At 65.8% G+C, this 115,343-nt stretch carries 92 protein-coding genes (2 of these 92 running past the window's edge); 33 read left to right on the top strand and 59 right to left on the bottom strand.

What is annotated here, in order from left to right:
• Positions 1 to 104: the 3' portion of a chemotaxis protein CheW gene (locus tag ACMGRF_RS06750; RefSeq protein ID WP_099495142.1), read on the top strand. Its footprint begins 364 nt before the window's first position; only the last 104 of its 468 coding nucleotides appear in the window; its start codon lies beyond the left edge, outside the window; the stop codon is at positions 102 to 104.
• Positions 105 to 115: 11 nt separating this feature from the next.
• Here ACMGRF_RS06750 and ACMGRF_RS06745 read toward each other — a convergent pair whose 3' ends face one another.
• Together ACMGRF_RS06745 and ACMGRF_RS06740 are read right to left on the bottom strand one after the other, a co-directional pair.
• Complete coding sequence (locus tag ACMGRF_RS06745) at positions 116 to 616, bottom strand: hypothetical protein (protein WP_414485742.1); 501 nt, start codon at positions 614 to 616, stop codon at positions 116 to 118.
• Positions 617 to 708: 92 nt separating this feature from the next.
• Entirely contained in the window at positions 709 to 1,296 is a 588-nt protein-coding gene (locus ACMGRF_RS06740; RefSeq protein WP_049471236.1) for a TetR/AcrR family transcriptional regulator, read from the bottom strand.
• Between the two features lie 234 nt (positions 1,297 to 1,530).
• Between ACMGRF_RS06740 and ACMGRF_RS06735 the strand changes: the two genes are divergently transcribed.
• The 3 genes from ACMGRF_RS06735 to ACMGRF_RS06725 are packed head-to-tail and all read left to right on the top strand — an operon-like array spanning position 1,531 to position 2,773.
• A complete protein-coding gene (locus ACMGRF_RS06735) occupies positions 1,531 to 1,986 on the top strand; it encodes an SRPBCC family protein (RefSeq protein ID WP_414485741.1) in 456 nt (151 codons plus the stop codon).
• An 11-nt stretch (positions 1,987 to 1,997) separates the two neighbouring features.
• Positions 1,998 to 2,312, top strand: a complete 315-nt coding sequence (locus ACMGRF_RS06730; RefSeq protein WP_010484635.1) for an ArsR/SmtB family transcription factor — start codon at positions 1,998 to 2,000, stop codon at positions 2,310 to 2,312.
• Between the two features lie 2 nt (positions 2,313 to 2,314).
• Positions 2,315 to 2,773, top strand: a complete 459-nt coding sequence (locus ACMGRF_RS06725; protein WP_414485740.1) for an SRPBCC family protein — start codon at positions 2,315 to 2,317, stop codon at positions 2,771 to 2,773.
• Positions 2,774 to 2,827: 54 nt separating this feature from the next.
• Here the strand turns inward: ACMGRF_RS06725 and ACMGRF_RS06720 are convergent, their stop codons facing one another.
• Positions 2,828 to 4,114: an alpha/beta hydrolase family protein gene (locus tag ACMGRF_RS06720; protein ID WP_414485738.1), complete on the bottom strand. Its 1,287-nt coding sequence runs from the start codon at positions 4,112 to 4,114 to the stop codon at positions 2,828 to 2,830.
• 143 nt (positions 4,115 to 4,257) lie between these two features.
• Here ACMGRF_RS06720 and ACMGRF_RS06715 point away from each other — a divergent pair, with 143 nt between their 5' ends.
• Positions 4,258 to 4,629 (top strand): DUF4180 domain-containing protein, encoded by a 372-nt coding sequence (locus ACMGRF_RS06715; RefSeq protein WP_414485737.1) that lies wholly within the window; start codon positions 4,258 to 4,260, stop codon positions 4,627 to 4,629.
• On the opposite strand, the gene ACMGRF_RS06710 is transcribed toward ACMGRF_RS06715, so the two are convergent.
• The 4 genes from ACMGRF_RS06710 to ACMGRF_RS06695 all read right to left on the bottom strand — a co-directional run bounded on the left by ACMGRF_RS06710 (position 4,626) and on the right by ACMGRF_RS06695 (position 7,720).
• Positions 4,626 to 5,408 carry a 3-hydroxybutyrate dehydrogenase gene (locus tag ACMGRF_RS06710; protein ID WP_414485736.1) on the bottom strand — a complete coding sequence of 261 codons (783 nt, stop codon included), beginning with the start codon at positions 5,406 to 5,408 and terminating at the stop codon, positions 4,626 to 4,628. The two genes, ACMGRF_RS06715 and ACMGRF_RS06710, sit on opposite strands and share 4 nt — an antisense overlap.
• Before the next feature lie 83 nt (positions 5,409 to 5,491).
• Positions 5,492 to 5,971, bottom strand: a complete 480-nt coding sequence (locus ACMGRF_RS06705) for a hypothetical protein (RefSeq protein ID WP_414485735.1) — start codon at positions 5,969 to 5,971, stop codon at positions 5,492 to 5,494.
• 79 nt (positions 5,972 to 6,050) lie between these two features.
• The gene (locus tag ACMGRF_RS06700; protein WP_414485734.1) at positions 6,051 to 6,782 is read right to left on the bottom strand and encodes a hypothetical protein; all 732 of its coding nucleotides are present in this window, start codon (positions 6,780 to 6,782) and stop codon (positions 6,051 to 6,053) included.
• A gap of 98 nt (positions 6,783 to 6,880) precedes the next feature.
• Entirely contained in the window at positions 6,881 to 7,720 is an 840-nt protein-coding gene (locus ACMGRF_RS06695) for a type 1 glutamine amidotransferase domain-containing protein (protein WP_414485733.1), read from the bottom strand.
• Positions 7,721 to 7,816: 96 nt separating this feature from the next.
• Between ACMGRF_RS06695 and ACMGRF_RS06690 the strand changes: the two genes are divergently transcribed.
• Complete coding sequence (locus tag ACMGRF_RS06690) at positions 7,817 to 8,734, top strand: LysR family transcriptional regulator (protein WP_414485731.1); 918 nt, start codon at positions 7,817 to 7,819, stop codon at positions 8,732 to 8,734.
• A 552-nt stretch (positions 8,735 to 9,286) separates the two neighbouring features.
• The gene (locus tag ACMGRF_RS06685; RefSeq protein WP_414485729.1) at positions 9,287 to 9,640 is read left to right on the top strand and encodes a hypothetical protein; all 354 of its coding nucleotides are present in this window, start codon (positions 9,287 to 9,289) and stop codon (positions 9,638 to 9,640) included.
• Positions 9,641 to 9,882: 242 nt separating this feature from the next.
• On the opposite strand, the gene ACMGRF_RS06680 is transcribed toward ACMGRF_RS06685, so the two are convergent.
• The 19 genes from ACMGRF_RS06680 to ndk form a co-directional block, all read right to left on the bottom strand.
• Positions 9,883 to 11,598: a DUF262 domain-containing protein gene (locus tag ACMGRF_RS06680; protein ID WP_414485727.1), complete on the bottom strand. Its 1,716-nt coding sequence runs from the start codon at positions 11,596 to 11,598 to the stop codon at positions 9,883 to 9,885.
• Positions 11,599 to 11,611: 13 nt separating this feature from the next.
• Positions 11,612 to 12,391: an HNH endonuclease gene (locus ACMGRF_RS06675; protein ID WP_414485726.1), complete on the bottom strand. Its 780-nt coding sequence runs from the start codon at positions 12,389 to 12,391 to the stop codon at positions 11,612 to 11,614.
• Complete coding sequence (locus tag ACMGRF_RS06670) at positions 12,388 to 14,331, bottom strand: hypothetical protein (protein ID WP_414485725.1); 1,944 nt, start codon at positions 14,329 to 14,331, stop codon at positions 12,388 to 12,390. Before ACMGRF_RS06670 ends, ACMGRF_RS06675 begins: the two co-directional genes overlap by 4 nt.
• A gap of 6 nt (positions 14,332 to 14,337) precedes the next feature.
• On the bottom strand, positions 14,338 to 18,795 hold the full coding sequence (locus ACMGRF_RS06665) for an Eco57I restriction-modification methylase domain-containing protein (RefSeq protein WP_414485724.1): 4,458 nt from the start codon (positions 18,793 to 18,795) through the stop codon (positions 14,338 to 14,340).
• A gap of 24 nt (positions 18,796 to 18,819) precedes the next feature.
• On the bottom strand, positions 18,820 to 21,609 hold the full coding sequence (locus ACMGRF_RS06660; protein ID WP_414485723.1) for a helicase-related protein: 2,790 nt from the start codon (positions 21,607 to 21,609) through the stop codon (positions 18,820 to 18,822).
• A gap of 6 nt (positions 21,610 to 21,615) precedes the next feature.
• A complete protein-coding gene (locus ACMGRF_RS06655; RefSeq protein ID WP_414485722.1) occupies positions 21,616 to 26,889 on the bottom strand; it encodes a DEAD/DEAH box helicase in 5,274 nt (1,757 codons plus the stop codon).
• 405 nt (positions 26,890 to 27,294) lie between these two features.
• Positions 27,295 to 28,860, bottom strand: a complete 1,566-nt coding sequence (gene guaA / locus ACMGRF_RS06650; protein ID WP_142234605.1) for a glutamine-hydrolyzing GMP synthase — start codon at positions 28,858 to 28,860, stop codon at positions 27,295 to 27,297.
• Complete coding sequence (locus ACMGRF_RS06645; RefSeq protein ID WP_134709317.1) at positions 28,857 to 29,336, bottom strand: hypothetical protein; 480 nt, start codon at positions 29,334 to 29,336, stop codon at positions 28,857 to 28,859. Before ACMGRF_RS06645 ends, guaA begins: the two co-directional genes overlap by 4 nt.
• Positions 29,337 to 29,443: 107 nt before the next feature.
• Positions 29,444 to 30,901 (bottom strand): IMP dehydrogenase, encoded by a 1,458-nt coding sequence (gene guaB / locus ACMGRF_RS06640; RefSeq protein ID WP_032958143.1) that lies wholly within the window; start codon positions 30,899 to 30,901, stop codon positions 29,444 to 29,446.
• A 233-nt stretch (positions 30,902 to 31,134) separates the two neighbouring features.
• Positions 31,135 to 32,013 carry a bifunctional methylenetetrahydrofolate dehydrogenase/methenyltetrahydrofolate cyclohydrolase FolD gene (folD, locus tag ACMGRF_RS06635; protein WP_180880012.1) on the bottom strand — a complete coding sequence of 293 codons (879 nt, stop codon included), beginning with the start codon at positions 32,011 to 32,013 and terminating at the stop codon, positions 31,135 to 31,137.
• Positions 32,014 to 32,471: 458 nt separating this feature from the next.
• The gene (locus tag ACMGRF_RS06630; RefSeq protein ID WP_262222918.1) at positions 32,472 to 34,304 is read right to left on the bottom strand and encodes a monovalent cation:proton antiporter-2 (CPA2) family protein; all 1,833 of its coding nucleotides are present in this window, start codon (positions 34,302 to 34,304) and stop codon (positions 32,472 to 32,474) included.
• A 215-nt stretch (positions 34,305 to 34,519) separates the two neighbouring features.
• The gene (gene moeB / locus ACMGRF_RS06625) at positions 34,520 to 35,662 is read right to left on the bottom strand and encodes a molybdopterin-synthase adenylyltransferase MoeB (protein ID WP_414485721.1); all 1,143 of its coding nucleotides are present in this window, start codon (positions 35,660 to 35,662) and stop codon (positions 34,520 to 34,522) included.
• A 175-nt stretch (positions 35,663 to 35,837) separates the two neighbouring features.
• Positions 35,838 to 37,235 (bottom strand): ribosome biogenesis GTPase Der, encoded by a 1,398-nt coding sequence (der, locus tag ACMGRF_RS06620; protein ID WP_414485720.1) that lies wholly within the window; start codon positions 37,233 to 37,235, stop codon positions 35,838 to 35,840.
• A 15-nt stretch (positions 37,236 to 37,250) separates the two neighbouring features.
• Positions 37,251 to 38,459 (bottom strand): outer membrane protein assembly factor BamB, encoded by a 1,209-nt coding sequence (gene bamB, locus ACMGRF_RS06615; RefSeq protein WP_180880016.1) that lies wholly within the window; start codon positions 38,457 to 38,459, stop codon positions 37,251 to 37,253.
• Positions 38,459 to 39,097 (bottom strand): YfgM family protein, encoded by a 639-nt coding sequence (locus ACMGRF_RS06610; protein WP_049413005.1) that lies wholly within the window; start codon positions 39,095 to 39,097, stop codon positions 38,459 to 38,461. Before ACMGRF_RS06610 ends, bamB begins: the two co-directional genes overlap by 1 nt.
• A 65-nt stretch (positions 39,098 to 39,162) precedes the next feature.
• The gene (locus ACMGRF_RS06605; RefSeq protein ID WP_049438678.1) at positions 39,163 to 40,032 is read right to left on the bottom strand and encodes a RodZ domain-containing protein; all 870 of its coding nucleotides are present in this window, start codon (positions 40,030 to 40,032) and stop codon (positions 39,163 to 39,165) included.
• A gap of 18 nt (positions 40,033 to 40,050) precedes the next feature.
• Positions 40,051 to 40,836: a type IV pilus biogenesis/stability protein PilW gene (pilW, locus tag ACMGRF_RS06600; protein WP_111190844.1), complete on the bottom strand. Its 786-nt coding sequence runs from the start codon at positions 40,834 to 40,836 to the stop codon at positions 40,051 to 40,053.
• Positions 40,823 to 42,028, bottom strand: a complete 1,206-nt coding sequence (rlmN, locus tag ACMGRF_RS06595) for a 23S rRNA (adenine(2503)-C(2))-methyltransferase RlmN (protein ID WP_005409296.1) — start codon at positions 42,026 to 42,028, stop codon at positions 40,823 to 40,825. Before rlmN ends, pilW begins: the two co-directional genes overlap by 14 nt.
• 10 nt (positions 42,029 to 42,038) lie before the next feature.
• Positions 42,039 to 42,464: a nucleoside-diphosphate kinase gene (gene ndk / locus ACMGRF_RS06590; protein ID WP_005409295.1), complete on the bottom strand. Its 426-nt coding sequence runs from the start codon at positions 42,462 to 42,464 to the stop codon at positions 42,039 to 42,041.
• A gap of 312 nt (positions 42,465 to 42,776) precedes the next feature.
• Between ndk and ACMGRF_RS06585 the strand changes: the two genes are divergently transcribed.
• The 3 genes from ACMGRF_RS06585 to ACMGRF_RS06575 all read left to right on the top strand — a co-directional run bounded on the left by ACMGRF_RS06585 (position 42,777) and on the right by ACMGRF_RS06575 (position 47,120).
• Positions 42,777 to 43,430 carry a TetR/AcrR family transcriptional regulator gene (locus tag ACMGRF_RS06585; protein ID WP_005416238.1) on the top strand — a complete coding sequence of 218 codons (654 nt, stop codon included), beginning with the start codon at positions 42,777 to 42,779 and terminating at the stop codon, positions 43,428 to 43,430.
• A 39-nt stretch (positions 43,431 to 43,469) separates the two neighbouring features.
• On the top strand, positions 43,470 to 45,842 hold the full coding sequence (locus ACMGRF_RS06580) for a 3-hydroxyacyl-CoA dehydrogenase/enoyl-CoA hydratase family protein (protein ID WP_049412997.1): 2,373 nt from the start codon (positions 43,470 to 43,472) through the stop codon (positions 45,840 to 45,842).
• A 69-nt stretch (positions 45,843 to 45,911) separates the two neighbouring features.
• Positions 45,912 to 47,120, top strand: a complete 1,209-nt coding sequence (locus tag ACMGRF_RS06575) for an acetyl-CoA C-acyltransferase (protein WP_019661304.1) — start codon at positions 45,912 to 45,914, stop codon at positions 47,118 to 47,120.
• A 478-nt stretch (positions 47,121 to 47,598) separates the two neighbouring features.
• On the opposite strand, the gene galU is transcribed toward ACMGRF_RS06575, so the two are convergent.
• The 8 genes from galU to cmk all read right to left on the bottom strand — a co-directional run bounded on the left by galU (position 47,599) and on the right by cmk (position 55,885).
• Entirely contained in the window at positions 47,599 to 48,477 is an 879-nt protein-coding gene (gene galU, locus ACMGRF_RS06570) for a UTP--glucose-1-phosphate uridylyltransferase GalU (RefSeq protein ID WP_414485719.1), read from the bottom strand.
• Entirely contained in the window at positions 48,474 to 50,387 is a 1,914-nt protein-coding gene (locus ACMGRF_RS06565; protein WP_032954120.1) for a polysaccharide biosynthesis protein, read from the bottom strand. The genes galU and ACMGRF_RS06565 overlap by 4 nt, the downstream gene beginning before the upstream one ends.
• A 3-nt stretch (positions 50,388 to 50,390) precedes the next feature.
• Complete coding sequence (locus ACMGRF_RS06560) at positions 50,391 to 51,380, bottom strand: MraY family glycosyltransferase (protein WP_414485718.1); 990 nt, start codon at positions 51,378 to 51,380, stop codon at positions 50,391 to 50,393.
• Between the two features lie 3 nt (positions 51,381 to 51,383).
• Positions 51,384 to 52,562 carry a lipopolysaccharide assembly protein LapB gene (gene lapB / locus ACMGRF_RS06555; RefSeq protein ID WP_019661300.1) on the bottom strand — a complete coding sequence of 393 codons (1,179 nt, stop codon included), beginning with the start codon at positions 52,560 to 52,562 and terminating at the stop codon, positions 51,384 to 51,386.
• Positions 52,563 to 52,568: 6 nt separating this feature from the next.
• Positions 52,569 to 52,853 carry a LapA family protein gene (locus ACMGRF_RS06550; RefSeq protein WP_049411484.1) on the bottom strand — a complete coding sequence of 95 codons (285 nt, stop codon included), beginning with the start codon at positions 52,851 to 52,853 and terminating at the stop codon, positions 52,569 to 52,571.
• A gap of 77 nt (positions 52,854 to 52,930) precedes the next feature.
• Positions 52,931 to 53,236 (bottom strand): integration host factor subunit beta, encoded by a 306-nt coding sequence (locus tag ACMGRF_RS06545; protein ID WP_005409286.1) that lies wholly within the window; start codon positions 53,234 to 53,236, stop codon positions 52,931 to 52,933.
• 87 nt (positions 53,237 to 53,323) lie between these two features.
• Complete coding sequence (gene rpsA, locus ACMGRF_RS06540; protein ID WP_005416230.1) at positions 53,324 to 55,009, bottom strand: 30S ribosomal protein S1; 1,686 nt, start codon at positions 55,007 to 55,009, stop codon at positions 53,324 to 53,326.
• Between the two features lie 198 nt (positions 55,010 to 55,207).
• Positions 55,208 to 55,885 (bottom strand): (d)CMP kinase, encoded by a 678-nt coding sequence (cmk, locus tag ACMGRF_RS06535; protein ID WP_100477954.1) that lies wholly within the window; start codon positions 55,883 to 55,885, stop codon positions 55,208 to 55,210.
• A gap of 197 nt (positions 55,886 to 56,082) precedes the next feature.
• On the opposite strand from cmk, the gene ykgO reads away from it, so the two are divergent.
• From ykgO to ACMGRF_RS06505, 6 genes are all read left to right on the top strand, one after another.
• Positions 56,083 to 56,208: a type B 50S ribosomal protein L36 gene (ykgO, locus tag ACMGRF_RS06530; RefSeq protein WP_005409283.1), complete on the top strand. Its 126-nt coding sequence runs from the start codon at positions 56,083 to 56,085 to the stop codon at positions 56,206 to 56,208.
• Between the two features lie 175 nt (positions 56,209 to 56,383).
• Positions 56,384 to 56,683 (top strand): hypothetical protein, encoded by a 300-nt coding sequence (locus ACMGRF_RS06525; protein WP_373695432.1) that lies wholly within the window; start codon positions 56,384 to 56,386, stop codon positions 56,681 to 56,683.
• A 39-nt stretch (positions 56,684 to 56,722) separates the two neighbouring features.
• Entirely contained in the window at positions 56,723 to 57,760 is a 1,038-nt protein-coding gene (locus ACMGRF_RS06520) for an agmatine/peptidylarginine deiminase (RefSeq protein WP_111097203.1), read from the top strand.
• Positions 57,761 to 57,921: 161 nt separating this feature from the next.
• Positions 57,922 to 58,809 (top strand): carbon-nitrogen hydrolase, encoded by an 888-nt coding sequence (locus ACMGRF_RS06515; RefSeq protein WP_049442792.1) that lies wholly within the window; start codon positions 57,922 to 57,924, stop codon positions 58,807 to 58,809.
• A 14-nt stretch (positions 58,810 to 58,823) separates the two neighbouring features.
• Positions 58,824 to 59,354, top strand: coding sequence for a GNAT family N-acetyltransferase (locus ACMGRF_RS06510; RefSeq protein WP_049411472.1), 531 nt, complete (start codon positions 58,824 to 58,826; stop codon positions 59,352 to 59,354).
• A 4-nt stretch (positions 59,355 to 59,358) separates the two neighbouring features.
• A complete protein-coding gene (locus ACMGRF_RS06505; protein ID WP_088496762.1) occupies positions 59,359 to 60,579 on the top strand; it encodes a TraB/GumN family protein in 1,221 nt (406 codons plus the stop codon).
• A 253-nt stretch (positions 60,580 to 60,832) separates the two neighbouring features.
• Here ACMGRF_RS06505 and ACMGRF_RS06500 read toward each other — a convergent pair whose 3' ends face one another.
• From ACMGRF_RS06500 to ACMGRF_RS06490, 3 genes are read right to left on the bottom strand one after another with little or no spacing between them, the layout of a single operon-like run.
• Positions 60,833 to 63,919 carry an efflux RND transporter permease subunit gene (locus ACMGRF_RS06500; protein ID WP_049411466.1) on the bottom strand — a complete coding sequence of 1,029 codons (3,087 nt, stop codon included), beginning with the start codon at positions 63,917 to 63,919 and terminating at the stop codon, positions 60,833 to 60,835.
• Positions 63,916 to 67,437, bottom strand: coding sequence for an efflux RND transporter permease subunit (locus ACMGRF_RS06495; protein ID WP_099487731.1), 3,522 nt, complete (start codon positions 67,435 to 67,437; stop codon positions 63,916 to 63,918). The genes ACMGRF_RS06500 and ACMGRF_RS06495 overlap by 4 nt, the downstream gene beginning before the upstream one ends.
• Complete coding sequence (locus ACMGRF_RS06490) at positions 67,434 to 68,579, bottom strand: efflux RND transporter periplasmic adaptor subunit (protein WP_049411461.1); 1,146 nt, start codon at positions 68,577 to 68,579, stop codon at positions 67,434 to 67,436. Before ACMGRF_RS06490 ends, ACMGRF_RS06495 begins: the two co-directional genes overlap by 4 nt.
• 205 nt (positions 68,580 to 68,784) lie before the next feature.
• Between ACMGRF_RS06490 and ACMGRF_RS06485 the strand changes: the two genes are divergently transcribed.
• Positions 68,785 to 69,168 (top strand): c-type cytochrome, encoded by a 384-nt coding sequence (locus ACMGRF_RS06485; protein ID WP_061477913.1) that lies wholly within the window; start codon positions 68,785 to 68,787, stop codon positions 69,166 to 69,168.
• Positions 69,169 to 69,177: 9 nt separating this feature from the next.
• Complete coding sequence (locus tag ACMGRF_RS06480; protein WP_049411454.1) at positions 69,178 to 69,639, top strand: c-type cytochrome; 462 nt, start codon at positions 69,178 to 69,180, stop codon at positions 69,637 to 69,639.
• Positions 69,640 to 69,992: 353 nt separating this feature from the next.
• Here the strand turns inward: ACMGRF_RS06480 and ACMGRF_RS06475 are convergent, their stop codons facing one another.
• On the bottom strand, positions 69,993 to 71,876 hold the full coding sequence (locus ACMGRF_RS06475; RefSeq protein ID WP_262256586.1) for an ATP-binding cassette domain-containing protein: 1,884 nt from the start codon (positions 71,874 to 71,876) through the stop codon (positions 69,993 to 69,995).
• Positions 71,877 to 72,233: 357 nt separating this feature from the next.
• Entirely contained in the window at positions 72,234 to 73,109 is an 876-nt protein-coding gene (locus tag ACMGRF_RS06470) for a LysR family transcriptional regulator (RefSeq protein WP_049413031.1), read from the bottom strand.
• Between the two features lie 101 nt (positions 73,110 to 73,210).
• Between ACMGRF_RS06470 and ACMGRF_RS06465 the strand changes: the two genes are divergently transcribed.
• Together ACMGRF_RS06465 and dbpA are read left to right on the top strand one after the other, a co-directional pair.
• Positions 73,211 to 74,290 carry a YeiH family protein gene (locus ACMGRF_RS06465; RefSeq protein WP_049438716.1) on the top strand — a complete coding sequence of 360 codons (1,080 nt, stop codon included), beginning with the start codon at positions 73,211 to 73,213 and terminating at the stop codon, positions 74,288 to 74,290.
• Positions 74,291 to 74,443: 153 nt separating this feature from the next.
• Positions 74,444 to 75,820, top strand: a complete 1,377-nt coding sequence (dbpA, locus tag ACMGRF_RS06460; RefSeq protein WP_100477951.1) for an ATP-dependent RNA helicase DbpA — start codon at positions 74,444 to 74,446, stop codon at positions 75,818 to 75,820.
• Between the two features lie 92 nt (positions 75,821 to 75,912).
• On the opposite strand, the gene ACMGRF_RS06455 is transcribed toward dbpA, so the two are convergent.
• The 4 genes from ACMGRF_RS06455 to ACMGRF_RS06440 form a co-directional block, all read right to left on the bottom strand.
• The gene (locus tag ACMGRF_RS06455) at positions 75,913 to 76,449 is read right to left on the bottom strand and encodes an adenine phosphoribosyltransferase (RefSeq protein ID WP_049413025.1); all 537 of its coding nucleotides are present in this window, start codon (positions 76,447 to 76,449) and stop codon (positions 75,913 to 75,915) included.
• Between the two features lie 656 nt (positions 76,450 to 77,105).
• Positions 77,106 to 78,671, bottom strand: coding sequence for a protein adenylyltransferase SelO (locus ACMGRF_RS06450; protein WP_414485716.1), 1,566 nt, complete (start codon positions 78,669 to 78,671; stop codon positions 77,106 to 77,108).
• 32 nt (positions 78,672 to 78,703) lie between these two features.
• Entirely contained in the window at positions 78,704 to 79,393 is a 690-nt protein-coding gene (locus ACMGRF_RS06445) for a glutathione S-transferase family protein (protein WP_414485715.1), read from the bottom strand.
• A 186-nt stretch (positions 79,394 to 79,579) separates the two neighbouring features.
• Positions 79,580 to 79,789, bottom strand: a complete 210-nt coding sequence (locus tag ACMGRF_RS06440; protein WP_005416210.1) for a cold-shock protein — start codon at positions 79,787 to 79,789, stop codon at positions 79,580 to 79,582.
• Positions 79,790 to 80,091: 302 nt separating this feature from the next.
• Between ACMGRF_RS06440 and ACMGRF_RS06435 the strand changes: the two genes are divergently transcribed.
• Positions 80,092 to 80,580 carry a YaiI/YqxD family protein gene (locus tag ACMGRF_RS06435; RefSeq protein ID WP_049436089.1) on the top strand — a complete coding sequence of 163 codons (489 nt, stop codon included), beginning with the start codon at positions 80,092 to 80,094 and terminating at the stop codon, positions 80,578 to 80,580.
• Positions 80,581 to 80,593: 13 nt separating this feature from the next.
• Here ACMGRF_RS06435 and ACMGRF_RS06430 read toward each other — a convergent pair whose 3' ends face one another.
• Positions 80,594 to 81,463, bottom strand: coding sequence for a pseudouridine synthase (locus ACMGRF_RS06430; RefSeq protein WP_414485714.1), 870 nt, complete (start codon positions 81,461 to 81,463; stop codon positions 80,594 to 80,596).
• Between the two features lie 124 nt (positions 81,464 to 81,587).
• Between ACMGRF_RS06430 and ACMGRF_RS06425 the strand changes: the two genes are divergently transcribed.
• The 3 genes from ACMGRF_RS06425 (at position 81,588) to ACMGRF_RS06415 (ending at position 85,478) form a co-directional block, all read left to right on the top strand.
• On the top strand, positions 81,588 to 82,136 hold the full coding sequence (locus tag ACMGRF_RS06425; RefSeq protein ID WP_014036873.1) for a YaeQ family protein: 549 nt from the start codon (positions 81,588 to 81,590) through the stop codon (positions 82,134 to 82,136).
• Positions 82,133 to 83,317 (top strand): NAD(P)/FAD-dependent oxidoreductase, encoded by a 1,185-nt coding sequence (locus ACMGRF_RS06420; protein WP_099495113.1) that lies wholly within the window; start codon positions 82,133 to 82,135, stop codon positions 83,315 to 83,317. The genes ACMGRF_RS06425 and ACMGRF_RS06420 overlap by 4 nt, the downstream gene beginning before the upstream one ends.
• A gap of 91 nt (positions 83,318 to 83,408) precedes the next feature.
• Positions 83,409 to 85,478: an EAL domain-containing protein gene (locus ACMGRF_RS06415; RefSeq protein WP_099487759.1), complete on the top strand. Its 2,070-nt coding sequence runs from the start codon at positions 83,409 to 83,411 to the stop codon at positions 85,476 to 85,478.
• Positions 85,479 to 85,585: 107 nt separating this feature from the next.
• Here ACMGRF_RS06415 and fabV read toward each other — a convergent pair whose 3' ends face one another.
• The 6 genes from fabV to queA form a co-directional block, all read right to left on the bottom strand.
• A complete protein-coding gene (fabV, locus tag ACMGRF_RS06410) occupies positions 85,586 to 86,845 on the bottom strand; it encodes an enoyl-ACP reductase FabV (RefSeq protein WP_111191554.1) in 1,260 nt (419 codons plus the stop codon).
• A 676-nt stretch (positions 86,846 to 87,521) separates the two neighbouring features.
• Complete coding sequence (gene secF / locus ACMGRF_RS06405; RefSeq protein WP_049413603.1) at positions 87,522 to 88,502, bottom strand: protein translocase subunit SecF; 981 nt, start codon at positions 88,500 to 88,502, stop codon at positions 87,522 to 87,524.
• Positions 88,503 to 88,518: 16 nt separating this feature from the next.
• Positions 88,519 to 90,375 (bottom strand): protein translocase subunit SecD, encoded by a 1,857-nt coding sequence (secD, locus tag ACMGRF_RS06400; RefSeq protein WP_414485713.1) that lies wholly within the window; start codon positions 90,373 to 90,375, stop codon positions 88,519 to 88,521.
• A 61-nt stretch (positions 90,376 to 90,436) separates the two neighbouring features.
• Positions 90,437 to 90,781, bottom strand: a complete 345-nt coding sequence (yajC, locus tag ACMGRF_RS06395; RefSeq protein ID WP_005416201.1) for a preprotein translocase subunit YajC — start codon at positions 90,779 to 90,781, stop codon at positions 90,437 to 90,439.
• Positions 90,782 to 90,914: 133 nt separating this feature from the next.
• Entirely contained in the window at positions 90,915 to 92,045 is a 1,131-nt protein-coding gene (gene tgt / locus ACMGRF_RS06390) for a tRNA guanosine(34) transglycosylase Tgt (RefSeq protein WP_029379947.1), read from the bottom strand.
• 120 nt (positions 92,046 to 92,165) lie between these two features.
• The gene (queA, locus tag ACMGRF_RS06385) at positions 92,166 to 93,233 is read right to left on the bottom strand and encodes a tRNA preQ1(34) S-adenosylmethionine ribosyltransferase-isomerase QueA (RefSeq protein WP_164284556.1); all 1,068 of its coding nucleotides are present in this window, start codon (positions 93,231 to 93,233) and stop codon (positions 92,166 to 92,168) included.
• Positions 93,234 to 93,443: 210 nt separating this feature from the next.
• Here queA and ACMGRF_RS06380 point away from each other — a divergent pair, with 210 nt between their 5' ends.
• Positions 93,444 to 94,940, top strand: coding sequence for an aminotransferase class III-fold pyridoxal phosphate-dependent enzyme (locus ACMGRF_RS06380; protein WP_049438856.1), 1,497 nt, complete (start codon positions 93,444 to 93,446; stop codon positions 94,938 to 94,940).
• A gap of 254 nt (positions 94,941 to 95,194) precedes the next feature.
• The gene (locus tag ACMGRF_RS06375; RefSeq protein ID WP_049415329.1) at positions 95,195 to 95,788 is read left to right on the top strand and encodes a TIGR00730 family Rossman fold protein; all 594 of its coding nucleotides are present in this window, start codon (positions 95,195 to 95,197) and stop codon (positions 95,786 to 95,788) included.
• A gap of 19 nt (positions 95,789 to 95,807) precedes the next feature.
• On the opposite strand, the gene ACMGRF_RS06370 is transcribed toward ACMGRF_RS06375, so the two are convergent.
• Positions 95,808 to 98,648, bottom strand: a complete 2,841-nt coding sequence (locus tag ACMGRF_RS06370) for an EAL domain-containing protein (RefSeq protein ID WP_180881124.1) — start codon at positions 98,646 to 98,648, stop codon at positions 95,808 to 95,810.
• A gap of 247 nt (positions 98,649 to 98,895) precedes the next feature.
• Between ACMGRF_RS06370 and ACMGRF_RS06365 the strand changes: the two genes are divergently transcribed.
• The 5 genes from ACMGRF_RS06365 (at position 98,896) to ACMGRF_RS06345 (ending at position 103,064) form a co-directional block, all read left to right on the top strand.
• Positions 98,896 to 99,414, top strand: coding sequence for an RNA polymerase sigma factor (locus ACMGRF_RS06365; RefSeq protein ID WP_229298213.1), 519 nt, complete (start codon positions 98,896 to 98,898; stop codon positions 99,412 to 99,414).
• Positions 99,411 to 100,397 (top strand): hypothetical protein, encoded by a 987-nt coding sequence (locus tag ACMGRF_RS06360; RefSeq protein WP_049438858.1) that lies wholly within the window; start codon positions 99,411 to 99,413, stop codon positions 100,395 to 100,397. The genes ACMGRF_RS06365 and ACMGRF_RS06360 overlap by 4 nt, the downstream gene beginning before the upstream one ends.
• A gap of 40 nt (positions 100,398 to 100,437) precedes the next feature.
• Entirely contained in the window at positions 100,438 to 101,034 is a 597-nt protein-coding gene (locus ACMGRF_RS06355; protein ID WP_049438859.1) for an IMPACT family protein, read from the top strand.
• On the top strand, positions 101,027 to 102,799 hold the full coding sequence (locus ACMGRF_RS06350) for an ABC transporter transmembrane domain-containing protein (RefSeq protein ID WP_049414855.1): 1,773 nt from the start codon (positions 101,027 to 101,029) through the stop codon (positions 102,797 to 102,799). Before ACMGRF_RS06355 ends, ACMGRF_RS06350 begins: the two co-directional genes overlap by 8 nt.
• Before the next feature lie 70 nt (positions 102,800 to 102,869).
• The gene (locus tag ACMGRF_RS06345) at positions 102,870 to 103,064 is read left to right on the top strand and encodes a hypothetical protein (protein ID WP_049438860.1); all 195 of its coding nucleotides are present in this window, start codon (positions 102,870 to 102,872) and stop codon (positions 103,062 to 103,064) included.
• A 259-nt stretch (positions 103,065 to 103,323) separates the two neighbouring features.
• On the opposite strand, the gene ACMGRF_RS06340 is transcribed toward ACMGRF_RS06345, so the two are convergent.
• The 4 genes from ACMGRF_RS06340 to ACMGRF_RS06325 form a co-directional block, all read right to left on the bottom strand.
• Positions 103,324 to 104,448: a prephenate dehydrogenase gene (locus tag ACMGRF_RS06340; protein ID WP_049414853.1), complete on the bottom strand. Its 1,125-nt coding sequence runs from the start codon at positions 104,446 to 104,448 to the stop codon at positions 103,324 to 103,326.
• Entirely contained in the window at positions 104,445 to 105,353 is a 909-nt protein-coding gene (pdxY, locus tag ACMGRF_RS06335) for a pyridoxal kinase (protein WP_099487756.1), read from the bottom strand. Before pdxY ends, ACMGRF_RS06340 begins: the two co-directional genes overlap by 4 nt.
• Positions 105,354 to 105,598: 245 nt before the next feature.
• On the bottom strand, positions 105,599 to 106,513 hold the full coding sequence (locus ACMGRF_RS06330; RefSeq protein ID WP_049417105.1) for an IS110 family transposase: 915 nt from the start codon (positions 106,511 to 106,513) through the stop codon (positions 105,599 to 105,601).
• Between the two features lie 623 nt (positions 106,514 to 107,136).
• On the bottom strand, positions 107,137 to 108,336 hold the full coding sequence (locus tag ACMGRF_RS06325) for an MFS transporter (RefSeq protein WP_049416912.1): 1,200 nt from the start codon (positions 108,334 to 108,336) through the stop codon (positions 107,137 to 107,139).
• 72 nt (positions 108,337 to 108,408) lie between these two features.
• On the opposite strand from ACMGRF_RS06325, the gene ACMGRF_RS06320 reads away from it, so the two are divergent.
• Positions 108,409 to 109,206 (top strand): AraC family transcriptional regulator, encoded by a 798-nt coding sequence (locus ACMGRF_RS06320; RefSeq protein ID WP_180880859.1) that lies wholly within the window; start codon positions 108,409 to 108,411, stop codon positions 109,204 to 109,206.
• 59 nt (positions 109,207 to 109,265) lie between these two features.
• On the opposite strand, the gene dnaJ is transcribed toward ACMGRF_RS06320, so the two are convergent.
• From dnaJ to hrcA, 4 genes are all read right to left on the bottom strand, one after another.
• Complete coding sequence (gene dnaJ, locus ACMGRF_RS06315) at positions 109,266 to 110,390, bottom strand: molecular chaperone DnaJ (RefSeq protein WP_100477941.1); 1,125 nt, start codon at positions 110,388 to 110,390, stop codon at positions 109,266 to 109,268.
• Between the two features lie 154 nt (positions 110,391 to 110,544).
• A complete protein-coding gene (gene dnaK / locus ACMGRF_RS06310; RefSeq protein ID WP_005416183.1) occupies positions 110,545 to 112,467 on the bottom strand; it encodes a molecular chaperone DnaK in 1,923 nt (640 codons plus the stop codon).
• A gap of 181 nt (positions 112,468 to 112,648) precedes the next feature.
• On the bottom strand, positions 112,649 to 113,164 hold the full coding sequence (grpE, locus tag ACMGRF_RS06305; protein ID WP_049416918.1) for a nucleotide exchange factor GrpE: 516 nt from the start codon (positions 113,162 to 113,164) through the stop codon (positions 112,649 to 112,651).
• A gap of 63 nt (positions 113,165 to 113,227) precedes the next feature.
• Entirely contained in the window at positions 113,228 to 114,292 is a 1,065-nt protein-coding gene (gene hrcA / locus ACMGRF_RS06300; protein ID WP_049416920.1) for a heat-inducible transcriptional repressor HrcA, read from the bottom strand.
• A 115-nt stretch (positions 114,293 to 114,407) separates the two neighbouring features.
• Here hrcA and recN point away from each other — a divergent pair, with 115 nt between their 5' ends.
• Positions 114,408 to 115,343 carry the 5' portion of a DNA repair protein RecN gene (recN, locus tag ACMGRF_RS06295; RefSeq protein WP_049416922.1) on the top strand. 726 nt of this gene lie beyond the right edge of the window, so the window shows 936 of its 1,662 coding nt (coding positions 1-936); it begins with the start codon at positions 114,408 to 114,410; the stop codon falls past the right edge of the window.

Raw genomic sequence — 115,343 nt, 5'->3', positions numbered from 1 at the left:
GATCGTTCGGCTTCTGCGGCGGGCACATTCGACTTGACCCGGCGCGCTCGGCTGCACTGATCGAACCGGTGGCACTGCTGGGCGCACTTGCGACGCAGGGGTGACCGGCGGCGTCTCAGGATCGTCCTGCCAAGCCACGGTTTCGCAGCCTCCAGCACTGCGCGGCGAAGCCGATCACAAACACCACCGCCAATCCCAGCAGCGTGTGCAGCACCACCGGGGCCATCGGCGCCGCCGCAATCGGGTGCGCGGCCGGCAGGCGGGTCAGCGTTTCATTGACGCCCGGCACCAGCGACAGCAGGAAGCTGAACGACAGTGCGAAGGTCGACAGGTAGCGCGCGGCGCGCCCCAGCCAGCGCAGCCGAGCGGCCAGCACGCCGCCAAATGCCACCAGCAGCACGACCACCCCGAACGCGTGGCCGGGGTTGATCCCACCCGTGCTGGACACGGTGAACGACGTGGCCACCGACAGCACCAGTCCGAGCAGGTAAAACTTGCCGGAACGTGTGGCAGGGTCGATCGCGCGATGGCGAATGAAGGCATACAGGCCGCTCAACACCGGGATCAGGCTGACAGCGGTATGGATCACGCCAAGCGTGGACAGAGGGTGCGACATGGGGATATCTCCGGAACAGTATGAACCTACTAGTAGGTAGGCATTGGACTCAAAAAGAAGGCCCGCGTCGCCGCAGGCTCACCACACATCGCTCAGGTCGCCGCGCTCACCCGCGCGATGGCCAGCCGTGCCAGCGCAGCGAAGGTCGCCGCGTCACCGAAACCGCGCGCGGCCAGCATCGCGCCGTGCACCGATGACATGAAGGCCTTGGCCTCGTCCGCCGCTGAACCCTGCAGGCGCAGTTGCCCAAGCGCCGCACCCTTTTCCAGGGTGAGGGCCAGCCAGCCGCTCAGGTCCTCGAAATGTCCACGCACTTCCTCGGCAATTTCCGGCGGAATCATCGGCGCCTCGGCTGCCAGCATCGCGCAGATGCAGAACGAAGACGTCCCCCCGGCAATACAGCTGGACCAGTACTCCACATACGCGTTGAGTTCCTGCAGCGGGTCGTCGAGCTGGCGATCCAGCAGCGCCAGGCCCTCGCGCGCCTCGGCCCGGTACAGCTCAACCACCGTGCGCACCAGGTCCGCCTTGCTGGGGAAGTGGTGATGGATGCTGGCCTTGCTGATGTTCACCCGCGCCGACACGTCGGCGTAGCTGAAGCCGTTGTAGCCACCCGCTTCCAGCAGCGCACGGGCGTGGGCCAGGATCTCCTGGGCCTTGGGCGAGAGCGACTCTTTCATGCCGCCAACCTACTAGTAGGTTGGCCCACTGTCAACTCCCCGCTGCGAGGTCGGCAGCATCTGGTAGTGCCGGCCGCTGGCCGGCAACTGCACGCCCCTGACTCCACCGGGATGCCGGCCAGCGGCCGGCACTACCAAACCCGGGCGTTCGTGGCGGGATTTGCCATGCAGGCATTTACCTGCATATAGTCCATCCAAGGGCGGCGCCTGCCGGCCCGTGGCGAGGAACCTGCAATGGTGGATATCGCACACAGGGTCGGCATCAAGGCCCCCGTAAGCCAGGTGTACCAGGCCCTGGCCACCCCCGAAGGCGTGGCGGCCTGGTGGGCTGAAGACACCCACGGCGACCGCAACGTCGGCGGCACCGTCAAGGTGCGTTTCACCAACAACGGCCAGGAAATCGGCGCCATGGAAATGAAGCTGGAACAGCTCATTCCCGGCGAGCGCGTGCTCTGGCAGTTCCTCGCCGGTCCTGCCGAATGGATCGATACCCACGTGCGCTTCGCGCTGAAGCAGGAAGGCGACTACTGCATCGTGCTGTTCACCCACGAAGGTTGGAAGGAACGCGTCGAGTTCACCTCCCACTGCAGCACCAAGTGGGCGGTGTTCCTGATGAGCCTGAAGGCACTGCTGGAGACGGGCAAGGGCCAACCCAACCCGCACGACGTCAGGATCGACAACTGGAACTGAAGACGTCCCGCATGAATGCAGACAAGGTGTTCAAGGCCCTGGCCGACCCCACGCGCAGAACCCTGCTGGATCTGCTCTGCGCAGACAACGGCCAGACCCTGGGCCAGCTGTGCGAACACCTGGACATGGCCCGGCAATCGGTCACCCAGCACCTGGGCCTGTTGGAAGACGCCAACCTGATCAGCACCGTGCGCCGTGGTCGCGAAAAGCTGCACTTCATCAACCCGGTGCCACTGCATGAAGTCTATGAGCGCTGGGTACGCAAGTTCGAGCAGCAGCGCCTGAGCCTGCTGCATGACCTGAAACGCGAACTGGAAGGAGAATGACGATGTCCGCAGAGACTACCCGCTTCATCCACGTGATCTATATCGCCTCCACGCCGCAGAAGGTGTTCGAGGCCATCACCCGCCCCGAGATCGCCCGCCGCTACTGGGGCCATGAGAACGTCTCAGACTGGAAACCCGGCTCGCGCTGGCAGCACGTGCGCGCAAACGAAACGCGCTCGGTCGAACTGGTCGGCGAAGTGGTGGAAAGCACCCCGCCCTCGCGGCTGGTCATCACCTGGGCCGCCGCCTCGCAGGCCGACCACCCGGATGCCTACAGCCGCGTCACCTTCGAGATCGTGCCCTACCAGGACATGGTGCGGCTGACGGTTACCCACGACGAGCTTGAACCCGGCAGTGGCATGGACACCGGCATCCGCCAGGGCTGGCCGATCGTGCTGTCCAGCCTGAAGTCGTTGTTGGAGACAGGCAAGGGGTTGGATGTGTTTGCGAAGCCGAGCTGAGTCGTGCCGCAATCGGCGGCGGAGCGCCATCCGCCGCCAGCGCTCCCTGGCCGCTCAATCGCTCACTCTGCGCGCGCGCCCGTATTGCCCGTGCACATCCTGCTTGACCCAATCAGCCAGCAGGCGCAGATAGCCGTCGGTGATCCGCGTCGACACGCGGTTGCCCTCGGCATCGGTGCGGAACTCGACCATGCCGTGATCGGTATCCGGGAACAGGTAGGTCTCGATCGGCTGCCCCGACGCGCGCAGGCGCGACAGGATGCTGCGGGTGGCCGCAATCGGTGCCGCCCGGTCCTGTTCGGCCAGCACCCACAGCAACGGCACCTTCAGTCGCCGCAGCGCGGCCTCGGCGTCGTAGTCCCAGATCAGCTCCAGGTTGTCGAAGCGCGCGCGACCGATCCGGCGCAGGTCGGCGTCGCTCATGCGCAGCATGTCACCGCTGTATTCGCCGTTGATCGTCTTCGCCCATGGCGCGGCACCGATCTGGCTACGCACCCTGGCCAGCGCTTCGAACCCTTCACTGAAATGCGTGCGCATCAGCTGCGCCGTGGCGTCCGACAGCTGGCCGACCTGCTTCATGGCCGTCGCATCCAGTTGCAGGCGCTGCGCCTCGTCGAACAACTGCTCGCGGTCCTCCTCGATGGGCGACACCACCAGCCCGAACCCGATCGCCACGAAATCCGCCTGCGAGCGCGTCGCCGCCAGCGGGGCGATCCAGCCGCCCTGGCTGCCACCAAAGTAGCCGGCGCGGCCGAACCGGCCTCTCGCCAGTTCGCGCGCCTTGGCAAGCGCCGCCGCCGCATCGTCGGCCAGCAGCTCGAAGTTCTGCGTGTACTCCCCTTCCGAATCGCCGGTGCCACGCTTCTGGTAGGCGAACACCGAAATCCCCTGCGCCACCAGCATCCGCTGGTAGATGGCCGCCACCGCCGTCGTGCGTTCCGAGCCATGCACCAGCACCACCAGCGGACGTTTGGGGTCGGCCGGGCCGGCCGGTTCAATCAACTGCCCGACCAGCTTGGTCCCCGCACTGATGAAAGTTGCATCGGTATCACGGGTCGGCAGGCGCTGCCAGCGCTGCGTGGCCCCCGCAGGCGAGCTGACGCTGACCACGTCGCCGCTGCAGCTCACCGGCGCGTTGGCATCGCCGGTGGCGCCACGTCGCCCGTCCAGCATCAGATAGCGCTGGCCCGTGGCCGGCGCCGTAGCGGGTGCGCCCAGCACCACGACGCTGCCCTGGCCGTCACCGTAGGCGCTGGCCGTGCATAACTCGCCGGCTGCAGCCGGAAGAACCGAACACACCAGCACCGCGCTCAACAACGAACGACTCTTCCACCCTTCCATGCCCGTCCCCATTGCAGTGAACCCGCGTCGCGCAGGCGCCGGGCGCAGCCTAGCGCGTTCGTTCGCCAGATTCATGCTGCAACCGCTCGCCGTCGCCCTCTTCCATGGACATACTGGGAGGACGACACGGACTTCAGAGCGCCATGCACCCACACTTGGAACACATCGGCACCACCCGCATCCTGCGCGTCGACCCGCAGGGCCCGATGCTCGATGCCAGCGCCCTGCGCGATCTGGTCGGCGATGCCCTCGGGCACCAGGCCGAGTGGATCGCCGTGCCGGTGCAACGCCTTTTGGCGGACTTCTTCGAGCTGCGCTCCGGCATGGCCGGGCAGTGGCTGCAGATGCTGGTGAACTACCGCCTGCGCTTCGCCGTACTGGGCGACGTCAGCGCCTACCGCGCACAAAGCGCGTCGCTGGATGCATGGATCACCGAGTGCAACCGCGGCCGCAACGGCTGCTTTGTCGCCGATTGGGACGCCCTGTTGGCAGGTCTTCCCGTGTCGGCCAGCTAGCGCGCCGTCCAGCCTCCATCCACCGGCAGCGCCGTGCCGGTGATCTGTGCCGCCGCGCCCGAAGCCAGGAACACCACCATCTCGCCCAGTTGCTCGGGCGTCACGAACTGCAGCGAAGGCTGCTTCTCGGCAAGCAGCGCGCGGGCGGCGGACTCCTGATCCGTGCCTTCCTTCTCCGCCAACGCGGTGATCTGCTGCTCGACCAGCGCCGTTCGCACCCAGCCCGGGCAGATCGCGTTTGCGGTGATGCCGGTGCCCGCATTCTCAAGCGCGGTCACCTTGGTGAAGCCGACCACGCCATGCTTGGCCGCCACATAGGCCGACTTGTTCACCGAGCCCACCAGGCCGTGTACCGACGCAATGTTGATGATGCGGCCGGCGCCCTGCTGCTTCATGTGCGGCAACGCCGCCGCCGTTGCATGGAACACCGCCGACAGGTTCAGCGCCAGGATTGCATCCCACTTCTCGACGGGGAATTCCTCGATCGACGCGGTGTGCTGGATGCCGGCATTGTTCACCAGGATATCGATGCGCCCCATCGTCGCAACCGCGCGGTCGATCATCTCGCGCACCGCGTCGCCCCGCGACAGATCGGCACCGTCATGCGCCACCCGCACGCCGAACTCGGTTTCCAGGCCGGTACGGATGCGTTCGATCTCCGCCGCATCGCCGAAGCCGTTCAGCACGATGTCGGCGCCCTGCCGCGCCAGCGCCGTGGCAATGCCTAGACCGATACCACTGGTGGAGCCGGTGACCACCGCAACCTTTCCAGAGAACATGGGCGCGCTTCCATTGGGTATTGGCCGCCAGTGTACCTACACGGGCCAACTCCCTTTAACTGGCGCCCCATGTCGGCCCACCGTTAGAAGCGGATGCCCGCCCGATCAACGGTCGCCAGCGGATTGGCCTTCCGCACGGCCTCAAGGAACAGCAGGAAATCCCGATTGAACAGCGTCAGGTTGTTGGTGAACGTCACGCACTTTCTGCCCGATGCTTTGCTGAAGCACACCTGCCAGACATAGCGCCCGTAGATCCTGTCAGACGTTCGTGTGACTGAGGTGATCTGCGAGAGCGGAACCGCCGTGGGCACCGGGCCCCGCCGCAGGTAAAAGGATTCTGTATCAAAGAAGTAGTGCTCGCGATCCTCTTTGCCATCCACCATCACCAAGGTCATGGACGTGCGGGAAATCCGGCGAGGGGCATGCAAACGCAACCCCGATTTCACAGACGAGCGAGCAGCTGCTGACATTCGCCGAAGGGTGAACCAGAGGATCACCAAAGGAAGTGCCGCGAGGACAATGAAACCTACAGTCTTCAAAACAGTTTCCAGCGTGCTGGGCACACAGATCTCCAGGATGAACTTTCAGGCGATACCCAAGTAGATCCACGCCACGCGTGGATGACTCTCCCTCAACGCCTTTTCACTTCCAATGATCCGGCCCCAGGAACGGCAGGCTCAACACAAACACCGGAACCGCCACAGGAACCAGCGCCGCGCCCAGCACCTTGCCCGCCGCCGAACCCACACCCGGCTTGTCCTCCCTCTCCGGCAGGATCCGCTGCGCCCGCGCATTGATCGGCTGTGCCAGCTTCCCCTTCTCCGCCAGTGCCGCAGCATCCGGCAACTGCACCTGCTCGCCGTCGCCCTCGAACAGCGCGCTGTAATAGCTGCCGCCCTTCCTTGAAAGATTGCAGGCCCGGTCAAACGCCAGCGCGTAGCGGGTCCGGTCCATCGGCAGGTAGTAGCGCGCCCGCTCCTCCACGGCCTTGGCCTCACGCGGGGCGACCTCAATCCGCTCCAGCTTGAACTGCGCGGCCTGTTCCGCCGTCACCTGCTCCGGCCGCAGCAGCAGCGCATAGCTGCCATGCACCTTGGCCTTGTTGGCCGGGTCGCGCCAGTCTTCATGGAAGTACATCTGCGCGCAGGCCACCGCCTCGCGCAGCGGGCTGTCCATCAGCGCCCGGTACTCGCGGAACGGCGCGGCATTGAAGCGCATCGGCTCGTCATAGCGCGGCAGCAGGTACAGCTGGCCGTCGTCGGCCACGAACGCACTGGTGATCTCGCGGCTTGAGGCGTGCTCCTCCGGGCCACTGGCACAGCCGGACAGCAGGCCAAGGCACAGGGCGGAGAGAATGAAGAAGGACGTTCGCATGTCGTGTTCGAGGGCTTCCCTTGGAAAACGGCCCCGCCCGGAAGGACGAGGCCAGCCCACCATGGTGCCACGGCACCGCATGCGATGCAGAAACCGCCTTACTTCAACCGCTCCACCAACCGCTGCCCCACCTCCAGCGCCGAAGCCGGGTTCTGCCCGGTAATCAGCTCGCGGTCCACCACCACATGCCCGGTCCACGGTGTGGTGTTACTGCTGAACGTCGCACCCGCCCGCTGCAGCGCGGTCTGCGGGTAGAACTTCATCTCACCGCCGCCCAGCATCGGCTTGGCCTGCGCTTCTTCCTGGTTGCTGATCACCGTCATCTGGTAGCCGCTGTAGATCCACTTCGGCGTGGCCGGCGTCGCACCCGCCTCCAGCTTCGCCACGAACCCCGCCGCATCCGGCAACGTGGACAGCAGCGCGATCGGACCGTGACAGACCAGCGCGGTGGTCTTGTTGCGCTGGTGGAAGTCGGCCAGCAGCCGGCCCAGCGCCGGGCTCTTCAGCAGGTCCTGCATCGGTGCGTGGCCACCGGGAATGTAGACCGCATCGAAGCGCGCGTAGCCCTGTTGCTCCACACGCGCCAGGCTGACCACCGGCGAGGCCGTTGGCGAGGTCAGCGCCAGCTTCTCCAGCAGCTCCTTGTGCAGCGTCAGCTGCGCCGCATCGTTGCCGAAGTACGCCGGCGTCACCGAGGACGCATCCACCGTCGGCGCCCGCCCCTGCGGCGTGGCGAAGGTCACCTCGTGGCCGGCGTCCAGCAGCAGCTTGACCGGCTGCATCAGCTCATTGAGATAGAAGCCGGTGGACAGCACCTTGCCGTCCTTCAGGTCCAGGTGGTTTTCGTCGGACAACACCACCAGCACGTTGGCGGCCTGCACGCCGCTGGCGGCCAAGGTCAGGGCCAGCGCTGCGGCCAGCCGGGTCATCAGGTTCATGGGGAGCTCCTATCGGGGAATGGCGGCCACTTTATTCATCGCCCCAGCGGCGATAAATTGACCCCATCGCAAAACATCTGTTCCCCGGAGAGCCAAATGAGCCGCAAGTTCGACTACCTGGGCGATGTGGAGGTGTTCCTGGCGGTGGTCGAGCACGGCTCGTTCACGGCCGGCGCGGTGGCGCTGTCCACCACGCCTTCGGTGCTGAGCCGCGCGGTCACTCGCCTGGAAGCGCGGCTGGGCCGGCAGCTGCTGCAGCGGACCACCCGCCGCGTGGGCCTGACCGACGCCGGGCGGCTCTATCGGGAACAGGTGCGCACCGCCTTCGGCCTGCTGGACGACGCCGAGCGCGACGTACTGGCCCAGGACGGTGCGCTGGCCGGCCGCGTGCGCCTGAGCGTGCCCACCACCTATGGCCACTATCGGCTGCCGCCCGTGCTGGCGCGCTTTGCGCAGCAGTACCCGCAGGTGCAGGTGGAACTGAACATCACCAACCGCAACGTGGACCTAGTGGCCGAAGGCTTCGACCTGGCCATCCGCCTGGGCCAGCTGCCGGACAGCGGGCTGGTGGCGCGCAAGCTGGAAGATGCCCCACTTCTACTGGTGGCCGCGCCGGACTACCTGCAGCGCCGCGGCACGCCGCAGACGCTGGACGACCTGCAGCAGCACCTGTGCCTGCCCTTCGTGATGCCGCGCACCGGGCGGCTCGCGCCGTGGATCTTCCGCGACGACGGGCGCGACGTGGACTGGCTGCCGCGTTCGTCCATCGAGACTTCCGACGATGTGCTGGGCGTGGTGTCGCTGGCCGAACAGGGCATCGGCATCTGCCAGAGCTATGAGTTCATCGTGCGCGAGCGGTTGCAGCGTGGGCAGTTGGTGGAAGTGCTGCCGGAGCTGCGCGGGCGGTCGCGGCCGTTCTCGGTGATCTATGCGCCGCATCGGCGGCAGTCGGCGGCGGCGCGGGCGATGATTGAGTTGCTGGTGGGGAATGCGGGTGAGGATGGCGTTGGTTGAAGCTGCGAGCTTGTTGACAGTGTCGGGTTTGAACCGATTTTCGGGGTGTGCGGCTGATCGGGCGCCGTTGCCACTCGGTGCGGATTAAGAACTGTTGTAAAGATGGCTGTCGCGCTATTCGCTTGTGGCGTGGGCGATTGCGCCACTTTGATTCGTCATCAACAGAATAACTGCACGAATGCGTCTGCTGGCGTCGCGTGTTGCACGATTGGTGCGTGCAACAATAGTTCTTCGCTCTCGGATTCAGCGATTCCTTCGCGAATTTCTATTGGCATTCGAAGCGACTGCGTAACCAACATGACGTGCCACCGACAACGGGTGGCTCCGGGTCTGCAAACCCGCGACGATTGTTGTGCCTGTTGTTTACGCTTGCCCGTCGGCACCGTCCTTAACCGGTGCCGGCGGGCAATCCGTCGGCCTGTATGGCGGGCGGTGCGTGGGGGTCTTCGGACCCACCGGTCATGGCACTACTTCGTCCCGGTTTGCAGCCACGCATCGTCCGCCACCCTCTTCTCGGTGGCGCTGTTAAGCACAGCCACGGAAGCCGACGCCATGAACGAATCCGACACCTTCTCCTACACCGTTGTTGAGCCCATCAACGACGACACTCCCCTGCCCGACCTGAACTCCCTGCTCGGCATCCTCAAGCGCATGCGCGGCTGCGAGGGGGCGGATGGGCATCCTTGGCCAGAAACCGATGTGTCACCCGGCCGCCGCGTGAGCCTCGCCAGGAGCGAGCGTGCGATGGTCGGGGCACTCACGGTCCTGGAACTGCTGCACGCTGCAGACCGCTGCCGCGTGGCAGCGGATCCGGAGCGGCATTTGGATGAAGGGGTAGTGGATGGGTTGTTTCTGGCTTGCCGGGGGTTGGTTGAGTGGGCGTGCCACGAGGTTAGGCCGGCATGACTGCGCTCACATTTGGCAAGGTCAACGCCATTCGTTGCATCAACTTCCGTTTCCGTCAGAAGCGGACTTCCAGGAAGGATCTCTTGCCGTCGCCGAATGCCAGTTGCATGCATCCTCAACGCGTGCCGTCACTTTCTCCCAGGCCTCCGGCCAGCGGCGGGCGCTACCTACGGAGTTGATCAGAGCATCCCTAGGTCAGGCGGTATGAGACACTTGCCATACACACACAGCCTCCCACCCGCTCACTCTGCAGGCCCAACAAACGTATTCAGCGCCATTGCAATCCTCTTGCGTCGCTCAAGCAAGAAAGCCTTGTAGCTTTCCACTTCCAGCAGCGATGCCTCAACCGGGATGCACTGTGCTGCGAACGCTAGCTCGCCAAGCTGGTCCACCAGCGGGGGCAGGTAAACCGCCGGGGCCTTGTCGCTGATCGCGCGATTCGTCTTACCGCCGATGAATGCCAGATTGGCGATGTCATCCGCCTCGCGGGCAGTGAAGCTGGTCTTCAATACGGCTTTGGGAAAAATGTGATGGAACTGCAAGCGATGCTGGGCGCCCGAATGATCCAGAGCAATGGTCAATTGGCTGCACCAATCTTTCGCACCGGCAGCGCGGAAAGCCAGGAACATGGTCTTGAACAGCGCGCTACGCTGGTTGCGCCCTTCCAGCTCCTCTGCAGTAATGTCCAGACGGCCGAACTGCAGGCGCAGCCGGTCGATCAGCTCGCCCACCGCTCCGCCCTGACGAATATTTGCCAAATCCTGATCCAGAATGGTTTCGCTGGAGCCTCGGGAGAAGCGGCCTTTGGCATTGGCCATCAGCGCCCAGTAGCGCAGTTGGCGGGCCTCATCGTTGCTCAGCGCATAGTTGCGGCTATGCCCGAAATACGCCAGCACCACCAGCAGGAAAGGCGACGACAACAGTGCCGGGCTATCAATGCCAAGATTACTGCGCAGGAAGTTGAGCGCGAATTCCATGCCATCGCAGGCTTCTTTCCATGCCTTCTGCAGCTTCTCCACATTCAGGCTACCCACGATCTGGAAACGTGATTGACCGGTGGCAAACGCCATCAGATTCTTCAAGTGCAAACCCAGATCAAGGTCAAAGCCCGTCTTGGCGCATGCCTTCTGGAAATCCTGGAACGTCTGCAGCGAGTGCCGCCACTTGGCGGTGATCTGAGCCAGAGCCAAGTCGGAACTGCGCAGCTTGGCGCCCAGTGAATTGACCCGGACGAAGATTTCCGTGACCTCATCGTAGGAAAGCGTGCGTTCCAACACGTCCATGCGATAAACGTACTTGCGGATGCCACGTAGCCGGGCCAGGCGCTGGCTGTACTTCTCGTACCGCGGATCGTCAAAACCACTGATACCGGCACGTTTGAGGAAAGGCGCATCGTTGTCCGTCTTGAACACTTCCGACACTTTCACCCAATGCGGCAACTGCTCCAGCTTCCTCGTGACCACCACGAAAGTCATCTTGTTGAAGCGCTTGAGCAGTTCGTCCTCGGTCGAGTCCGTCTCATCGCCAATCAGTTCGCTATCGTCGTCGGCATCGTCCTCGTCGTCGCCGTTCTCTTCCACTTCGGTCACGACCGCCAACTGGTCGGGATGCTCCAAGTTGAACAGCAAGTCGATAGGCCGACGACGGCCACGCACCGATACTGGCTCGCCGCGAATGACGGCAGAGAGCGATGTCAGACGCTGCTGACCATCCAGCAGAAGCCGCGTGCTCTGGTAAGGATTCGTGCTCTGGCTGACCGCGAAATCCTGCAGCGGCACAGCTTCATCCGTTTCCCAAAGCAGGATTGCGCCCGATGGGTAGCCGCGATACAGCGAATCCAGCAGATCGCGCACTCGCGTGGAGCGCCACACATACTGGCGCTGCATCTCTGGCAAGCGCAGTTCGCCCCGCTCGATCATTGATACCAGTTCTTCGACGCTTGCTTCGGCCTTGGCCATGTATTTCCTTCGATCAGGCACCGAGCAGGAAGCGCTCGCGGTGCCACTTTAAATAATGCCGGTGCTCGCTGGCCAGCCAGCGCAACGTCATTCCCGAGTGAATGCCAAGCCCAGGTAGATCGCTTTGGGACAGCCGGGTGCTGGTCAGCAGATGCCCGGCATCGTCGAAGCTGATCAAAAAGCGATCGAACAGCGCATCGAGATTGGCCACCAGCAGAAAGCCGTTGAAGGCATCCAACCGCTCGGCATCGTCGGCACATTCAGCCCAGGGTTTGGCATGGCTGGCACGCAGCGCTTCAGTCACAGCGACGCCGGTCACTGCGCAGGCACCACCCCAGTAGGTCAGCAAGGCATCGCGGTAACGCGCCTGCCCCACGCGCTGACGCACCAGGCGTTCGACTTCCGTGCCCCTGACTTCGGCAGATATCGTCTCGACAGCTTGCGCCACGGCCGCTTGATAGTCACGCACTGCCTGATTCGGCAACGCCTGCGACAGGCTGGCCGTGCGGCGCAGGAGAGCTGCCAAATCGGGCAGAGTCGGCACACAAAAAACGTCATCGGCCCCGGCCCAAGGTTGGAAGCTACGCTGCAACTCCGGCAGCAGTGCGGGCGTTGCCGGTCGAAAGCGCACTTCGAAGCCTCCGACCAACGCTGTTACCACCGCTTGACTTCGATGACGGGCCGAAGCCAGTATCACCGTATCGCTAGCAGATGACAGCACGTGCTCGAAGCCGCTATCGTGGCCGGCTTTTTCTGCCAACGCCCGCTGTAGTGGGTTCACCGCGGCATTCATGTCAAAGACGCCTGCTCTGTACCCACCCGCCGACGAAACAAAAGACCATCCTCGCTATCGGATGATAGCCTGAGCCTCTCAAAAGACTTGAAAGCATCCGGGGGCTCAGTCGATGTGGTGACGACGTATTGGAAAGAACCACCTCCACTCGCTGCGACATGCCCGAGCAGTGACCACAGTATGGTCTCACTCATTTCTGCCTCGCGAGGTGAGTCGTGCAGCAGGAATCCCGGATGGAAGCTATCCGCAGATATGCTGTCGAGCAAGCAGGCGATATCCCCGGCCAGAATTTCCAGAACCTTGAAGGTTGTTGAGTGCATTGGCCCCATCTGAAATGGATGATTGCGGTGCTTATCCTCATCGTTGAAAACGCCCCACCGGAAAGAGGGCAACGACTTGGCAATAGCCTGCATAGATTCGCTGATCGCCCGGCGACGCCCCTTCACTGCCTCACGCTCCTTCTCATGCCGCATTTGAAGTTGCTCGTGACGGTGCCGAGTCAACTCTAGCTTTCGCTCTACTGTCGCGATATCGGTTGACTGTGATTTTCCAGATGCAATGCTCTCGTAGTGTTCGTAGTCCTCAATGGCATCACTGAGAAGCTGGTCGGCTGACAAGCATTGTGCGTGCCTCGTCATAAGCTCGACTTCCCGACGATCGATGGCTGCAACTTGTGCATTCATGGGCGCTGTCTCGGCCTCCAGCTCGTCCCGTCGACGACGTTGGGGCTCCAGTTCGCTTTCAAGCTCTCCTTTGGAGCGCTGATGCAGAATGATCCGCTGCTTCCGATCGATCTGCGCCTGCTCGATCCGTTCCATCACATGACTGCAATCCCTGAGCAATCGGCTTCCTGCGTCGCAGCGGCTGGGTAGCTGTTGTTGCAAAGACGATGCTTCTTCCTGAAGCTCGGCTACCCGCTGCATGTCACCGGCCAGCATGGCTTCGTTCTGCTTGATCTCATTGTTCAGACGCTCAATGCCAGCTTTCAGCGGTGCACGCTTTTCTACCCACGCCTGACGCTGTTCCGCGAGTTCTCGCCGCTCAGCATCGATGGCCGACAGCTCCTGTTGATAAGCCTCATGACGCTGCTTGGCGATTCCAATCAAGTTTGAGTGCTCAAGCAAGCCGTCCTGCCGGAACGGAGTAGCGGCAGAGACATCGAGGCGGCGAGTCAGTTGACGGCGCACGTATTTCAACAAGCGCGCGGGCTCCTTGCGCAGTGCTTGCAGCTCCGATTTCTGATCTTCGATCTCCCTGGCGGCGCTGTCCAGGTCGCGCAGTGTTGTGGCGTCATTCAACAGACCCAGCACGATTTGCACGAGCGCTGCAGGCGACCTCGCTGGTGGACTGAATCCAACGCCATCGGCGCGCCACTGGTAATAGTTTTGGTAGCGCGCATTCTGGTCGCGGGAACACCAGGCCAAAATCTGGTGCCACTCGATGGATTGCTTCGAGGTTGGCAACTCGCGAACGGGCAAAATCTCGACCAGATGGTGGCGCAGCGCAGCCTGGTAGGCGCTGAACTCGTTATCGGCTTCATTGGCTGCAAGTTGACGCCAATCAGCAAATCGTGACGCTCGATAGTGTTTTTGATGCAGCCACGGCTTCAGGACCGTCCACACTTCGCCCCCCATATGCACACGGGCGGCGACTGCCCCCTCTTTCAGCTCGCGACTGCTCAGCAGTTCGTCGCGCAAGGTTGAACCGCTGGACCAAAGCGGATCATCCAGCACGAAGCGCAACAACTGGCAGAAGGCTGTTTTTCCGACGCCATGACCGGAGCTGCCCGCTCCAGGTGGCGACACGATCAGATTGAGCCCGCGCCGCAAGGGGATCTCGCGAATGAGGCACTGGGATGTCAGCGAGTCCAGCAACCACATTGTTTCGACCCAGAGGCGTGGCTTGGCATGGTCTGGCGTCGAAAGGGTGACACCATTCATAGGCACTTATCTCCTTTTGCGCAGTTCGTCTGTCTGCGCGTCCGATGCCGAATCTGCCATCACTTCTGCCAGAGCGGTCTCATGGCGGCGACGAGCCTCGATCAAGTAGCGAGCCAGCGATCCGGTGCGACTATCGCCAATAATGTCGGCCAGCGCTTCCGGGTTATGGATGGACAGCGGTGCCGTTGCAGCGACGCCCAACAGATCACGAAGCCAATCACAAATGGGCGTCCAACGCCCTGTATTCACCGGCCCCAGCCAATCATGCAGTCTCTCGGCATATGGCGTGTCTTCCGGCAATCGCGCCCCAAGAATGCGTCGCAGGCGATTATCGTCACACGGTCCGGCTTGCAGGAGTACGTCACAGACCAACCCTGCCAGCCAATCCTCGGCCTCGCTAGCGGGTGTGCCGCCTTCTGTATAAGTTGGAAGAGGTGCCGTACGACGCGCGGGCTTTGGTGAGGGAGTCGCTAGCGGTTGTTGGGTTTCCAATGCATCCCAAGCTGCCAAGATCAGCCGCTGAGTACGGTACTCGCCGAACTCCTTCTGTTCCTTGTTCTTGAGCACACGGAAGGTCTCGCTGGGGTAGTCCTCGCCCATGATGTCGGCGGGGTCGAGGATGTAGCGGAGTTCATCGCGGGTGAGGCCGTAGAGTTTGGCGTAGTAGGCGTCGAGTTCGGCGCGCAGGATAGAGCGGCGGTCGGGAACGTAGGGGAACGGTTTGCCGCCGTAGCCTAAGTCTTGTGCCCAGCCTGAGAGGTCGTGGGCCGTGTAGGTCAGTTCCAGCACGCGCGGGACGATGAAGGCGAGGTCGGCTTCGGCATAGTGATCGGGAGCAATAATGGGAAGTTGCTTGACATGAAAATAGTTGGTGTTAACACCTCCTATTTTTTGCCTCGCCACATAGTCCAGAACCAATGCTGCCAGGTTAGCCACAAAAGCAGCAATCTTCGTGTTATCGAAGCCAGCTCCTGGAAGGATCAAATTCATCGAGTCTCCAACTCCACAAAACGGAAGAAGAGACGTCAGGAATGTCCTCTCATTTGTTGGAGATGTGACTTTCTTAAACACTGGCAACCAGCGCCTATCCCAATCGGCAGGCAGGCGATCTCTAATTTCCAGCTCAGAAACCCAATAGAAGGGGGCTATTTGATAGTGCGGGTTCTGATGATCCACAAGGACTGTCGGCGGAAGAACTCGATATCCTCTTTCGCCACCACGGCTTTCGTATGAAGCGGCTCGATGGTCAAAATAGTCACACATTTTCCCTTCGTAGAGAGGGATTAGCTCAGCTCCTTCAGAAGTCGCAAATAAGTGACTGTCATTCGACATATGGAACATCATACCCAAGCGAGCTTCCCAAGGATTACCAGCTGTGCGACTGTCATCCATCAGCACCGGGGCGGTACGGTATAGCTTCTTGGTAAGTTCCGCATCGCGTTCGCTGCGGAAGACCGGGCAGGTGAGCGTGTTGGGGTTTATCAGGCGGAATTCGTCAGGCGTAAGGGTGAAGCGACGCCGCGGATCGGCCAGTTGGTTGACCTGGGTGGCGAAGCAGACAAATTCCGCCCGTTCCGACGCGCCCAGAGTCAGCAGGCAGAACTTGTAGCTGCGGTGTACCGAGGGGAATACCGCTTCACGGTTCTCGATGTCGTACAGGCTGACCAGCCGCCGGTTCTGGGTAATGTGGCCGAAGTACGCCTTGGTGCTGTCGTCGGTAGCGATGCCGGTCGGCACGATGAAGCCGGCGCGGCCGCTGTCGGCATGGATTTGCAGGATGGTTTCGGCAAACAGCGCGTAGGTGTTCACGTCGCCCACGCCGGTCAGCGGGTAGCGGCCGCCGTCCACGCCTTTCACATGGGCAAACACGCTGGCCGCCTCCGCCGTGCGGCGGGCGGTAACGAATTCACGGTAGAGGCGTTTTTCGGCTTCGTCCTCATGCACCTCATGGGCCAGGTCGGGGTACAAGTGGCGTGCCAGCATGCCTTCACTGAGCCACTGGATGCGCTGGGCGCGTTCGGCCTTGTTGCGAGCTTGCGCCACTTCGCGGTGGCGGGTGGCGAAGAATTCTTCTTCTTGCAGCTTGATGCGCTCCCACGGCGGATTGCCCAGCACGCAGTCAAAGCCGCCTTGCGCGAACACCTGCGGAAAGGCCAGCGGCCAGTGGAACACGCGGGCCTGCTCGCAGGCCGTGCGTGCAGTGGCGATGGCGTCGGCGTGCTCGGCCTGGGCGCGCTCGGGCGCAGTCAGCAGCGCGTGCAGGGTGATGCTGGTGGGTACGGCTTCAGCCGTGTCTTCCGTCTTGGGCAGCAGGTAGGCGCCGACCAGCGCATCGGCGGCGTAGGCCAGCGGGCGGTGGGCGGAGTCCTCCAGAAAGTGGCGCCAGGCTTGCTCCTTGGCGGCCACCTGTTCGGGCGTGTCGGCGGGCAGGGTTTCGATGGCACGCAGGGCTTCCAGGCCGCTGCGGTTGTCCACGCCCAGCAGCATCTGCTTGCCTTGCAGGTCTTTAGCGATCTGCTTGAGGCCGGCGGCATTGGCTTTGGCCAATTCCTTGCAGACGTCCTTGTCGTCGCCGCTCAAAGGCTTGAAGGCATCCTTGGCGATGCCTTGTTCCAGCACGGTCAGGTCGGTCAGGCCCAGCAGGGCGTCGCCCACTTGCAGGTGATGGTCGAGAAAGCCCAGCGGGCGGCCTTCCTCGTAGCCCTCCAGCCACAAGGCCATGCGCGCCAATTCGATGGCCATGGGGTTGCGGTCCACGCCGTAGATGCAGTGGCCCACCACTTCGCGCAGGGCGTGGCGGTAGTCCTGCGGCTGGATGGCGCCTTCCTGTCCGCCTTCGAGGCTGCGCAACTGGGCCAGTCTTTCCGCCAGGCGGCGGGCAGCGGCCAGCAGGAAGTGGCCGCTACCGCAGGCCGGGTCGATGACGCGGATGGCCAGCAGCGCCGCGGTTGGGCTGGCCGGGTGGGCGGCAAGGCGCTGTTCGATGACGGGATCGAGCGCGCTCTTGATCAGCTCCTGCACCAAGCTGTCGGGGGTGTAGTAGCTGCCGGTGAGCTTGCGAGCGTTGCCGGCGGTGCTGCCTTCCTCGGTGCGGCCGACAAAACCGAAGGTGCGTGCGGGCAGGTCGATGGCGGGCACCAGTTCCAGCAGGCTTTCGTAGACGCTGCCCAGTTCCTCCGGCCCCATGTTGCGGTAGTCCACCGGGGTGAGGCTGCTGCCCCTGCCCTGCGCAACCACCGCCCAGCGCAGGTGTTGCAAGCCAGTGAGCAGGTGGGCGTTGTCCAGATTGGCGTTATCCAGATCGGTGCATTGCTGGGGAGCGAACAGGCCGCCCAGCGCGGGCAGCGCCAGGCGCGGCTCGCCTTGCGCCAGGCCGCGAAACACGATGCGGATGGCTTGCCACTGGTCGTCATGACGGGTGCGGGCGCGACGCTTGAGGCAGAGTTCGCGCAGGCGGGCCAGGGCGTAGCCTTCGGCATAGGCACGGCGGGCAACCTGTGCTTCAGCGCTATCTTCCTGCGGGTGCAGCACGCCGCGCTCTTCCACGGTGAACACGAAGATGAGCCGGTAGATCAGGCGCAGCAGTTGTTGGAAATATTCATCCTTGCTGAGCGTGCCGTCGTTCAGAGCGGCACGCAGGGCATGGTTGGCGGGGTGTTGCAGGAAGCCTGCACCTAGGGTCAGCAGGGCCTGCTCGACGCCGTTGCGCAGACCATCGCGCACGCGAGTGCCTTCCTGTTGGCCTTCGCTACGCCATTGTTCCCAGATGCACGCCGTAGCGCCTTGGCCGGGGCGGAATGCGCGACTGGCATGCAGTAGACGCCAAACGTTGGCGAATTCGGCATAACGCTGGCCGCCCAGAAGGTCGGCCAGATCGACTTCGAGAAAGCTGGGACGGGTGAGCGAGGCAGCGTCGCGTAGCAAACGCAGTTGCTTGCCGTTGCTGACGATGCCCCATTGCAGCGCTTCGCTGGCGTTGAGCAATTCCTGCATCGCCTGGAACGGGGCTTTCTTGCGGTTGCCACCGCCCTGCACGGCAAATCGCGCGTCGGCCTCATCCAGGCCCACAGGGTGCGGGGCCACCAGCACGGGTAAAGTGCCTGCCATGAGGCTGACCGGGTAACGCAGTTCACCCACTTGCTGTGCTGACGTGGCTTGCAAGGCGGCGTAGCCAAAGGCGTCGCGCAGCAGTTCGTGGACGAAGGCGGTGGTGAGCTGCGCAGCATCGACGTCGGCGCGCTCCAACTGCGCGGCAAAGTGCTGCCATTGGGCGCAGGCGATCTGGAAAGCGCGGCTGTATTCGTCCTTGAGCTTGACGCCCTTGGGGGTGCCGTAGTCAGCCTCGCTCTGGGCACTGGCGCGACCCTGTGCGGCTTTTTCCAGTTGATCGGGCAGGAACAGGCCGCCTTCGAGCTTGAGGGTGGGCAGGTTGAGCGTGGCCTGGGCCTTGCGGATGCGCTTCATGGTTGTTCTTCTCCAGGCCGAGGCTTATAGCGAGTCAGGCAGCAGTACGTACACGCCCATCACATCGACCGGCAGGCAGGGGCTGACGCTGTACTGGCCGACGTCACGGGTGGCTTCGCGCACGCGCTGGTGGTCGGCCAGCAGAGCATCGGCCCGCTGTTGGGCTACCGCTTGCAGTTGCTGCGGGTGCGCGGCGAGGAAGTCGAGCGCGGTGCGGATTTCGCGCTGCGCCGCCTCTGGCGGCAGGTTACCGCTGGGCGTGCATTCGAGCAGGCGACTCACGCCGTCGTCAGCCAGCCATTGAGGAGCGTTGCGGCCCTGCACAGCCAGAGCAACGGTTTCCTCCGCCATCATCTGAAAGGGTTGGCGGCGGCGCACGTAGCTGAGCTGGTGGCGAAGACGCAGAAGGTAAAGGGTGGTGACAACCTCCACGTCATTGGTAAGAGTGGCAGCGCAACGGGCGGCCAGCGGACGTTCGCCACCGAGTGCGTCTTCCAGCAAATGCTGGGCCAGCAGGCCAACCAACGGATGGCTGCGATGCAGTTCGCTAAAGTCGATGAGTTGGGGTGTGTTGATACCCTCATCAGCCAAGCGCTGGCGCAGGGCTTCGGGCAGGTGCTGCGGCAGGAAACGTGCGATCTGTTTGCGGCCGATTTCCAGCGGCGCCCCCAGCCGCACACAAGCGCTTTGCAGGAAACGCTGCACGTCAGCCTGGGTGCCCAGAGCCTGTTGTTGTTTGTGCCATTCGGGCAGCACCTCGTCTGGCTTGATGCGACGCTGGGCGAACACAGTGCGATTGGCCTTAGCCTTTTCCAGCGCGTCACGCCATTGGGCTTGCAGTGGGGCGAGCAATTGCTCCGGCTCACCAAAGTCGAATACGGCCTGCGACGATGCGGTGCGACTGTCGCTGCGTTTCATCAATGCCGCCTTGACCAAGGCCTGATTGATGCGGGCTTCATCCTCGGGCATGGGAACGAGCACGCCGAGCTCCTTCTGAATGGCCTCGCCCTTCTTAAGGATGACGTTGAGCACGAAGCCATCCACCGGGTTATCTTGCCCGTAGAGCATGGTGCAGCGCACTTCATCGGCCTGCTGACCGAAACGATCAACGCGGCCTTCGCGCTGTTCGTGGCGGGTGGGGTTCCAAGCCAGGTCGTAGTGGACGACAGCGGTGAACAAATGTTGCAGGTTGATGCCTTCGGAGAGGCAGTCGGTGGCGACCAAGATGCGTTGCTCAGCATTCTCTAGGTCGTCCACGCGCTCGCGGCGTTCTTCGGGGGTGAGTTCGCCGGTGACGGCATCGACGGTGGCTTTGGGGAAAGCGTCCTTGAGGTGTTCGGCCACGTAATGGGCGGTGGCGATGTAGCGGCAGAACACCACCGGGTGGTAGCCATCCTTCACCAGGAGGTCAATATGCCGGATGAGCGCAGCCAGCTTTGGATCACCGGCCTTGCCGGAAAGACGTTGCGCGTCGGCGATCAAGGCTTGCAGGCGCGGCGCAGCGACCTGCACCTGGGCAGGCGGCTCCAGATCACTGCCGGAGAGGTCATCGGCCTCGCCATCGTGCAGGCGCTCATCGCCGAGAAGCGCCTCCTCCGGCACAGTGCCTTCCAGCCGTGTGGTCAACGCCTTGACGGCGGCTGCGGGCGACGATGCCACGCAGCGCAACAATGCCAGGGTGGCGTACCAAATGAGGCGCGCGCCGCCTTGCTGTTCTTGCTGCTCAACGGTTTCAGCCAGTTCGCGGCAGTAATCCTGCACGGCGTCAAAGAACGCGCCCCATTCGCCGCTGAGTTGATAGGTAAGCTCGGTTTTCATGCGGCGGGGAAAACCTCGTCCGTCATGAGTCTCGGCCTGCCATTCAACGATGTCCTTGCGGCGGCGCTGGACGAAGTGGCGGGCCAATTCCTGACGCAGCGGGTCGGAGGCCGTCATTCGGCCTTGCAAGGCCGCAAAGCGCGGATCGAGCAGCGACAGCAAGTTGTAGAAGGCGGTTTCGTCACCAGAGTGAGGGGTGGCGGTCAGCAGAATCAGGTGTCGCTGCCCGTCATGGGCAAGGCGTTGCAGCAACTCGAAGCGCAATTGCTTGCCTGCGCCGCCGCTGGCGCAGGTGTGGGCCTCGTCAACGATGATGCATTCGGGGGCGGTAGCGAGAAACTGTTCGCGGTGGCGTTCGCTCTTGATGTAGTCCAGGCTGACGACCACCACGGGATGATGGTCGAACAGGCGCACTCCATGCGGAAGATCACGTTCGATGCGGGAGGCCGAAGCCGAAGTCAACGCCACGGCCTGAAGGTTGAAGCGGGTTTCCAACTCACTTTGCCACTGCTCGACAAGGTGTGGCGGGCAGAGAATGGCCAGGTGGGCGATTTCGCCACGGTCCAAGAGCTCTCGTGCGATCAGGCCGGCTTCGATGGTCTTGCCGATGCCAACGTCATCAGCGATCAGCAGGCGCACAGTGGACAGGCGCAGTGCCATCAGCAACGGCACAAGTTGGTAGCCGCGAGGCTCCACCGCGATATTGCCAAAGGAGCGGAACGGGCCGGCGCCTGCGCGCAGGGTCAGGCGCAAGGCATCGCGTAGCAACAGCGCGGCGGCATGGTTGCCGGCGCGTGCAGGATCGGGCCAGTCGAAGGTGGCAGGTTCGACGGGGTGCAGTTCCAACTCGGGGATCAGGGCGATGCTGTCGTCATCGGCGCCGCTCAATGGGCGCAGGCGCAGCCAGTCGCGGCGGGAGTCGCTCTGCACCACCCATTCGCGGCCTCGGGCGCGCACCAGGTTGCCGGGTAGAAAGTCGTGTTCGAGGATCGTCATGCGCCTTTATTCCTTGAAACCGAACACATCGGCGTGCGCGGCGAATTGTTGTGGCCAGCGTGAAGCGTCCGAGAAGTCGAGCACCTGCCAGCCTTTGTCCTGCAGCACGCTGGTGGTCTGATAATCCACAGCGGACAGAAACACCAAAGCACGAGATGCCTTGTACTGGGCCGCCGCAGTGGCTACGCCATTGTTGACGGACACGTTGACCGCATCAGGTTGCACGGCCCCTGCCTGGCTGAGCGCGGACAGCCAGGCGTCGAGTGGCTCGTCTGCCAAGATCGTCGCTGCAACGGGGGCCGCGCTGCATTCCACAGGCTGTACCTGAGCATTGGCCAGCGCGACCAGCAGCTTGAGCGCATCCGCATTGCGGCGGTTGATGTGTTCGTGATCCGGCTGGTTGAAGTAGGACAGCAGGCACTGATAGCAGCCGGCTTCGCACTGATGATTGCCAAGTGCATCGGTCTGTTCCAGCGACGGCAAATCGTCTAGCGTCCAAATGCCGCTCTGCGGTTTGCAATAGTGAGTCAGTTGCAGGGCATTGCTGGCTACGAGTGCAAGGTCGTCGCGATTGTTTGCTAGGCGAGTGAGCACACCCGCACCGCCTTCCGCCGCTTCGTAGAACAGCAAGGCGCGGCGCTCGTCGGACTTCGGCAGTGGCTCGACCACCAGTTCGGATTCCTCGATCTGGAAAGTCATTTCGATGCCGCGCTTGAGCGCGGCCTGCAAAGTGGCCATGGCCTCCAGCGACAGGGCATGTACGGGAGCGAAGATCAGCAGATTGCGATGATCTTCCACAAAAGGAACGATGCGCTGGTTGGGCACCTTCTCCAGCAAAGCATCGTCGCCTCCCTGGTCGTCTTCCGCATCCGGTGCGTCCTGCTTGCTCCAGGTGCCCGTGATGGGGTTGATGTAGAAGCCCAGTTGCTCCTTGTCTTTACGCCTGCGCCAGCCGCGATTGATGCGCCAGATTTGCGCAGCGGGCGCGTAGGTGAGCTCGCCTAGCACGTCCTCACCTTGTTGGATCGTGGCCTTCTGCCGCTGGATACGGCCATCGGGGCCGGGTAGAAAGCGGTAGGTGGTTTGCAGCTCGAACCCCTGACGCTGGCGTTCCTCGTCGTTGATGGAGATGCGCGCGGTGGCCAGGGTCTCCACGGTTTCGATGCGGTAGAGCTCGCGCACCCAATCGTGCTCGGTGAGCAAGGCGTCGCAGTTCTCGCAGCGATTGACCAGCGGCTGTTCGCCGCCCGGCTCGCCGAGATGGCCGTAGCCGCATTGGCTGCACACCAACGAGGCAATGGTGGCCAACTGGCTGTTGCCGGAAATGTGGTCTGTATTGCCTACGTTGAGTTTGGCACGCACCACTCGGTACATGCGGCCCTGGTGATAAATGAGGCTGCGGGGGCCAAATTCGGACAGGGCCAGGAAGCGCGGCCGGCTGACCATGCTGCCTTCGTCATCCTTGCCATTGACGGGCTGGCCGCCACGGGCGGGAATCCAGGCCATCAGCGGTAGGCGCGGGAAGTTGTAGCCTGGCAGGAAGCCTTGGCTGGCCAAGTAGCGATAGGTATAGAAATCATTGTTCTGGCCGTTGCCGGACTTGAGCAATACGGCGTACTGGCGTGCGGCGTCGCCGTAGCGGCGCTGGGCATTTTGGCGTTCCGTGTGCGAGGCGGTATGGCTCTTGACGATGCGATCAGCCATATCCATCTGTTGGCGGGTGGCATCGAACAGCACGCGCCAGCGCTCCAGCGCCCCAGAGAACGCTTGCACCGCGTTGTCGATGACCTGGCGCACATAGTCAGGAGTGAACCAGGCGCTGCCTTCAAGCTCGCCCTCAAGCTGGTCTATGACCCGTCCGGCACTAGCCAAGGCACGCTGCTGGACAGCCTGCGCCCGCAGTGCTTCGTGCAAGGGCTGTTTCAGTGGTTTTCCGGGTTGGTCGAGATCCAGCATGGGCGCAATGCTGTCGTCCAGCGGCACCTGGGTGCTGGCGAGCCAGACCGCTTGCAGATGGCTGTCGATGAGATCGCGATTGCTCAGATCGAGGGTTGGTGCGCGCACGACGCCATGCACCATTTGCTCGGCATTGCGGAAGAACCACTGGTCATGCGGGCTGAGTGCCGCACAGTAGGTGATGACCAGAGCCTGCTGTCCCGAACGGCCCGCGCGACCGCTGCGCTGGGCATAGTTGGCGGGGGTCGGCGGCACATTGCGCAGGTACACGGTGTTGAGCGCAGAGATATCCACGCCAAGCTCCATCGTGGGGGAGCAGAACATCACCGGTAGACGTTCCAACGGCGCTTCGTGGGCCGGGTTCTGCGCCCAATCCTGCCTGTCTTTCTCCGTGTAGCGAAAACGCTGCTCCAGCAGTTGCCGGCGCGGCGCATCCACCTGGGCGGTGTGTTCCTGGGCCTCGAAGTCGAACAGCGGATGCGAGGGCTGACGCAGCAGGTCGGCAATGCCGAGATACAGGGTGCGGAAATACTGGTTGATTCGATTGCTATCAGTTTGCGGCTGTTCGGCAATCAAGCACCAGTCCAGGGCAGCCGCGTTCAGGCGCCAGCCTGCGAGCTGGGCGTCGATAGGTTGGCGCTGCACATAACCATAGTCCTTGGCGGATTCCAGCAGCGCTTCGATCAGCTTAGCCCACTCGACATCTTTCCACTGCGCGACCTCGCTGGCGCAGGCGCTGTCGCGCCAGAAGGCGGCCGTCTTTATTTGCCGTAGCAGACGGGAGCGTGGACCACCTGTCACCAAGTCGGTACGCGGCCTGCCCTTGTATTCCGGGCGCTTGCCGAGGATGAGATAGCGGCCGGTATCGAGTTTCTCGTCGGGAGCGAAGGCCCAACGCTCATTCAAGTAGGTGTGGGCACTGGTGCGTGCCTTATCCTGCTCGACCGGGTCGAGGTAACGACTTTCCAAGCACAGATGGCGGCGCAAGGCGTCGAACAGCAGTTCGAACAGAACTGTCCGCTGCACTGCCGTCAATTTGGTCAAGGTACTGTTTGCAGCAAAGATGCTGGCGTCAGCGCAAAAGGCATCTAGGTCTCGATACCGAATCTGCAATAGGCCGAGTTGATCCAGATTCGGATTATTGAAGCGCCAGCCACGCCGCAGATCACGCAGTAGCCGGTAAGCGATGATGAAGCGCAATGTGCGTTGCGCTTCTTGTCGGGCCAGTCCCATAAGCTTGGGGGTGCGCAGATACTCCACCAAGGTCGCTTCATCGACACCTTGAAAGCCGAGGGCCTTGAATACGCTTTCGGACAAGTGTTCTTCATCGAGTTGGCCGCCGCAGCCTTGAAGTGCGCCGATTAAGCCGGCACGCAGCGTCAGCAGAAAAATGAAGTCGTTGAAATGTCCCGCCTGCAGAGCAGCATCCTGGCGGTTGTCGGTAAACCCAAGCAACTTGCGTGGGTCAGCCTGCCCTGGCGCAGGTTCGGAAACTGCAAACAATTGCTGCAAGGCCGCCAGGGCAATCATGGTCGTGGCCGAAGAGCGGCCTTCGCCGGACAGGCTGGAGAGGCGGTTAACATCCTTGCCGTGGGCTTCGTGTGTCGTGCCGCAGTTCAGGCAGAAGCGGAACTTTCCCGGAATGAACCAGAACTCCGTCCCCGAGCCCGGTTGCCCTTTGGCATCGACCGTGACCATATAGGGAACGGCATTCTTGTAGGTTGGCTTGATTTTGGGTTCGTTACGGCTGAGGTCGATCCAGGTTTCCGGCAGGTCTTCGAGCAGGCCGCCGTATTGCTGCCCGGGCACTAGAGGACACAGGAAGCCATAGCTGGCGTCGTCTTCTGCCGCGATATCGTCGATTTCACGTGAGCTGAAGCTGACCGGTTGCTGTGCGTGCCAGACAGGTAGGTATTCCTGGCCGCAATCGCGGCAGAAGTGAGCCGGGTAAAGCAGCACATTCTCTTGCTGTCGCCCCGGCGCAAAACGCTGAGCATCGAGCGTGACATGGCGCTTACCTCGCGCCTCCAGCGTGGTGAGTACCTTGCCGGGACCGCTGATGAACTGGTGCAGCTTAAACGCGAAAGGCGGCCTGCCTTGGGGCGTGCGCACATCATGGGCAGCCACTAGAAAGCGCTGCAGGGCGGTGCGAGCGGCTTCAGGCAAGCAACGCGCGTCTTCGGCGAGACGGCGGCTCGCCTCTTCCAACATCATGGGTCTCGCCCGCCTGGGAGGCTCGTCGGCAGGTAGTTCGATACCCAGGTTCAACTCCACCCAGATGGACAACGGATCATTGCGAAAGGCGTCGAAGTCAGCCCAGATATCCTGCTTCCGCGTAATGGCCACCGGTAGTTCTGTGCGGATGGCGTTGACGTCCTTGAGCGGGTTGGTGACGCGCTCCAAGGTCTCGCCGATGACGTCATGCTCGCTGATCTGGGTGCCAAAAAGTTTGCTAGCCACATCGGCCACCACGCGGTTGCGGTCGGCTTGGCTACCTGTGCTGGACATGGTGGCCGACGTGCCGATGCAGACCAGTTGCTCGGCTTTCAAGCGCTCTCGCAGGCGCCGCACTAGCAAGGCAACGTCCGCCCCTTGACGGCCACGATAGGTATGCAACTCATCCAGCACCAGGAACTCAAGTCCCTCGCAGTGTTCCACCACACGCCGATCCACTTCGTCGAAGCGCGTGAGGATGTACTCCAGCATCATGAAGTTAGTGAGCAGGATATCGGGCGGGTCATCCGCGATGGCGCTGCGTTCCGCCTTGCTTTCCTGGCCGGTGTAGCGCTTGACGGTGAAGGGACGAAGCTCTGGCGCATAGCCATGCAGAAACTTGTCGAGTTCTTCCAACTGGCTGTTGGCCAGAGCATTCATCGGATAGATGACAATGGCCCTGGTACGTGCTTTGCCATCGGATTGCTTGGCCTTGAGTATGCGGTCGATGATCGGGATGAAAAAGGACAGGGACTTCCCCGACCCCGTTCCGGTCGTGACCACATAGCTTTGGCGTTCCTGGCCTTTGGCCAAGGCTTCCATCTGGTGCTTGTAAAGATGCAGGGGTTCTGGCGAACCTTCAGACTTCCCGACCTGGAAGATCTCTGCGCAGGCAGCATGCAAGACCCCCTGTGCCGCCAGGTTCTGCACCGTGCCCTGGCGTTGGTAATTCGGGTTGATCTGCACCAGCGGCTCAGGCCAATAGCGACCTTGCGCATATTGATGTTCGACCTCGGCTTGGATATCAGGCGCAGCGATGCGAACGAAACTGCGGGAAAAGCTGCCGTATCGTTCGATGAGCTGGTCGCGGAATTGGAAAACGTTATCCATGGAGAGTCCTCACTGATCCATCTTGTGGCCAATCGCCAGAACCGCTGCACTGACGGAAGTGCCTGCTGCGATGCGCTTCCGCTTCGTACGCCGCACCCCGTCCCTACCCTTCAACCGGCCAGATGACTCTATGCATACCAATGCCGCGCGATGGCACGGACCTATGAGGGCTTTGGCTGACCGCGCAGCGTAAATGCGGTAATCATAGCCATTAAATGCGGCATTTCCCACGCAATTGCCCCATTAGCGGCGTCTGGCCACCCTACTCTGAACCTTGGCCCGTTCGCAGATGGTCAGCATGACTGACCGGGGATGATCAGCGGCAATCGGCTAACAAGCGCGCGCCATTTGCAGGAGCACTTGACATACAACAAGGGCGCCTCTCGGCGCCCTCGTTTTTCCAACTCATTCCCACTCAATAGTCGCCGGGGGCTTCCCCGAGATGTCATAGACAACCCGCGACACCCCCCGCAACTCATTGATGATCCGGTTGCTCACCGTACCCAGGAACTCATACGGCAGATGCGCCCAATGCGCCGTCATGAAGTCGATCGTCTCCACGGCCCGCAGCGCAATCACCCACTCATAAGCGCGCGCATCGCCCACCACGCCCACCGACTTCACCGGCAGGAACACGGCAAACGCCTGGCTGGTCTTGTCGTACAGATCGGCCTTGCGCAACTCATCAATGAAGATGGCATCGGCCTTGGCCAGCAGCTCGGCGTATTCGCGCTTCACTTCGCCCAGGATACGCACGCCCAGGCCCGGGCCCGGGAACGGATGGCGGTAGACCATGGTACGCGGCAGGCCGAGCTCGACGCCCAGGCGGCGCACTTCGTCCTTGAACAGCTCGCGCAGCGGCTCCACCAGGCCCAGCTTCATGTGCTCCGGCAGGCCGCCCACGTTGTGGTGGCTCTTGATCACGTGCGCCTTGCCGGTCTTGCTGCCGGCCGACTCGATCACGTCCGGGTAGATGGTGCCCTGCGCCAGCCACTTGGCGTTCTTCAGCTTGTTCGACTCTTCATCGAAGATCTCAACGAACAGGTTGCCGATGATCTTGCGCTTGGCTTCCGGGTCGCTCACGCCTTCCAGCGCCTTGAAGTAACGGTCGGCGGCATTCACGCGCACCACCTTCACGCCCATGTGCTCGGCAAACATCGCCATCACCTGGTCGCCTTCCTGCCAGCGCAGCAGGCCGGTATCCACGAACACGCAGGTCAGCTTCTCGCCGATGGCTTTGTGCAGGAGCGCGGCCACCACGGACGAATCGACGCCGCCGGACAGGCCCAGGATCACTTCGTCATCGCCCACCTGTTCGCGCACGCGGGCGATCTGGTCGTCGATGATGTTGGCGGCGGTCCACAGGGTCTGGCAGCCGCACACATCCACCACGAAGCGGCGCAGCAGCGCTTGGCCCTGCAGGGTGTGGGTCACTTCCGGATGGAACTGCACGCCGTACCAGCGCTTTTCTTCGTTGGCCATGGCGGCCACCGGAATACGGTCGGTGGTGGCGGTGATGGTGAAACCCGGCGGTGCCACGGAGACGTGGTCGCCGTGACTCATCCAGACATTCAGCTTCGGCTCGCCACCGTGGTCGCTCAGGCCCTTGAACAGTGCATCCGGGTTGATCACGTTCACTTCGGCGTGGCCGAACTCGCGCTGGTCAGCCGCTTCGGTGGCACCACCCAGCTGCGCGGCCAGGGTCTGCATGCCGTAGCAGATGCCGAAGATCGGCAGGCCGCTGTCGAACACTTCCTGCGGCGCGGCCGGGGCGCCCGGCAGCGTGGTCGATTCCGGGCCACCGGACAGGATGATGCCCTTGGCGCCAAACGCGGCGATCTCGGCCGGGTTGTGGTCCCACGCCCAGATTTCGCAGTAGACGCCCAGCTCGCGGATGCGGCGGGCGATCAGCTGCGTGTACTGCGCGCCGAAATCGAGGATGAGGATCTTGTCGTTATGGATGTTGGTCATGGTGCCGTTCCAGTGGTGTTTTTCGCAGAGCCCGGCGCTTCAAGGCTCTGCGTCAGCGTGGCGATGAACGCCTCGCGTTGTTGAATATGTGAGGGGTCTTCCTCGTCCCAGCGCAGCATCAGCAGGCCGTGCGGTGCGTTGGGGTTGGCGCGGTCGGCGCGCGGCAGTTCGGCGATTTCCTGCACTTCGGTGCCGGGCACGATGCGCCGTTGAAAGGCGTGCATCGGGTAACCGGAATCCACGGCGTTGCCCCAGAACGCGGACTGCGCGCTCATCCGTTTCGGCTCCAGCGGCCCCAGCTCGGCGGTGACCACAGGATCTTCAAGCCTGTCACCCAGATCGGTAACGCACCGCAGGATGACCTGCAGCGGGCGCTCGCCGGTGCCTTTCAACAGCCAGCGCTGCTCGCCGGCGGCCTGCACCTGCCAGCCCTTCGGCAGCGAGAACGCGTTCTGGCAGGCCTGTACGTCCTGCAATTGCGAAACCGCCGCGCCCGGAGACCCGGAGCGCGGCGGCGGTTCGGACAACGAACAGCCTGCCATCAGCAGGCTGCCCGTAATCGCAAGAGCAGTTCGCAAGCGCATCAGGCGCGGTAGTTCGGCGGCTCTTTGGTGATGGTCACGTCGTGGACGTGGCTCTCACGCTGGCCGGCGCCGCTGATCTTCACGAACTTGGGCTTGCTGCGCATCTCGTCGATGGTGGCGCAGCCCACGTAGCCCATGGTGGCGCGCAGGCCGCCCATCAGCTGGTGGATGATACCGCCCACCGGGCCGCGGTACGGCACGCGGCCTTCGATGCCTTCCGGCACCAGCTTGTCGGCGGTGGCGGCGTCCTGGAAGTAGCGGTCCTTCGAACCCTTCTCCATGGCAGCCAGCGAACCCATGCCGCGGTAGCTCTTGTACGAACGGCCCTGGTACAGCTCGGTCTCGCCCGGCGATTCCTCGGTACCGGCCAGCAGGCCGCCGACCATGATGGTCGAGGCACCGGCGGCCAGCGCCTTGCCGATGTCGCCCGAGTAGCGGATGCCACCGTCGGCGATCAGCGGGATGCGGTCCTGCAGCGCTTCGGCCACCAGATCAATGGCGGTGACCTGCGGCACGCCGACGCCGGCGACGACGCGGGTGGTGCAGATCGAGCCCGGGCCGATGCCGACCTTCACTGCGTCCGCGCCGCTGTCCAGCAGCGCCAGTGCGGCTTCGCCGGTGCAGATGTTGCCACCGATGACCTGCACGTTCGGGAAGTTCTTCTTGACCCAGCTGACGCGGTCCAGCACGCCCTGCGAGTGGCCGTGCGCGGTATCGACCACGATCACGTCCACGCCGGCGGCGACCAGTGCTTCCACGCGGCGATCGGTATCGCCACCCACGCCGACGGCAGCGCCGACCAGCAGGCGGGTCGACAGATCCTTGGCAGCGTTCGGGAAGTCGGTGTTCTTCTGGATGTCCTTGACGGTGATCAGGCCACGCAGTTCGAACGAATCATTGACCACCAGCACCTTTTCGATGCGGTTGCGGTGCAGCAGCTGCAGCACTTCGTCAGACGCGGCGCCTTCCTTGACCGTGATCAGGCGATCCTTCTTGGTCATGATGTGGCGGACCGGATCGTCCAGCTCGGTCTCGAAGCGCATGTCGCGGTGGGTCACGATGCCGGCCAGCTGGCCGTCGCTGCCCACCACCGGCACGCCGGAGATGTTGTGCGCCTGGGTCAGGGCCAGCACGTCGCGGATGGTGGTTTCCGGGCCGACGGTGATCGGGTCGCGGATGACACCGGCCTCGAACTTCTTGACCTTGGCCACTTCCGCGGCCTGCTGTTCCAGGCTGAGATTCTTGTGGATGATGCCCATGCCGCCGAGCTGGGCCATGGCGATGGCCAGGCGGGCTTCGGTGACGGTATCCATGGCGGCGGACAGGATCGGAAGCTTCAGCTTCAGGTCTCGGGTCAACCGCGTTTCGAGGTTGACGTCCTTGGGCAGGATGGTCGAGTGGGCGGGGACGAGCGAGACGTCGTCGTAAGTGAGTGCTTCAGCCTGGATGCGCAGCATCGGCATACCCGAGATGTGGGGAAGCGCGACATTTTACCCCTTTTCAGGAGCCAAGAACAGCAGTTTTGCTGACCAGAACTGGAACTTCGCGCGACACAGTGTCGCACCCGCTCACCTGTAGAGCCGAGCCCACGCTCGGCTGCTTTCCGCCAGACCGCGATGAGCCGAGCATAGGCTCGGCTCTACAGCAGGCCCAAGGCCCGGCGCCGCCCTTGGAGGGTGCCAACAGCAGGTCAGCTCAGCGCTTCCGCCGCTTCCAGGGTGTTCTGCATCAGCGTAGCCACGGTCATCGGGCCCACGCCGCCCGGCACCGGGGTGATCCAGCTGGCCCGCTGGGCAGCCGCCTCAAACCCGACGTCGCCCACCAGGCGGCCGTCGTCCAACCGGTTGATACCCACGTCGATCACCACCGCACCCGGCTTCACCCACTCGCCCGGCACGATGCCCGGCCGGCCCACCGCCACCACCAGGATGTCGGCATTGCGCACGGCCTGTTCCAGCACGTCCTTGGGGGTGAACTTGTGGCAGCTGGTCACGGTGCAGCCGGCAATCAGCAGCTCCAGGCCCATCGGGCGGCCGACGTGGTTGCTCACGCCCACGATGGTGGCGTTGCGGCCGCGCACCGGCTGGTCGGTGTGGCCCAGCAGCGTGGTGATGCCGCGCGGGGTGCACGGGCGCAGGCCGAACTCGCGCAGGGCCAGGTGGCCAACGTTTTCCGGGTGGAAGCCGTCCACGTCCTTGCGCGGGTCGATGCGCTGGATCAGCCGGCGCGCGTCCGGGATGCCCGGCAGCGGCAGCTGGATCAGGATGCCGTTGATCTTCGGATCGGCGTTGAGCTGGTCGATCAGGTCGAGCAGCTCGGCCTCGGTGGTGCCAGCCGGCAGATCGTAATCGTGTGCCTCGATGCCGACCTTCTCGGCGGCACGGCGCTTGTTGCGCACGTACACGGTCGAGGCCGGGTCGCCACCGACCAGCACCACAGCCAGGCCCGGGCGGCTGCCACCGGCGGCCACGCGGGCGTCGACGCGCACCTTCAGGCTGTCGAGCAGGTCCTCGGCGATGCGGCGGCCATCAAGGATGCGGGCAGGTTGCGGGGCGGCGGAATCGGTCATCGGGGCAGGCGTGGGGCGGCGGGGACGCTATTGTCCCTGATTCAGGCCCCCTCGCCCACCGCCGGCTTCGGCGATCCCCTACCTGCCTGGTAGTGCCGGCCGCTGGCCGGCACCCTCATTACGTCGGGACGTTTCCGTATCTGCCGGCCAGCGGCCGGCACGACCAACCACCGGCTTCGGCAATTCCCCACACGGTCGTGCCGGCCGCTGGCCGGCACCCCCATGACGTCGGAACGCTTGCGCATCTGCCGCCCAGCGGCCGGCACGACCAACCGCCGGCTTCGGCAATTCCCCGCACGGTAGTGCCGGCCGCTGGCCGGCAACCTCATGACGTCGGAACGTTTCCGTATCTGCCGGCTTCGGCAATTCCCCACACGGTAGTGCCGGCCGCTGGCCGGCAACCCCATGACGTCGGAACGTTTCCGTATTTGCCGGCCAGCGGCCGGCACTACCGGGCTCTACTCTTCCTCTTCCGGCACATCCTGCGGGTTCAGCGTCTTGCTCGCCCGCTTCGGCGCGGTGAACGGCGTCGGCGTCGGCACGCCCTGGCCGGAGTTGCCAAACACCATCTTGGCGCCGGCATTCAAGCCACCACCGGCAATCTCCAGCTCGAAACGCTCGGCATCGCGGCGACGGATCTGCTCGGCAATCTCCACCGCGTCATCCTCATCCGCACCCAGCTCCACCAGCGCGGCCTGGCCGAACAACACCGCCGACTCAAACGTCTCGCGGATCTGGAAATCGACACCGGCATGGATCAGCCGCAGCGAATGCTCGCGGTCGAACGAACGCACCATCAGCTTGGCCTGCGGGAACTCGTGCGACACCAGCTCAACAATGCGATCAGCCGCCTCGGCCTTGTCCACGCACACCGCAATCGCACGCGCGGTGGCCGCGCCCGAGGCATGCAGCACGTCCAGTCGCGTCCCGTCACCGTAGTAGATCTTGAAACCGAAGCGCGCCGCGCTCTGGATCATCTCCACATCGTTGTCGATGATGGTCACGTCCACGTCGCGCGCCAGCAGCGACTGGCTGGCGACCTGGCCGAAGCGGCCGAAGCCGATCAGCAGCACGCTGCCGGACAGGCCCTCGGCCTCGTCCACGCCGTCCATGTTCACCGTCGGCTTCGGCGCGATGCGTTTGTAGAGCAGCACCACCAGCGGGGTCAGCGCCATCGACAGCACCACCACGGCGGTGAAGTTGGCATTGATCTCCAGGTTGATCACGCCGGCCGATGCGGCAGCGGAGAACAGCACGAAGGCGAACTCGCCGCCTTGCGCCATCAGCACGCCGCGATCCAGCGCCTGCGCGTGGTCGCTGCCCATGATGCGCGCGACCACGTAGATGCACAGCGCCTTGGCCACCATCAACGCCAGCACCAGGCCGAGGATCAGCTGCCAGTTGCCGGCCACCACACCCAGGTCCAGCGCCATGCCGACGCTGAGGAAGAACAGGCCCAGCAGGATGCCGCGGAACGGCTCGATGTCCGCCTCGATCTGGTGGCGGAAGGTCGATTCGCTCAGCAGCACGCCGGCCAGGAACGCGCCCATCGCCATCGACAGGCCGGACAACTGCATCAGCAGCGCCGCACCCAGCACCACCAGCAGCGCGGCGGCAGTCATCACCTCGCGCGCCTTCGATTCGGCCAGCACGCGGAACAGCGGGTTGAGCAGGAAGCGGCCAACCAGCACCAGACCGACGATGGCGCCGACGCCGATCGCCACCGACAGCCAGCGCGAGCCCTCGCCGTCGGCACTGCCCGCGCTCGGGCCCATCCAGGCCACCAGCGCCAGCAACGGCACGATCAGCAGGTCTTCGAACAGCAGGATCGAAACGATCTTCTGCCCCGACGGCAGCGCGATGTCACCGCGCTCGGCCAGCAGCTGCATCACCACTGCGGTGGAGGTGAGCACGAAACCGGTGGCGCCGATGAAGGCCACCTGCCACGGCAGGCCGAACAGCTTGGCGATGCTGGTCAGCACCAGCGCACAGGTGACGATCTGCAGCGTGCCCAGCCCGAAGATTTCCTTGCGCAGGCTCCACAGGTGCGAAGGCCGCATTTCCAGGCCGATCACGAACAGGAACATCACCACGCCGAGCTCGGCGGTATGCAGGATCGCCTGCGGGTCGGAGAACCAGCCCAGGCCGAACGGTCCGATCGCCAGGCCGGCAGCGAAGTAGCCCAGCACCGAGCCCAGGCCGGCCCGGCGGAACAAGGGCACCATCACCACCGCCGCGCCCAGCAGGGCGACGACCTTGACCAGCTCGCTGGTCGCTGCTTCTACCGCCATGCGGTGTGTTCCCCAAGATCCAGAATCGGGTTCAACAATAGAGCAATGCCGATGACGGCAATAGCACGCATGTTGCGCCGGATTGTCTTGAAGGTGGAACGATGGTGGGGGCCCGCCCCAGCATCATCCCGAAACCATTGCGCGTCGCTGTAGAGCCGAGCCCACGCTCGGCTGCTTCTGCTGTGTGCGGGAAGCAGCCGAGCACGGGCTCGGCTCTACAGAGAGCCACCCCGGCAAAACGCGGCGTAATCGATATACCCCGGGAACGGCACGCCCGGCGCGCACACCGGGCACTGCGGGTCCGGCCGGATGCCGGTCTCGCGGAAGCGCATGCCCAGCGCATCGAAGCGCAGCAGGCGGCCGACCAGCGGCTCGCCGATGCCCAGCAGCAGCTTCAGCACCTCGGTGGCCTGCAGCACCCCGGCCAGGCCGGGCAGCACGCCCAGCACGCCGGCCTCCGAGCAGTTCGGCGCAAACTCCGGCGGCGGCGGCTCGGGGAACAGGCAGCGGTAGCACGGCGCCACGCCACGCTGGCGGCCAGCGTCAAACACGCTGACCTGGCCGTCGAAGCGCTCGATGGCGGCATACACCAGCGGCTTGGCGTGCTTGATGCAGGCGTCGTTGAGCAGGTAGCGCAGCGGGAAGTTGTCCGAGCCGTCCAGCACCACGTCCACGCCCTCAAGCAGCGCGTCCACGTTCTCGGACGTGACCCGCTCCGGCACCGCCTCAACCTCGATCGACGGATTCAACGCCAGCAGCCGCTCGCGCGCCGAGTCGACCTTGAGCTGGCCGACGCTGGCTTCGGTATGCACGATCTGGCGGTGCAGGTTGCTGCGCTCCACGCGGTCGTGGTCGGCGAAACGCAGGCGCCCTACGCCGGCTGCCGCCAGGTAAAAACCAGCCGGCGCGCCCAAACCGCCCGCGCCCAGCACCAGCACGCGTGATTGCTGCAGCCGGCGCTGGCCGGCCTCGCCCACCTGCGGCAGCAGCAGGTGGCGCGAATAGCGATCATAGAAATCGCGGTCGGCGGCACTGGCCAGCGGCTGCACCAGTGGCAGCGACTGCTCGCGCCAGGCCACGGTGCCGCCCGTCACGGAAGCGACGTGGGTGTAGCCGGCCTCCAGCAGGCACTGCGCGGCATCGGCCGAGCGCTTGCCGCTCTGGCAGATCAGCAGGATCTCCTGGTCGTGCCGCGGCAGATGCGCGGCCGGGTCGGCCTGCAGCTCGCCCTTGGCCACGCCGCGCGCGCCCTCGGCCATGCCCCCGGCCCGTTCATGCGCCTCGCGCACATCGATCAGCACCGCGCCGTGGGCCAGGCGTTCGCGCGCCTGCGCGGGGGAAAGCTCTTGGATGCTCATGGCCGCATTATCGCGCACGTGGCGGCAGGCCGCCTTGACCGATACCTGCAAACACGGGGTAGTGCCGGCCGCTGGCCGGCATGGCCATGAACGCGCGGGATGACGCGAGGTTGCCGGCCAGCGGCCGGCACTACCACAAACAAGAAAGGCGGCCCTGCGGCCGCCTTCCCGTGAATCACTTGCCCTTGACGTGCTTCATCAAGCGCCGCTTGGACTTGATCTGCCGCTCGGTGAGGACGTTCTTCTTGCCCTCGTACGGGTTGGTACCCTCGCGGAAGATGAAGCTCACCGGCGTGCCGATCAGCTTGAAGCGCTTGCGGAAGAAGTTCTCCAGGTAGCGCTTGTACGACTCCTGCAACTCCTTCAGGCGGGTGCCGTGCACGATGAAGGTCGGCGGGTTGGAACCGGCCGGGTGCACGTAGCGCAGCTTGGAGACATGGCCGCGGATGGTCGGCGGCGGGTTGGTCTCGTAGGCCACTTCCAGCGCCTTGTTCACTTCGCTGGTGGTGAAGGTCTTGTTCGCCGATTCGTGCGCGCGGTGCACCGCGCGGAACAGCTCGCGCAGCCCCGAACCATGCTTGGCCGAGATGCGCACGGACTCGGCCCACGGCACGAAGCCCAGCTTCAGCGACAGCATGGTTTCGGCCTGCTCACGCTGGTACTCGGTCAGGCCATCCCACTTGTTGATGGCGATCACCAGCGCGCGGCCGGCGTCGAGCACCGCACCGAGCACGGTGGCGTCCTGGTCGGTCACGCCTTCGGTGGCGTCCAGCATCAGCACGGCCACCTGGCACTGCTCGATCGACTGCATGGTCTTGACCACCGAGAACTTCTCGACGACCTCGTCCACGCGCGAACGGCGGCGCAGGCCGGCGGTATCGATCAGGCGGTACTCGCGGCCGTCACGCTCCAGGTCCACCGCGATCGAGTCGCGGGTGGTGCCCGGCACGTCGGAGGCGATCATGCGCTCCTCGCCGAGGATGCGGTTGACCAGGGTCGACTTGCCCACGTTCGGGCGGCCGACGAAGGCGATGCGGATGCGGTTCGGATCGTTGTCCAGCTCTTCGCCGCTGCCTTCTTCCGGCAGGCGCTGGATCACCTCGTCCAGCAGGTCGTCCAGGCCCTGGCGATGCGCGGCCGACACGGTCAGCATCTCGCCGAAGCCGTAACGGGCGAACTCGGAACGCACGCTGTCCTCGTCGGTGCCGTCGATCTTGTTGATCAGCAGCAGCGTCGGTCGCGACAGCTTGCGCAGCCAGGACAGGATCTCGTCGTCCAGCGCCGAGGTGCCCTCGCGGGCATCGACGACGAACAGGATCAGGTCCGCTTCGGCAGCCGCCGCACGCGCCTGGCGGGTGGTGGCACCGGCCAGGCCTTCGTCCTCACCGGCGATACCGCCGGTATCCACGACCAGGAAATGATTGTCCTCGTCGAGGCGGCAGACGCCGTAGTTGCGATCGCGGGTGACGCCGGGCTGGTCATGGACCAGGGCGTCACGCGTGCGGGTCAACGCATTGAAAATGGTCGACTTGCCGACATTCGGCCGTCCAACCAGGGCGACCAAAGGCAGCATCGCGATTACTCCGTATTAATTTGCCAACCGGAAGGCGGTCAGCTTGCCATCCACGTTCTGCACCAGCAGCACCCCGTCTGCGACGACCGGCTGGGCCAGCAGGGCATCACCACCGCTCTTTGCCCGTGCCGCCATCGCACCATCGGAGGTCTGCAACCAGTGCACGTATCCCTTGTAGTCGCCGACCACCACGTAGTCGCCCTGCAGCGCCGGGCCGGTCAGCGAACGACGGGCCAAGGCGGTCTGCGACCACATCGCTGCGCCGCTGGCCTTGTCCAGGCCGAACACGCCGCCCTTGTTGTCGGTGACGAACACATTGCCCGACGACACCGCCACGCCACCCGCACCACCATGGTCGCGCGCCCACAGCGGGCGACCGGTCGGGCCTTCGATGGCCATGGTCTGGTTCTTGAAGCTGCTCACGTAGAGGGTGTTGCCCTCCAGCACCGGCGCGCCGTCGACGTCAGCCATGCGCTCCAGCTCGGTACGGCCTTCGCCGTTGCCCAGGTTCTGCTCCCACAGGGTGCGGCCATCCTGCTGGGCCAGGGCCGCAACCGCGCCCTCGTCCTTGCCGATGAACAGCACGCCCGGGCCGGTCACCACCGGCGCATTGCCGCGCACGGTCAGCGCCGGCAGCTCGCTCGGGTTGAACCACTTCTGAGTGCCGTTGCCGACATCGAAGGCGGTCACGCGGCCGTCGTTGCTGCGCACGTAGACCATGCCCTGGGCAACGGCCGGCGCGGCGATCACTTCACCCGGAACACGGGCGCGCCACTTCTCGCTGCCGTCGTTGATGTCCAGCGCGATGACCTGGCCATCCAGCGTGCCGATCACGACCAGGTTCTCACCGACACCCGGGCCGCCGGACAGGCGCAGCTTGGCCTTCTTCTTTTCCTTCTTCGGCTCCCAGGTCCAGACCTTCTTGCCGGTCTGCAGGTCGATGGCGTGCACGCCACCGGTGATCGCCGCAGCGAACACGTGGCCGTTGGCCACCGCCGGGCCCTGGCGCACACCGATGCGACGCTCGCCCTTGCCGAGGTTGACCGACCAGATCTTGCTGACCTTCACGGTCGGCTCGAACTTGACCAGCTCAGCCGGTTCCTGTGCCTTCTTCGCCGCCGCGTCCTTGCCGGCGAACCAGCCCTTCATGGTGCCGCAGCCGGTCAGGGCCATGCCCATCAGGAGCACGGTGGCGACGCGGGTGATCATGACCTTCTGACTCATCAAACCGACTCCGCAGGGGCGGCAACGGTGCCGCCGGCGTCCATAACCTTGGTTTCCAGCAGGCGCCGCTGCGGCGCCGCCACGTCCAGCGTCTTCAGCGCCTTCTCGTACTGTACGCGGGCCTCATCACGCTTGCCCTGCGCCATCAGCGCATCGCCATGGATTTCCAGGCTGCTGCTGTCGGTGGCGCTGCCCAGCAGCTTGATGGCCTCGTCGCTCTTGCCGGTGGCCACCAGCAGGCGGGCCACACGCTGGTCGACCACGCGCTGCAGGTCGCCTTCGACCTTCACGTTGCGCAGGGTGGCCAGTGCCTCTTCGTTCTTGCCGGCGTCGACCTGGGCCTTGGCCAGCTGCAGCGCCGCGAGGTCGCCGTAGATGCTGGACGGGCCGGCTTCGAGCGCCTTGACCGCCTTGGCGGCGTCGTCGAGCTTGTTCTGCTGCAGGCCCTGCAGGGCCTTCTGGTACTCGACGTTGGCCGAGGCCAGCTTGCTGCCCTGCTCCTTCTGGTACCACTGCCAGCCGGCAATGGCACCGATGGCGATGACTACGCCACCGAGGATGCTGGCGCCATTCTTCCGCAGCCAGCTGCGGACGCGTTCACTTTGTTCGTGCTCGTCGAGCAGATCGTCGATCGCCATGCGTACTCTCGCCCCGCCCGTCGGGAGGGACCATTGGGTTTAATCGAAGGTGGTGAAACCGCGCCTCAGTGCGAAACCGGGACTACGGAGCCTTCAGAGGATACCTGAAAGCGTGCCACGTTGGCTCGCTGGTAGGGGGTCAGATCGACGATAGCGCCGTTCTGCTGAACCTGGACCGCCGAGGCGTTGCCCAGGGTCACCCGGGTCACCTGGCCCGGCGTGAAGCTGCGGGTCTCGCCGGACTTGATCAGCGCCTTCTCGACGGTGCTGCCGTCCGGGCCGCCGATGTCGACCCAGCTGTCGCCGCTGAACTGCATTTCCAGCGCATTGCCGGCAGCCGGGGCCGGCGCCGGGCGCGGCACCGGGGCCAGCGAGGCGACGTAAGGGGTGGCCGCCGGCTTGCTGGCCGGGGCCGTGGCCGCTTCGGCCGGGGCGGCCGTCTCGCTACCGGCTGCGGACGGCGTGACCGGCACGGCGGCCGGGATCACGTCCAGCGAGGCGGTGCTCGGCGACGGGTTCGCGCTGCCGTCGAAGTGGCCACGGGTGGCGAACCACACCGGCACCGCCAGCACGGCGGTGATGCCGACATACAGCACGCGCCGGCCGAGGTTCTCGGCAATGCGGCGCGCACGGGGGGTATGGGTATGGCTGACCAGGGTGGGCGGAACCACCGGGCCGACCTGGGCCTGTTCCAGCAGCTCGCCCACGTCCACGTCGAGCAGGCGCGCATAGCTGCGCAGCTGGCCGCGCACGAACACCGGCGCCCCCAGCTTCTGCCATTGTTCTTCTTCCAGGGACTTGACCACCTGGACCGGCATGCGCAGGCGCGAGCCGACATCTTCGAGGGTCAGTCCGGCCGCTTCACGGGCCTGGCGCAGGCGGGTGCCGCAGCCGGCCGCAGTCTCGAGAGCGCTCACAGTCTGGTCATCAATCACAATGCATCAACCCTGGAGTTAGGAGCCCGCTTCCTGCGGAAATTCCTGTCGAATCCGCTGCAGATAGCGATCAGATGCCGCCCGATCGCCCAGCCTCGCTTCGATTTGAGACGCAAGTTGTAACACGGAACGCGTTGCGGGTGCAGCCGCAATCCTACGTTCGGCGAAGGCCCGGGCCTCCATATAGCGGCCCTGGCGGAAGCTCAGCTGGGCCATCGACTCCAGCGCAACCGGGTTGGCCGGCGCCGCGACGAGTGCCGCGCGCAGGTCGCGCTCGGCACGTTCGAGCTGCCCAGCGTCCAGCGCGCAGCTGCCGGCATTGGCCTGCGCTTCGCCCGGGGTGGCATAGCCTGGCGCCTGCAGCGCCCGGTCGAACCAGACCAGCGATTCGGCCGGCTGGCCCTGCTGGCACAACCAGGCACCGTAGTTGTTGAGCACGTCTCCGCGCTGCGGCGCCAGCTCGGCGGCCTTGCGGAAATGGTCGCCCGCCTGGCGGGTGCGGCCACGACGGCCATCGATGCCGGCCTGCAGCACCAGCGCATCGGGCGCCTCGGGCGCCAGCTTCAGCGCTTCGCGCACCTTGCGCTCGGCGGCGTCGAGATTGCCGACCTGCATGTCACGGGTCGCCAGGGTCAACAGGTCGCGCCAGCGCACTTCGCGCCGCACGCTTTCCGGGTCACCCACCGAATAGACCGGCGCCTGACTCGGCCCGAGCTTGGCCTTGGGATGGGATTTGCAGCCGCCGACCGCAACGGCCAGCACGCCTGCGAACAGAACCAGCCAGAGGCGGTCAGGCCGCGGCATCGCTCCCCTTCCCCGCCTGCAGCGTTTTGTTGAACTCCGCCTGGCGGCGGGTGCGGTCCATCACCTGGCCCTTGAGCTGGCCACAGGCGGCATCGATGTCGTCGCCACGGGTGCGGCGGACCATGGTCAGCACGTTGCTGTCGAGCAGGATCTTCTGGAAGGCACGGATGTGCGCCTCTTCCGAACGCTCGTAGCGGGTGCCCGGGAATGGGTTGAACGGGATCAGGTTGACCTTGCCCGAATCCTTGGCCTGCACCGCGTTGTCGAACTGGCGCATCAGGCGGGCCAGCTCGCGGGCATGCTCGGGCTTGTCGTTGATGCCCTTCATCAGGGTGTATTCGAAGGTGACCGACTCGCGGCGCTTGTTGGCGCGCAGGTAGCGTGCGCACGAGGCCATCAGCTCGGCGATCGGGTACTTCTTGTTGAGCGGCACCAGCGTCTCGCGCAGCGCGTCGTTCGGCGCATGCAGCGACACCGCCAGCGACACGTCGCTTTCGGCAGACAGGCGGTCGATCTGCGGCACCAGGCCGGAGGTCGACAGGGTCACGCGCTTGTTGGCCAGGCCGTAGCCCAGGTCGTCGCGCATCACGCTCATGGCGCGCACGACGTTGTCGAAATTCATCAGCGGCTCGCCCATGCCCATCATCACCACGTTGGTGAGGCGGCGCATCTGGTGCGGCACGTTGCCCAGGTGGCGTGCAGCAACCCACACCTGGCCGATGATCTCGGCGGTGGTCAGGTTGCGGTTGAAGCCCTGGGTGGCGGTGGAGCAGAACGTGCAGTTCAGGCCGCAACCGACCTGCGAGGACACGCACAGCGTGCCGCGGGTCTTGTCCGGGATGTACACGGTCTCGATGGCGTTCTTGCCATCCACGCCCATCGCCAGCAGCCACTTGTGGGTGCCGTCGGCGGAAGGCTTGTCGAACACGATGTTCGGAACCAGCACCTCGGCATGGGCCTGCAGCTTGGCGCGCAGGACCTTGCCGAGGTCGGTCATTTCATCGAAATCGGTGACGTAGCGATGGTGGATCCACTTCATCACTTGGTGGGCGCGGAACTTCTTCTCGCCGAGAACCTCGACGAAGAACTTCTCCAGGCCCGCGCGATCGAGGTCGAGCAGGTTCTGCTTGCCAGCCGTGGGTGCCGACTTCGGCAGCGGCTGGATGGCGGGGGACTGTACGACCTCGTTCACGGCATTACTCTCAGCGCGAGACGACTTCGGTGGCGGCGAAGAAGTAGGCGATTTCAATCGCGGCATTCTCGACCGAGTCCGAGCCGTGGGCGGCGTTGGCATCGATGGATTCGGCGAAGTCGGCGCGGATGGTGCCCGGCGCGGCTTCCTTCGGGTTGGTGGCGCCCAGCAGATCGCGGTGGGCCAGGACGGCGTTCTCGCCTTCCAGGGCCTGGATCATCACCGGGCCGGAGATCATGAACTCGACCAGCGCGTTGAAGAACGGACGCTCGCGGTGCACGGCGTAGAAGCCTTCGGCTTCACGGCGCGACAGCTGCTTGTACTTGGCGGCCACGACCTTCAGGCCGGCCTTCTCGAAGCGGGCGTAGATTTCGCCGATGACGTTCTTGGCAACGGCGTCCGGCTTGATGATCGAAAGGGTGCGCTCCAGCGCCATGGGATGTCTCCAATGGAATCGGGCCGCTGATGGCCCGAAGGGTAACATGAAAAAAACCCGCGTCGGGACGCGGGCTTAGCCTGATAAACGTAGGCGAATTGTAAAAGATAAAGCGGCGCCATGGTAGTGCCGGCCGCTGGCCGGCATCGGCCACCATTCAACCTCGGGCTGCCGGCCAGCGGCCGGCAGCACCCCATTCACCCAGCTGAGCGGATTCTGACCGTCCGAGCCATTTTTGCTGCACTGCAAAATGCCATACGCTACCGTCTGGTCCTAGTATCAAACAATCGTTTGATTAAGGTCTGCCCGCCGATGGCCAAACCCGCCCACTTCTCGACCAAGGACCGGATCCTCGGCGCGGCCGAGGAGCTGTTCGCACAGCACGGCTTCGCCGGTACCTCGCTGCGCCAGGTGACCAGCCAGGCCGACGTCAACATCGCAGCGGTCAACTACCACTTCGGCTCCAAGGAAAACCTGGTCAACGAGGTGTTCCGCCGCCGCATGGACGAAATGACCGGCGCCCGCCTGTCGCAGCTCGAACGCGCACGCGCCGAGCACCCTGGCGAACTGCGTCCGGTGCTGGCCGCCTTCGTCGAGCCGGCCCTGGCGCTGGCCCAGGACCGCCAGAACGGCGGCGCCTTCGTGCGCGTGATCGCCCGCGCCTACGCCGAGAAGAACGACAACCTGCGCAAGTTCCTGTCCGACCACTACGGCCACGTGCTGCGTGCGTTCGGCAAGGCCATCGGCGAATGCGTGCCGGACCTGAGCAAGGAGGAGCTGTACTGGCGCCTCGACTTCCTGGCCGGCTCGCTCACCTATGCGATGGCCGACTTCGGGCTGATCAAGCGTCCCGCCGGTGTCACCGAAGCGGCGCATCGTGCCCATGCCGCCCACGAACTGATCCATTTCGCCGAAGCCGGGTTCCGCGCCGCCGCACGCGCCAGCGCCCTGCCCGCTTCCGTTTGATTCCACCCAGTAACTGCTGACCAACAAAGGCCCTACACCATGTCCAATTCCCTGCTAGTCCGCCGCGCCGCCGTGCTGGGTGCCGGCGTCATGGGTGCCCAGATCGCCGCCCACCTCACCAACGCCGGCGTCGACACCGTGCTGTTCGACCTGCCTGCGAAGGAAGGTCCGGCCGACGGCATCGTGCTGAAGGCGATCGCCAATCTGGGCAAGCTGAGCCCCGCGCCGCTGGCCAGCAAGTCGCTGGCCGAAGCCATCACCCCGGCCAACTACGAGTCCGGCCTGGAGCAGCTGAAGGACTGCGACCTGATCATCGAGGCCATCGCCGAGCGCATGGACTGGAAGCAGGACCTGTACAAGAAGATCGCCCCGTTCGTGGCCGACCACGCGGTGCTGGCCTCCAACACCTCGGGCCTGGGCATCAACAAGCTGGCCGACGTGCTGCCCGAGCAGCTGCGCCACCGCTTCTGCGGCGTGCACTTCTTCAACCCGCCGCGCTACATGCACCTGGCCGAGCTGATCCCGGCCACCACCACCGACGCCGCCGTGCTGGAAGGCCTGGAAGCATTCCTGGTCACCACCCTGGGCAAGGGCGTGGTGTATGCCAAGGACACCCCGAACTTCATCGGCAACCGCATCGGCGTGTTCTCGATCCTGTCCACCATCCACCACACCCAGCAGTTCGGCCTGGGCTTCGATGAAGTGGACGGCCTGACCGGCCCGCTGGTCGGCCGCCCGAAGTCGGCCACCTACCGCACCTCCGACGTGGTCGGCCTGGACACCATGGCCCACGTCATCAAGACCATGGGCGATACCCTGCCGAATGACCCGTGGCATGAATTCTTCAAGTCGCCGAAGTGGCTGGACGCGCTGATTGCCAAGGGCGCGCTGGGCCAGAAGACCGGCGCCGGCATCTTCCGCAAGGTCGGCAAGGACATCGTCGTCCTGGACCTGGAGAAGCAGGACTACCGCCCGGCCGACCGCACCGCCGCCCCGGAAGTGGTCGAGATCCTGAAGATCAAGAACCCGGCCGAGAAGTTCGCCAAGCTGCGCGAGAGCCAGCACCCGCAGGCACAGTTCCTGTGGGCGACCTTCCGCGACCTGTTCCACTACAGCGCCTACCACCTGGCCGATATCGCCGAGACCGCACGCGACGTCGACCTGGCGATCCGCTGGGGTTACGGCTGGTCGCTGGGCCCGTTCGAGACCTGGCAGGCTGCCGGCTGGAAGCAGGTGGCGCAGTGGATCGCCGATGACATCGTGGCCGGCAAGAGCATGAGCAGCGCCCCGCTGCCGGATTGGGTGTTCGATGGCCGCGACGGTGTGCACGCCGCCGAAGGCAGCTACAGCCCGTCGCGCAACGCCAAGCTGCCGCGTTCGTCGCTGCCGGTGTACCAGCGCCAGCGCTTCCCGGATCCGCTGCTGGGCGAGACGTTCGCGCCGGGCGAGACCGTGTTCGAGAACGACGGCCTGCGCATGTGGCACGACGGTGATGGCATCGCCGTGGTCAGCTTCAAGACCAAGATGAACACCGTGTCCGACCAGGTGCTGGATGGCCTGCAGGAATGCGTCAGCCGCGCCGAGAAGGACTTCCAGGGCCTGGTGATCTGGCAGCAGAAGGAACCCTTCTCCGCCGGTGCCGACCTGGCCGGCGCGCTGGGCCTGCTGCAGGCCGGCAAGGTCGACCAGTTCGAGGAAATGGTGGCCAACTTCCAGCGCACCAGCCAGCGCATCAAGTACTCGCTGGTGCCGGTGGTGGCCGCCGTGCGTGGCCTGGCGCTGGGTGGCGGCTGCGAATTCCAGATGCACAGCGCCAAGACCGTGGCGTTCCTGGAAAGCTACATCGGCCTGGTCGAGGCCGGCGTCGGCCTGCTGCCGGCCGGTGGCGGCCTGAAGGAGCTGGCCGTGCGCGCCTCGCAGGCCGCCGGTCCGGGCGGTGATGTGTTCGCCGAACTGAAGAAGACCTTCGAGACCGTGGCGATGGCCAAGGTGTCCAACTCGGCGGTCAATGCCAAGGAGCTGGGCCTGCTGCGCAGCACCGACAAGGTGGTGTTCAACAGCTACGAGGCGCTGCACATCGCCAAGGCCGAAGCACGCGCCCTGGCCGAAGCGGGCTACCGTCCGCCGCTGCCGGCACGCCGCATCCAGGTCGCCGGTGACGTGGGCATCGCCACCTTCAAGATGATGCTGGTCAACATGCTGGAAGGCCGCTTCATCAGCCCGTACGACTACGAGATCGCCGAGCGCATTGCCACCGTGCTGTGCGGTGGCAAGGTCGACCGCGGCACCCTGGTCGACGAAGAGTGGCTGCTGACCCTGGAGCGCAAGCACTTCGTCGAACTGGCCCAGCAGGAAAAGACCCAGGCCCGCATCGCGCACATGCTCAAGACCGGCAAGCCGCTGCGGAACTGACGGAAGACATCGGTAGTGCCGGCCGCTGGCCGGCAACCTCTTCCAACCCCTATTCAAGAGATCATTGCAATGACCAAGCAAATCCAGGACGCCTACATCGTCGCCGCCACCCGTACCCCGGTTGGCAAGGCGCCCAAGGGCATGTTCCGCAACACCCGCCCCGACGACATGCTTGCGCACGTGCTGCGCAGCGTCGTCGCCCAGGCCCCGGGTGTGGACGTCAACCGCATCGATGACGCCATCATCGGCTGCGCCATGCCGGAAGCCGAGCAGGGCATGAACGTGGCGCGCATCGGCGTGCTGCTGGCCGGCCTGCCGAACACCATCGCCGCGCAGACCGTGAACCGCTTCTGCTCCTCCGGCCTGCAGGCCGTAGCGCAGGCCGCCGATGCGATCCGCCTGGGCAACGCCGACCTGATGCTGGCCGGCGGTACCGAGTCGATGTCGATGGTGCCGATGATGGGCAACAAGATCGCGATGGCACCGAGCGTGTTCGACAACGACCACGTCGCCATCGCCTACGGCATGGGCATCACCGCCGAAAAGGTCGCCGAAGAGTGGAAGGTCTCGCGCGAAGACCAGGATGCCTTCGCCCTGGCCTCGCACCAGAAGGCCATGGCCGCGATCCAGAACGGCGAGTTCAAGGACGAGATCAGCCCGTACGAGATCGTCTCGCACCTGCCGGACCTGGCCGATGGCCAGCGCATCATCACCCGCAACAAGATCGCCGACACCGACGAAGGCCCGCGCCCGGACTCCTCCGCTGAAGGCCTGGCCAAGCTGCGCCCGGTGTTCCGCAACGGCCAGTTCGGCGGCACCGTCACCGCTGGCAACTCCTCGCAGATGAGCGACGGCGCCGGTGCCGTTCTGCTGGCCTCGGAGCAGGCGATCAAGGACTACGGCCTGACCCCGCTGGCCCGTTTCGTCAGCTTCTCGGTGGCCGGCGTGCGCCCGGAAGTGATGGGCATCGGCCCGATCGCCGCGATCCCGAAGGCACTGAAGCAGGCCGGCCTGACCCAGGACCAGCTGGACTGGATCGAGCTCAACGAAGCCTTCGCCGCGCAGTCGCTGGCGGTGATCCGCGACTGCGGCCTGGACCCGGCCAAGGTCAACCCGCTGGGCGGCGCGATCGCCCTGGGCCACCCGCTGGGCGCGACCGGCGCGATCCGCACCGCGACCCTGCTGCACGGCCTGCGTCGTCGCCAGCAGAAGTACGGCATGGTGACGATGTGCATCGGCACCGGCATGGGCGCAGCGGGTATTTTCGAGGCGCTGTAAGGTTCAAAGCGTTGCCTCGTTGGGCTTCATGGCGTGGGCCGGGTTGGCACGGCTGCCTGGGACACGCCGTGAACCCATCCATGGGGGCTCGATGGCGCCATCCATGGCGCCAACGGTCCCGGGCAGCCCCGCCAACCCGGCCCTTCCAGCCCCCCCCGCGGCGGAAGGTTGAGCAAAGGCAGGGTCAAAGGCCGGGGTCAGAGCCCTTTGCTGCGCAAAGGGATCTGCCCCCAACCCACGAAAAAAGGCAGCCATTGGCTGCCTTTTTTGCTTTTGCTTCTGCCCTTGATTCCGCCCTTCCCGTCCGCGCCCGCAGGAAACCTAACAGGCGGGACGGGTGGGCCGTCGCAGGACCGTTGGCGCCATGGATGGCGCCATCGAGCCCCCATGGACGGGTTTACGGCGTGTCCTGCAACGGCCCACCCGTCCCGCCCATCACGTATCAATCAAAGCGCTGACGGAGCGCTTGATAAACCCCTTATTCCGCCAGCATCGCCGCCAGCTTCTCCCGCGCCGGGCCGGCCAGCTTCGGGTTGTCCAGCGCGAAGCGGATCGTCGCCTCCACCAGCCCCAGGTGCGTACCGCAGTCGAAGCGGGTGCCCTCGAAACGATAGGCATCGACTTCTTCGGTCTTCAACAGCTCGGCAATCGCATCGGTCAGCTGGATCTCGCCGCCGGCACCGGTCTGGGTCTGTTCCAGCAGTTCGAATATCTTCGGGCTCAGCACGTAGCGACCGACCACCGCCAGGTCGCTCGGCGCGTCCTCCGGCTTCGGCTTCTCGACGATCTGCGAAATGCGGCCCTTGCGGCCATCGAACGCCTCAGTGGCGACGATGCCGTAGCTGGCGGTCTTTTCGTGCGGCACGTCTTCGACCGCGATCACGCTGGCACCGCTGGCCTCATTGAGGTTGGCCATCTGCTTCAGCGCACCGGCACCGCGGTTCCAGATCAGATCGTCGGGCAGCAGCACCGCGAACGGCTCGTCACCGATCACAGCCTTGGCACACAGCACTGCGTGCCCCAGGCCCAGCGCCTCGGCCTGGGTCACGAAGATCGCGCGCACGCCATTGGGCAGCACATGCCGGATCAGCTCCAGCTGCTCCTGCTTGCCGGCGCGCTCGAGCTTCTGCTCCAGCTCGTAGGCCTTGTCGAAATAATCGGCGACGGCGTGCTTGTAGCGGTTGGTGATGAACACCAGCGTGTCGCAGCCGGCTTCGATGGCTTCATCCACGGCGTACTGGATCAGCGGCCGATCAATGATCGGCAGCATCTCCTTCGGCACAGTCTTGGTTGCTGGCAAAAAACGCGTTCCCAGTCCTGCCACCGGGAAAACTGCCTTGCGAATTCGCTTGCTCATTGGTGCCTGTTCGCCTCACGTGCCGGAAAGGGCACGACTTTAGCGGATGAAATGTAAGCATCCTGTTCGATTGGCGAGAATTCCGGCATCGTCGCAAACAGGATTTCCTGGATGCTGGCAGTGTCGTAGCTGGCAATCGCCTCACGCAGGCGCGGAACATTGCCCAGCACCAGGTCGCGCGAGAACGTACGCACGCCGGCCTCGAGAATCTTCGGGTGCGCGGTCGAACGGTAGTCTTCGTCCGAATAGAACAGGGTCTCGTGCAGCTTCTCGCCCGGGCGCAGGCCGGTATAGATGATCTGGATGTCCTTGTACGGCTGCTTGCCGGTCAGGCGGATCATCTGTTCGGCCAGCACGCGGATCGGCACCGGCTCGCCCATGTCCAGAGTGTAGATCGCACCATGCGACGCCGACGCGGCCGCCTGCAGGATCAGCTGGCAGGCCTCGGGGATGGTCATGAAGTAACGGCTGACTTCCGGGTCCGTGACCGTGACCGGACCACCGCGCAGGATCTGCTCGCGGAACAGCGGCACCACGCTGCCGGCCGACGCCAGCACGTTGCCGAAGCGCACCGTGACGAAACGGGTGTGCGTGGACTTCTGGTCCAGGCTCTGGCAGATCATCTCGGCGTAGCGCTTGCTCGCACCCAGCGCATTGACCGGATCGACCGCCTTGTCCGTGGAAATGAACACGAAATGCTCCACGCGGGCTTCCAGGCACGCGCGGGCGACGTTCTCGGTCGCCAGGATGTTGTTGCGCACCGCTTCGCGCAGCTGGCGCTCCAGCACCGGCACATGCTTGTAGGCGGCGGCATGGAAGGCGGTATCGACCGGGTGCAGCGACAGCGCGTGGCGGATCACGGCCGGGTCGCCACAGTCGCCCAACACCGCCTCGATCTCGACATCGGGGAAGCTGCGCCGCAGCTCGCCTTCGATGGTCAGCAACAGCAGTTCACTGATCTCCAGCAGGATGATGCGACCGGCACCGTGCCGCGCGCACTGGCGGCACAGCTCCGAGCCGATCGAACCACCGGCGCCGGTAACCATCACGGTGCGCCCACCCAACCAGCCACGGATCAGGTTCCAGTCCGGCATGATCGGCTTGCGGCCCAGCAGGTCTTCGATCGCCACTTCCTTCAGCTGGCCTGGCAGCGACTGGCCCTGCAAGATGTCGCTGAGCTTGGGCACGGTACGGAACGGAACGCCGGTGCTTTCGCAGATCGCGACAACGCGCTGCATGCCTGCGGCATCCAGCGACGGCATGGCAATGACCAGCAGCTTGGCAGCGGTCTCGCGGACCACCGTCGGGGCGTCATCCAGGGTGCCGAGGATCGGCAGGCCCTGCAGCTTGGCACCCCGCAGGTGCGGTGCATCGTCGAGCAGGCCGACCGGCTCGAAGTTGCCGGAACGACGCAGGTCGCGCACCAGTGTTTCCGCCGCCTGGCCGGCGCCGAGGATCAGCACGCGGCGGGCGCTGGAATCGGACTGCAGTGCCTGGTAGTCCTTCCAGGCCCGGTACAGCAGGCGCGGTGCGCCCAACAGGGCCGACAGCGCGAACGGGTAGATCACCAGCACCGACATCGGCACGCCGTCGAAGCGCTTCCACATCAGCACCAGGACGATGGCGACCATGCCGATGAAGCTGGCCTTGAAGATGTTCAGCAGGTCGCTGACGCTGGCGAACCGCCACAGCCCGCGATACAGGCCCACGCGCCAGAACACCAGGCCCTGCAGCAGCAGGACCAGGGTGGTATCGACGTTCCACAGGGGCAACGCCGGAGCGTTGGGCAGGATCGAGTAACGCCCTGCATGGAGCAACTGCCAGCATGCCCAGACCATGAAGAGGTCGTGGCAGACGATGGCCGAACGCGGCATCAGGCCGAGGATTCTGTCCCGCCAGGGTGAAGCCATAAGTCAGGTATTTCCTTGTCGGTAGCGCATTCCATTGCGCAGGAGGAGCCAGAGGACGCTCAGCGCGGTGAACCACGCGATCGCCACGGCAGCCTCCCACCTCGGCTGCAGATTGGAGCAGACATTGAACACTGTAATACTGAACAGGCCCAAAGCAAAGTACATCCCTGTCACCTGGGGGTGACTGGCTCCTGCCTGCACCGCGCGCTGGTAGACGTGCTGGGTATGGGGTTCCATCCAGCGTTGTCCCGAAATGATGCGCGCCAGCAGTGTGAAGCCTGCGTCCACGAGGAACGGCGAAACCGGGACCAGCAGCAGGATCCAGTTGATATCGGTACGCACGCTGGCGAGCGCCAGCACCGCTGCGACCGCATACCCCAACGCGCCGCTTCCGACATCGCCCATGAAGATCCGGGCCCGCGGGAAGTTGAACGGCAGGAATCCCAGGCAGGCCAGGCCCAGCGCCACGGCAGCCAGCGAGTACGGCCACGGCAGCACCGGCGCCAGCCCCAGCATCGCTACGACGGCCTGGCTGGCGGCAATGCCGTTGATGCCGTCCATGAAATTCCAGATGTTGATCAGTGAGGCGGTGAACAGCAGCACCAGCGCCGCCAACAGCCAGCTTCCGCCGTTCACCTTGACCAGGCCGGCCAGCAGCGCCGCAGCGACGAAGTGCACCAGCAGGCGACGCATCGCCGGCAGGGGCTTGTGGTCGTCCCACCAGCCGATGCCGGCCACCAGCACCAGCCCAAGGCTGGCCACCAGCAAGCTGGGAGTCGCTTCGGGCCAGGCCCACATGGCCACGCCAGCAGTCACCAGCAGGCTGATGACGATGGCGATGCCGCCACCGCGCGGGGTGGCAACGCTATGGCTGCGGCGTTCGCCGGGCTGGTCCATCAACTGCCGGCGCAATGCATAGCCGCGTGCCGCCCAGGTCAGCAGCGCGCTCAGCAGGGCGAGCGCCAGCAGCGCGCCCATCACAAGCCAGGGCATGGATCAGAGCACCGCGTAGTTCAGCAGCGGCTTGACCGTTCCCCACTCCTTGCAGCTCGGGCACTGCCAGTGGTGGGTACGTGCCCCGAAGCCGCAGCGGGTGCAGCGATAGGCCGGGTTGCGCACCAGCAGCTGGTCGGTGATGTGCTTGAGGTCATGCAGGGTGGCGGTGGAATCGGCGCCCTCGGCGAGGGTGAGGTCGATCAGCGCGGACTCGCCACGCACCGACGGGCGATCCTTCAGCTGGCGGCCGAGGTAGGCACGCGCCGGGGCCACGCCCTCCTGTTCTTCCATCAGCCGGGTCAGCGCCAGCACCGGGGCAATGCCACGGTAATGCTCGGTCATCTCCGACAGGAACGCGCGCGCACCTGCCAGATCGCCCACCTTGCGATAGTTCTGCATCAACGCCGGCAGCAGTTCCGGCAGGTATTCGGGATCGTTGCGCGCGGCGCGCTCGAAGGCGCGCACGGCGGCCTCAGGATTGCCCGCGTCGGTTTCCAACCGGCCCTCGATGATGCCGGCGCGCACCGACATCGCATCGGCCTGGTAGGCGCGGGCGATCGCTGCCCTCGCCTCTTCCAGCTTGCCGGCGCCACGGAATCGCTCGGCCAGTTCGCACTCGAACTGCCCGATCAGCTTGCCCATCGGCTCGCCGGTGACATCCTCGAACCGGGTGGCGTTGTCGATGGCCTTTTCCCAATCGCGCTCGGCCTGGTAGATGCCGATCAGGTGCTTGAGCGCCTGCGGTGCGCGCTGATCCAGCTGGGCCAGCTCGGTGAACACGGTCTCGGCACGGTCCAGCAGGCCGGACTTCATGTAGTCCTCGCCCAGGGCCAGCAGGGCCTGCACGCGTTGTGCGTCACTCAGGTCATGGCGATTGACCAGGCCCTGGTGCAGGCGGATGGCGCGGTCGACTTCGCCACGACGGCGGAACAGATGGCCCAGCGCGACCTGGGTCTCGAAGGTTTCCTTGTCCAGCTCGGCGATGTGCAGGAACAGCTCGATGGCCTTGTCCGGCTGCTCGTTGAGCAGGTAGTTCAGGCCACGGAAATAGGTACTGGACAGGCGGCTGACCTGGTTGTCACCGTGGCGTTGGCCACCACGCCGCCCGATCACCCACCCGGCCAGTGCGGCCAGCGGAACGAACAGGAAGAACCAGAACCACTCGGTGACGAAATCCATCTTCGATCAACGTCCATCAAAAGATTGGGGGGAAGCAACCGGTGCCGGCGAAGCGACAGCAGACTTGTTGGCGCGACGCAGCTGGCCGTAGAGCGGAATGACCACGCTCACCAGCACCAGGCCAGCACCGACGATGACACCGATCAGCAATGCGGCAATGATTGCCACGCCGACCGAGGTCTTCAGTTGGGTGAAAACAAGGTTGATGGTCATCTCGTCCATGTTCATGGCACCGATGATCAACCCGAGAATGAGTACCGCCAGCAGGACCAGCAGACGAAAAACCTTCATGCGACAGCTCCAGTGGCAGGAGTCCGTAGCTTATCCGACTCGCGGCTGGATTCGCACGCGGTGGCGCGACGGCAGGCTCAGGCCGGATCGGCGTCCAGCGGCAGCACACTGCTGACCCGCTCGCGCAGTTCCTTGCCCGGCTTGAAATGGGGGACATGCTTGCCCGGCAGGGCAACCGATTCGCCGGTCTTCGGGTTGCGACCCAGGCGCGGCGGACGATAGTGCAGCGAGAAGCTGCCAAATCCACGGATTTCGATGCGATCCCCGGCGGACAGCGATCCGCCCATCATTTCCAGCAACGACTTCACCGCCAGATCGACATCATCGGCCTTCAGGTGCGCCTGGCGGCGCGCAAGGATTTCGATCAGTTCGGATTTGGTCATTACCGGCTCACATCAGGGGCATCTCAGCCTGAAACGGCCCGGGCAATGCCCGGGCCGTCCAGGAAACAACGAACAGCCTAAGGCCGATTACTCGGACTTGTTGCCGTTCAGCTGTGCACGCAGCAGCGCGCCCAGCTGGGTGGTGCCGCTGGAAGCCGAAGAGGACTGGTATTCCTCCAGCACTTCGCGCATTTCAGCGTCGTCCTTGGCCTTGATCGACAGCTGCAGGGTACGGCCCTTGCGGTCCATGCCCACGAACTTGGCTTCGACCTTGTCGCCGACCTTCAGGTGCTGGGTGGCGTCGTCAACGCGCTCGTTGGCGATGTCGCGGGCCGAGACGTAACCTTCGATGCCGTCAGCCAGTTCGATGATCGCGCCCTTGGCGTCGACTTCCTTCACCACGCCTTCGACCTTGGAGCCCTTCGGATTGGCAGCCATGTACTGGCCGAACGGATCCTGCTCCAGCTGCTTCACGCCCAGGGAGATGCGCTCGCGCTCCGGATCGACGGCCAGGACGACGGCGTCCAGGGTATCGCCCTTCTTGAAGTTGCGAACGACGTCTTCGCCGGTGGTGTTCCAGCTGATGTCGGACAGGTGGACCAGGCCGTCGATGCCGCCGTCCAGGCCGATGAAGATGCCGAAGTCGGTGATCGACTTGATCTGGCCCGACACCTTGTCACCCTTCTTGTGGGTGGCAGCGAAGGTTTCCCACGGATTGGCGGCAACCTGCTTCATGCCCAGCGAGATGCGGCGACGCTCTTCATCGACGTCCAGCACCATCACTTCGACTTCATCACCCACCTGGACAACCTTGGACGGGTTGACGTTCTTGTTGGTCCAATCCATCTCGGAGACGTGCACCAGGCCTTCGACGCCCGGCTCGATCTCAACGAACGCACCGTAATCGGTGACGTTGGAGACCTTGCCGAAGACGCGGCTGTTGGCCGGGTAACGACGGCCGATGTTGTCCCACGGATCCTCGCCCAGCTGCTTCAGGCCCAGCGAAACGCGGTTGCGCTCGCGGTCGAACTTCAGCACGCGGACGTCCAGCTCGTCGCCGACGTTCACGACTTCGGACGGGTGACGCACGCGCTTCCACGCCATGTCGGTGATGTGCAGCAGGCCGTCGATACCACCCAGGTCCACGAACGCGCCGTAATCGGTCAGGTTCTTGACGACACCCTTCAGGATCGCGCCTTCCTGCAGCTTGTCCATCAGCTGCTCGCGCTCTTCCGAGTGCTCGCTTTCGACGACAGCGCGGCGCGAGACCACGACGTTGTTACGCTTGCGGTCCAGCTTGATGAGCTTGAACTCGAGTTCCTTGCCTTCCAGGTAGGCCGGATCGCGCACCGGGCGCACATCGACCAGGGAACCCGGCAGGAAGGCGCGGACATCCTTGATGTCCACGGTGAAACCACCCTTGACCTTGCCGCTGATGCGGCCGGTGATGGTTTCGTTCTTTTCCAACGCTTCTTCCAGCTCGTCCCACACCATCGCGCGCTTGGCCTTCTCGCGCGACAGGACGGTTTCGCCGAAGCCGTTCTCGATCGAGTCGAGGGCGACCTTGACGATGTCGCCTTCGGCGACGTCGATTTCGCCAGCGTCGTTACGGAACTGTTCGATCGGCACGATGCCTTCGGACTTCAGGCCAGCGTTGATCACCACGACGTCGCCGCGGACTTCAACAACGGTACCGCTGACGATGGCGCCCGGCTTCAGCTTGGCCAGGTTGGCCTGGCTGGCTTCAAACAGTTCGGCAAATGATTCGGTCATTAGATTTACTCTGTTGGACACATGGGTCGGTGGCGTCCCCTTCAGGGGAATGGCGACCGCCCGCCTGTTGGTCGACCCCGGAAACGCAGGTCGTGTGTAGTAGGAAAACCGCCACGCATCATTGCGCGACGGAGCTGGTACAGCACTGCTTTGCGCGACCACTGCCGATGCGGCTGGCAGTGCTCCCGCGCGAACGGATCAGGCAGCCGGAACCGGAAGCAGATCCATCACTCGGGCAACGACATCATCGATGCCGATGCCTGTGGTGTCGATGAGGACAGCATCGTCTGCCGGCTTCAGGGGCGCCACGGTACGCTGAGCATCACGGGCGTCGCGGGCCATGATCTCGCGCAGGAGGTCATCAAAGTTAACAGAAACCCCCTTGTCTTTCAACTGCTTATGCCGGCGCTCGGCGCGCTCCTCGGCACTGGCGGTCAGGAAGACCTTGTAGGGGGCGTCCGGAAAGATCACCGTGCCCATGTCGCGGCCGTCGGCGACCAGGCCCGGCAGCTCCCTGAATGCGCGCTGGCGCTCCTTCAGGGCGGCCCGGACCTCCGGGATGGCGGCAATGGCCGAGGCCAGCGCCCCGGTGGTCTCCAGGCGCAGCTCGTCGGTGGCATCGGTGCCGTTGACCATGACCCGCATGGCATCGCCCTGCTCGACAAACTGAACGCGGGTGTCAAAGGTGCAGCGCACCAGCGCCGAGGCGTCGGAGGTATCGATGTCGGCCCAGCTTGCGGCCACGCCCACCGCCCGGTACAGCGCGCCCGAATCCAGGTAATGCCAGCCCATCCTGCGCGCGATGATGCGGCTGATGGTACCCTTGCCGGCCCCGGATGGGCCGTCGATGGTCAGGACGGGAGCGAGTGGATTCATGGGGGTCCCAGAGCGTGTGAAGAGGCCATTCTAGCCCCTGCCAGACGCCCCCAGCGGGATCTTTTGTGCAACCACTTGAAACCACGAGGAAAAGCCCGGTAGAATGGCGGGCTTGAACGAGCGTCAACTGCCGATTGTCTTTCGCATATCGCGGCCACGCTCCACCCGAACAACTACTGTTTACGCCGAGGTATGCCATGAAAGTCCTGTCCTCCCTGAAGTCGGCGAAGGCCCGTCACCGTGACTGCAAGGTCGTGCGTCGTCGTGGCAAGATCTTCGTCATCTGCAAGTCGAACCCGCGTTTCAAGGCGCGTCAGCGCTAAGCCTCACAGCCTTCCGGCTGCGGCTGGCCCTACGCGGGGCCGACCCGATGCAAGAAACCGCCTTCGGGCGGTTTTTTGTTTATGCGGCTTTTTCCTGCCGTTTTTGCTGTAATCGCCTTTCTTGACCACTGGGGAGTAGATCGAGATGAAGCGTTACCTGTCCGCCCTGGCCGTAATGGCCGCCCTGGCCGCCGCCACACCGGCACTGGCCGACACCCTGCTTGTCGACCGTGCCCGCGAGAAGCCGGCCGGTGCCCTGCCCGTGCGCGGCCAGAGCATGCAGCAGGTGCAGGCGCAGTTCGGCGCGCCCAGCGAGCAGCTGCAGCCGCGCGGCGGGCAGAAGCGGCAGTGGCCGACCATCAACCGCTGGGTGTACCCGCAGTTCACCGTCTACTTCGAGAAGCAGAAGGTGATCGACGTGGTGGCCAACCAGGCGGACCCGAACGAAATCGGCCCGAAACCGCCGATCCGTTGATCCCCTTACCCGCCCTGGGCGGGCCTGTGTAGCGAGACCATGAACCAGACCCTTCGTTTTCCTGCCGAGTGGGAAGCCCAGAGCGGCGTCCTGATTGCCTGGCCTACCGCCGACACCGACTGGGCCGACCGCCTGGGTCAGGTGGAAGAGACCTACATCGCCCTGGTCGCGGCCATCACCCGCTTCCAGCCGGTGCTGATCTGCGTGGCCGACGACGATGTGGAGACCTATGCCGAAATGCGGCTGCGCTCCAACCGCATCGACATGGACAAGGTCCACTTCACCACGGCCGCCTACGACGATACCTGGCTGCGCGACTCCGGCCCGATCACCCTGCGCCGCGCCGACGGCGGTTTCCAGCTGCTGGACTTCCGCTTCACTGGCTGGGGCGGCAAGTTCGACGCGACCCTGGATGACCAGCTGGTGGGCGTGCTCGACCAGGCTGGCGTGTTCAACGACGCCCCGGTGCGCAGCATTCCGTTCGCGCTGGAAGGCGGTGGCATCGAGACCGACGGCGAAGGCACCCTGCTGACCACCTGGAAGTGCCTGCACGAACGCCACCCGGACCGCGACCGCGCCAGCCTGAGCGCCGACCTGGCCGACTGGCTGCAGCAGGACCGCGTGCTGTGGCTGGACCACGGCTACCTGGAAGGCGACGACACCGACGCCCACATCGACACCCTGGCCCGCTTCGCTTCGCCTGACAGCATCGTCTACCAGGCCTGCGACGACGAGAGCGACTCGCACTACGCCGAACTGCAGGCGATGGGCAACGAGCTGGCCGCGCTGCGCACCAAGGACGGGAAGCCGTACCGCCTGTTCCCGCTGCCGTGGGCACAGCCGGTGATCGACGAAGGCCGCCGTCTTGCTGCGTCGTACGCCAACTACCTGATCGTCAACGGCGCGGTGCTGATGCCCGCTTATGGCGATCCGGCCGACGACCTGGCCCGTGATGTGCTGGCCCAGGCGCACCCGGGTCGCGAGATCGTGCAGGTGCCGTGCCGCTCGCTGATCTGGCAGAACGGTAGCCTGCACTGCATCACCATGCAGCTGCCGGAAGGGCTGTTGAAGGCATGACGGTAGTGCCGGCCGCTGGCCGGCAACCCTGCACTGCCTGATGGATCCACGGGATTGCCGGCCAGCGGCCGGCACTACCGATCGCACCCATTCAGCGCGCGACACGCCGCCGCCGCCCATCCGCGCTAACATGCAGGTTTTCCCCCGCAGGAACGCCCCGCATGAACTCGCGCAGCCCCCTTACCGTCGCCCTGATCCAGGAGCGCAACCACGGTGATGCCGCCGCCAACCTGGCGGTGATCGAAGCACGCGTGGCCGAGGCGGCTGCGCAGGGTGCCAAGCTGGTGCTGCTGCAGGAACTGCACAACGGCCCGTACTTCTGCCAGCACGAATCGGTGGACGAGTTCGACCTGGCCGAACCCATTCCGGGCCCGAGCACCGAGCGCCTGGGCGCATTGGCCAAGAAGCATGGCGTGGTGCTGGTCGGCTCGCTGTTCGAGCGCCGCGCTGCCGGCCTGTACCACAACACCGCGGTGGTGTTTGAAAAGGACGGCACCCTGCTCGGCAAGTACCGCAAGATGCACATCCCGGACGACCCGGGCTTCTACGAGAAGTTCTACTTCACCCCGGGCGACATCGGCTTCACGCCGATCGACACTTCGGTGGGCCGCCTGGGCGTGCTGGTGTGCTGGGACCAGTGGTACCCGGAAGCGGCGCGGCTGATGGCGCTGGCCGGTGCCGAGCTGCTGCTGTACCCGACCGCGATCGGCTGGGACCCGGACGACGTGCAGGACGAGAAGACCCGCCAGCGCGACGCCTGGGTGCTGAGCCACCGCGGCCACGCCGTGGCCAACGGCCTGCCGGTGCTGAGCTGCAACCGCGTCGGCCACGAAGCCTCGCCGCTGGGCGCGTCGGGCATCCAGTTCTGGGGCAACAGCCACGTGCTCGGCCCGCAGGGCGAGTTCCTGGCCGAGGCCGGCACCGATGCCACCGTGCTGCTGTGCGATGTCGATCTGCAGCGCAGCGAGCATGTGCGCCGCATCTGGCCGTTCCTGCGTGATCGCCGCATCGATGCCTACGGCGACCTGCTCAAGCGCTACATCGACTGAGCCGGAGCCCGCGCATGGCCGTCCTCATCCGAGATGCCGGTCCGGCCGACATCGCCGCGATCACTGCGATCTACGCGGTGGAAGTGACCGACTTCGTCAATACCTACGAGTACGACATCCCGGACGCGAACGAGATGCTGCGCCGCATGCGCGACATCATCGACCGTGGCTTCCCCTACCTGGTCGCCGAGATCGACGGCCAGGTGGCCGGCTATGCCTATGCCAACACCTATCGCACCCGCATCGCCTACCAGTGGACCGTGGAGAACTCGGTCTACGTCGATGCCGCGTTCCAGGGCAAGGGTGTCGGCACCGGCCTGCTACAGGCCTTGATCGATGCCTGCATCGCGCGTGGCTACCGGCAGATGGTGGCGGTGATCGGCGAACCGACCAACACCGCCTCGATCAAGCTGCACGAACGCTTCGGCTTCGAGCGGGTGGGCGTGTTCCGTGGCCTCGGCCGCAAGCATGGCCGCTGGCTCGACACCGTGCAGATGCAGCGCGCGCTCGGCGATGGCGCCGACACCGCACCCTCCAATGAATGAACCCATGACCGAAACCCTTCCCGAGACCGGCGACGACCTGTTCGCCGGCCAGCCGGTGCGCGTCGTCGAACGCGACGGCGTGCGCTACACCCTGCTGGGCACTGCCCACGTCTCTCGCGCCAGCGTCGAGGCCGTTGAAAAAGCCATCGACAGCGGCCGCTTCGATGCCGTTGCCGTCGAGCTGGACCCGCAGCGCCTGCAGGCGCTGAGCGACCCCGACACGCTGGCCAAGCTCGACCTGGTCGAGGTGATCCGCAAGGGCCGCGTCGCCCTGTTCGCCGCCAACCTGGCCCTGTCCGCCTACCAGCGCCGCCTGGCCGAGCAACTCGACATCGAGCCCGGTGCCGAGCTGAAGCGTGCGGTGGAACTCGCCCGCGAACGCAACCTGCCGGTGCACCTGATCGACCGCGAGGTCGGCCTGACCTTCCGCCGAGCGTCGCAACGGCTGGGGTTCTTCGGCAAGCTGAAGCTGGTCGCCGGCCTCGGCGCCGGCCTGTTCTCGTCCGAGGAAGTGGGCGAGAACGAGATCGAGAAGCTCAAGCAGGGCGACATGCTGGAGTCGAGCTTCGGTGAGTTCGCCAGCGAGAGCCCGGCGCTGTACGAGACCATCATCGGCGAGCGTGACCGCTACATGGCCACCCGCCTGCGCGAAGAACACGACCCACACCAGCGCGAAGTGCTGGCAGTGGTCGGAGCCGGCCACCTGGCGGGTCTGGCACGCCACCTGGAAACCGACACCGAGGCACCGGCGCCGCTGCGCGCCGAGCTGGAGGCAGTGCCGAAGAAGCGCAACATCCCGTGGTTCACGCTGGGCATCCTGGCGATCGTGGCGACCGGCATCGGCGTAGGCTTCTACCGCGGCGGCCTGGGCGTAGGCACCGAGCTGCTGGCAACCTGGGCAATGTATACCGGCGGCCTGGCCGGCCTGGGCTGCCTGCTGGCCGGCGGTCACCCGCTGAGCATCCTCACCGCGATCGCGGTGGCCCCGTTCAAGCCGTTCCGCCTGAGCATCCCGACCGGCGCCTTCTCGGCACTGGTGGAAGCGCGTGTGCGCAAGCCAGCCTACGAGGACTTCCTGAAGCTGCGCGACGACGCGCAGAGCCTGAAGGGCTGGTACCGCAATCGCGTTACCCGCGTGGTGCTGACCTTCATGCTGACCAACATCGGCAGCATGCTCGGCCTGTGGCTGACCACGTTCAAGGTGTGGGGCAAGGTGGCGGGGTAAACCCCTCAACCGGCCACAGAATCTGTAGCGCCCGAGCCCATGCCCGGGCGACGCCGCAACGCGGTGAACAGCAGCCGAGCATGGCTATGCCGGCCGTCCTGGCCGACACCCTCCGGGCCGCCGCAAGCGACGTTGGCAGCGGCTCCTGCCGCTGCCTTCGGCTCTACAGAGGCAAGCAGACGCGGCGAGCAAAAAAGGGGGAGGCCGCCCCACTACGACCGGCCTCCCCCACACCACAACACGTTGGCGTGCCTTACAGCCGGGCAGCGCCCGGCTCTACCATCTCTACCCCACGCGCACGGCGGATCAGCCGCGTCACGGCATTGCGCAGGTCATCGAGCACCGCGTAGATCGTCGGCAGGAACAACAGGCTGACCACGGTCGAGAACGCCAGGCCGCCGGCAATCGCGCGCGCCATCGGCGAGTACTCCGGGCCATTGCCGAACATCTGCGTGTCGGTCAGCGAGATCGGCACCATCGCCAGGATCGCCGTGCCCATGGTCATCATGATCGGGCGCAGGCGTTCACGTGAGCCTTCCACCAGCGCCTGGGTACGGCCCATGCCGCTGCGCCGCAGGTTGTTGATGTGCTCGATCATCACGATGCCGTTGTTCACCACCACGCCCATCAGCACCAGGATGCCGATGAAGGACATGATCCCGAACGAGGTGCCGGTGATCCAGAACAGCCAGAACACGCCGAAGATCGAGAACAGCACGCCGCTCATGATCGCCGCCGGGAACAACAGCGACTCGAATACCGCCGCCATCACCACGTAGATCATCACCAGCGCGATCAGCAGGTTGAACACCATCTGCTGCATGGCTTCGTCGTCGTTGCCGTAATCGCCGCCGTCGAAGGTGAAGCCATAGCCGGCCGGGAAGTTCATCGGCTTGAGCACGGCTTCGATCGCCTTGCGCCCGTCCGGCGCGGTGACCTTCTCGGCCAGGTTGGCCTTGATGGTCAGCGTCGTCTGACGGTTGGTGCGGCCGATCTGGGTGGCTGACGAACCAACGTCCACGGTGACCAGGCTCAGCAGCGGCACGCTGCGGCCATCGCCGGTACGCACGCTGAAACCGGCCAGGTCTTCCGGGCTGCTCTGCTCGGCGCCGGCAAAGCGCACCCACACCGGCACTTCATTGTCACCGCGGCGGAACTCGCGCATCGGTGCGCCGCGCAGCGCCAGGCCGACGAAGCTGGCCACCTGTTCGGCGTTGAAGCCGAACGCTGCGGCACGCTCACGGTCGACGCGCACCTTCAGCTCGCCGCCCTTCTCGCCGTTGTCGATGCGCACGTCCCGCAGTTCGGCACGCTGCGCCAGCAACGGCACCACTTCCTGGCCGATCTCCTGCAGCATGGAGCTGGAGTCGCCCACCAGCTGCACCTGCACGCCCTGGTTGCCGCCACCACCGCCATCGCCGCCCTGGTTGCCGACGAAATAGTCGGTGCGGGCGGACTTCGGCAGGCCCTTGCGCAACTGCTCCTGCAGCGCCTTGATGTCCTTGGCGTACTTCTCGTCCAGGGTGACCACCGTGGAGCTGCCTTCCTGTTCGCTGTACCAGGAGTACACCTGCTTGACGTGCAGGCGTTCGCGGTTCTGGTCGATCCAGTTCTCCACCCGCGCCACTTCCTCGGACATCTGCCGGTAGGTGTAGGCGCCCTTCCACATGTAACCGATGAAGATGTCCTTGCCGCCCTCGCCACCGAACATGTCGACCTTGGTCAGCTTCATCGGCACCAGGCTGACCAGCACCACCAGCAGGATGCCGAGCAGGCTCCAGCCGCGGTGGTGCAGCGACCAGTCCAGCAGCTGCGCGTAGCGGCGCTGCAGGCGCGCGATCAGGCCGGTCTGCGAGTGCACCAGCTTGGGGGTGGCCATGCGTGCGGACAGCATTGGGATCAGGCTGACCGCGACCAGCCACGAGGCCAGCAGCGAAACCGAGATGGTGATCGCGATCTGCGCCATGAAGATGCTGATGTTGTTGGTTTCGCCGAACAGGTTCGGCACGAACACGATGCAGTGGCAGAGCGTGCCGGCGCTGAGCGCGATGGCCACGTTGCGGGTGCCGATGATCGAGGCCAGCCGTGGCTGTCCCGGCATGCGCTCGCGCTCCTGGTAGATGCTCTCCACCACCACCACGGCGTTGTCGACCAGCATGCCCACCGCGAGCAGCAGGCCCATCATGGTCAGGATGTTCAGCGTCACCCCGACGAAGTACATGAAGCCCAGCGTGATGGTGAAGCAGATCGGAATGGCCAGGGTCACCATCAGCGTCGACGGCCAATGGCGCAGGAAGAAGAACAGCACCGTCACCGACAGGATCAGGCCGACCGCACCGGCCTCGGCCAGTTCCAGCAGCGACGAGGTCACCGCCTTGCCCTGGTTGTCGATCACCTTGATCTGCACGTCACGCATCGACGGCTGCGCGCGGATCGCCTCGACTTCGGCCAGCGCCGCACGCGAAACGTCCACCAGGTTGGCACTGCGCTCCTTGAAGATGTCCAGGCCGACGGCCGGGTTGCCGTCCAGGCGGCGCCCGTAGTTCATCCGCGCCGGCTTCAGGCGCACGTCGGCGATATCGCCCAGGCGCAGGCCCTTGGCGTTGATCACCAGGTCGCGCATTTCCTGCAGGTCGGTGATCTCGCCCACCGGCTGCACGCGCACGCGCTGGCCGTTGTCGTCGATCTGACCGGCCGAGATCGAGAAGTTCAGCGTGCGCAGGCGCTCGCTCAGCTCGTTGATGCTCAACCCATGCGCGTTGAGCCGGTTCGGATCGATGGCGATCTCCACCTCGTTCGGCGGTGCGCCGGTGATGTCGACCCGGGCCACACCCGGGATGCGCTCGATGCGCCGTTTGAACTCACGGTCGAGCATGTCATAGGCAGTGGTCAGGTCGGTGGTGCTGGCCAGGCGCACCTTCAGTACCGGCTGGTCACTGCTGGACCACTTGAACACGTTGTAGCGCTGCAGGTCGTCGGGCAGGTCGCTGCGGATCGCATCGATACGCTCGCGCGCGTCGGACGCGGCAATGGCGATGTCGCGGTCCCAGTCGCTGAACTCGATATAGATCAGCGCCGCCTCGGAGGTGGCCGATGAGCGCATGCGCTTGATGCCGGTCATCGTCGCCAGCGACTCCTCGACCGGGCGGATGATGGTCCGCTCCACTTCCTCGGGCGTCGAACCGGTGTATGGGATCTGCACGAACAGGAATGGCGCGGAGATGTCCGGCAGCGCCTCCAACGGCAGCCGGAACGAAGCGATCAGGCCGATCACCACCAGCGACACGAAGCACATGATGGTGGTGACCGGGCGGCGGATGGAGAACTCGGCAACGCTCATGCCGGCTCCTCCACGCCTGCCGTGCCGCCCTCGTCGCCGTGCAGGCCTTCACCGGCATGCTTGCGGCCGCGCTCACGGTAGTAGGCGTCGCCGCGACGATCCATCAGGTCGTACACCACCGGGATCACCAGCAGCGTCAGCAGCGTCGACACCAGCAGGCCACCGATCACGGTGATCGCCATCGGTGCACGCACTTCGGCGCCCTCGCCCATCGCCACCGCCAGCGGCAGGAAGCCGAACAGCGTGCACAGCGTGGTCATGATGATCGGGCGCAGGCGCGAACGCGCACCTTCCACCAGCGCCTCATGCTTGGCCACACCGGCTTCGCGCAGCTGGTTGACCTTGTCGATCAGGATGATCGCGTTCTTGGTGACCAGGCCGACCAGCAGGATCAGGCCGATGAACACCACCACCGAGATGGGCTTGCCGGTCAGCATCAGCGCCAGGATCGCGCCGACCAGCGCCAGCGGGATGGTGAACAGGATCACGAACGGGTGCAGCAGCGACTCGAACTGCGAGGCCATCACCAGATAGACCAGGAAGATCGCCAGTCCAAAGGCGAAGATCAGCGACTTCGCCGCCTGCGCCAGCTCCTCGCCCTGCCCACCGATGTGCAGGCCAACGCCCGCGCCCAGCGGCTGCTCGGCCACCATCTGCTGCACTTCGCGCATGGCTGCGCCGAGGTCGATGTCGCGCAGGTTGGCCGATACCACCGCCACCCGGGTCTGGTCGGCACGATGGATCTCGCTGGGGCCGGTGGTGGCGACCACGTCGGCCACCGCGTCCAGGGTGACCGGGCGGGTGCTGCCCGGATTGACGATCAGACGGCGGATGCTCTCGACGCTGGCGCGGTCACCTTCCTGGGCACGCACCAGCACGTCGATCTTGCGATCACGGAAGCTGTAGCGGGTGGCGACGTCGCCGCGCACCTTCTTCACCACCACGTCGGCGATCTGGCGGGTGGTCAGGCCCAGCGCACCCGCGCGCTCCTGGTCGAAGCGGATCTGGATTTCCGGGAAGCCCTCTTCCACCGTCGATTTCACGTCGGCGTAGTGCGCATTGCCGCGCAGCATCGCCGCCAAGCGCTGGCCAGCCACTTCCAGAGTCGCCATGTCCTGCCCGCGCAGTTCGATTTCCAACGGCGTGGAGAAGCTGAACAACGCCGGCCGCGCGAAGTCGACCTGGGCGCCCGGGTGCTGGCTCATGGTGCCGCGCAGGCGCTCGGTGATTGCCGCTTCAGTGCGCGCGTTGCCACCGCCTTCCATCACCACGGTCAGCTTGCCGATGTTCTCGCCGCTCTCGGTGGGGCTGGCGTCCAGGCGGGTGCCGCTGCCGCTGACACCGTACAGCGAAGCCACGCCCTCCCCCTTGCCATGCGCCAGTTGCAGCTCACGCACCAGCGCATCGGTCTGCTTCAGCGGCGTGCCGGCGGGCAGCTTCACCGTCATTTCGAACCGGTCCTGCGCCAGCTGCGGGATCAGGTCCGCGCCAAGCATCGGCACCAGCGCCATGGTCGCCACGAAAATGATGGCTGCCACGCCCAGCACCTTGCCCGGATGTGCCAATGCGCTCGGCAACAGGCGCAGATAGCCGCGCTCGGCGCCTGCATAGGGCTTCATCGCCAGATCACTGGCCTTGCGCATCACCGGGCCGACCACTGCGACCACGCCGCGCCACACGCGCACGACAAGCCAGGCCAGTGCATAGAAGCTCCAGCGCACGCTGGCAACCACGCCACGGCGGCCCAGCGCGACCGGCTTCTGCCAGCGCTTCTGCGGCTGCCATGCGGCGTTCGGCGCCTCTTCCGGGAACGCCAGCGGTGGCCGCCCCTTCAGCGAGCTCAGCATCGGGATCAGGGTCATCGACACCAGCAGCGAGATCGCGATGGCGATCGCCACGGTCAGCGCCTGGTCGCGGAACAGCTGTCCGGCAATCCCGTCGACGAACACCAGCGGCAGGAACACGGCGATGGTGGTCAGGGTCGAGGCAACCACCGCCATGCTCACTTCGCGGGTGCCGGCAATGGCCGCCTGCAGGATGCCCAGGCCACGCTCGCGGGCCTTGGCGATGCTCTCCAGCACCACGATCGAGTCATCGACCACCAGGCCGGTGGCCAAGGCCAGGCCGCCCAGCGACATCACGTTCAGACTCAGGCCGAGCTGGCCCATGAAGAAGAACGTGGCGATGATCGATACCGGCAACGACAGGCTGATCACGAACGTGCTCCAGCCATCGCGCAGGAACAGGAAGATGATCAGGATCGCCAGCAGGCCACCGATCACCGCGTCCTTCTTGACGTCGGCAATGGCGTGCTCGATGAAGCGCGACTGGTCCTCGATGGTGGTCAGCTCGACATCGGACGGGAACGTGCCCTTGATCTGTTCCAGCCGCTTGCGCAGCGCTTCGGCGGTGGACACGGTGTTGGCGTCGCCTTCCTTGTAGATGGCCAGCTCGACCGATTCCTTGCCGCCCAGGCGGATGATCGCTTCGCGCTCCTTGTAGCCCTGGCGCACCGTGGCCACGTCCTTCAGGCGTACCGGCACGCCGTTGGCGACCACGCTGGAGCCACCACCGGACGATGCGCTCTGTGCCGCCGACGCCGCCGCGATGGCTGCAGCGGAACCTGTCGACGCGGCGATGTTGAACATCTGCTGCAGCGCCGAATCCGCTGCGCTGCCGTTGGCGGCCTGGGTGGTGACCAGCAGGTTGCGGATTTCCTCGAGGTCGGCGAACTGGTTGACGGTACGCACCAGGAAGCGCTGCGAGCCTTCCTCCAGGCGGCCGCCGGAGATGTTGATGTTCTCGTCCTTCAGGCGCTTGATGACGGTGTCGATCGGCAGGTTCAGCTGCGCCAGCTTCTGCTGGTCGATGTCGACCTGGATCTCGTCTTCCAGGCCGCCGCCCACCTTCACTGCTGCCACGCCGGTGACCGGCTCCAGCTTCTTCTTCAGGTCTTCATCGGCATAGCGGCGCAGGCCGGTCAGCTCGCGGACCGCATCGGCATCGCTGGTCGGCGCCGTCCTGTTCGACAGCACCAGGCGCATGATCGGCTCGGTGGACGGATTGAAGCGCAGCAGCACCGGGGCCTTGGCCTCCAGCGGCAGGTTCAGCGCTTCCATCTTGTCACGCACCTCCAGGCTGGCCTGGTCCATGTTGGTGCCCCAGGCGAACTCCAGCACCACATCGCTCTGGCCGGTGCGCGAGACCGACTTCAGCTTGCGCAGGTTCTTGACCACGCCCACCGCTTCTTCAACCGGCTGGGTGATCAGGGTTTCGATTTCGGTCGGCGCCGCACCGGTGTATTCGGTGCGCACGGTCAGCGTCGGGTAGCTCAGGTCGGGCAGCAGGTTGACCTTGAGGTTGCCGAGCGCGATCAGGCCGAACAGCAGCAGCGTGACCGTGCACATGGCGATGGTCACACGGCGACGCGTGGCGAATTCCACCAGGCCGCCGCGCATGCCGGCGGCGGCGCCGTCGCGCGCCGGCGAGGCACCGTGGTCGTGACCCGGGGCAGTCATTGCTTGCTCCCGGCCTTGTCTGCGGGCTTGGCGGCCGCCGCGACCGCCTTCGCCTTCGGATCGGCAATCACCTGCACCGTGGTGCCGTCGCGCAAGGCGACCTTGCCGGCGGTGACCACCTGATCACCGGCCGCCAGGCCATCACGGATCTCCACCCACGGGCCCTCGGCGTAACCCAGCTTGACCGGAACGCGTGCGACCTTGCCTTCGCGCACGCGGAACACCGCAGGTTCACCGTCATCGAGCAACGCCAGGCGCGGCACCACCAGCGCATCGGCACGCTGGTCGTAATCGATGCGGATGCGGCCGAACATGCCGGGCTGCAGCGCGTGGGCGGCGCCATCGAAGGCACTGACCACGCGAAACGTGCCGCTGCCCGAGTCCACGACCGGCGCGATGCGGTCGACGGTGCCGGTGAAGCTCTGGCCCGGCAGGGCGTCGGCCGCCAGCGTCACCGGCTGGCCGGCACGCAGGGTGGCCAGCTCACGTTCGGGTACGTTGAGGGTGGCCTCCAGCCGCGAGTTGTCGACGATGCGGAAGATCGGTGTATTGATCTGCACGAAGTTGCCGGTCTTGATCGAGCGTGAGGCGATCACACCGGAGATTGGTGCCACTACCGTGGTGTAGGACAGCTCCAGCGTGGCCAGGCGGTACTGCGCACGGACGTTCTCCAGGTCATAGCGCAGCTGGTCGACATCGGCGGCGCTGACCATCTGCTGGCCGACCAGCTTCTGTGCGCGTTGGTAGTTGTTTTCCAGCTTGCGCATCTGCGCTTCGCTCTGAGCCACGGCCAGGCGCGCGCGGTCCGGGTCCAGCCGCACCAGCGGCTGGCCGGCGGTGACCCGCTGCCCTTCCTCAACCAGCACTGCCAAGGCCACGCCGGAGGTTTTGGCGACCACCTGCGACTCTGCACGTGGCTCCAGCGCCGCGGTGCCTGTGTAGCTGGCTGCGACGGCACGATGGCTGGCCACCGCCACTTCGACCGGGACCGCGTCGACCTTCTTCTCCTCCTTGGTCTCGGCAGCCTTGGCTTCGGAATTGGGCCCTGCGGCGCAACCGCCCAGCAGCAGGGAGGTGGAGATCAGCAGTGCGGCAGCGCAGATTCCGCTGCGACGGCCGGACAGGAAGGTTGGGTGCGACATCGTCAGGTCCCTGGAGGATGCGTGGACAGGTGTGGTAGCAAAGTAATGCACCACTTCACGGCAACACCATATCCCAAAGGTCATGGTGTCTTCACGCCGCTGGTCGGCCCGCCCCCATTTCAGCTAGATGAAACCTGAGGCTATACTCGGGTCGTTCCGTACCCCACGCCGGAACGACCAGACCCGAATCCCCGGAAACGACACCATGCGCCCGCAGCCGCTCGCCGCTTGTCTCGCTCTGGCCGTCCTCCTGCCCCTTGGGGCCGCCGCACAGCCCGCTCCCGCTCCTGCCACACCCGCCCCGGCGCCTGCCGCCGCGCCGGCGCCTGCCACGCCCACCGGCAACTTCGACAATGGCCGTGTCCTGGCCTACACCTGCCAGGGGTGCCACGGCATCACCGGCTACAAGAACGCCTACCCCAGTTACCGGGTGCCGAAGATCGGCGGCCAGACCCAGCAGTACCTGGCCCAGGCCCTGACCGAGTACCGCCAGGGCAAGCGCCGGCATCCGACGATGCAGGCGCAGTCGATGAGTTTCAGCGAACAGGAGATCGCCGATCTCTCTGTTTACCTGTCCACCGTCAAGTAAGGCCCGCCCATGTCGAAAGCCGCGCATCCGATGCGTCACGCCATCGCCCTGTCCGTTGCCCTGCTGCTGGCGGCCTGTTCGCAGTCGCAGGTGGAAAACAGCGAGAAATCCGCCGCCGACCCGGGCCATGCCAGCGGCGAACACGGTTCTTCGTCCTCCGCCGGCCTGCCGGCTGGCCGCGAGGCTGCCGGCGCAGCCCGCGCCAAGGTGAAGGGCAAGGCCACCAACCAGAGCTGCATCGACTGCCACGGGGCCGACGGCAATGCGCCGATCGATCCGACCTACCCGAAGCTGGGTGGCCAGTACGGCGACTATCTGGCACATGCGCTGCAGGCCTACCGCGCCGGCGACCGCCAGCATGCGCTGATGACGCCGCAGGCGAAGGACCTGAGTGATCAGGACATTGCCGATCTGGCGGCGTATTTCGGCAGCCGGCCGAGCCAGCTGCGGGATCTGCACGGGGTCAAATGACCGCTCTGCGCGGATGACTGCTGCAATCTGATGCGTTCATAGGCGTTACTTTTCTTGATGACGCACATCCTTGTGCGTCACCCTGCGGGCCGGCTATGCCGTTCCGCCCTGCTCCTGCAGTGCGGTGCGCGCAAAGAAAAGTAACCAAAAGAAACGCTCCGCCGTCCGCGAGCCGATGCTACGCACCGGTTCCCTGCGCTTCTCGGCCCACCGAGGGACGGCGCGGGAACTCGCTGCACTCAGACACCCGCGCCTCTTCGCCCTCGCCGGACCTGCGGTGCTCGGCTCGCTTCAAGGCGGAATCAGATCAAAAGCCACAGCCGCCCGCAGGGTGAGACGGCCGTGGTAGCCGCTCAGCCTTCCAGCTCTTCCCAGCGCGCGTACGCGGCATCCAGCTCGGCCTGCACCTTGGCCAGCTGCTGGGTGTGCGCGGTCACTTCGGCACTGCTGCGGGTGTAGAACGCCGGGTCGTTCATCGCCGAGGTCAGGCCTTCGACATCGCCTTCCAGCTTCTCGATGGTCTTCGGCAACTGCTCCAGTTCGCGCGCTTCCTTGTAGGCCAGCTTGCGCTTGGGCGCAGCCGGGGTGGCAGCAGCCGCCGCGGCCGGGGCGGCGGCCGGCGGCTTGGCTGCGGGGACCGAGGCAGGCGCTGCGATGCTGGCCGCATAACGCTGCCAGTCGCTGTAGCCACCGACGTACTCGCCGATCACGCCGTCGCCTTCCATCACCAGCGTGGAGGTCACCACGTTGTCGATGAAGTCACGGTCGTGGCTGACCAGCAGCAGCGTACCGGTGTACTCGCCCAGCAGCTCTTCCAGCAGCTCCAGGGTTTCCACGTCCAGGTCGTTGGTCGGTTCGTCCATCACCAGCAGGTTGGACGGCTGCGCGAACAGCTTGGCCAGCAGCAGGCGGTTGCGCTCGCCACCGGACAGGCGGGTGATCGGCGCACGCGCGCGTTCCGGGGTGAACATGAAGTCCTGCAGGTAGGCATGCACGTGCTTGCGCTTGCCGTTGAACTCGAGGAAATCGCGGCCTTCGGCCACGTTCTCGATCGCGCTCCAGTCTTCGCGCAGCACCGCGCGGTACTGGTCGAAATAGGCGATCTGCAGGTTGGTGCCGGCGTTGACTTCGCCCTTGGTCGGCTGCAGCTCTCCCAGCAGCAGCTTCAGCAGCGTCGTCTTGCCGCTGCCGTTGGGGCCGATCAGGCCGATGCGGTCGCCGCGCATGATGGTGGTGGTGAAGTCGCGGACCATGGTGCGCTCACCGAAGGCGAACGAAATATCCTTGACGTCGATGACCTTCTTGCCAGAGCTGATGCCCTGTGCGGCTTCCATCTTGACGTTGCCGCTGAGATCACGGCGCTGCGAACGCTCCACGCGCATCGCCTTCAGGCGGCGCACGCGGCCCTCGTCGCGGGTGCGGCGCGCCTTGATGCCTTGGCGGATCCAGACCTCTTCCTGCGCCAGCAACTTGTCGAAGCGCGCGTTTTCCTGCGCCTGCGCGTTGAGGCGTTCCTCTCGGCGACGCTCGTAATTGGCCCAGTCGCCCGGCCAGCTGGTGACCTGGCCGCGGTCGATCTCGACGATGCGGGTGGCCAGTGCACGCAGGAAGCGGCGGTCATGGGTAACAAACACCACGCTGCCGCTCCAACCCTTCAGGAACGCTTCGAGCCAGTCGATGGCTTCGATATCGAGGTGGTTGGTCGGTTCGTCCAGCAACAGCACGTCAGGGCTGGACACCAGCGCGCGGGCGAGCAGCACGCGGCGCTTCATGCCGCCGGACAGGCGGCCGAACTCGGCCTCGCCGTCCAGGTCGAGCTTGGTCAGGGTTTCGCTGACGCGCTGGTCCAGGCCCCAGCCGTTGGCGGCGTCGATCTTGGCCTGCACGTTGCCGAGGGCTTCACCATCAAACACTTCGGCGTGGCTGAGGTGGTGGAACTCGGCCAGCCACTGGCCCAGTTCACCGAGGCCATCGGCGACGACGTCAAACACCGAGCCGGCGGCGCCATGTGGCACTTCCTGCTCCAGGCGGGTGACGCGCACGCCCTGCTGCACGCGGACTTCGCCGTCATCGGGCTTGTGGTCGCCGGACAGCAGCTTGAGCAGGGTGGATTTGCCGGCGCCGTTGCGGCCGATCAGGGCGATGCGTTCGCCCGGCTCGATCGACAGTTCGGCCTTTTCCAGCAACAACGGGCCGCCGACGCTGAAGTCGACGTTCTGCAGAGTAATCAGAGGCATCCGGATATTGTACGGGTTGGGGGCGTCGGCCGGGTTGCACCCGGCACCCGCGGTAGTGCCGGCCGCTGGCCGGCAACCTCAACGACAACGTCAAAAGCTGGTTTCCTGTGGGATGGCGGGATGGGTCCGGTCGCGGGGGACGCCGTAAACCCGTCCCTGGGGGCTTGGCCGCGGCATCCATGCCGCGGACACCCCCGCAACCGGACCCATCCCGCCTTCGACAGATTCCTGCGATCTGTCGGAACGGCATTCTGCTCTGGTGGGTGGCGACCTTGGTCGACACGGTCGATCCACGCCATGCGTGGATGAGCGCTACAAAAAGTATCGATGGATGGACTCGACTGGGGGTCTGATGGATTACTCCACCTGCCCCAGCAACGCCTGCAACCCCGGCAGCCATTGCTTGCCCGGGTGGCGCACCAGCCACAGCGTGCGCTGCAGGGGAGGCAGCGGGGTGTCCAGCACGCGCAGGCGGCCCAGCGCCAGCGGCTCTTCCAGCGCGTGGCGCGAGAGGCAGGCCAGGCCGAGGCCGGCGATCGCGGCCTGCTTGATCGCTTCGGTATTGCCCAGCTGCAGGGTCTGGGCGAAGCCACGCAGATGCGGCAGCAGGGCCTGCTCCACCGCTTCGCGGGTACCGGAACCCGGTTCGCGCAGCAGCCAGCGGGCGCGGCGCAGTTCGTCCAGCGTCCAGCGCGGCGGAGCGTCGGCGGCGGCGACGATCACCAGAGGATCCTGCTGCCAGGCCGTGACCTGCAAACCGCGTTCATGGCACGGGCCTTCGATCAGGCCGGCGTCCACGTCCAGGCGCTGCACAGCAGCGACTACGCCGGCACTGTTGTCGATGCGCAGGTCGACCTCGGCCTGTGGCGCTTGACGCAGCAGTTCCGCAATGCGCGGCGGCAGCAGGTAGTTGCCGATGGTGGTACTGGCGGCCAGCACCAACCGCAGCGGTGCCCCTTGCGACGGGTCTCCGCCGGCGGCCAGCTGCCGCTCCAGATCGGCGGCATTGACCAGCAGGGTGCGCGCCGGTTCCAGCAGTGCGCGGCCGTGCCCGTTCAGCGCCAGGCGACGGCCGATGCGGTCGAACAGCGGCGTACCGAAGTGCGCCTCCAGCTCCTGCAGGGCGGCGCTGCTGGCCGACTGCGAGAGGGCGATGGCCTGGCCGGCGGCGGTGGTGCTGCCGTGGTCGGCGATGGCAACGAAAACCTGAAGCTGGCGCAGGGTCAGGCGCATGGGCATTACCCATCTTATAGGTAGATTTCACCCATATTATTCGTTTTACAGGTCATGGACGAAGGCGCACGCTTGTCCCGTCACCACAGCCCTGCCCTGCCATGAACGCCCCCGCTCTCTCCTCCTGGTCCCTGCCCGCCCTGCGCCAACGCTGGCAGCCGCGCCTGCCCGGCCTGCTGCTGGTGGGCCTGATCGCGGCGGCGTCGCTGTACCTGGCCGAGCTTCCCTGGTTGCAGGCGCACGGCCTGAGTGCACTGACCGTCGCCATCGTGGCCGGCATCGTGGTCGGCAACACCCTCTACCCGCGGCTGGCGCCGAGCAGCGCGGCCGGTGTCGGCTTCTCCAAACACTGGCTGCTGCGTGCCGGCATTGTGCTGTACGGCCTGCGCCTGACCTTCCAGGACATCGGCCATGTCGGCGTCAGCGGCGTGCTGATGGACGTGCTTGTGGTCGCCAGTACCTTCGGCCTGGCCTGCTGGCTGGGCGTGCGTGTGTTCAGGATGGAACGCGAGGCGGCAATGCTGATCGGCGCCGGCAGCGCGATCTGCGGTGCGGCAGCGGTGATGGCCGCCGAACCGGTGGTGCGCGGCCGCGCTGCGCAGGTCACTGTCGCGGTTTCTACCGTCGTGGTGTTCGGCACGCTGGCGATGTTCCTGTACCCGGTGCTGTATGCGCTGGTGCAGTCGCACGGCTGGCTGGCGATGGACGCGCGGCAGTACGGCCTGTTCACTGGTGCGACGGTGCACGAAGTGGCGCAGGTGGTGGCCGCCGGCCGCGCGGTCAGCGAAGCCGCCGCCGATACCGCGGTGATCACCAAGATGGTGCGGGTGATGCTGCTGGCGCCGTTCCTGGTCGTGTTGTCGTTGTGGCTGGCGCGTGGCGGCAAGGCCAGCGCCGACGGCAGCAAGGCGCGCATCGTAGTGCCGTGGTTCGCGTTCGGTTTCGTGGCAGTGGCCGGTTTCAATTCACTGCACCTGCTGCCGGCCGGCCTGCAGGCGGGGCTGGTGCAGTTGGATACCGTGCTGCTGGCGATGGCGATGGCCGCGCTGGGCCTGACCACCCATGTCTCGGCGCTGCGCCAGGCCGGCCTGAAACCACTGCTGCTGGCGCTGATCCTGTTCGCCTGGCTGCTGTTCGGTGGCCTGGCGATCCACCAGGGTGTGTTGGCGGTGCTGGGCTGAGCAGGCGCGTACCGACCTGGGTCGGCGCCCACCAGAAGATCCACGCCATGCGGGGATGACGGCACCAATTGGGGTCAGAGCCCTTTCCTGCGGAAAGGGATCCGACCCCACCCTATTAGACGGGACCGGCCACGCGGGCGGGTACAATGCGCCATGACTGACTTCTCGACCCTGCCGCTGAACCCGGCCCTGCAGCCCGGCCTGGACGCCCTCGGCTACACCACCCTCACCCCCGTGCAGGCGCAGAGCCTGCCGGCCATCCTCGATGGCCACGATGTGATCGCACAGGCGCCGACCGGCAGCGGCAAGACCGCCGCCTTCGGGCTGGGCCTGCTGCAGTCCATCGACCCCAGCCTGATCCGCGTGCAGGCGCTGGTCCTGTGCCCGACCCGCGAACTCGCTGACCAGGTCGGCAAGCAGATCCGCAAGCTGGCCACCGGCATTCCCAACCTGAAGCTGTTGCTGCTGGTGGGTGGCGTGCCGCTGGGCCCGCAGCTGGCCTCGCTGGAAGGCCACGACCCGCACGTGGTGGTGGGTACGCCCGGCCGCGTGCAGGAGCTGGCACGCAAGCGCGCGCTGAATCTTGGTGCGGTGCGCACGCTGGTGCTGGACGAGGCCGACCGCATGCTCGACATGGGCTTCGAGGAGCCCATCCGCGAGATCGCCGGCCGCACCCACAGGGATCGCCAGAGCCTGCTGTTCTCCGCCACCTTCCCCGACAGCATTCGCGCCATGGCGCGTGACCTGCTGCGCGACGCGGTGGAGGTGACCGTGGAAGGCGCCGACCAGGCACCGGCCATCCGCCACCTGTTCTGTGAGGTGGAACCGGCGCATCGCCAGAAGGCGCTGGCCGGCCTGCTGCTGAAGTACACGCCGGAATCGGCGGTGGTGTTCTGCAACACCCGCAAGGACGTGGACGAAGTGGCCAACTCGCTGCAGCAGTTCGGCTTCTCCGCACTCGCCCTGCACGGCGACATGGAGCAGCGCGACCGTGAGGAAGTGCTGTTGCTGCTGGCCAACCGCAGCTGCAACGTGCTGGTCGCCAGCGACGTCGCCGCGCGCGGCCTGGACGTGGAAGAGCTGGCGGCGGTGATCAACTACGAACTGCCGACCGACGTGGAGAGCTACCAGCACCGCGTGGGCCGTACCGGGCGCGCCGGTGCCAGCGGCCTGGCGATCAGCCTGGTGGCCGGCCGCGAGAAGACCCGCGCCGAAGCCATCGAAGCGCAGATGGGTCAGCCACTGGACTGGCAGAAGACGCCACTGGCGACCTCGCGCCCGGCCGAGTTGCCGCAGGCGGCGATGCGCACCCTGCGCATCGACGGCGGCAAGACCGACAAGCTGCGCCCGGGCGACATCCTCGGCGCACTGACCGGCGATGCCGGCCTGTCGAGCAAGTTCATCGGCAAGATCGCGATCTTCCCGACCCGCTCCTATGTGGCGATCGCGCGTGAGCAGGCCAACAAGGCCGTGGCCAAGCTGGAAGCCGGCAAGATCAAGGGCCGTCGTTTCCGCGTGCGGATGATGTGATTGACGCCGCGTTGCCAACCACGGTTGGCAACGACCGGCTCCCGGCCCTTCGCTCTGGTAGATGCCAACCCTGGTTGGCATTCACCCTTCGATCAGAACACCAGTTCGGTGTGCAGTGGCAAGCCCGCCCCCCAGCGGGCCCGGCCGCCGAGGCCGTCGAGCTCGACCAGCACGCCTGCACCGACCACCTCAACGCCCAGGCGGCGCACCAGCGACAATGCAGCGACCAGCGTGCCGCCGGTGGCCAGCACGTCATCGATGATCGCGACGCGGGCACCGGCCGGCAGCGCGTCGGCGTGCACTTCGATGCAGTCGCTGCGGTACTCCAGCGTGTATTCCTCGCGCAGCACCTGCCCCGGCAGCTTGCCTGGCTTGCGCACCGGCACGAAGCCGACGCCCAGCTCCAGTGCCATCGCGGCACCGAGGATGAAACCACGCGATTCGATGCCGACCACCGCGTCCAGCTTCTGGTCGCGCCAACGGTCGGCCATCGCCGTGATGGCACCGCGGAAGTCCTCGCTGTGGGCGAGCAGCGGCATGATGTCCTTGAAGAGGATGCCGGGCTTGGGGAAGTCGGCGATGTCGCGCAGGCGGGAGGCCCACTGCGGAGCGACGATGGCGTCGGTCATGTCACATTGGCTATCTGATGGCGGCATAGGGTACCTGTTCCGGGCGCCGCCTGCCTGTTGAGGGGGTCGGCCGGGCTGCGCCCGGCACCTGCAGTAGTGCCGGCCGCTGGCCGGCAACCTCAACAGCAACAGCAACGGCAACAGCGGGTTTCCTGTGGGATGGCGGGGTGGGCCCGATTGCGGGAGACGCCGTAAACCCATCCATGGGGGCTTGGCCGCGGCATCCATGCCGCGGACACTCCCGCAACCGGACCCACCCCGCCTTCGACAGATTTCTGCGATCTGTCGGGCAGCTCGTGGGGTCAGATCCGTTTTCCGAAGGGAAACGGATCTGACCCCTTTTTTGTGTATCGATATCTGACAGATTTCATCCACGCATGGCGTGGATCTACCGTGTCGACCAAGGTCGACACCTACCCACAGCCGCGGGAGTCTTTCGGAGGTGGGGCGGTGTGGGGCTGCAGGACCGTTGGCGCCATGGATGGCGCCATCGAGCCCCCAGGGACGGGTTCACGGCGTGTCCTGCAGCCCCACACCGCCCCGCCATACCATCAACAATCCAAAGCCGCTTTGGCTTTGGCTTTGGCTTTGGCTTTGGCCTCTGCTTGCGCGGTGGCCTCTGCGGGTGCAGGGCGCAGCCCTGCCGAAACCCACCCTCAGGAACTGCAGGACAGCATCGAGCAGCCGGCGCGGTTGTCGGCCCAGGCCGGGCGCTTGCCAGCGAAGTGCTCGAGCCCCGGGCGTTCGGTGTATGGGTCGCGCAGCACGACCTGCAGCGCATGCACACCGCCGAGGTCGCCCTGCTCGGCACGGTCGATCGCCTCCTGGGCCAGCCAGTTGCGCAGCACGTACAGCGGGTTGGCCGCTGCCATTTTCGCCAGGCGTTCGCGGGCCGACAGCGGATCGCTGCGCAGGCGCGCTGCGTAGTCCTGCAGCCATTGCTGCAACGGCGCCTGCACCGCCTGCTTGCGCGCCTCGTCGTAGTACACCGCGTCCAGGACCGTCGCGTCCGCTGCCGACGGGTCGATGCGCATCAGTGCACGCCAGGCCAGGGTCATGTCCATGGCGCCCTCCTGCATCAGCTGCTGCCAGCGCTGGTAGAGCTGCAGGTCGTCATCGTTGGCAGCAGCCAGCCCCAGCTTCGATGCAGCATCGCGACGCGTGCAGGCCACGAAGGTGGACTGGTAGGCCGCCAGGCCCGCCTGCAGCGGTGCGACATCGGCGAACAGCGGCGACAGCGCCTGCGCCAATCGGCTCAGGTTCCAGTACGCCACCTGCGGCTGGGTGCCGAAGCGGTAGCGGCGCCCCTGAGCATCGGTGGTGTTCGGCGTCCAGTCCGGATCGAAGTCCTCGACCCAGCCATAGGGGCCGTAATCCAGCGTCAGGCCGAGCACGGACAGGTTGTCGGTGTTCATCACGCCGTGCACGAAGCCGACACGCATCCAGTGCGCGATCATCTCGGCGGTGCGCACCGCGATCTGCGCGAACCAGTCGCCGTACAGGGCCTCGCCCTGCCCTTCAAGCTCGGGGAAGTCGCGCGCGATGCAGGCATCGACCAGCTGCTGCAGCAGGGCGGTTTCACCCCGCGACGCCGGCAGTTCGAAGGAACCAAAGCGCAGGAACGACGGCGACACCCGGCACACGATGGCGCCAGGCTCTGCACGCGGGTGGCCGTCATAGAACATGTCACGCACCACCTCTTCGCCGGTGCCGACCAGCGACAACGCGCGCGTGGTCGGCACGCCCAGGTGGTGCATCGCTTCGCTGCACAGGAACTCGCGGATCGACGAGCGCAGCACTGCCCGTCCATCGGCACCGCGCGAGTACGGCGTCGGCCCGGCCCCCTTCAGCTGCAGTTCCCAGTGTCGGCCATCGGGTGCCACCAGCTCGCCCAGCGAGATCGCACGCCCGTCGCCGAGCTGGCCGGCCCAGTGACCGAACTGATGGCCACCGTAATTGGCGGCCCATGGCTGCATGCCGGCGTACAGCGCATTGCCGCCGAACACCTGCGCGAAACCTTCGCTCTCGACGTCAGCGGCATGGAAACCCAGCAGCGTGGCCACCTCCGGCGACCAGGCCAGCAGCGTGGGCGCCACCACCGGGGTCGGCATCACCGGCGACCAGGCCGCGCCCAGCACTTCGCGCCTGCGTGGGCCGGATTCGGCGTCACCCGGCAGGGTGCGCAGCAGGCGGTTGTCGAAACGGGGGCTGTCGGTATCCATGCTGTTGAAGATGGGGGCGCCCGCCGCCGTCCTCAATTGCCGCTCAACGCCTGCAGATGGCCGCCGTGAGCCTCGGCACGTTGGTAGGCCGGGCGCTCACCAATACGCTTGAGGAAGCCGCGCAGCGCCGGCTTGTCGTCGAGCCCACCACCGCGCGCGGCAGCAGCCTGGATCGGGAAGCTCATCTGGATGTCGGCCGCACTGAAGCGCTCGCCGGCAAACCATGGGCTTTCGGCCAGGCGGCGCTCCATCCAGTCCAGGTGCAGGCGCCGCTGCGGTCCAACGAAGCCCCGCTCGGCCTTGTCGGCAATGCTGCGTGCGATCGGGCGTGCGAAGAATGGCATGGGCGCATTACGGATGCGGCCCATCACCAGGGTCAGCAGCAGCGGCGGCATCGCCGAGCCTTCGGCGTAGTGCAGCCAGTAGCGGTACGCGATGCGTTCGGTGCCGTCGGCCGGCATCGGTGACGGCGACAGCTGGCGCTGCGTGTCGTAACGGTCAGCGAGGTAGTCGAGGATCGCACCGGACTCGGCCAGTACCAGCTCGCCATCCTGCAGCACAGGTGACTTGCCGAGCGGATGCACGTTACGCAGTTCCGGCGGCGCCAGCAGCGTCTTCGGATCACGCGGATAGCGGCGCAGTTCGTAGTCCAGCCCCAGCTCCTCCAGCATCCACAGCACGCGCAGGGAACGGGAGTTTTCCAGGTGATGAACGATGCGCATGAGGGTGATCCTTGGGAAGGCCCCCATCGTACCGCGCGCAGTGCATGCCCTTTGTAGAGTCGAGCCATGCTCCACTGTCTTTGAGAACAGTCGAGCGTGGCTCGACTCTACAAAAAACAGCGGGCAATAAAAAACGCCGGAAGCTCTCGCTTCCGGCGTTCTGGCTACCCAACGGTAGCAGACGGATTAGACCGCCTGCACCTGGTCAGCCTGCATACCCTTCTGACCCTGGACGGCGATGAAGGTAACCTTCTGGCCTTCCTGCAGGGTCTTGAAGCCGGTGCCCTGGATCGCGCGGAAGTGCACGAACAGGTCCGGGCCGCTTTCCGGGGTGATGAAGCCGAAGCCCTTGGCGTCGTTGAACCACTTGACGGTGCCGGTCTGACGTTCAGACATTTTACTAACTCCTGAAACACATGTTGAAAAAAATCGCAGCCACCGGGTATCGGGGCCGAGACTGAGTTGCAGGCGTTGGTAAAGCGGATCGATGAGCGGATCGTGAGATCAACTGCACCAGGCCACGATTCACGGTGACCCTAGCAAACACAGTGGGTCGCACGATACGCGTGTTTTCTGCAAAAAGCGATAGCCCCGGCGTTCATCGGAACACGTCACCCGCTAGGCGTGACAAGGGCTGGCAGCCATTCGCGGCTAACCCCGAGCCCCCATTCAGGTTTTTCCTACCCTACACTGGGGAAATGACTGAAGCTGAAACCCCCGCTGAATACGCGCCCCCTCACATTTGGGTGGACGCGGACGCCTGTCCCACCGTCATTCGCGACATCCTGTTCCGCGCGGCTGAACGGGTGGGGATCGAACTGACCCTGGTCGCCAACCAGTGGATCCGCACCCCGCCCTCACGCTGGCTGCGCTCGATCCAGGTGCCGCAGGGGCTGGACGTGGCCGACAGCGCCATCGTGGAGCGGGTCGCCGCAGGTGACCTGGTGGTCACCCAGGACATACCGCTGGCCGCGCTGGTGCTGGAGAAGAAGGCCGTGGCGCTGAACCCGCGCGGCCAGCTGTACACCCCGAACAACATGGCCGAGCGGCTGTCGATGCGCAATTTCATGGAGGAACTGCGCGGCGCCGGGGTCCAGACCGGCGGACCGCCGCCCCTGGGACCCCGCGATCGGCAGTTGTTCGCCGCCGAGCTGGACCGCTGGCTGGCGCGACGCCCGGCCCGCTGAGCACCTGGCCGGCCTAAGCCGGAAGGCTCAGACTGCGGCCGCTGCTGAACGTCCGTCGTGCGCCACTCAACGGGTCGTCGAAGGCCAGGGCCCGCGCCAGCAGCTGCAGCGGTGACTCGGCCACGTCCAGTGGCCGCTGCCGAAGCTGCGGGTACAGGTCGTCACCCACGATCGGCGCCCCCAGCATGGCCATGTGCACGCGCAACTGATGCTTGCGGCCGGTTTCCGGCAGCAGCCGGTAGCGCCAGATCGGCCCTTCGGCCTCGATCAGCTCGATCCGGCTGCGCGCATTGGGTTCACCGGGCACTTCGGCCATGCGGAAGAACGGCTCGCCCGGCACCAGGCGGCTGTCCCGCTGCAGCGGAAACGCCCGCCCCGGCAGCGCCGGTGCCAGGGCCTCATAGGTCTTTTCGATGCGCCGCTCACGGAACAGTCGCTGGTAAGCATCGCGCGACGCACGCTGGGTCGAGAACAGCACCAACCCGGCCGTGAGCCGATCCAGCCGGTGCAGCGGCACCAGATCGGCATTGCCGGTGCGGGCGACCAGCCGCGCCAGCAGCGTCTCGCGCACATGCCCACCCGCCGGTGTCACCGGCAGGAAATGCGGCTTGTCGGCCACCAGCAGGTGCGCATCCAGATGGACGATGGTCTCGACAAAGGGAATCACCGGTTCGTCGGCCACCTCGCGGAAGTACTGGATGTCCAGCCCGACCTGCCAGGGCATGTCCGCAGCGAGCGCCCTGCCCTGCGCATCCAGCACACGGCCGCGCGCGAAGCGATCCTGCCATTGCGCGCGCGCGATGCGCGGGAATCGCGCACACAGGCCATCCAGCAGGCTGATCCAGGGGCCGGGCGGCAGCTGCAGCCGGCTGGGCAAGGTCATGGCGTCCACTCCGGCCACGGGAAAGAGCGCAAGAGTGCCACCGTTGACGGTGTGCAGACAGCCCGGCCACGGACACCCCCGGAGCAAACCTCTATCATTGTCCTCTTTAGTCCACGGACCCCCCATGGCTCTTACCGCCACCATCCGCAAGGCCGAACTGCAGATCAGCGACATGGATCGCGGCTACTACGCGACCCACAACCTGACCCTGGCCCAGCATCCGTCCGAGACCGACGAGCGCCTGATGGTGCGCCTGCTCGCCTTCGCGCTGAACGCCGGCGACCGCCTGGAGTTCGGCCGCGGCCTGAGCACCGATGACGAACCCGATCTTTGGGAACACGACTACACCGGCGACATCCTGCAGTGGATCGACCTGGGCCATCCGGACGAATCGCGCATCCGCAAGGCCAGCAACCGCAGCCGCCAGGTGCAGGTGGTCAACTATGGCGGCAACGCCTCGGAGATCTGGTGGGGCAAGCAGGGCAAGGGCCTGGCGCGCTTCGACAATCTTTCGGTGGTCGATCTGGACGGCGAATTCGTCGAGCGCTGGGGCCAGCAGATCCAGCGTGCCATGCGCTGGAGCGTGCTGATCCAGGACGGTGAAGTGCAGCTGCTCAACGACCAGATCCAGCTCGACGTGATCCCGAACTGGCGCAAGCGCGCCAAGGCATGAGCACCATCCGTTGCGATGTGGTGGTCATTGGGGCCGGCGCAGCCGGGCTGATGACCGCGATCACTGCCGGCCAGCGGGGCCGCCAGGTGCAGGTGATCGACCATGCCAACAAGGTCGGCAAGAAGATCCTGATGTCCGGTGGTGGCCGCTGCAACTTCACCAACACCGGCACCACCCCGGCCAACTTCCTGTCGGCCAACCCGCATTTCTGCAAGTCGGCGCTGGCCCGCTACACGCCCTGGCATTTCATCGAGCTGGTGCACAAGCACGGCATCGCCTATCACGAAAAGGAACTGGGGCAGCTGTTCTGCGATATCTCGTCCAAGCAGATCGTGAAGATGCTGGTGGACGAGTGCCAGGCGGCCGGCGTACAGATCCGTACCGACTGCAGCGTGCAGCGCATCGAGCACGGCAGCGATGGTTTTCGCGTGCACACCACCCACGGCCTGTTCCATTGCGCCTCGCTGGTGGTTGCCACCGGCGGCCTGTCGATTCCCAGCATGGGCGCCAGCGGCTTCGGCTACGAGGTGGCCCGCCAGTTCGGCCACCAGGTACTGCCGACCCGGGCCGGGCTGGTGCCGCTGACGCTCAGCGGCAGGCACCAGGAACGGCTGGCCGATCTCAGCGGCGTCGCTCTCCCCATCGAGGCGCGCTGCAACGGCAAGAGCTTCCAGAACTTCATGCTGCTGACCCATCGCGGCGTGAGCGGCCCGGCCATCCTGCAGATCTCTTCGTTCTGGCAGCCCGGCGATGCGCTGGAGCTGGACCTGTTGCCGGGCCAGGATGCCGGCGAGTGGCTGCGCCAGATGAAGCGCGACCGCCCCGCCGCCGAGCTGCGCACGGTACTGGGCGAGGTACTGCCGAAGCGGCTGGCACAGCGGCTGTGCGAGCACTGGCTGCCCGACCGCCCCGTGCGCCAGCTGGACGAGCCGGTGCTGCGCCAGGCTGCGCAGCTGCTGGGCGCATTCCCGCTGGTGGCCAGCGGCACCGAAGGCTACCGCACCGCCGAGGTCACCCTGGGCGGCGTGGACACCGCCGAAGTGTCATCCTCGACGATGGAATCCAAGCGCGTCCCCGGCCTGCACTTCGTTGGCGAGGTGCTGGACGTGACCGGCTGGCTGGGCGGCTACAACTTCCAATGGGCCTGGGCCAGCGGCCACGCAGCGGGCGGCGTGGTGTGAACCACTTCGCCGTTCCATGCGCGCAAGGGGGACGCGCATGGACGGTTCGCCGCGCATCGTGTATCTAGATTCGCAGATTGGGGAGCAGTGCATGCAGAACGCGAACGACATCACCATCCGCCTGCTGATCGTCGATGACAGCGGCGAGAATGCCGAAGCCATCGTCAGCACCCTGCGCAACAGCGGCATCGCGGTGCGCCCGTGGCGCCCACAGGATGCGGCCGAGCTGGCCCAGGTGCTGACCAGCCAGGCCATCGACCTGGTGCTGGCCTCGCCGTCGCAGGGCATTCCGCTGCAGCTGGCAGCCCAGCACATCGCCGCCAGCGGCAAGGACATCCCGCTGGTGCTGCTGGCCGAGCGCATCGACGAGGACGAACTGGTGCAGGCCAGCAGCCATGGCATCCGTGCCCTCGCCCTGCGCCAGCGCCCGGAGCACCTGCTCGCCGTGGTCCGCGACCAGTGGGTGGACCTGCAGGCACGCCGCGGCCTGCGCCGCATCGAGGCGCAGATGCGGGAGACCGAGCGCCGCTGCGACGCGCTGATCGCCTCATCGCGCGACCCGATCGCCTATGTGCATGAAGGCATGCACATCCGCGCCAACGACGCCTACCTGGAGATGTTCGGCTACGAGCATTTTGACGACATTGAAGGCATCTCGCTGCTGGACATGGTCGCCGCCCAGCACGTGGAGGGCTTCAAGCAGCTGCTGAAGGGCCTCAGCCGTGGCGAGGCGCCGCCGCCTCAGTACCAGCTCGACGCGCGCCACCAGGACGGCAGTGCGTTCCCGGCGACGATGGAATTTGCGGCGGCCACCTACGAGGGCGAGTCCTGCCTGCAGGTGGTGCTCCGCCGCCGCATGGAGTTCGACCCCGAACTGGCGCGCGAGGTCGAGGACCTGCGCCAGCGCGACCAGGTCACCGGCCTGCTCAATCGCCCGACCTTCATGCTGCAGCTGGAAAGCGCGGTGGCCCAGGCCGGGCGCAGCGAGGGCCAGTTCGGCCTGCTGCTGATCGAGCCGGACCACTACGCGCGCCTGCTGCCGGATATCGGCCTGGCCTCGGCCGACACCCTGATCGGCGCCCTCGCCGCCCTGCTGGCCGAAGTGGTTGGCGAGGACGCGCAACTGGCCCGTTTCGGCGAACACAATTTCGCCGTGCTGCAGGCCGGACCCTACGCACAGACCGTGGCGCTGGCCGAGCGCATCCGAGAAGCCTACGCCGCGCACGTCTTCAGCATCGGCGCACGCTCGGCCACGGTGACGGTCAGCATTGGTGGCGTGCAGGTCGGTGAGAAGATCGCCAGCATCGGCCAGGTGCTGGCGCGCGCCAGTGAATGCACCCAGGCTGCAGCCGAGCTGGGTAACACCTGCCGCATCTTCGACCCGGCTGCCGCCGACCGTGTCGAGGAAGAGCGTGTGCAGCGCTGGGTGGCGCGCATCCGCGAGGCGTTGGCCGGCGACGGTTTCCAGCTTCACTACCAGCCGGTGCTGAACCTGCAGGGCGAACCACTGGAACTGTACGAAGCCTATCTGCGCCTGGAAAACAACGGCGAGCTGCTGAGCCCGACGGCGTTCCTGGGCATCGCCGAGGAACACGGCCTGCTGGCCGACATCAACCGCTGGGTGGTCTCGCAGGCCATCGCGGTGCTGGGTGAACGCGCACGTGCGGGTCATGCCACCCAGGTGCTGGTGAAGGTCACGCCGGAATCGTTCGATGACCCACAGATGATCGCCAGCCTGCGCCGCGAGCTGCAGGCACAGGGCGTGCCCGGCGAACGGCTGTGGCTGCATGCACCCGAAGCGAAGGTGTTCACCCACCTGCGCAGCGCACAGCAGTTCCTTGCCGAAGTGGCCCCCTTGGGCTGCCGCATCGGCCTGGAGCAGTTCGGTTCCGGGCTGGACTCGTTCCAGCTGCTGGCCCACTTCCAGCCGCAGTTCCTCAAGCTGGACCGGGGCTTCACCAGCGACCTGGCCGCCACCCGCGAGAACATCGACCGCATCAGCCAGATCACCGCGCGTGCCCAGGAAGTGGGCATCCGCACCATTGCCGAATTCGTCAGCGATGCCAACTCGATGACGCTGCTGTTCAGTGCCGGCGTGGATTACGTGCAGGGCGACTTCGTGGGCCCGGCGTTGCCGGAGATGGGGTTCGAATTCGGGTAACCGAGGTAGTGCCGGTCGCTGGCCGGCAGCCTTTGGTACCCAGGGTTGCCGGCCAGCGGCCGGCACTACGCAAAGAGAAGGCCGGCTTTCGCCGGCCTTTTGCTTGATCAGGTCATGTCGACCAGGTTGCCGATCTTCACGTCCGGGTTGACGTCGGCCTCGTAGTCGACGCCCTCCACGCCAAAACCGAACAGACGCAGGAAGTCGGCCTTGTAACCGGCCAGGTCGCTGATCTCGTACAGGTTCTCGTTGGTCACCTGCGGCCACAGCGCGACCACTTTGCCCTGCACGTCCGCGGCCATTTCCTTGTAATCGGCGCGCAGGCGGCCTTCCTCATCGACCAGCGCAACGGTGTGGCCCTCGCCATCGACCAGATCGTGGCGCAGGCGATCGACCGCCGTGCCATCGGCCTTGCCGCCGTAAAGGATGTCGTACAGCACGTCGAGCTGTTCGATGCAGCCTTCGTGGGTACCCTTTTCCTTCATCACCTTGAACAGCAGCGACAGGTACAGCGGCATGGTCGGAATGGCCGAGCTGGCCTGGGTCACCACCGCCTTCAGCACCGACACGCGCGCGTCGCCGCCGATTTTCGCCAGCTTTTCGCGCAGGCCCAGCACCCTGGTGTCCAGGTCCTTCTTGGCCGCGCCGATCGAGCCATTCCAGTAGATCGCCTGGGTGATCTCTTCGCCCACGTAGGTGAAGGCCGTGGTGGTACAGCCATTGGCCAGCACGCCGGCATCGGCCAGCGCATCGATCCACATCTGCCAGTCCTCGCCGCCCATCACCGCGACGGTGCCGGCGATTTCTTCCGCAGTCGCCGGCTGCAGGGTGGTCTCGGTAATCACTTCCTTGTCGGTATCCAGCCCGCGCAGGGTGATCGGCTCGCCGATCGGCTTCAGCGTGGAGCTGATGATCTCGCCGGTCTTCGGGTGCTTGCGGCGCGGCGCGGCCAGGCTGTAGACAACCTGGTCGACCTGGCCCAGATCGGCCTTGATCATTTCGATGGTCTTCGCCTTCACTTCATCGGAGAAGGCATCGCCATTGATGCTCTTGGCGTACAGGCCGGCTTCGTCGGCGTACTTGTGGAACGCAGCCGAGTTGTACCAGCCCGCGGTACCCGGCTTGGTCTCGCTGCCCGGGCGTTCGAAGAAGATGCCGAGGGTGGCAGCACCACTGCCAAAGGCAGCGGTGATGCGTGCGGCCAGGCCGTAGCCGGTGGAGGCGCCGATCACCAGCACGCGCTTGGGACCGTTCTGGATCGGCGGGCGCGCACGGATGTAGTCGATCTGCTGCTTGACCGCGGCCTCGCAGCCGGTCGGGTGGGTGGTGACGCAGATGAAGCCGCGGACGCGCGGTTTGATGACCATGGATACCTCGGGTTGGCAGATGCGGCGCACGGGGCGCTCAGCAGGAGTACGGGCGCGCACGCGCGCGAACCGCAGGATCGTAGTGCGCGGGGGAGGATTGCACAACCGACGCTGGCGTAGGGTGGGGTTTCTCTTTGCAGGGCTGCGCCCTGTACCCGCTAAAAGCCAATGCCGAAGCAACAGCAAAAGCTGGTTTCCTGCGGGTCGGCGGGGTGGATCCGGCTGAGGGGGACGCTGCAAGTACGTCCATGTAAGCTCGGTCGCCGCATCCATGCGGCTCACGCCCCCTCAACCGGACCCACCCCGCCTTCGACAGGTTTCCGCGATCCGTTGGAAATGCTCTTGGGGTCAGGTCGATTTCGATATCTGACAGATGTGTCGACCAAGGTCGACACCTACCAACAGCCGCCGGAATCTGTCAGAGGTGGGGCGCTGTCGGAGTGCGGGGTGTCAGCCGCATGGATGCGGCTGCCAAGCCCACACGGACGTACTTGCGGCGTCCCCGCACTCCGACACCGCCCCGCCCAACCACGGAATGCACGCTGTTGCTGTTGCTGTTGCTGTTGCTGTTGCCGGCCAGCGGCCGGCACTACCGTGGGGTGCAGGGCTGCAAGCCCTGCACACAAAAAACCCCGCTTGCGCGGGGTTCTCTGTGTGTTGCATGCAGCGCGAACGCTTACGGGCGACGGGCCAGGGCCTCGACGTCCTTCGCCTTCGGCAGCAGGTCCTGCTTGCTCACGCGCAGGACACCAATCGTCAGCATCGGCACCGCCACCAGGATCGAGGACAGCACCACGATCACCGCGCCGATCATGTGCGTCTCGGCCAGCCCTTCCATCGAGCTGCCGCCGTACAGGTACAGGGCAAGCGCCGACAGGAAGAACATCACGGCAGTGATTACCGTACGCGACAGCGTCTGGTTGATCGAACGGTTCAGCACTTCCATCGAGTCCACGCGCAGGCTGCGGAAGTTCTCACGGACGCGGTCGAAGACCACGATGATGTCGTTGATCGCAAAGCCCATCACCGACAGCAGGCCGGCCAGCACGGTCAGGTCGAACTCACGGCCCAGCAGGGACACGTAAGCGACCGTCACGATCAGGTCGAACATCGCCACGATGCTGGCGGTGACCGCGAACTTCCACTCGAAGCGCACCGCGATGTAGATGAGGAAGCCGGCCAGCATGAAGATGGTGGCATACAGGCCATTCATCGCCAGGTCCTTGCCGATCTGCGGGCCCACGAACTCGTTGCGGAGCACGGTGGCCTGATTGTCGGCAGTGGACAATGCCTTCACCACGGCAGCGGCCGTGGCCTTGTCCTCGTGGGCGGCGTCGCCGGTACCCGGAGCATGCTCGCCGTGCGGGGCCAACCGGATCAGCAGGTCGGTGTTGCCGCCGACGCTCTGCACCTGGGCGCCTTCGAAGCCACTCTGCTCGAGCTTGGTGCGGACCTGCTCAACATCCACCGCCTTGTCGAAGCGGGCTTCGATCAGGGTGCCGCCGGTGAAGTCCAGTGCGTAGTTGAAGCCCTTGATGCCGATGATGGCGACCGAGGCCAGGAACACCACGATGGTGACTGCCATGGCGACATGGCGCCAACGCATGAAGTCGATCTTGGTGTCGTTCGGGAGGATGTGCAGCGGAAACAGTTTCATTGTGCGTGTCGTCCCGTCAGATGGCCACGTTCTGGAGCTTCTTGCGACGGCCGTAGATCAGCGTCGCCAGCGCACGCGACACGGTGATCGCGGTGAACATGGAGGCGAAAATACCGATGATCATGGTCAGCGCGAAGCCCTTCAGCGGACCGGTACCGAATGCAAACAGCGCCACACCGACGATCAGGCCGGTCAGGTTGGCGTCGAGGATGGTGCCCGAAGCACGCTCGTAACCGGTCACGATCGCCGTCTTGCCCGGCACGCCGGCTCGCAGCTCTTCACGGATACGCTCGTTGATCAGCACGTTGGCGTCCACCGACAGGCCGACCGACAACGCCAGGCCGGCAAAGCCCGGCAGGGTCATGGTGGCGCCGAACAGCGACATCACCGCCACTACGATCAGCAGGTTGAACAGCATCGCTGCCGAGGTGATCACACCGAACATGCGGTAGTACACGCTGAAGAACACCAGGGTGAACAGGAACGCGAACACCACCGCGCGCATGCCATTCTTGACGTTCTCGGCGCCGAGGCTCGGGCCGACCACGCGCTCCTCGACGAAGTCCATCGGCGCAGCCAGCGAACCCGACTTCAGCAGCTTGGCCAGGTCTTCGGCTTCCTTCTTCTGCAGGCCGGTGGTCTGGAAGTTCTTGCCGAACACGCCGTTGATGTTGGCCACCGAGATCACTTCCTCGTTGACCTTGAAGCCACGCACTTCCTGGCCGTCGACGACGGTCACGGTCGGCACGCGCTCGGTGTAGACCACCGCCATCGGCTTGTTCACGTTGGCGCTGGTGAAGTCGAACATGCGCTGGCCACCGACGTTGTTCAGCGTCACGCTGACCGCCGGCGAGCCACTGTTCGAATCGGTCACCGCCTGCGCGCCGACCATCTGGTCGCCGGTGACGATCACACGCTTGTTCAGCAGGATCGGGCCGCGGCCGTCACGCTGCTGGTACACCTTCGCTTCCGGCGGAATGCGGCCGGAGTTGATCGCGTCCTGCGCATTGCCTTCCACCACCGCACGGTACTCCAGGGTGGCGGTGGCACCGATCATGCGCTTGGCTTCGGCGGTGTCCTGCACGCCCGGCAGCTGCACGACCACGCGGTCGGCACCCTGGCGCTGGATGATCGGCTCGGCCACGCCGAGCTGGTTCACGCGGTTGCGCAGGGTGTTGATGTTCTGCTCGATGGCGCCATTGGAGATCTGCGCGATCTCGGTATCGGGCACGGTCACCGTGATGCGGTTGCCGCTGACGTCGTAGCCGAGGGTCGGCTGCGCCTTGACCAGGGCGGCGCGGGCACGCTGCGCGGCGTCATCGCCGGCGGATGGGCTCAGGTTGGCCACGATGCTGTTGTCGGCGCGGCGTTCCACCGACTGGTAGGCGATGCGCGCGTCACGCAGGGTGCTGCGCACGTCTTCGGTATAGGCATCCAGGCGCTTGTCGAGGGCAGCCTTCTGGTCCACCTGCAGCACGAAGTGCACGCCGCCCTGCAGGTCCAGGCCCAGCACCATCGGGCGACCGCCGAGGTTGGCCAGCCAGTCCGGCACGGTCGAAGCCAGGTTCAGCGCCACGGTGTACTTCTCGCCGACGGTGTCACGCAGGGCGTCGCTGGCAGCGGACTGCGACTTCAGGTCCGACAGGCGGACGATCAGGCTTTCCCCTTCCTTTTCGGCTCCGATGGTGGCGATGCCGGCCTTTTTCAGGTCGGCCAGCACACGGTCGCGCAGCGCATCGTCGATCTGCCCGCCACGGTTGGCGGTGATCTGGATGGCCGGGTCCTTCTGGTAGATGTTGGGCAGCGCGTACAGCGCGCTGAGCGCCAGTACGATCAGGATGACGACGTACTTCCAGCGTGGAAATTCGAGCATTGCTTGGGTCCCGCGCGGCGCCATCCCCGGCGCCGCGGTTGTGCTTCGGAAAGGGAGTGGCTTACTTGGCCGAATCCAGGGTGCCGGTCGGCAGCACGCTGCCGACAGCGCCCTTCTGCACGCGGATGCGCACGTTGTCGGCCACTTCGACGGTGATGAAGTGGTCGCCGATGTCGGTGACCTTGCCGGCGATGCCGCCGTTGGTCAGCACTTCATCGCCGCGCTTGATCTTCTCCAGCATGGCCTTGTGCTCCTTCTGCCGCTTCATCTGCGGGCGGATCATCAGGAAGTACATGATGGCGATCAGGATGATCGGGAACAGAAGCGTGGTCAGGCCCATGCCCTGCGGTTGGCCGCCGGCGGCCTGGGCGTGGGCGGCGGGAATCAGGAAAGCAAGCAGGTTCATCGTTGGTCCTTTGGTTGGGCGGCGCTCCCGTCCCTTGAGGGGCGGGGGTGTCGACCGCGGATCTGGGTCAGCCTTGAAGTATGCCACGGCCCCGGGCGTTCGTCCTTGGGCCGTTCGGCAGGGGGCGTCGGGGTTACAGCGGCGGGGCCACCGCCCCGCGTGCCGCGTAGAAGGACTCGCGGAAGGCCAGGAAGGTTCCCGCCTCGATCGCGGCCCGGATGTCGGCCATGAGCTTTTCGTAATAGAACAGGTTGTGCAGGGTGCCCAGCATCGGCGCCAGCATCTCGTTGCAGCGGTCCAGGTGGCGCAGGTAGGACCGGGTGTAACCGCCGGTGCAGGCCACGCAGCCGCAGCCCGGCTCGATCGGGTCCATGTCCCGCGCGTACTGGGAATTGCGGATGCGGACGGTGCCGAACGAGGTGAAATAGTGGCCGTTGCGCGCATTACGGGTCGGCATCACGCAGTCGAACATGTCCACGCCGCGCGCCACGCCCTCGACCAGGTCCTCCGGCCGGCCCACGCCCATCAGGTAACGCGGGCGGTCGCCCGGCAGCTCCGGGTCCAAGTGGTCGAGCATGGCGTTGCGTTCGTGCTCCGGCTCGCCCACGGCCAGGCCGCCGATGGCATAGCCGTCGAAGCCGATCGCCTGCAGGGCCTCGGCCGAGCGGCTGCGCAGGTCGGTGTGCACGCCGCCCTGGACGATGCCGAACAGCGCCGCGTCGTTGCCCAGTTCGTCATGCGCGTTGCGGCTGCGCTGGGCCCAGCGCAGGCTCAGCTCCATCGAACGGCGGGCGACATCCTCGGTGGCCGGGTACGGGGTGCACTCGTCGAAGATCATCACCACGTCCGAATCGAGCACCTTCTGGATCTTCATGCTCTCTTCCGGGCCCAGGAACACGCGGGCGCCGTCGGTGGGCGAGGCGAAGGTCACGCCCTGCTCGGTGATCTTGCGTCGATGGGCCAGCGAGAACACCTGGAAACCACCGGAGTCGGTCAGGATCGGGCCATCCCAGCGGCAGAAGCCGTGCAGCCCGCCGTGGTCGGCGATGATGTCCAGGCCCGGGCGCAGGTACAGGTGGAAGGTGTTGCCGAGGATGATCTCGGCGCCCAGCGCCCGCACCTGGTCCGGCAGGATGCCCTTGACCGAGCCATAGGTCCCCACCGGCATGAACGCCGGCGTTTCCACCGTGCCACGCGGGAAGGTCAGGCGGCCACGGCGGGCACGGCCGTCGCGGGTCTGGAGCTGGAACTGCAGTCGGGACATGGAGCGGTCGTTCAGGCAAATAGTTGCCTATTGTCTCCCAAGAAGGCGTGCGCACCAAGGTGCGCATCCACAGGCGCCCTGCCTTCCCAGGGGATCTACCCTCCCAGGTGCCCTGCGTGCTCAGCCCGCCTGCGGGAACAGCAGCATCGCGTCGCCGTAGCTGAAGAAACGGTAGCGCTGCTCGATCGCGTGCCGGTAGGCCTCGAACACCCGCTCTTTGCCGGCAAACGCGGAGATCATCATCAGCAGGGTGCTTTCCGGCAGATGGAAGTTGGTCACCATGGCGTCGACACTGCGGATGCGGTAGCCAGGGGTGATGAAGATCTGCGTTTCCCCCGCGAACGGCAGCAGTTCGCCATCGCGCATCGCGCTTTCCAGCGCGCGCACCACGGTGGTGCCGACGCCGATCACCCGGCCGCCGGCCGCGCGCGTGCGCCGCACCTGCTGCACCAGTTCGGCGCCGACGTTCAGCCACTCGCGGTGCATCACGTGGTCCTTCAGGTCTTCGGCACGCACCGGCTGGAAGGTGCCCGCGCCCACGTGCAGGGTGACGTGGCCGAACTCCACGCCCTTTTCCTTCAGTGCGGCCAGCAACGGTTCGTCGAAATGCAGGCCCGCGGTCGGTGCCGCCACCGCGCCCACTTCACGCGCGAACACGGTCTGGTAGCGCTCGCGGTCGTCCACGCCCGGCTCGCGCTGGATGTACGGCGGCAGCGGCAGGCGGCCGGCATGCAGCAGCCACTGCTCCAGCGACTCGGGTACGTGGAACTGCAGCACGTAGAACTCGCCATCGCGGCCCAGCACCTCGGCTTCGCCACCGGCATCCAGCGCGATGCGGCTGCCGGCCTTCGGCGACTTGCTGGCGCCGACCTGCGCACGGGCCTGCTGGCCGCCGAGCAGACGCTCGATCAGGATCTCCACGCGGCCGCCGCTGGCCTTCTGCCCGAACAGGCGCGCGGGGATCACCCGGGTGTCGTTGAACACCAGCAGGTCGCCCGGCTGCAGCAGCGACGGCAGGTCACGCACCTGCAGATCGGTGAAGGCAGCCGGCGCGGGCGGCACCAGCAGCAGGCGGCTGGCGGAGCGTTCGGCCAGGGGAGCCTGCGCGATCAGTTCAGCCGGCAGGTCGTAATGGAAATCGGACTTCTTCAAGGCGGTGGGCGGCAACAGGTCGACAATGGCGCGCATTGTACGTCCAGCGTCTGCGAGCCGGCGCGCTTCGCGGCGAACGTCGCGCAAAATGCTGCTATGCAGCAGGTTTCTGCGGGGTTATCGCGCAAAAAAACAAGTGCTAGCATCGAACCGGAAGTCCGCTGCACGAGCCTGCCCCAAGCGCGCGTGATGACGCGCGTTTTGCTTTTGATGGCCCGTGCGACCCATTGTTTCAGGAGATCTGCAATGAGCTTCATCGAACGCCTCGCCCCCCTGCGCACCCAGCCCGGCACCCGCCTCACCACCGGGCTGGACGATGCCACCCTGACCGCCCTGTCCGCCAACCACCCGCAGCTGATCGCCGCGGTGGACGCCGCTGCCGAGGAATTCGCGCGGGTGCAGGCCGACCTGGGGCCGCTGCTGGCGCAGGACGAACAGGCGCAGATCGACGCGATGCAGGACGGTTTCGTCAATTTCTACGCCGATGACGCGGTGACCCCGTACGTGGCGCTGGCCGCGCGCGGCCCGTGGGTGGTCACCCTGAAGGGCGCCGTGCTGTACGACGCCGGCGGCTACGGCATGCTCGGCTTCGGGCACACCCCGGACGCCGTGCTGGAGGCCATGGCGCGCCCGCAGGTGATGGCCAACATCATGACCCCCAGCCTGTCGCAGCAGCGCTTCATCACTGCCCTGCGCGCCGAGATCGGCCATCGCCGTGGCGGCTGCCCGTTCGCCCGTTTCATGTGCCTGAACTCCGGCTCCGAAGCCGTCGGCCTGGCCGCGCGCATCGCCGACGTCAACGCCAAGCTGCAGACCGATCCTGGCGCACGCCACGCCGGCGCTGCGATCAAGCGCGTGGTGGTCAAGGGCAGCTTCCATGGCCGTACCGACCGCCCTGCCCTCTATTCGGATTCCAGCCGCAAGAGCTACCTGCAGCACCTGGCCAGCTACCGTGGCGAGGACTCGGTGATCACCGTGGCGCCTTACGACGAGGCCGCCCTGCGCAAGGTGTTCGAGGATGCTGCACGCAACCAGTGGTTCATCGAAGCGGTGTTCCTGGAACCGGTGATGGGCGAAGGTGACCCGGGCCGTTCGGTGCCGCCGGCGTTCTATGCCGTTGCCCGTGAGCTGACCCGAGCGCACGGCAGCCTGCTGCTGCTCGACTCGATCCAGGCCGGCCTGCGCGCGCATGGCGTGCTGTCAGTGGTCGACTACCCGGGCTTCGAAGGCCTTGACCCGCCGGACATGGAGACCTACTCCAAGGCACTCAACGCCGCGCAGTACCCGCTGTCGGTGCTGGCGGTGACCGAGCACGCCGCGCAGCTGTACCGCAAGGGCATCTACGGCAACACCATGACCAGCAACCCGCGTGCGCTGGACGTCGCCTGCGCCACCCTGGCGCAGCTGACCCCGCAGGTGCGCGCCAACATCGCTGAGCGCGGTGCCGAGGCCGTGCGCAAGCTGGAACAGCTGAAGGCCGAGCTGGGTGGCCTGATCACCAAGGTGCAGGGCACCGGGCTGCTGTTCTCGTGCGAGCTGGCGCCGCAGTTCAAGTGCTATGGCGCCAACTCCACCGAGGAATGGCTGCGCCAGCACGGCATCAACGTGATCCACGGTGGCGAGAATTCGCTGCGCTTCACCCCGCACTTCGGCATGGACAGCGAGGAGCTGGACCTGCTGGTGGGCATGGTCGGCCGCGCCCTGCGTGAAGGCCCGCGCCGCGAGCAGGCTGCGGCGGCCTAAGCGCCCGCTTGCGTAGAGCCGAAGGCAGCGGCAGCAGCCGCTGCCAACGCCGCTGGCGACGGCCCGAAGGGTGCCGGTCAGGACGACCGGCATAGCCCATGCTCGGCCGGCCTGTGCCGCTATCTGAACGAAGAGCAGCGGTGCATGGTTCGGATCTACAGAAGGGGCGATAATCCACCAGCACCCCGCCCGCAACCGCTGACCCGGTTGCCGGCGGGGCGTTTTCGTTTCCGCACCAAGAGACAAGCCCACCCATGAAGTCGATCTGCGTCTACTGTGGTTCCAACGCTGGCAGCAAGCCGGCCTACACCGAACGCGCCATTGCCCTGGGTGATCGCATCGCCCGCGATGGCCTGCGCCTGGTGTATGGCGGCGGCAACGTTGGCCTGATGGGCACCGTGGCCAACGCCGTGCTCGCCGCTGGCGGCGAGGTGACCGGCGTGATCCCGCGCCAGCTGGCCGACTGGGAAGTGGCCCACCGCGGCCTGACCGAACTGGAGATCGTCGGCTCGATGCATGAGCGCAAGTCGCGCATGTTCGACCTCGCCGATGGCTTCGTCGCCCTGCCCGGTGGCTTCGGCACCATGGAAGAGATCTTCGAGATGCTGACCTGGCGCCAGCTGGGCATCGGCAACAAGCCGTGCGCGTTCCTCGATGTGGAAGGTTTCTACGCGCCGCTGATCGGCATGATCGACCGCATGGTGGAAGAGCGTTTCCTGCATCCGGACCAGCGCCAGGACCTCTGGTACGGCTCGGACATCGAGGACATGCTGGTGTGGATGCAGAACTATCAGCCGGCGCAGGCCTCGAAGTGGATCGACGAGAAACGTCGCTCGGCTCTGCGCTGAAGTGAACGGTCGCGGCGGCTCACGCCATCGCCCGCGCCCACGGTGCGGGACGGCCCAGCAGGTAGCCCTGGCCATAGTCGCAACCGAGTTCGCGCAGTGTCTGCCGCTGCGCCTCGGTCTCGATGCCTTCGCCAATGGTTTCGATGCCCAGGGTGCGGGCCAGTGACAGCACGCCTTCGACCAGCGCGCGCGTGCTCTGCACTTCCGGCCCGTGCAGGCCGGCGATGAAGCTCTGGTCGATCTTCAATGTACTGATCGGGAATCGGTGCAGGTAGGACAGCGCAGAGAAGCCGGTACCAAAGTCGTCCAGCTGCACCTGGATGCCACGCTCGCGCAGGCCCTGCAGGATGCGCAGCGTGTGCGGCGCATCGTCCAGCAGCGCGACCTCGGTAATCTCCAGCCGCAGCCGGCGCGGATCGGCGCCACACGCGTCGAGCAGGCCGAACAGGCGGTCGCTGAACTCGGCCGAGCGGAAATGGCGCGGCGAAACGTTCACCGAGACATAGCTCTGGCCACCTTCGGCCAGGCGCGCGATGACCTGCTCGTAGATCAGCCAGTCGACCTGTTCGATCAGGCCGCTTTCCTCTCCCAGCTCCAGGAACGCGCCGGGCAACAGCAGGCCACGACGCTCGTGCTGCCAGCGCAGCAATGCCTCATGTCCCACCACTTCGCCATCGGACAGGCGCACGATCGGCTGGAAGAACGGAACGAAATCACGGTTGTTGATCGCGCGGCGCAGATCGGCTTCCAGGTCGAGGCTGCGCATGGCCTGTTCTCGCATGTCCTCGTCGAAGATCGCGCAGCGGTCATGGCCCTGTGCCTTGGCCCGGTACATCGCCGCATCCGCATCACGCAGCAGCTCCTCGCCGGTACGGTAGCGCGGATTCCACAGCGCGATGCCCAGGCTGCCGGACGGGAACAGCTCGCGCCCGGCGATCCATATCGATTCCTGCAATGCCAGCAACAAGCGCTGGCCGAAATCCAGCGCCTGTGCCAGGCCCTGCGGGCATTGCAGCAGCACCGCGAATTCATCACCGCCCAGCCGTGCCACCACGTCATCGGCGCCGGCCATCGATACGATCCGCTTGGCTACCTCCACCAGCATGCGGTCACCGGCGGCGTGGCCGATGCTGTCGTTGACCAGCTTGAAGCGATCCAGGTCGAGGAACAGCACGGCGAACACCGGCCCTCCCTTGCGCTTGGCCAGCGCCAGCGCATCCTGCAGGCGATCGAGCAGGTGCAGCCGGTTGGGCAGGCCGGTCAGCGCATCGTGCATGGCCTGATGGGTCAGGCGTTGCTCGGCCCGCAGGCGCTCGCCGATCTGGCCGAGCAACTTCTCGTTGACCTCGGCCAGCTCACGCGTGCGCTCCTCCACGCGCTTTTCAAGTTCGGCATGCGCCAAACGCAGCCGTTGCTGGTCGCGCTGGCGCGCCAACCCGGTTCCAATGTTCTGGGCAACGAACGTCAGCAGCCGCTGATCGTGCACGCTGAACGTACTGTTCTCGCTGTAACTCTGCACCACGATCGCACCGACCACCTCGTCATCGCGCAGCAGCGGCACGCCCAGCCAGCAATGCGAGCGCGCACCGGATTCACGCACCTCGCCACTGGCCAGCAGCGCATCGATCTGGGCGCGTGACGCCAGTAGCGGCCGCCGGTTGCGCACGACGTATTCGGTCAGGCCGCGACTGAACGGACGAGGTGCACGGCTGGCATTGTGCTCGTCCACCGAATAGACGAAGTCCAGGCCGTCTCCGCTTCCGTTCACCAGCGCGATATAGAAGTTGCGCGCGTCGAGCAGGCGCCCGACCACGCCATGCACCTGCCCGTAGAACTGGGCCAGGCTGTCGGCCGACATCGCCATTTCGGCAATGTTGTACAGCGCGGTCTGCAGTTGCTCGGCGCGCCGGCGCTCTGCCACTTCATCCTGCAGGCTGTGGTTGGCACGCTGCAGTTCCAGCGTGCGCCGCTCCACCTGTTGCTCCAGCCGGACCTGCGCCTGGCGCCGATCCATCGCAGTCTGCACGTGCTGGGCGACAAAGCCCAGCAACGCGCGCTCGGCCTCGCCGTAGCGGGCCGCCAGCTCATAGCTCTGCACCACGATGGCGCCGCATACCCGGCCATCGCGCAGCATCGGCACACCCAGCCAGTCCAGGCTTTCGGGGCCACGCTGCGGGTCGTGCTCCTGCTCCACCACGCGCGCCAGCAGTTCGCGTGAGGGTCCGCTGAGCGGCTTGCCGTGGCGCAGCAGCGCGACAGTCAGGCTGCGCGGCATCTCGGCGGCGTCATGGCTCTGCGACGGGTCCGCGACGAAATCGTCGACCTGGTCGGCGAAGTACAGGAAGCGGATCTGGTCACGCACATCATCGTATTCAACGATGTAGCAGTTCTCCGCATACATCAGCGTGCCGAGCACGCCGTGCACGTGACGCAGCATCTCCGACATCTCCAGATCGGCGCCGGCCAGATCGGCGATCTGGAACAGCGCCTGCTGCAACCGTTCAGCTTCTTCCAGCGCCTTGATCTGCCCAGCCTGGCGGCCACGCTGCAGTGCCAGTTCCATGGCCTGACGGGCCAGCCCCCACCACGCCGCGGAAGGCACGGCGCCTTCCACCGACAGCTGCAGGCGTGCACCGTCATGTTCCCAGCCATGGCAGCCGTCGCCGATGCCCGGCGCAGTGAACGCGCCTGCCGCCCCGTCGGCCGGCCACCCGCCCTGACCGCGCCCGAGCTGCGGGTCGTCCCAGCCGACGCGGACCACGGCCGTTTCCGGCAAAAGCGCATGCAAGGCGCGCACCAGCGCTGTGCTCAGCACGGCCTCGTGTGGTGGCTCTTCCGCCGGTTCAGCATGCGTGGACAAATGACAATCTCTTGGCGCCGTCTATGCGTCGCCTCCCCTGAGCCGACGAGCATAGCGCGCCACCCGGGGGGCAATGGAAGCCCGTAAACCCCGAATCGTGCGCCCGTACGTTTTTCCTGCTGTCCGCAGCCCCTTCCGAGCCATGACCCTCGCTGTGCCCGCCCCTGCCACCGGCTATGCGCCATCGCCTGCAGGCCTTACCCTGTACGCTGTGGAAGCCAGCGCACTGCCAACCGATGAAGCCTTGATGCTGGCCTGGGCCGGTGGCGACCTGCGCGCGTTCGAAAGCCTGTATGCGCGCCATCGCAAGCGACTGTTCGGCTTCCTGCTGCGCCAACTGCGCGACAACGCGCTGGCTGAAGAGATCTTCCAGGACGTCTGGCAGCGGGTGATCAGCGCCCGAGCCGGGTGGCAGCCCGAAGCGGCGTTCAGCACCTGGCTGTTCCGCATCGCCCACAACCGCCTGAATGACCATTGGCGTGCCGCCCGCCATCGCCCTGCCGCGCCGGCCGACGCCGACCTGCGCCTGGCCGCGATCGAGGACGGGCAGACCCCGGAAGCCGAACTTTCCGAATTCGAACAACGTCGCCGCATCCAGCTGGCGATGGAGCAATTGCCGCCGGAGCAGCGCGAAGTGCTGCAACTGCGGCTGGATCAGGAACTGAGCCTGGAGGAGATCGGCCAGATCACCGGCGTAGGCCGGGAAACCGTGAAATCGCGGCTGCGCTATGCGATGGACAAGCTGCGTGCGGGATTGAACGCATGAACCGAGACGAACCGCTGACGCCGGAAGAACGCGAGCTGGCCCGGCTGCTCGGCCGTCGCGCCGAGCAGGCACCGCCCGCCGCACTGGACGCCGCCATCCTGGCCGCGGCGCGTGCCGCCGTAGACGCTCCGGGTACCGATGTCGCCGCCGCTCCCGAGGCGCCGCGCAAGCAGCGCACGGGACCGCGTTGGCCAGCGGTATTCGGCATCGCCGCTTCGATGGTGTTCGCCATCGGCATCGCCTGGCAGCTGCGTCCTGAACCGCCGCTGGTTCCGGCGGGCGAGACTGCTGCTGCGGCACCGGCTGCGGCAGAAGACGTCGCGGTCGCCGATCAGGCCGCTGGAAGTGGTTCAGCCGACAGCGCAGTGGTGGTTGCGGAACCAGCCGCTGCGTCGGCAGCACCCGAGTCCGCCCCCGTTTCCGCTGCCCCGGCACCGGCCATCGCGCGTGCGCACAAGCCTGCGCCGGCCAAGACCGCTGAAGTGCCAGCCCAGGCTGCACGATCCATGGCTGCGGATGCGGCCGCCGACACCTCCTTTGCGGCGCTCCCGCCCGCTCCGGCTGCAGCACCGCCAGCGCCACCTGCACCGGCCGCCTACTCGGCACCCGCACCGGCATCCGCGCCAGCAGCGTCCGGGGCAATGAAAGCACGCACGGCAGCGGCACCGGCAGCCGATGCCGCCGAGGCCGAGCGGGCGCAGGCGCTGGATCGGGTGGAGATCACCTCGATGAAGCGTGAGGCTCCCAGCCGTTCCGCACCGGGCATCATGCGCCGCGGCAGCGATGCGGGCCTGAGCGCGGATGCCGTGCAGGCCGAGGTGGACGCCGACGCGCGACTGCCGCGCCGGCAGTGGCTGCAGAAGATCCGCGCGCGACGCGACGACGGCCAGCGCGATCTGGCCCGCGCCAGCCTGGAGCGCTACGTGCAGCAGTATCCGGAGGCACGCCTGCCGCGCGACCTGCGCCCGTTGCTGGACGACTGAAGCAGAACGTGACCTCCGGCGACCCCGTAGAATGACGGGAATGCTCGATACCCTCGCCCAGCCTGTCAGCCACACGCTGGAAGTCAAACACAGTCGTTTCATCGCCCATGCTGCGCCGATCGACAGCGCCGCAGCGGCCATGGCGGTCCTGCAGCAGGTTGCAGCAGCCGACGCGACCCACAACTGCTGGGCCTACCGGTACGGCCAGGACTACCGCTCCAGCGACGATGGCGAGCCCGCCGGAACGGCCGGACGACCGATCCTGGCGGCAATCGATGGCCAGGGTTTCGACCGCGTGATGGTGGTGGTGACGCGCTGGTTCGGCGGCATCAAGCTGGGCGCCGGTGGACTGGTGCGCGCCTACGGTGGCGCTGCCGCCGAGTGCCTGCGCACCGCCCCCCGCCTGCCCCTGGTGGCGATGGCCCGGCTGCAGCTGCTGGCCGGCTTCGAGGACCTGGGCACCCTGCACGCCACCCTGCCCGCCTTCGGCGCCGGGAAGCTCGATGAACAGTTCGATGCCAACGGCGTGTGCCTGCGGGCCGAGTTGCCGGCCGATCAGGTCGATGCATTGAAAATCCGCCTGCGCGACGCCACCCGTGACCGTATCCGCATACAAGACGACAACCAGGATGACTGACAAGGACGACGCCCCTGCCTCGACCCCGCCGCTGCGCCGCCTCGGCAGCCTGCGGACGTTGTGGCCGTTCGTGCGCCGCCATAGCGGGCTGTTCACCGCCTGGCTGCTGGCCCTGGCGGTCTCGTCGGCCGCCACGCTGAGCCTGCCCCCCGCCGTGAAGCAGATGATCGACCATGGCTTCACCAGCGGTGGCCAGATCAACCGTGCCTTCGCCCTGCTGATGCTGGTGGCGGTGGTGCTGGCGCTGGCGACGGCCGCACGGTTCTTCTTCGTGTCGCTGCTGGGCGAGAAGGTCGTCGCCGACCTGCGCAGTCGTCTGTACGCACACCTGATCCAGCTCGGCGCCGGGTTCCACGACCGCAGCCGCAGCGGCGAACTGGTCTCGCGCCTGACCGCCGACAGCGAACTGCTGCGCAGCGTGGTCGGCTCGACCATGTCGGTCGCCCTGCGCAGCAGCGTCACCGTGGTCGGCAGCCTGGCCATGCTGTTCGTCACCAGCCCGAGGCTGGCGGCATGGTCGCTGCTCGGCATCCCACTGGCGGTACTGCCGATCATCATCGGCGCGCGCAAGCTGCGCACGGTTGCACGCAGCAGCCAGGACCGCATCGCCGATGCCAACAGCCTGGCCAGCGAGACGCTGGGCGCCGTGCGCACGGTGCAGGCGCACGCACGCGAGCCCTATGAGCGCGGACGCTTTGACAAGGCGCTGGGCGATGCCATCGGTGCCGCACGCCGGCGCATCGGTGCGCAATCGCTGGTTACCGCCAGCGCCATCCTGCTGGTGTTTGGCGCCATCGTTGGCGTGCTGTGGCTGGGCGCGCACGATGTCATCGACGGACGCCTCAGTGCCGGCACGCTGGGCCAGTTCGTGTTGTACGCGCTGATCGGCGGCGGCTCGGTGGGCGCCTTGGCCGAAGTGTGGAACGAGCTGCAGCGTGCGGCCGGTGGGATGGGCCGTATCGGCGAGCTGCTGCAGGAAGACATCGAGATCCGTGCGCCGGCGCAGCCGCACGCACTGCCCCAACCGCTACGCGGCGAAATCCAGTTCGACGACGTGGTGTTCCACTACCCGCAGCGCCCGGACCAGGCCGCGCTGGACCACTTCAGTCTGCATGTCCGCCCGGGTGAGACCGTGGCCCTGGTCGGCCCATCCGGCGCAGGCAAGAGCACGGTGCTGTCGATGCTGCTGCGCTTCCACGATCCGGCCAGCGGCCGCATCTGCGTGGATGGCATCGACGTGCGCCAGGTCGATCCGGCCGAGCTGCGAGCGCAGCTGGCGCTGGTGCCGCAACAGCCGACGCTGTTCGCGGCCAGTGCGCGCGACAACATCCGCTACGGCCGGCTGCAGGCCAGCGACGCCGAAGTCGAGGACGCCGCACGTGCAGCAGAGGCCGATGGCTTCCTGCGGGCATTGCCGCAAGGCTACGACAGTGAGCTGGGCGAACGCGGTGCGCGCCTGTCCGGTGGTCAGCAGCAGCGCGTGGCGATCGCCCGCGCACTGCTGAAGGATGCGCCGATCCTGCTGCTGGACGAAGCCACCAGCGCACTGGATGCACAGAGCGAGCATGGCGTGCAGCAGGCACTTGAGCGGCTGATGGCCGGTCGCACCACGCTGGTCATCGCCCACCGCCTGGCCACCGTGCTCAAGGCCGACCGCATCGTGGTGATGGACCAGGGCCGTATTGTCGCCGAAGGTACCCATGCCCAGCTTTTGGCCGAAGGCGGACTGTACGCTGAACTGGCACGACTGCAGTTCATCGATTGATGACGGCCGGCTAACATCGGCAAGACCAAGCTGGCCGCGCATCCCCAGCATCCGCTGAAGGAGGTACGCGATGTCGTTCCGTCAGTTCCCCGCCATCGACAGTAATGGCGAAAGCCACGTCATCATCGAATTCAAGCCCGAGGCGAACGGCAGCGGGCACCACTCCGAAGCCACGCCGCGCTATGAGCTGGATGACGGGCGCCAGCTGGTGCGCAATGGGCGCGAGTTCACCACCAGTGGTGGTGAACTGCGGTTGACGATTTGAGGTCCGCCGGGCATGGCCCGGCGCTGCCGCATTGGTGCTGCCCCGCGCTCGCGCTACCGGATTTCCATCCTCCGCTCTGGTAGGTGTCGACCTTGCGCGACACGCTTTTCGCCAGAAGCAGTCGAGCATGGCTCGACCCTACAAAAAAGCGTGACCAATTTTTCGCCAGGCATCTTGACAGCCTTTGCCAGCAAGGGCTGAGCGAGGTTATCCACACGTTTGCTCAGGATCCATCCACACCGCCTGTGGATGAATGTGGTCAGCCGAGCACCCGGCCGATGCCGCTGGCGTCCACTTCCGCAGCCGCCCGGGTGATCGCTGCCGGATCACTGCCGGCGATGAACCCGATGCGGAAGTGCACTTCGCCGCCGGGCGTACGTGAGGAATGGATCGAGGCCAGGCTGATGCGATGCTGCTCGAACACGTTCAGCAGCTCGCGCAGCGAGCCGGGCCGGTCTTCCGGCAGGTGCACCGACAGCGCATTGCGCTCGGTCAGGTCAGCCAGCAGATAGCCCACGCGTTCGAACGTGTAGTTGCCTTCAGCCAGCGCCTGATCACCGAAAGCACTGCGATTGGCTGACAGCAGCTGCTCGCGGAAGGCACCACGTGCACGGTCGTCGCCCTGCCCGACCTGCACCTGCAGGGCCTGCAACTGGCCAACCAGCCGCTCCAGCATCGGCGCTACGTACGGGTTGCCGAACTGGATGTCTTCGTAAATCGCCGGGTTGAGCGACAGGATGCGCGAGATGATCGCCGTATCCAGCTCGAACGATGCCGAACGGTACGGCATCATCGCAGCCAGGTCGCCCAGCTGCGGCTGGTACTGGCGCAACACGCCGGCCTGGGCCAGGTGGGTGGCATGCACCATCGCCTGCACCAGCGCCATCATCTGGTCGTGGTGCTGGGGCGTGGCCCGCACGCACTCGGCCTGCAGCGCGGTGCACAGCGTATCGACCCACGCCTGCCAGAGCTGCAGCCGCGCTTCGCAGACCACCATCACCCGGCCCTTCAGGGTCGGCGCCTTCGGCGGCGCCGTCATCGGGTGCAGGCCGACCACTTCGGCCTGCGAGGCCAGCATCGCCTGCACTGGCGCCTCCTTCACCGAGGTCACATCCAGCCACAGCCTGCCGCGCTCGCGACCCGCCGATTGCCGCACGTACTCGGCGATCAACGCCGGGGTGTGCCGGATCGGTGCCGAGAACACCAGCACATCGGCCTGCGCCAGCAGGTGTTCCGGCGTGTGCGAACCCGGGTCGGCCGGATCGTGGCCGATCACCTGCAGCTGCATGTGCTGCTGGAAGAAGCGGGTCAGCCAGCGCCCGTAGGCACCAGCGCTGCCGATGATGCCGACCGTGCGCGGCGTGCGCGGGTCCAGGCCGCTCATGCCACGCGTTCGGCGCGGAAGCGCGTGCCTTCGGCCAGCGCCGCCGGCGCGGCGGCGACCACGTCGAATTCCTCGAAGCCGTTGTCCAGCGTCGCCTCCAGCGCCGCATGGGTGCCGGCAATCGCACGCGAAATCGCCTGCTGCATCGATTCGCCGCGCAGCAGGAACGACACCACCAGCGACATCAGCACATCGCCGGTACCCGCCACGTCCACCGGCAGCAGCGGCGAGGTCCACCGCCAGGTTTCCTCGCGGCCGACGGCCAGGGTCACCAGTTCACCCGGGGTGCCGCCCACGCTGTGCGCGATCACCCAATGCGGGCCGCGATCCAGCAGCGTGCGCGCGGCGGCGATGGCATCGGCCTCGGCCAGCGCCGGCATGCCGGTCAGGCGATTCAGTTCGAAAGCGTTCGGCGTCACCAGCCAGGCATGCGGCAACAGGCGCTCGGCGAAGATCGCTTCCAGCCCGGGTTCCACGTAGGGGCCGGTGTGCGTGTCGCCAATCACCGGGTCCAGGCAATAGCGCAGCTGCGGGCAGGCCGGCAGGATGTCGTCCAGCCAGTCTGCGAAGGCGGCCCCGTTGGCGGTGCTGCCGAAATAGCCGGAGACGAGCATTTTCGCCCGCTGCGGCAGGCCGCGCTCGTGGGTGCCCAGCAGCAGGTCGGCGAACCAGTCAGCGGGCAGCACGCGGCCACGCGTGGTGTCGTAGAAAGGCGCATTGCTCAGCAGCACGGTCGGGATTTCCGCCACGCGCACGCCCAGCGCACGCATCGGCGGTACGGCGGCGCTGTTGCCGGCATGGCCGTAGACGAGTTGCGACTGGACCGAGATGACATCGATCGGCGACGGGCCATCCGGCCGCTGGCGGCGGCCGTGGACCAGGTGGTTATCAAGGGATTCGCTCATGGCCGCATTCTACGCCCAAGGAGGTTTTCGGCAGGGCTTGCAGCCCTGCACCTGCCGAAGCTGCAAGCAACGGCAACGGCAAAAGCGAGCTATCCGTGGGGTTGCGGGGCGGTGTCGGAATGCGGGGACGCCGCAAGTACGTCCGTGTAGCAACTGTGTTGATGGAGGGGCTTGGCCCCTCCAGGAGACGGGCACGGTAGTGCCGGCCGCTGGCCGGCAGCCTTTGGTCTGCGCCCTGGCTGGCTTTAGGCAGGGACCAGCCCGTTTTCAGCGTCGCGCACCCGGGCGTTGAGAATCACCAGCATTTTCCGCATCACCGCCACGATGGCTACTTTTCCTTCTTTGCCCCGGGCTCGCAGCGACTGGTAGAAATCGCGCAGTCGAGGTTCATGCCGCATGGCCGACATGCTGGCCATGTAAAGCACCTGGCGGATCTCGGCCCTGCCGCCATGGATGCTTCGTTTGCCGCGCATGGTTCCGCTGTCGTGGGACATGGGGGCCACACCGACCAGGCTGGCGATGGCCTTACCACTGATCCTCCCCAGTTCGGGAAGATAGCTTGCCAATACCGCCTGCAGGCCAGGGCCAACGCCCTTCATCGACTTCAGGACAGCCAGTTGAGGCTGCTGGGCAACCTGCTCGGCAATTTGCTTTCCCAGACGTTCAACCAGCGTCTGCAAGCGGGTGATGTTGGCCTGCAGTAGCCGGCGCAATTCACGATCACCGACCATTTCCTGCTGCTGTCGCGCGATGGTCAGCGCGTGCATCGCCTGTCGACGTGCCCGCACGAATTCCCGCATTTTCTGCTGCCAAGGCTCCAGCGGCTGGTAGGCGGGAAGTTTCACCAAGGCCGCCATCTGCGCCAATGCATAGGCATCCAACCGGTCGGTCTTGGCCATCTGGCCCATCCCCTGGGCCAGCCTGCGGGCCCGCAGGGCATTGGCGCGGACCACCGGATGGCCCGCTGCGTGCAGAAAATCCAGCACCGGCCGCTCGTAACCGCCGGTGGCTTCCAGCACGATCTGGCTGACCGGACGCTTCTTCAGCCAAACATCCAATTCAGAAAAGCCGGAGCGGTTGTTCCAGACCTGCAGGGTCTCTCCATCCGTCGTACCGACATCCAGTTGGCGCTTGCTGACATCAATCCCGATCCCGTTCATCACCGGACTCCGTATAGTCTGGAAGGGTCGAGAGCTCCCCCGCTTGCCCAGTCTTATCACTGCGAGTGTCAGCTCCAGCAACTGTTCGGGCGGATCAAGGGAGATTCCGGCGTGGGCGCCAAGCTACATGGCGATCGTCGAGATCCAGGCTTACACGGCGGCCCACGCCGGCTCTCGACACCTACGCTGCCAGATTCCGATCAGATAAGGCTTGGTCGCCGCATCCATGCGGCTCACACCCCGCACTCCGACACCGCCCCGCCTTCGACAGGTTCACGCGGCTGTTGGTAACTGCGGCTGTTGGTGGGTGTCGACCTTGGTCGACACATCTGTCAGATATCGAATGAATTCATCCACGCATGGCATGGGTCTACCGTGTCGACCAAGCTCGACACCTACCAGAGCAGTACACCGTTCCGACAAATCGCAGGAAACTGTCGAAGGCGGGGTGGGTCCGGTTGCGGGGGGCGTGAGCGCCATGGATGGCGCGACCGAGCCTACAGGGACGTATTTACGGCGTCCCCCGCAACCGGACCCACCCCGCCAATCCACGGATAGCGCGCTTCGGCTGTTGCCGTTGCCTCTGCGGGTGCAGGGCTGCAAGCCCTGCAAACCAAACCCCCTCAGCGAGCAGCAGGCCGCGACGGCGGCAGCCATGCCGCCACGATGCCCAGCAGCGGCAGGAACGCGGTCAGCTGGTAGACGTACTCGATGCTGGTCCTGTCCGCCAGCAGGCCGAGCACGGCGGCACCCAGCCCGCCCATACCGAACGCGAAACCGAAGAACAGGCCGGACACCATGCCGATGCGGTGCGGCATCATCTCCTGCGCGTAGACCACGATCGCCGAGAACGCCGAAGACAGCACGAAGCCGATCAGCACCGCCAACACCGTCGTCCACAACAGGTCGGCATGCGGCAGCATCAACGCGAACGGCGCCACGCCCAGGATCGAGGTCCAGATGATCGGCTTGCGGCCGATCCGGTCACCCAACGGGCCACCCAGGAAACCACCGGCTGCGGACGCCACCAGGAACGCGAACAGGTGCAGCTGCGCCTGCGCCACCGGAATGCCGAAGTGGTGGATCAGGTAGAAGGTGAAGTAGCTGCCGATGCTGGCCATGTAGAAGTACTTGCTGAAGATCAGCACCAGCAGGATCGCCAGCACCTTGGCCACGGTGCGCGGCGGATGCCTCGGCGCCATCGACGCGGTGCTGGCCGGACGCGGCGTGCCCAGATGCAACGCGTACCAGCGGCCAACATAGGTCAGCAATGCGATGCCGATCAGGGCCGCGCCTGCGAACCACGACGCGGCATGCTGGCCGTACGGCACGATCACTGCCGCTGCAATCAGCGGGCCCAACGCGGTACCGAAATTGCCCCCCACCTGGAACACCGACTGCGCGAAGCCATGACGGCCGCCCGAGGCGAGCCGCGCGATGCGCGAGGCCTCCGGATGGAAGATCGCCGAGCCGATGCCGACCATTGCCGCTGCCAGCAGCACCATCGCGTAGTTCGGTGCGAAGCCGAGCAGCAGCATGCCGCACAGGGTCGAGGCCATGCCGATCGGCAGCGAGTACGGTGCCGGGCGGCGGTCGGTGGCGACACCGATCAATGGCTGGAAGATCGACGCAGTGAGCTGGTAGGTCAACGTGATCAGGCCGATCTGGGTGAAGCTGAGATTGAAGCCGCCCTTGATCACCGGATAGATGGCCAGGATCAGCGACTGCATCATGTCGTTGACGACGTGCGAGGTAGAAATGGCGGCCAGCACGCCGGGGGCCGCCGGGCGTGAGGTCGTTGCGGGAGAAGCCAGGGTCGACATGGACGCAGTCAGGTTGGGGGCGAGCCACGCATGCTACGGTTGCCCCTCTCTCCCTTCTGCCGCGTTCAGGTCATGCCCTATCGCAAAAAGGACATCGCCAGTGACGTCGATCCGGCCGCGCCCTGGCGGGAGGTTCCACTGCATCACCCGGTCACCTATCGGGTCACCCAGTACCCGGTAGGTACCCACATCCCTGGTCACAAGCACCAGCGCCACCAGCTGGTCTACGCCATCTCCGGCCTGATGGTGGTGCGGTCGGAAGTCGGGCGCTGGGTCGTCCCATCGAACCGCGCGATCTGGATGCCGGCCGGCATGGTGCACGCGGTGGACTGCATCGCCGCCGTGCACATGCGCAGCCTGTACATCGATCCGTCGTTCGCCTTGCACCTGCCGGCCGAGCCGTTCGCGGTGCAGGTCTCGCCCCTGCTGCGCGAGCTGCTGCAGGCCGCCACGCTGGTCAAGGGCGAGCACATCGAGGACAGCCGCGATGGCCGCGTGGTCCGCCTGCTGCTGGACGAGCTGCACCGCATGGACGTGCTGCCGTTGCACCTGCCTGCGCCAAGCGACCCGCGCCTGCAGCGGATCTGCCAACACCTGCAGAAGCACCCCGGCGATGACGCCACGCTGCAGGACTGGGCGCAGGCGCTGGAGGTGGACGTGAAAACCATCCAGCGGCGCTTCGCCACCGAGCTGGGCATGACCTTCGGGCAGTGGCGGCAACAGGCACGGCTGCTGGCCGCGATGGAGCGGCTGGCGATCGGCGACAAGGTCATCGATGTCGCGCTGGCGACGGGCTACGACAGCCCCAGCGCGTTCACCAGCATGTTCAAGCGCCAGCTGGGGCAGACGCCAGCGGCGTTTTTCCGCTGAGCGCAAACGGAAACGCCGGGCATGGCCCGGCGCTAACGTTCACCGTTTGCGTTGAGACCTCAGGACGTCATCCGGTCCCAGAAGCCCTTCACGCCGTCGATGAAGGTGGCCGACTTCGGCGAATGCTTGCGCGCTTCCTCGCCGACGAAGGTGGCCTCGAACTGCTCCAGCAGCTTGCGCTGCTCGTTGGTGAGGTTGACCGGCGTCTCCACCACCACGCGGCAGTACAGGTCGCCTTCGCTGCGGCTGCGCACCGAACGCACGCCCTTGCCGCGCAGGCGGAACAGCTTGCCGGTCTGGGTCTCGGCCGGAATGCGGATTTCCGCTTCGCCGCCGAGCGTGGCCACGCGCACGGTGTCACCCAGTGCCGCCTGCGAGATGCGGATCGGCACTTCGCAGTGCAGGTCGTCGCCATCGCGCTGGAAGATCGCATGCTCGCGCACGCGCACTTCCACGTACAGGTCGCCCGGCGGCGTACCGGCCGGCCCGGCTTCACCCTCGCCCTGCAGGCGGATGCGGTCACCGGTATCGACGCCCGCCGGCACCTTCACCGACAGCACCTTGTCTTCCTCGACGCGGCCGTTGCCGTGGCAGGTCTTGCAGGGCTTGGCGATGATCTGGCCACGGCCGCCGCAGTTGTGGCAGGCCTGCTGCATGGCGAAGATGCCGCGCTGGATGCGCACCTGGCCGCGGCCATGGCACACATTGCAGGTCTCGACCTTGCCATCTTCGGAGCCACTGCCATCGCAGTCGCCGCACTCGGCCAGGGTCGGGATCTCGATCCGGCGCTCGACGCCGCGCACGGCTTCTTCCAGGTCCAGTTCCATCACGTAGCCGATGTCGGCACCGCGACGGGCCTGGCGCGGACCGCCGCCGCCCCCGCCAAAGATGTTGCCGAAGATATCGCCGAAGATATCGTTCATGTCCGGACCACCCGGACCGCCACCGCCCATGCCGTGCTCGAACGCGGCGTGGCCGTGGCTGTCGTACATGCGGCGCTTGTTGCCGTCGGACAGCACTTCGTAGGCTTCCTTGCACTCCTTGAAGGAGGCCTCGGCCGCCGCATCACCCGGGTTGCGGTCCGGGTGGAACTTCATCGCGCAGCGACGGTAGGCCTTCTTCAGCTCGTCGTCGGTGGCGGTGCGGGCAACGCCCAGCACTTCGTAGTAATCGCGCTTGCTCATATCGTGAATCGGGTTCCGGAAAGTCGGGATTCGTCAAAGCGGAAGAGCGGAACCAGGTCCGCTCTTGCGTCGGGCGCCCCGACACGCCGGTCGGCGGTCAGGACCCTGATGCGACAACGGGACGCTGGTGGCCAGCGTCCCGCGTCGGTCCGGATCAGGACTTCTTGTCGTCCTTGACTTCGGTGAACTCAGCGTCGACCACGTCGTCCTGCGCCTTGCCGGCATTGCCGGCGTCGGCACCCGGGGCACCGCCCTGGTCGGCCGAAGCAGCGGCGAACAGCGACTGGCCAGCTTCTTCCAGTGCCTTCGACTTGGCTTCGATCTGTGCCTTGTCGTCGCCCTTCATCGCGGTTTCCAGGTCAGCCAGCGCTGCCTCGACCTTGCCGATGACATCGCCGCCGACCTTGCTGCCGTGCTCGGTGATGGCGCTGCGGGTGCCGTGGATCAGGGCGTCGGCCTGGTTGCGGGCCTGCACCAGTTCCTGGAACTTCTTGTCTTCCTCGCGGTTGGCTTCCGCGTCGGCGACCATGCGTGCGATCTCTTCCTCGGACAGGCCCGAACCGGCCTTGATCTCGACCTTCTGTTCCTTGTTGGTCTTCTTGTCCTTGGCCGACACGTGCAGGATGCCGTTGGCATCGATGTCGAAGGACACTTCCACCTGCGGCAGGCCACGCGGGGCCGGCTCGATGCCGGACAGGTCGAACTTGGCCAGCGACTTGTTGAAGCGGGCCTGTTCGCGCTCACCCTGCAGCACGTGCACGGTCACGGCCGACTGGTTGTCCTCGGCGGTGGAGAACACCTGCGAGGCCTTGGTCGGGATGGTGGTGTTCTTCTCGATGATCTTGGTGAACACGCCACCCATGGTTTCGATACCCAGCGACAGCGGGGTCACGTCCAGCAGCAGCACGTCCTTGACGTCGCCGCCCAGCACGCCGCCCTGGATCGCCGCACCCAGTGCCACGGCTTCGTCCGGGTTGACGTCCTTGCGCGGTTCCTTGCCGAAGAACTCGGTCACCGCCTGCTGCACCTTGGGCATGCGGGTCTGGCCGCCGACCAGGATCACTTCGCTGATGTCGCTCGAACGCAGGCCGGCATCGTTCAGGGCGACGCGGCACGGCTCGATCGACTTCTTGATCAGGTCGTCCACCAGTGCTTCCAGCTTGGCGCGGGTCAGCTTGATGTTCAGGTGCTTCGGACCCGACGCGTCAGCGGTCACGTACGGCAGGTTCACTTCGGTCTGCTGGGCGCTGGACAGCTCGATCTTGGCGCGCTCGGCAGCATCCTTCAGGCGCTGCAGGGCCAGCGGATCCTTGCGCAGGTCGATGCCCTGGTCCTTGTTGAACTCTTCAACCAGGTACTCGATGACGCGGTTGTCGAAGTCTTCGCCACCCAGGAAGGTGTCACCGTTGGTGGCCAGCACTTCGAACTGCTTCTCGCCGTCGACGTTGGCGATCTCGATCACCGAAACGTCGAAGGTGCCGCCGCCCAGGTCGTACACCACGATCTTGCGATCCTTGTTGTCGCCCTTGTCCAGGCCGTAGGCCAGCGCAGCCGCGGTCGGCTCGTTGATGATGCGCTTGACGTCCAGACCGGCGATGCGACCGGCGTCCTTGGTCGCCTGGCGCTGGCTGTCGTTGAAGTAGGCCGGCACGGTGATGACCGCTTCGGTGACCTTCTCACCGAGGAAGTCCTCGGCGGTCTTCTTCATCTTCTCCAGCACCTTGGCCGAGATTTCCTGCGGGGCCATCTTCTTGCCGTCGCTGGTGGCGACCCAGGCGTCGCCATTGTCATGGGCCAGGATGCTGTACGGGACATGGGCAATGTCCTTCTGCACCTCACCGTCGGTGAACTTGCGGCCGATCAGGCGCTTCACCGCGTAGAAGGTGTTCTTCGGGTTGGTCACGGCCTGGCGCTTGGCCGAGGCACCGACCAGGACTTCGCCGTCCTTGGTGTAGGCGACGATCGACGGGGTGGTGCGATCGCCTTCCGAATTCTCGATGACGCGGGCCTTGCCGCCGTCCATGATCGCCACGCACGAGTTGGTGGTGCCGAGGTCGATACCAATGATCTTGCCCATGGGGGAGACTCCTGAGGATGCTTGTTGGGGTCAGTCCGGCCGTTCGGCCGGTGGATGAATACGATGTGGGGGAGGCCCGTGGAACATTCAAGCCACCTCCCGAACGCTGTGTTTCCGATGATCCGCCGCGTTCAGCGTCGGGTCGGGTGGCGGGTCTGTCCGCCGCCCCGGCCCCGCGGGATCAATCGGCGGCCACTACCACCAGCGCCGGCCGCAGCAGGCGCTCGTTGAGCAGGTAGCCCTTCTGGAACACGGTCACCACGCTGCCCGGGGCGGCGCCCGGGGTCGGCGCCTGGCTGATGGCCTGGTGGTGCTCCGGGTTGAACGGCTGGCCGATCGGGTCGAGCAGGACCAGGCCGTTGTCGGCAGCGACCTTGAGCAGCTGCTTGTAGGTCAGCTCCAGGCCTTCGCGCAGCGGGTGCGGGTCGTCGCCGGCGGCCTTCAGGCCGGCATCCAGGCTGTCGAACACCGGCAGCAGCTCGCCCAGCAGCTTCTCGTTGGCGAACTTGCGGGCCTGCTCGATGTCACGGGCAACACGCTTGCGCTGGTTTTCCAGGTCGGCGCGCTCACGCAGCGCATCGGCCTTGACCTGCTCGACTTCGGCGCGCAGGCGCTCGACTTCGTCGTTGACGCCGGCGGTGGCAGCCGCATCGGCGGCACTCTGCTGGGATTCGATATCTGGCTGTTCGTGGTTCATGTCTGGGTCCCTGGCGGTCACTCTCCGCCTCCACCCACCCTAGTGTGGGCGGGATGCTGCGTTTCAAGCGTCGGATGTTCCCGGCGTGCGCCCGGCCGGCGAAAAGGCCGCGCCAAGCACATCGGCGGTGGCCTGGACCAGCGGGATCACCCGGTCGTAGGCCATCCGCTTGGGGCCAATCACGCCCAGCACGCCCAGCACCTGGCCATTGGCGGTGTACGGGGCAGTGACCAGCGAGACGCCCTGCAGCGGCATCATTCCGGTCTCTTCGCCGATGAAGATGCGCACCCCCGGCGCCTGGATGGTCCGCTCCAGCAGCTGCAGGATCTCGCGCTTGCTGGAGAACAGTTCGAACAGTTCGCGCAGGCGCTCCAGGTCGGACAGGTCCTGCACCCCCATCAAGCGGGTCTGGCCGGCCACCAGCATGTCGTCGGCCGCCGGCTGCAGGGCCTGCTCGGCCAGTTCGATGCTGTGGGCCAGCAACTGCTCCAGTTCGGACCGGGCGTCGCGCAGCTCCAGCAGCAGGCGGGTACGGATCTCGGCCATCGGCAGGCCGGCGAAATGCGCGTTGAGGTAGTTGGCGACCTGCTCCAGCTGGCCTGGCGCAAACTCCTGCCGGGTCTCGATCACCCGGTTCTGTACCTCGTTGTCGGCAAATACCAGGATCGCCAGCACCCGGCGCCCGTCCAGCGCCACGAAATCGATCTGGCGGAAGGCGAACTGCTCGCGCCGCGGTGCGCTGACCACGCCGACGAAGTGGCTCATCGCCGAAAGCAGCTCCGAGGCGCTGCCGAGCAGGGCCTGAGTACTGCCGCCGCCGGCCAGTTCCTGGCGCAACCGGGCCAGCTCGCCCTCGCCCGGCGGCTGCATCTGCAGCAGGCTGTCGACGAACACCCGGTAGCCATGCGCGGTTGGGATGCGCCCGGCCGAGGTATGTGGCGAGGCCAGCAGGCCCAGATCCTCCAGGTCGCCCAGGATGTTGCGGATGGTGGCCGGGCTGACTTCCAGGCCGGCCACGCGCGCCAGCGTCTGCGAGCCGACCGGCTCGCCGTCCTGGATGTAGCGCGCGATCAGCGTGCGCAGCAGATGGCGCGCGCGTGGAGCAAGCTGGTCGGGAGAACCGTGCATGGAATCAACCTGTGAGACACGGACACTAGATAATGGCGACGCATCACCTTGGCAAGTCATTGGACCTCCCGCGCGCGCGTGCTAGCGTTGCGCGGCTGCTGATACCCCCTTACCCATGCTCAGACATCTTTCGATCAAGGATTTCGCCGTCGTCCGCGCCACCGAACTGGAGTTCGGGCCAGGCATGACCGTGGTTTCAGGCGAGACTGGCGCCGGCAAGTCGCTGATGGTCGACGCACTGGGCTTCCTGTCCGGCCTGCGCGCCGACAGCGGCGTGGTCCGCCATGGCGCCGCACGCGCCGAGCTTTCCGCCGAATTCGCGCTGGAGCAGCTGCAGGCCGCCCGCCAGTGGCTGGCCGACAACGAGCTGGACGACGAGGACCAATGCCAGCTGCGCCGCGTGATCCGCGCCGACGGCGGCTCGCGGGCCTGGATCAATGGCCGCCCGGTGACGCTGGCACAGCTGGGCGACCTGGCCTCGCTGCTGGTGGAGATCCACGGCCAGCATGAACAGCAGGCGCTGCTGGCGCGCCCGTCGCAGCTGGCCCTGCTGGATGCCTATGCCGGCAACGAGAACGAGCGCCGCCAGGTGCGCCACGCCGCCGCGGCCTGGCAGGCGCTGGTCGATGAATCGCTGGCGTTGTCGCAACAGGGCGACGTCAGTGACCGGATCGGCTTCCTGGAGCACCAGCTGCGCGAACTGGACCGCGAGGATCTTGAACCGGAATCGATTGCCGCGCTTGGCGCCAGCCACCGTCGCCAGGCCCACGCCAGCGCCCTGCTGAGCGCCTGCCAGGCCGCCAGCAACCAGCTCAACGGCGATGACGGCAGCTCTGCGCTGGACCTGCTGCAGCAGGTGCGCCACGAGCTGTCGCGCCTGATCGAGCACGACCCGCGCCTGGGCGAAGTGGACAGCCTGATCGAGAACGCCTCGATCCAGCTGCACGAAGCCCTGTCGCTGCTTGACCGCGTGCACGACGATCTGGATGCCGACCCGGAACAGTTCGAGGAGAACGAGCGCCGCCTCGGTCGCCTGCACGACCTGGCCCGC

The organism is Stenotrophomonas sp. EMP41 (genome assembly GCF_047495535.1).
GTDB lineage: Bacteria > Pseudomonadota > Gammaproteobacteria > Xanthomonadales > Xanthomonadaceae > Stenotrophomonas > Stenotrophomonas sepilia.
This window is presented reverse-complemented; position numbering and strand designations above follow the sequence as displayed.

Excerpts from the sequence above, each read along its gene's own strand:
- ACMGRF_RS06745 (WP_414485742.1), bottom strand. The coding sequence starts at position 616 with ATGTCGCACCCTCTGTCCACGCTTGGCGTGATCCATACCGCTGTCAGC.
- ACMGRF_RS06740 (WP_049471236.1), bottom strand. The coding sequence starts at position 1,296 with ATGAAAGAGTCGCTCTCGCCCAAGGCCCAGGAGATCCTGGCCCACGCC.
- ACMGRF_RS06735 (WP_414485741.1), top strand. The coding sequence starts at position 1,531 with ATGGTGGATATCGCACACAGGGTCGGCATCAAGGCCCCCGTAAGCCAG.
- ACMGRF_RS06730 (WP_010484635.1), top strand. The coding sequence starts at position 1,998 with ATGAATGCAGACAAGGTGTTCAAGGCCCTGGCCGACCCCACGCGCAGA.
- ACMGRF_RS06725 (WP_414485740.1), top strand. The coding sequence starts at position 2,315 with ATGTCCGCAGAGACTACCCGCTTCATCCACGTGATCTATATCGCCTCC.
- ACMGRF_RS06720 (WP_414485738.1), bottom strand. The coding sequence starts at position 4,114 with ATGGAAGGGTGGAAGAGTCGTTCGTTGTTGAGCGCGGTGCTGGTGTGT.
- ACMGRF_RS06715 (WP_414485737.1), top strand. The coding sequence starts at position 4,258 with ATGCACCCACACTTGGAACACATCGGCACCACCCGCATCCTGCGCGTC.
- ACMGRF_RS06710 (WP_414485736.1), bottom strand. The coding sequence starts at position 5,408 with ATGTTCTCTGGAAAGGTTGCGGTGGTCACCGGCTCCACCAGTGGTATC.
- ACMGRF_RS06700 (WP_414485734.1), bottom strand. The coding sequence starts at position 6,782 with ATGCGAACGTCCTTCTTCATTCTCTCCGCCCTGTGCCTTGGCCTGCTG.
- ACMGRF_RS06695 (WP_414485733.1), bottom strand. The coding sequence starts at position 7,720 with ATGAACCTGATGACCCGGCTGGCCGCAGCGCTGGCCCTGACCTTGGCC.
- ACMGRF_RS06690 (WP_414485731.1), top strand. The coding sequence starts at position 7,817 with ATGAGCCGCAAGTTCGACTACCTGGGCGATGTGGAGGTGTTCCTGGCG.
- ACMGRF_RS06685 (WP_414485729.1), top strand. The coding sequence starts at position 9,287 with ATGAACGAATCCGACACCTTCTCCTACACCGTTGTTGAGCCCATCAAC.
- ACMGRF_RS06680 (WP_414485727.1), bottom strand. The coding sequence starts at position 11,598 with ATGGCCAAGGCCGAAGCAAGCGTCGAAGAACTGGTATCAATGATCGAG.
- ACMGRF_RS06675 (WP_414485726.1), bottom strand. The coding sequence starts at position 12,391 with ATGAATGCCGCGGTGAACCCACTACAGCGGGCGTTGGCAGAAAAAGCC.
- ACMGRF_RS06670 (WP_414485725.1), bottom strand. The coding sequence starts at position 14,331 with ATGAATGGTGTCACCCTTTCGACGCCAGACCATGCCAAGCCACGCCTC.
- ACMGRF_RS06665 (WP_414485724.1), bottom strand. The coding sequence starts at position 18,795 with ATGAAGCGCATCCGCAAGGCCCAGGCCACGCTCAACCTGCCCACCCTC.
- ACMGRF_RS06660 (WP_414485723.1), bottom strand. The coding sequence starts at position 21,609 with ATGACGATCCTCGAACACGACTTTCTACCCGGCAACCTGGTGCGCGCC.
- ACMGRF_RS06655 (WP_414485722.1), bottom strand. The coding sequence starts at position 26,889 with ATGGATAACGTTTTCCAATTCCGCGACCAGCTCATCGAACGATACGGC.
- guaA (WP_142234605.1), bottom strand. The coding sequence starts at position 28,860 with ATGACCAACATCCATAACGACAAGATCCTCATCCTCGATTTCGGCGCG.
- guaB (WP_032958143.1), bottom strand. The coding sequence starts at position 30,901 with ATGCTGCGCATCCAGGCTGAAGCACTCACTTACGACGACGTCTCGCTC.
- folD (WP_180880012.1), bottom strand. The coding sequence starts at position 32,013 with ATGACCGATTCCGCCGCCCCGCAACCTGCCCGCATCCTTGATGGCCGC.
- ACMGRF_RS06630 (WP_262222918.1), bottom strand. The coding sequence starts at position 34,304 with ATGGCGGTAGAAGCAGCGACCAGCGAGCTGGTCAAGGTCGTCGCCCTG.
- moeB (WP_414485721.1), bottom strand. The coding sequence starts at position 35,662 with ATGAGCATCCAAGAGCTTTCCCCCGCGCAGGCGCGCGAACGCCTGGCC.
- der (WP_414485720.1), bottom strand. The coding sequence starts at position 37,235 with ATGCTGCCTTTGGTCGCCCTGGTTGGACGGCCGAATGTCGGCAAGTCG.
- bamB (WP_180880016.1), bottom strand. The coding sequence starts at position 38,459 with ATGAGTCAGAAGGTCATGATCACCCGCGTCGCCACCGTGCTCCTGATG.
- ACMGRF_RS06610 (WP_049413005.1), bottom strand. The coding sequence starts at position 39,097 with ATGGCGATCGACGATCTGCTCGACGAGCACGAACAAAGTGAACGCGTC.
- pilW (WP_111190844.1), bottom strand. The coding sequence starts at position 40,836 with ATGCCGCGGCCTGACCGCCTCTGGCTGGTTCTGTTCGCAGGCGTGCTG.
- ndk (WP_005409295.1), bottom strand. The coding sequence starts at position 42,464 with ATGGCGCTGGAGCGCACCCTTTCGATCATCAAGCCGGACGCCGTTGCC.
- ACMGRF_RS06585 (WP_005416238.1), top strand. The coding sequence starts at position 42,777 with ATGGCCAAACCCGCCCACTTCTCGACCAAGGACCGGATCCTCGGCGCG.
- ACMGRF_RS06580 (WP_049412997.1), top strand. The coding sequence starts at position 43,470 with ATGTCCAATTCCCTGCTAGTCCGCCGCGCCGCCGTGCTGGGTGCCGGC.
- ACMGRF_RS06575 (WP_019661304.1), top strand. The coding sequence starts at position 45,912 with ATGACCAAGCAAATCCAGGACGCCTACATCGTCGCCGCCACCCGTACC.
- galU (WP_414485719.1), bottom strand. The coding sequence starts at position 48,477 with ATGAGCAAGCGAATTCGCAAGGCAGTTTTCCCGGTGGCAGGACTGGGA.
- ACMGRF_RS06565 (WP_032954120.1), bottom strand. The coding sequence starts at position 50,387 with ATGGCTTCACCCTGGCGGGACAGAATCCTCGGCCTGATGCCGCGTTCG.
- ACMGRF_RS06560 (WP_414485718.1), bottom strand. The coding sequence starts at position 51,380 with ATGCCCTGGCTTGTGATGGGCGCGCTGCTGGCGCTCGCCCTGCTGAGC.
- lapB (WP_019661300.1), bottom strand. The coding sequence starts at position 52,562 with ATGGATTTCGTCACCGAGTGGTTCTGGTTCTTCCTGTTCGTTCCGCTG.
- ACMGRF_RS06550 (WP_049411484.1), bottom strand. The coding sequence starts at position 52,853 with ATGAAGGTTTTTCGTCTGCTGGTCCTGCTGGCGGTACTCATTCTCGGG.
- ACMGRF_RS06545 (WP_005409286.1), bottom strand. The coding sequence starts at position 53,236 with ATGACCAAATCCGAACTGATCGAAATCCTTGCGCGCCGCCAGGCGCAC.
- rpsA (WP_005416230.1), bottom strand. The coding sequence starts at position 55,009 with ATGACCGAATCATTTGCCGAACTGTTTGAAGCCAGCCAGGCCAACCTG.
- cmk (WP_100477954.1), bottom strand. The coding sequence starts at position 55,885 with ATGAATCCACTCGCTCCCGTCCTGACCATCGACGGCCCATCCGGGGCC.
- ykgO (WP_005409283.1), top strand. The coding sequence starts at position 56,083 with ATGAAAGTCCTGTCCTCCCTGAAGTCGGCGAAGGCCCGTCACCGTGAC.
- ACMGRF_RS06525 (WP_373695432.1), top strand. The coding sequence starts at position 56,384 with ATGGCCGCCCTGGCCGCCGCCACACCGGCACTGGCCGACACCCTGCTT.
- ACMGRF_RS06520 (WP_111097203.1), top strand. The coding sequence starts at position 56,723 with ATGAACCAGACCCTTCGTTTTCCTGCCGAGTGGGAAGCCCAGAGCGGC.
- ACMGRF_RS06515 (WP_049442792.1), top strand. The coding sequence starts at position 57,922 with ATGAACTCGCGCAGCCCCCTTACCGTCGCCCTGATCCAGGAGCGCAAC.
- ACMGRF_RS06510 (WP_049411472.1), top strand. The coding sequence starts at position 58,824 with ATGGCCGTCCTCATCCGAGATGCCGGTCCGGCCGACATCGCCGCGATC.
- ACMGRF_RS06505 (WP_088496762.1), top strand. The coding sequence starts at position 59,359 with ATGACCGAAACCCTTCCCGAGACCGGCGACGACCTGTTCGCCGGCCAG.
- ACMGRF_RS06500 (WP_049411466.1), bottom strand. The coding sequence starts at position 63,919 with ATGAGCGTTGCCGAGTTCTCCATCCGCCGCCCGGTCACCACCATCATG.
- ACMGRF_RS06495 (WP_099487731.1), bottom strand. The coding sequence starts at position 67,437 with ATGACTGCCCCGGGTCACGACCACGGTGCCTCGCCGGCGCGCGACGGC.
- ACMGRF_RS06490 (WP_049411461.1), bottom strand. The coding sequence starts at position 68,579 with ATGTCGCACCCAACCTTCCTGTCCGGCCGTCGCAGCGGAATCTGCGCT.
- ACMGRF_RS06485 (WP_061477913.1), top strand. The coding sequence starts at position 68,785 with ATGCGCCCGCAGCCGCTCGCCGCTTGTCTCGCTCTGGCCGTCCTCCTG.
- ACMGRF_RS06480 (WP_049411454.1), top strand. The coding sequence starts at position 69,178 with ATGTCGAAAGCCGCGCATCCGATGCGTCACGCCATCGCCCTGTCCGTT.
- ACMGRF_RS06475 (WP_262256586.1), bottom strand. The coding sequence starts at position 71,876 with ATGCCTCTGATTACTCTGCAGAACGTCGACTTCAGCGTCGGCGGCCCG.
- ACMGRF_RS06470 (WP_049413031.1), bottom strand. The coding sequence starts at position 73,109 with ATGCGCCTGACCCTGCGCCAGCTTCAGGTTTTCGTTGCCATCGCCGAC.
- ACMGRF_RS06465 (WP_049438716.1), top strand. The coding sequence starts at position 73,211 with ATGAACGCCCCCGCTCTCTCCTCCTGGTCCCTGCCCGCCCTGCGCCAA.
- dbpA (WP_100477951.1), top strand. The coding sequence starts at position 74,444 with ATGACTGACTTCTCGACCCTGCCGCTGAACCCGGCCCTGCAGCCCGGC.
- ACMGRF_RS06455 (WP_049413025.1), bottom strand. The coding sequence starts at position 76,449 with ATGACCGACGCCATCGTCGCTCCGCAGTGGGCCTCCCGCCTGCGCGAC.
- ACMGRF_RS06450 (WP_414485716.1), bottom strand. The coding sequence starts at position 78,671 with ATGGATACCGACAGCCCCCGTTTCGACAACCGCCTGCTGCGCACCCTG.
- ACMGRF_RS06445 (WP_414485715.1), bottom strand. The coding sequence starts at position 79,393 with ATGCGCATCGTTCATCACCTGGAAAACTCCCGTTCCCTGCGCGTGCTG.
- ACMGRF_RS06440 (WP_005416210.1), bottom strand. The coding sequence starts at position 79,789 with ATGTCTGAACGTCAGACCGGCACCGTCAAGTGGTTCAACGACGCCAAG.
- ACMGRF_RS06435 (WP_049436089.1), top strand. The coding sequence starts at position 80,092 with ATGACTGAAGCTGAAACCCCCGCTGAATACGCGCCCCCTCACATTTGG.
- ACMGRF_RS06430 (WP_414485714.1), bottom strand. The coding sequence starts at position 81,463 with ATGACCTTGCCCAGCCGGCTGCAGCTGCCGCCCGGCCCCTGGATCAGC.
- ACMGRF_RS06425 (WP_014036873.1), top strand. The coding sequence starts at position 81,588 with ATGGCTCTTACCGCCACCATCCGCAAGGCCGAACTGCAGATCAGCGAC.
- ACMGRF_RS06420 (WP_099495113.1), top strand. The coding sequence starts at position 82,133 with ATGAGCACCATCCGTTGCGATGTGGTGGTCATTGGGGCCGGCGCAGCC.
- ACMGRF_RS06415 (WP_099487759.1), top strand. The coding sequence starts at position 83,409 with ATGCAGAACGCGAACGACATCACCATCCGCCTGCTGATCGTCGATGAC.
- fabV (WP_111191554.1), bottom strand. The coding sequence starts at position 86,845 with ATGGTCATCAAACCGCGCGTCCGCGGCTTCATCTGCGTCACCACCCAC.
- secF (WP_049413603.1), bottom strand. The coding sequence starts at position 88,502 with ATGAAACTGTTTCCGCTGCACATCCTCCCGAACGACACCAAGATCGAC.
- secD (WP_414485713.1), bottom strand. The coding sequence starts at position 90,375 with ATGCTCGAATTTCCACGCTGGAAGTACGTCGTCATCCTGATCGTACTG.
- yajC (WP_005416201.1), bottom strand. The coding sequence starts at position 90,781 with ATGAACCTGCTTGCTTTCCTGATTCCCGCCGCCCACGCCCAGGCCGCC.
- tgt (WP_029379947.1), bottom strand. The coding sequence starts at position 92,045 with ATGTCCCGACTGCAGTTCCAGCTCCAGACCCGCGACGGCCGTGCCCGC.
- queA (WP_164284556.1), bottom strand. The coding sequence starts at position 93,233 with ATGCGCGCCATTGTCGACCTGTTGCCGCCCACCGCCTTGAAGAAGTCC.
- ACMGRF_RS06380 (WP_049438856.1), top strand. The coding sequence starts at position 93,444 with ATGAGCTTCATCGAACGCCTCGCCCCCCTGCGCACCCAGCCCGGCACC.
- ACMGRF_RS06375 (WP_049415329.1), top strand. The coding sequence starts at position 95,195 with ATGAAGTCGATCTGCGTCTACTGTGGTTCCAACGCTGGCAGCAAGCCG.
- ACMGRF_RS06365 (WP_229298213.1), top strand. The coding sequence starts at position 98,896 with ATGCTGGCCTGGGCCGGTGGCGACCTGCGCGCGTTCGAAAGCCTGTAT.
- ACMGRF_RS06360 (WP_049438858.1), top strand. The coding sequence starts at position 99,411 with ATGAACCGAGACGAACCGCTGACGCCGGAAGAACGCGAGCTGGCCCGG.
- ACMGRF_RS06355 (WP_049438859.1), top strand. The coding sequence starts at position 100,438 with ATGCTCGATACCCTCGCCCAGCCTGTCAGCCACACGCTGGAAGTCAAA.
- ACMGRF_RS06350 (WP_049414855.1), top strand. The coding sequence starts at position 101,027 with ATGACTGACAAGGACGACGCCCCTGCCTCGACCCCGCCGCTGCGCCGC.
- ACMGRF_RS06345 (WP_049438860.1), top strand. The coding sequence starts at position 102,870 with ATGTCGTTCCGTCAGTTCCCCGCCATCGACAGTAATGGCGAAAGCCAC.
- ACMGRF_RS06340 (WP_049414853.1), bottom strand. The coding sequence starts at position 104,448 with ATGAGCGGCCTGGACCCGCGCACGCCGCGCACGGTCGGCATCATCGGC.
- pdxY (WP_099487756.1), bottom strand. The coding sequence starts at position 105,353 with ATGAGCGAATCCCTTGATAACCACCTGGTCCACGGCCGCCGCCAGCGG.
- ACMGRF_RS06330 (WP_049417105.1), bottom strand. The coding sequence starts at position 106,513 with ATGAACGGGATCGGGATTGATGTCAGCAAGCGCCAACTGGATGTCGGT.
- ACMGRF_RS06325 (WP_049416912.1), bottom strand. The coding sequence starts at position 108,336 with ATGTCGACCCTGGCTTCTCCCGCAACGACCTCACGCCCGGCGGCCCCC.
- ACMGRF_RS06320 (WP_180880859.1), top strand. The coding sequence starts at position 108,409 with ATGCCCTATCGCAAAAAGGACATCGCCAGTGACGTCGATCCGGCCGCG.
- dnaJ (WP_100477941.1), bottom strand. The coding sequence starts at position 110,390 with ATGAGCAAGCGCGATTACTACGAAGTGCTGGGCGTTGCCCGCACCGCC.
- dnaK (WP_005416183.1), bottom strand. The coding sequence starts at position 112,467 with ATGGGCAAGATCATTGGTATCGACCTCGGCACCACCAACTCGTGCGTG.
- grpE (WP_049416918.1), bottom strand. The coding sequence starts at position 113,164 with ATGAACCACGAACAGCCAGATATCGAATCCCAGCAGAGTGCCGCCGAT.
- hrcA (WP_049416920.1), bottom strand. The coding sequence starts at position 114,292 with ATGCACGGTTCTCCCGACCAGCTTGCTCCACGCGCGCGCCATCTGCTG.